Origin of the sequence: Aliiroseovarius halocynthiae (assembly GCF_007004645.1) — a bacterium.
Taxonomy (GTDB): domain Bacteria; phylum Pseudomonadota; class Alphaproteobacteria; order Rhodobacterales; family Rhodobacteraceae; genus Aliiroseovarius; species Aliiroseovarius halocynthiae.
Window position 1 is genome coordinate 730,048 of the sequence record NZ_ML660019.1, and the last position, 112,455, is coordinate 842,502.

At 57.8% G+C, this 112,455-nt stretch carries 114 protein-coding genes, 3 tRNA genes and 2 pseudogenes (2 of these 119 cut by a window edge); 53 read left to right on the forward strand and 66 right to left on the reverse strand.

Going from position 1 to position 112,455, the window contains the following annotated elements:
- The 3 genes from FIL88_RS03680 to FIL88_RS03690 form a co-directional block, all read left to right on the forward strand.
- Positions 1-576, forward strand: partial view of an ABC transporter permease gene (locus FIL88_RS03680; RefSeq protein ID WP_142852448.1) — the 3' portion only. Its footprint begins 546 nt before the window's first position; only the last 576 of its 1,122 coding nucleotides appear in the window; the start codon falls outside the window, past its left edge; the stop codon is at positions 574-576.
- A gap of 1 nt (position 577) precedes the next feature.
- Complete coding sequence (locus FIL88_RS03685; protein WP_142852449.1) at positions 578-1,396, forward strand: ATP-binding cassette domain-containing protein; 819 nt, start codon at positions 578-580, stop codon at positions 1,394-1,396.
- Positions 1,397-1,714: 318 nt separating this feature from the next.
- Positions 1,715-2,173, forward strand: coding sequence for an MmcB family DNA repair protein (locus FIL88_RS03690; protein ID WP_142852450.1), 459 nt, complete (start codon positions 1,715-1,717; stop codon positions 2,171-2,173).
- Between the two features lie 5 nt (positions 2,174-2,178).
- Here FIL88_RS03690 and FIL88_RS03695 read toward each other — a convergent pair whose 3' ends face one another.
- Positions 2,179-2,385, reverse strand: a complete 207-nt coding sequence (locus FIL88_RS03695) for a DUF6324 family protein (protein WP_142852451.1) — start codon at positions 2,383-2,385, stop codon at positions 2,179-2,181.
- 106 nt (positions 2,386-2,491) lie between these two features.
- Here FIL88_RS03695 and FIL88_RS03700 point away from each other — a divergent pair.
- A tRNA-His gene (locus FIL88_RS03700) sits at positions 2,492-2,568 on the forward strand.
- A gap of 26 nt (positions 2,569-2,594) precedes the next feature.
- On the opposite strand, the gene FIL88_RS03705 is transcribed toward FIL88_RS03700, so the two are convergent.
- The gene (locus tag FIL88_RS03705; protein ID WP_142852452.1) at positions 2,595-2,924 is read right to left on the reverse strand and encodes a DUF6476 family protein; all 330 of its coding nucleotides are present in this window, start codon (positions 2,922-2,924) and stop codon (positions 2,595-2,597) included.
- Between FIL88_RS03705 and FIL88_RS03710 the strand changes: the two genes are divergently transcribed.
- From FIL88_RS03710 to rpoH, 3 genes are all read left to right on the forward strand, one after another.
- The gene (locus FIL88_RS03710; RefSeq protein ID WP_142852453.1) at positions 2,923-3,957 is read left to right on the forward strand and encodes an RluA family pseudouridine synthase; all 1,035 of its coding nucleotides are present in this window, start codon (positions 2,923-2,925) and stop codon (positions 3,955-3,957) included. The two genes, FIL88_RS03705 and FIL88_RS03710, sit on opposite strands and share 2 nt — an antisense overlap.
- A 33-nt stretch (positions 3,958-3,990) precedes the next feature.
- Positions 3,991-5,439, forward strand: coding sequence for a cardiolipin synthase (gene cls / locus FIL88_RS03715; protein ID WP_185960833.1), 1,449 nt, complete (start codon positions 3,991-3,993; stop codon positions 5,437-5,439).
- A 182-nt stretch (positions 5,440-5,621) separates the two neighbouring features.
- Entirely contained in the window at positions 5,622-6,518 is an 897-nt protein-coding gene (gene rpoH, locus FIL88_RS03720) for an RNA polymerase sigma factor RpoH (protein WP_142852455.1), read from the forward strand.
- A 52-nt stretch (positions 6,519-6,570) separates the two neighbouring features.
- Here the strand turns inward: rpoH and FIL88_RS03725 are convergent, their stop codons facing one another.
- The 16 genes from FIL88_RS03725 to FIL88_RS03800 all read right to left on the reverse strand — a co-directional run bounded on the left by FIL88_RS03725 (position 6,571) and on the right by FIL88_RS03800 (position 21,663).
- Complete coding sequence (locus FIL88_RS03725) at positions 6,571-7,368, reverse strand: PaaX family transcriptional regulator (protein WP_142852456.1); 798 nt, start codon at positions 7,366-7,368, stop codon at positions 6,571-6,573.
- Positions 7,369-7,372: 4 nt separating this feature from the next.
- A complete protein-coding gene (gene paaZ, locus FIL88_RS03730) occupies positions 7,373-9,400 on the reverse strand; it encodes a phenylacetic acid degradation bifunctional protein PaaZ (protein ID WP_142852457.1) in 2,028 nt (675 codons plus the stop codon).
- Positions 9,401-9,436: 36 nt separating this feature from the next.
- Positions 9,437-10,195 (reverse strand): Phenylacetic acid catabolic protein, encoded by a 759-nt coding sequence (locus tag FIL88_RS03735; protein WP_142852458.1) that lies wholly within the window; start codon positions 10,193-10,195, stop codon positions 9,437-9,439.
- A gap of 11 nt (positions 10,196-10,206) precedes the next feature.
- Entirely contained in the window at positions 10,207-11,271 is a 1,065-nt protein-coding gene (locus FIL88_RS03740; protein ID WP_142852459.1) for a 2Fe-2S iron-sulfur cluster-binding protein, read from the reverse strand.
- Between the two features lie 9 nt (positions 11,272-11,280).
- Positions 11,281-11,742 (reverse strand): 1,2-phenylacetyl-CoA epoxidase subunit PaaD, encoded by a 462-nt coding sequence (gene paaD / locus FIL88_RS03745; protein ID WP_142852460.1) that lies wholly within the window; start codon positions 11,740-11,742, stop codon positions 11,281-11,283.
- A gap of 1 nt (position 11,743) precedes the next feature.
- Positions 11,744-12,505: a 1,2-phenylacetyl-CoA epoxidase subunit PaaC gene (paaC, locus tag FIL88_RS03750; RefSeq protein WP_142852461.1), complete on the reverse strand. Its 762-nt coding sequence runs from the start codon at positions 12,503-12,505 to the stop codon at positions 11,744-11,746.
- Positions 12,505-12,789, reverse strand: a complete 285-nt coding sequence (paaB, locus tag FIL88_RS03755; protein WP_142852462.1) for a 1,2-phenylacetyl-CoA epoxidase subunit PaaB — start codon at positions 12,787-12,789, stop codon at positions 12,505-12,507. The genes paaC and paaB overlap by 1 nt, the downstream gene beginning before the upstream one ends.
- 11 nt (positions 12,790-12,800) lie before the next feature.
- On the reverse strand, positions 12,801-13,793 hold the full coding sequence (paaA, locus tag FIL88_RS03760) for a 1,2-phenylacetyl-CoA epoxidase subunit PaaA (protein ID WP_142852463.1): 993 nt from the start codon (positions 13,791-13,793) through the stop codon (positions 12,801-12,803).
- A gap of 2 nt (positions 13,794-13,795) precedes the next feature.
- Positions 13,796-14,998, reverse strand: coding sequence for a 3-oxoadipyl-CoA thiolase (gene pcaF / locus FIL88_RS03765; protein WP_142852464.1), 1,203 nt, complete (start codon positions 14,996-14,998; stop codon positions 13,796-13,798).
- 177 nt (positions 14,999-15,175) lie between these two features.
- Positions 15,176-16,111 (reverse strand): AEC family transporter, encoded by a 936-nt coding sequence (locus FIL88_RS03770; protein ID WP_142852465.1) that lies wholly within the window; start codon positions 16,109-16,111, stop codon positions 15,176-15,178.
- The gene (locus tag FIL88_RS03775; RefSeq protein WP_142852466.1) at positions 16,108-16,923 is read right to left on the reverse strand and encodes an MBL fold metallo-hydrolase; all 816 of its coding nucleotides are present in this window, start codon (positions 16,921-16,923) and stop codon (positions 16,108-16,110) included. The genes FIL88_RS03770 and FIL88_RS03775 overlap by 4 nt, the downstream gene beginning before the upstream one ends.
- Positions 16,920-17,723 carry a TatD family hydrolase gene (locus tag FIL88_RS03780; protein WP_142852467.1) on the reverse strand — a complete coding sequence of 268 codons (804 nt, stop codon included), beginning with the start codon at positions 17,721-17,723 and terminating at the stop codon, positions 16,920-16,922. The genes FIL88_RS03775 and FIL88_RS03780 overlap by 4 nt, the downstream gene beginning before the upstream one ends.
- 16 nt (positions 17,724-17,739) lie before the next feature.
- Complete coding sequence (locus tag FIL88_RS03785; protein ID WP_142852468.1) at positions 17,740-18,867, reverse strand: DNA polymerase III subunit delta'; 1,128 nt, start codon at positions 18,865-18,867, stop codon at positions 17,740-17,742.
- Complete coding sequence (gene tmk / locus FIL88_RS03790; protein ID WP_142852469.1) at positions 18,864-19,493, reverse strand: dTMP kinase; 630 nt, start codon at positions 19,491-19,493, stop codon at positions 18,864-18,866. The genes FIL88_RS03785 and tmk overlap by 4 nt, the downstream gene beginning before the upstream one ends.
- A 6-nt stretch (positions 19,494-19,499) precedes the next feature.
- On the reverse strand, positions 19,500-20,699 hold the full coding sequence (locus FIL88_RS03795) for a D-alanyl-D-alanine carboxypeptidase family protein (RefSeq protein WP_142852470.1): 1,200 nt from the start codon (positions 20,697-20,699) through the stop codon (positions 19,500-19,502).
- A 64-nt stretch (positions 20,700-20,763) separates the two neighbouring features.
- Positions 20,764-21,663 carry an SPOR domain-containing protein gene (locus FIL88_RS03800; protein ID WP_142852471.1) on the reverse strand — a complete coding sequence of 300 codons (900 nt, stop codon included), beginning with the start codon at positions 21,661-21,663 and terminating at the stop codon, positions 20,764-20,766.
- 198 nt (positions 21,664-21,861) lie between these two features.
- Here FIL88_RS03800 and FIL88_RS03805 point away from each other — a divergent pair.
- Positions 21,862-21,951, forward strand: a tRNA-Ser gene (locus FIL88_RS03805).
- Between the two features lie 317 nt (positions 21,952-22,268).
- Positions 22,269-22,645, forward strand: a pseudogene (locus FIL88_RS03810) (IS3 family transposase); the annotation flags it as partial.
- 293 nt (positions 22,646-22,938) lie between these two features.
- On the opposite strand, the gene FIL88_RS03815 reads toward FIL88_RS03810, so the two are convergent.
- The 11 genes from FIL88_RS03815 to FIL88_RS03865 form a co-directional block, all read right to left on the reverse strand.
- The gene (locus FIL88_RS03815; protein ID WP_142852473.1) at positions 22,939-25,494 is read right to left on the reverse strand and encodes a polynucleotide kinase-phosphatase; all 2,556 of its coding nucleotides are present in this window, start codon (positions 25,492-25,494) and stop codon (positions 22,939-22,941) included.
- 3 nt (positions 25,495-25,497) lie between these two features.
- Positions 25,498-26,004 carry a hypothetical protein gene (locus FIL88_RS03820; RefSeq protein WP_142852474.1) on the reverse strand — a complete coding sequence of 169 codons (507 nt, stop codon included), beginning with the start codon at positions 26,002-26,004 and terminating at the stop codon, positions 25,498-25,500.
- The gene (locus tag FIL88_RS03825) at positions 26,001-26,813 is read right to left on the reverse strand and encodes a nucleotidyltransferase domain-containing protein (RefSeq protein WP_142852475.1); all 813 of its coding nucleotides are present in this window, start codon (positions 26,811-26,813) and stop codon (positions 26,001-26,003) included. The genes FIL88_RS03820 and FIL88_RS03825 overlap by 4 nt, the downstream gene beginning before the upstream one ends.
- 13 nt (positions 26,814-26,826) lie before the next feature.
- On the reverse strand, positions 26,827-27,510 hold the full coding sequence (locus FIL88_RS03830; RefSeq protein ID WP_142852476.1) for a hypothetical protein: 684 nt from the start codon (positions 27,508-27,510) through the stop codon (positions 26,827-26,829).
- 2 nt (positions 27,511-27,512) lie between these two features.
- Positions 27,513-28,904, reverse strand: coding sequence for a 3' terminal RNA ribose 2'-O-methyltransferase Hen1 (locus FIL88_RS03835; RefSeq protein ID WP_142852477.1), 1,392 nt, complete (start codon positions 28,902-28,904; stop codon positions 27,513-27,515).
- 131 nt (positions 28,905-29,035) lie between these two features.
- On the reverse strand, positions 29,036-30,451 hold the full coding sequence (locus tag FIL88_RS03840; protein ID WP_142852478.1) for an RtcB family protein: 1,416 nt from the start codon (positions 30,449-30,451) through the stop codon (positions 29,036-29,038).
- Positions 30,452-30,883, reverse strand: a complete 432-nt coding sequence (locus tag FIL88_RS03845) for a hypothetical protein (protein WP_142852479.1) — start codon at positions 30,881-30,883, stop codon at positions 30,452-30,454. It abuts the gene before it with no gap.
- Positions 30,880-31,926 (reverse strand): hypothetical protein, encoded by a 1,047-nt coding sequence (locus FIL88_RS03850; RefSeq protein ID WP_142852480.1) that lies wholly within the window; start codon positions 31,924-31,926, stop codon positions 30,880-30,882. The genes FIL88_RS03845 and FIL88_RS03850 overlap by 4 nt, the downstream gene beginning before the upstream one ends.
- 178 nt (positions 31,927-32,104) lie before the next feature.
- A complete protein-coding gene (locus FIL88_RS03855; protein WP_142852481.1) occupies positions 32,105-32,581 on the reverse strand; it encodes a metallophosphoesterase in 477 nt (158 codons plus the stop codon).
- 139 nt (positions 32,582-32,720) lie between these two features.
- Positions 32,721-32,796, reverse strand: a tRNA-Gln gene (locus tag FIL88_RS03860).
- Positions 32,797-33,270: 474 nt separating this feature from the next.
- Complete coding sequence (locus FIL88_RS03865) at positions 33,271-34,827, reverse strand: TROVE domain-containing protein (protein ID WP_142852482.1); 1,557 nt, start codon at positions 34,825-34,827, stop codon at positions 33,271-33,273.
- Between the two features lie 177 nt (positions 34,828-35,004).
- On the opposite strand from FIL88_RS03865, the gene rtcR reads away from it, so the two are divergent.
- Positions 35,005-36,567, forward strand: coding sequence for an RNA repair transcriptional activator RtcR (gene rtcR / locus FIL88_RS03870; protein WP_142852483.1), 1,563 nt, complete (start codon positions 35,005-35,007; stop codon positions 36,565-36,567).
- Positions 36,568-36,604: 37 nt separating this feature from the next.
- On the opposite strand, the gene FIL88_RS03875 is transcribed toward rtcR, so the two are convergent.
- From FIL88_RS03875 to FIL88_RS03895, 5 genes are all read right to left on the reverse strand, one after another.
- Positions 36,605-37,849, reverse strand: coding sequence for an AAA family ATPase (locus FIL88_RS03875; RefSeq protein ID WP_142852484.1), 1,245 nt, complete (start codon positions 37,847-37,849; stop codon positions 36,605-36,607).
- Between the two features lies 1 nt (position 37,850).
- Positions 37,851-38,492 carry a peptide chain release factor H gene (gene prfH / locus FIL88_RS03880; protein ID WP_142852485.1) on the reverse strand — a complete coding sequence of 214 codons (642 nt, stop codon included), beginning with the start codon at positions 38,490-38,492 and terminating at the stop codon, positions 37,851-37,853.
- The gene (locus FIL88_RS03885; RefSeq protein ID WP_142852486.1) at positions 38,489-39,622 is read right to left on the reverse strand and encodes an RNA ligase RtcB family protein; all 1,134 of its coding nucleotides are present in this window, start codon (positions 39,620-39,622) and stop codon (positions 38,489-38,491) included. The genes prfH and FIL88_RS03885 overlap by 4 nt, the downstream gene beginning before the upstream one ends.
- Before the next feature lie 286 nt (positions 39,623-39,908).
- On the reverse strand, positions 39,909-41,060 hold the full coding sequence (locus tag FIL88_RS03890; protein WP_142852487.1) for an AAA family ATPase: 1,152 nt from the start codon (positions 41,058-41,060) through the stop codon (positions 39,909-39,911).
- Complete coding sequence (locus FIL88_RS03895; RefSeq protein ID WP_142852488.1) at positions 41,053-41,865, reverse strand: RNA ligase family protein; 813 nt, start codon at positions 41,863-41,865, stop codon at positions 41,053-41,055. The genes FIL88_RS03890 and FIL88_RS03895 overlap by 8 nt, the downstream gene beginning before the upstream one ends.
- Positions 41,866-42,493: 628 nt before the next feature.
- Between FIL88_RS03895 and FIL88_RS03900 the strand changes: the two are divergent.
- Both FIL88_RS03900 and FIL88_RS03905 read left to right on the forward strand, forming a co-directional pair.
- Positions 42,494-42,827, forward strand: a pseudogene (locus FIL88_RS03900) (GTP-binding protein); the annotation flags it as partial.
- Positions 42,828-43,019: 192 nt separating this feature from the next.
- Positions 43,020-43,250 carry an EF-Tu/IF-2/RF-3 family GTPase gene (locus FIL88_RS03905; protein ID WP_142852489.1) on the forward strand — a complete coding sequence of 77 codons (231 nt, stop codon included), beginning with the start codon at positions 43,020-43,022 and terminating at the stop codon, positions 43,248-43,250.
- Here FIL88_RS03905 and FIL88_RS03910 read toward each other — a convergent pair.
- A complete protein-coding gene (locus FIL88_RS03910) occupies positions 43,213-43,446 on the reverse strand; it encodes a hypothetical protein (RefSeq protein ID WP_142852490.1) in 234 nt (77 codons plus the stop codon). The two genes, FIL88_RS03905 and FIL88_RS03910, sit on opposite strands and share 38 nt — an antisense overlap.
- A 368-nt stretch (positions 43,447-43,814) precedes the next feature.
- Positions 43,815-45,191 carry a glutamine synthetase family protein gene (locus tag FIL88_RS03915; protein WP_142852491.1) on the reverse strand — a complete coding sequence of 459 codons (1,377 nt, stop codon included), beginning with the start codon at positions 45,189-45,191 and terminating at the stop codon, positions 43,815-43,817.
- 182 nt (positions 45,192-45,373) lie between these two features.
- Here FIL88_RS03915 and FIL88_RS03920 point away from each other — a divergent pair, with 182 nt between their 5' ends.
- The 3 genes from FIL88_RS03920 to FIL88_RS03930 are packed head-to-tail and all read left to right on the forward strand — an operon-like array spanning position 45,374 to position 47,774.
- Positions 45,374-46,189, forward strand: a complete 816-nt coding sequence (locus FIL88_RS03920; RefSeq protein ID WP_142852492.1) for an ABC transporter substrate-binding protein — start codon at positions 45,374-45,376, stop codon at positions 46,187-46,189.
- Positions 46,190-46,207: 18 nt separating this feature from the next.
- Positions 46,208-47,047: an amino acid ABC transporter permease gene (locus tag FIL88_RS03925; RefSeq protein ID WP_246066600.1), complete on the forward strand. Its 840-nt coding sequence runs from the start codon at positions 46,208-46,210 to the stop codon at positions 47,045-47,047.
- A gap of 4 nt (positions 47,048-47,051) precedes the next feature.
- Positions 47,052-47,774 carry an amino acid ABC transporter ATP-binding protein gene (locus tag FIL88_RS03930; protein ID WP_142852493.1) on the forward strand — a complete coding sequence of 241 codons (723 nt, stop codon included), beginning with the start codon at positions 47,052-47,054 and terminating at the stop codon, positions 47,772-47,774.
- 18 nt (positions 47,775-47,792) lie between these two features.
- On the opposite strand, the gene gap (FIL88_RS03935) is transcribed toward FIL88_RS03930, so the two are convergent.
- The 3 genes from gap (FIL88_RS03935) to gap (FIL88_RS03940) form a co-directional block, all read right to left on the reverse strand.
- A complete protein-coding gene (gene gap / locus FIL88_RS03935) occupies positions 47,793-48,791 on the reverse strand; it encodes a type I glyceraldehyde-3-phosphate dehydrogenase (RefSeq protein ID WP_142852494.1) in 999 nt (332 codons plus the stop codon).
- 102 nt (positions 48,792-48,893) lie between these two features.
- Positions 48,894-49,037: a hypothetical protein gene (locus tag FIL88_RS16620; protein WP_185960835.1), complete on the reverse strand. Its 144-nt coding sequence runs from the start codon at positions 49,035-49,037 to the stop codon at positions 48,894-48,896.
- Between the two features lie 127 nt (positions 49,038-49,164).
- Positions 49,165-50,163, reverse strand: coding sequence for a type I glyceraldehyde-3-phosphate dehydrogenase (gene gap, locus FIL88_RS03940; RefSeq protein WP_142852495.1), 999 nt, complete (start codon positions 50,161-50,163; stop codon positions 49,165-49,167).
- A gap of 271 nt (positions 50,164-50,434) precedes the next feature.
- On the opposite strand from gap (FIL88_RS03940), the gene FIL88_RS03945 reads away from it, so the two are divergent.
- Positions 50,435-51,397 carry a DUF808 domain-containing protein gene (locus FIL88_RS03945; protein WP_142852496.1) on the forward strand — a complete coding sequence of 321 codons (963 nt, stop codon included), beginning with the start codon at positions 50,435-50,437 and terminating at the stop codon, positions 51,395-51,397.
- On the opposite strand, the gene FIL88_RS03950 is transcribed toward FIL88_RS03945, so the two are convergent.
- Positions 51,394-52,212 carry a DMT family transporter gene (locus FIL88_RS03950; RefSeq protein ID WP_246066659.1) on the reverse strand — a complete coding sequence of 273 codons (819 nt, stop codon included), beginning with the start codon at positions 52,210-52,212 and terminating at the stop codon, positions 51,394-51,396. The genes FIL88_RS03945 and FIL88_RS03950 overlap by 4 nt on opposite strands.
- Positions 52,213-52,417: 205 nt before the next feature.
- Positions 52,418-54,442: a transketolase gene (gene tkt / locus FIL88_RS03955; RefSeq protein WP_142852497.1), complete on the reverse strand. Its 2,025-nt coding sequence runs from the start codon at positions 54,440-54,442 to the stop codon at positions 52,418-52,420.
- Between the two features lie 208 nt (positions 54,443-54,650).
- Between tkt and FIL88_RS03960 the strand changes: the two genes are divergently transcribed.
- Complete coding sequence (locus FIL88_RS03960; protein ID WP_142852498.1) at positions 54,651-55,208, forward strand: hypothetical protein; 558 nt, start codon at positions 54,651-54,653, stop codon at positions 55,206-55,208.
- Positions 55,201-55,590 (forward strand): cell division protein ZapA, encoded by a 390-nt coding sequence (locus FIL88_RS03965; RefSeq protein ID WP_142852499.1) that lies wholly within the window; start codon positions 55,201-55,203, stop codon positions 55,588-55,590. Before FIL88_RS03960 ends, FIL88_RS03965 begins: the two co-directional genes overlap by 8 nt.
- Before the next feature lie 134 nt (positions 55,591-55,724).
- On the opposite strand, the gene grxD is transcribed toward FIL88_RS03965, so the two are convergent.
- The 5 genes from grxD to FIL88_RS03990 all read right to left on the reverse strand — a co-directional run bounded on the left by grxD (position 55,725) and on the right by FIL88_RS03990 (position 60,628).
- Positions 55,725-56,087, reverse strand: a complete 363-nt coding sequence (gene grxD / locus FIL88_RS03970) for a Grx4 family monothiol glutaredoxin (protein WP_142852500.1) — start codon at positions 56,085-56,087, stop codon at positions 55,725-55,727.
- Positions 56,088-56,159: 72 nt separating this feature from the next.
- Positions 56,160-56,396: a BolA family protein gene (locus FIL88_RS03975; protein ID WP_133487890.1), complete on the reverse strand. Its 237-nt coding sequence runs from the start codon at positions 56,394-56,396 to the stop codon at positions 56,160-56,162.
- A gap of 59 nt (positions 56,397-56,455) precedes the next feature.
- Positions 56,456-56,995, reverse strand: a complete 540-nt coding sequence (locus tag FIL88_RS03980) for a hypothetical protein (RefSeq protein ID WP_142852501.1) — start codon at positions 56,993-56,995, stop codon at positions 56,456-56,458.
- Positions 56,996-59,155: a phosphoribosylformylglycinamidine synthase subunit PurL gene (purL, locus tag FIL88_RS03985; RefSeq protein ID WP_142852502.1), complete on the reverse strand. Its 2,160-nt coding sequence runs from the start codon at positions 59,153-59,155 to the stop codon at positions 56,996-56,998.
- Between the two features lie 579 nt (positions 59,156-59,734).
- Positions 59,735-60,628, reverse strand: coding sequence for a LysR family transcriptional regulator (locus FIL88_RS03990; RefSeq protein ID WP_142853440.1), 894 nt, complete (start codon positions 60,626-60,628; stop codon positions 59,735-59,737).
- A 165-nt stretch (positions 60,629-60,793) separates the two neighbouring features.
- Here FIL88_RS03990 and FIL88_RS03995 point away from each other — a divergent pair, with 165 nt between their 5' ends.
- The 12 genes from FIL88_RS03995 (at position 60,794) to FIL88_RS04050 (ending at position 72,931) form a co-directional block, all read left to right on the forward strand.
- On the forward strand, positions 60,794-64,210 hold the full coding sequence (locus FIL88_RS03995; protein ID WP_142852503.1) for an indolepyruvate ferredoxin oxidoreductase family protein: 3,417 nt from the start codon (positions 60,794-60,796) through the stop codon (positions 64,208-64,210).
- A 67-nt stretch (positions 64,211-64,277) separates the two neighbouring features.
- Positions 64,278-65,150, forward strand: a complete 873-nt coding sequence (locus FIL88_RS04000; RefSeq protein ID WP_142852504.1) for a lysophospholipid acyltransferase family protein — start codon at positions 64,278-64,280, stop codon at positions 65,148-65,150.
- A gap of 4 nt (positions 65,151-65,154) precedes the next feature.
- Positions 65,155-65,967, forward strand: a complete 813-nt coding sequence (gene murI / locus FIL88_RS04005; protein WP_142852505.1) for a glutamate racemase — start codon at positions 65,155-65,157, stop codon at positions 65,965-65,967.
- A 54-nt stretch (positions 65,968-66,021) separates the two neighbouring features.
- Positions 66,022-67,050 (forward strand): N-acetyl-gamma-glutamyl-phosphate reductase, encoded by a 1,029-nt coding sequence (gene argC, locus FIL88_RS04010; RefSeq protein ID WP_142852506.1) that lies wholly within the window; start codon positions 66,022-66,024, stop codon positions 67,048-67,050.
- Between the two features lie 27 nt (positions 67,051-67,077).
- Positions 67,078-67,530, forward strand: a complete 453-nt coding sequence (gene ccmE, locus FIL88_RS04015; protein ID WP_142852507.1) for a cytochrome c maturation protein CcmE — start codon at positions 67,078-67,080, stop codon at positions 67,528-67,530.
- A gap of 66 nt (positions 67,531-67,596) precedes the next feature.
- Positions 67,597-68,208 (forward strand): holin-associated N-acetylmuramidase, encoded by a 612-nt coding sequence (locus FIL88_RS04020; protein WP_142852508.1) that lies wholly within the window; start codon positions 67,597-67,599, stop codon positions 68,206-68,208.
- Entirely contained in the window at positions 68,199-68,807 is a 609-nt protein-coding gene (locus FIL88_RS04025; RefSeq protein WP_142852509.1) for a holin family protein, read from the forward strand. The genes FIL88_RS04020 and FIL88_RS04025 overlap by 10 nt, the downstream gene beginning before the upstream one ends.
- A complete protein-coding gene (locus tag FIL88_RS04030) occupies positions 68,797-68,988 on the forward strand; it encodes a hypothetical protein (RefSeq protein WP_142852510.1) in 192 nt (63 codons plus the stop codon). Before FIL88_RS04025 ends, FIL88_RS04030 begins: the two co-directional genes overlap by 11 nt.
- 133 nt (positions 68,989-69,121) lie before the next feature.
- Complete coding sequence (locus FIL88_RS04035) at positions 69,122-69,556, forward strand: hypothetical protein (protein ID WP_142852511.1); 435 nt, start codon at positions 69,122-69,124, stop codon at positions 69,554-69,556.
- 80 nt (positions 69,557-69,636) lie between these two features.
- The gene (locus FIL88_RS04040; protein ID WP_142852512.1) at positions 69,637-71,607 is read left to right on the forward strand and encodes a heme lyase CcmF/NrfE family subunit; all 1,971 of its coding nucleotides are present in this window, start codon (positions 69,637-69,639) and stop codon (positions 71,605-71,607) included.
- A complete protein-coding gene (locus tag FIL88_RS04045; RefSeq protein ID WP_142852513.1) occupies positions 71,604-72,062 on the forward strand; it encodes a cytochrome c-type biogenesis protein in 459 nt (152 codons plus the stop codon). The genes FIL88_RS04040 and FIL88_RS04045 overlap by 4 nt, the downstream gene beginning before the upstream one ends.
- A gap of 92 nt (positions 72,063-72,154) precedes the next feature.
- On the forward strand, positions 72,155-72,931 hold the full coding sequence (locus FIL88_RS04050; RefSeq protein WP_142852514.1) for an enoyl-CoA hydratase-related protein: 777 nt from the start codon (positions 72,155-72,157) through the stop codon (positions 72,929-72,931).
- A 3-nt stretch (positions 72,932-72,934) separates the two neighbouring features.
- Here FIL88_RS04050 and FIL88_RS04055 read toward each other — a convergent pair whose 3' ends face one another.
- The 3 genes from FIL88_RS04055 to gltX form a co-directional block, all read right to left on the reverse strand.
- Entirely contained in the window at positions 72,935-73,309 is a 375-nt protein-coding gene (locus FIL88_RS04055; RefSeq protein ID WP_142852515.1) for a GFA family protein, read from the reverse strand.
- Between the two features lie 102 nt (positions 73,310-73,411).
- Complete coding sequence (gltA, locus tag FIL88_RS04060; protein WP_142852516.1) at positions 73,412-74,707, reverse strand: citrate synthase; 1,296 nt, start codon at positions 74,705-74,707, stop codon at positions 73,412-73,414.
- 55 nt (positions 74,708-74,762) lie between these two features.
- Positions 74,763-76,169 carry a glutamate--tRNA ligase gene (gene gltX, locus FIL88_RS04065; RefSeq protein ID WP_142852517.1) on the reverse strand — a complete coding sequence of 469 codons (1,407 nt, stop codon included), beginning with the start codon at positions 76,167-76,169 and terminating at the stop codon, positions 74,763-74,765.
- Positions 76,170-76,362: 193 nt separating this feature from the next.
- Between gltX and FIL88_RS04070 the strand changes: the two genes are divergently transcribed.
- Both FIL88_RS04070 and FIL88_RS04075 read left to right on the forward strand, forming a co-directional pair.
- Entirely contained in the window at positions 76,363-78,405 is a 2,043-nt protein-coding gene (locus FIL88_RS04070) for a ComEC/Rec2 family competence protein (RefSeq protein ID WP_185960836.1), read from the forward strand.
- A gap of 60 nt (positions 78,406-78,465) precedes the next feature.
- The gene (locus FIL88_RS04075; RefSeq protein ID WP_142852519.1) at positions 78,466-79,428 is read left to right on the forward strand and encodes a LysR family transcriptional regulator; all 963 of its coding nucleotides are present in this window, start codon (positions 78,466-78,468) and stop codon (positions 79,426-79,428) included.
- A 79-nt stretch (positions 79,429-79,507) separates the two neighbouring features.
- Here the strand turns inward: FIL88_RS04075 and FIL88_RS04080 are convergent, their stop codons facing one another.
- From FIL88_RS04080 to secG, 12 genes are all read right to left on the reverse strand, one after another.
- The gene (locus tag FIL88_RS04080) at positions 79,508-80,746 is read right to left on the reverse strand and encodes a DegT/DnrJ/EryC1/StrS family aminotransferase (RefSeq protein ID WP_142852520.1); all 1,239 of its coding nucleotides are present in this window, start codon (positions 80,744-80,746) and stop codon (positions 79,508-79,510) included.
- A gap of 230 nt (positions 80,747-80,976) precedes the next feature.
- Positions 80,977-81,648: a type 1 glutamine amidotransferase gene (locus FIL88_RS04085; RefSeq protein ID WP_142852521.1), complete on the reverse strand. Its 672-nt coding sequence runs from the start codon at positions 81,646-81,648 to the stop codon at positions 80,977-80,979.
- Between the two features lie 89 nt (positions 81,649-81,737).
- Positions 81,738-82,544: an ABC transporter permease gene (locus tag FIL88_RS04090; RefSeq protein WP_142852522.1), complete on the reverse strand. Its 807-nt coding sequence runs from the start codon at positions 82,542-82,544 to the stop codon at positions 81,738-81,740.
- On the reverse strand, positions 82,541-83,425 hold the full coding sequence (locus FIL88_RS04095) for an ABC transporter permease (RefSeq protein ID WP_142852523.1): 885 nt from the start codon (positions 83,423-83,425) through the stop codon (positions 82,541-82,543). The genes FIL88_RS04090 and FIL88_RS04095 overlap by 4 nt, the downstream gene beginning before the upstream one ends.
- Before the next feature lie 68 nt (positions 83,426-83,493).
- Entirely contained in the window at positions 83,494-84,207 is a 714-nt protein-coding gene (locus tag FIL88_RS04100; protein WP_142852524.1) for a transporter substrate-binding domain-containing protein, read from the reverse strand.
- Positions 84,208-84,246: 39 nt separating this feature from the next.
- The gene (locus FIL88_RS04105) at positions 84,247-85,050 is read right to left on the reverse strand and encodes an ABC transporter ATP-binding protein (RefSeq protein ID WP_142852525.1); all 804 of its coding nucleotides are present in this window, start codon (positions 85,048-85,050) and stop codon (positions 84,247-84,249) included.
- Positions 85,051-85,277: 227 nt separating this feature from the next.
- On the reverse strand, positions 85,278-85,718 hold the full coding sequence (locus tag FIL88_RS04110; RefSeq protein ID WP_142852526.1) for a tellurite resistance TerB family protein: 441 nt from the start codon (positions 85,716-85,718) through the stop codon (positions 85,278-85,280).
- Between the two features lie 49 nt (positions 85,719-85,767).
- On the reverse strand, positions 85,768-86,061 hold the full coding sequence (locus FIL88_RS04115) for a DUF1330 domain-containing protein (protein ID WP_142852527.1): 294 nt from the start codon (positions 86,059-86,061) through the stop codon (positions 85,768-85,770).
- A 16-nt stretch (positions 86,062-86,077) separates the two neighbouring features.
- Positions 86,078-86,755 (reverse strand): hypothetical protein, encoded by a 678-nt coding sequence (locus tag FIL88_RS04120; protein ID WP_142852528.1) that lies wholly within the window; start codon positions 86,753-86,755, stop codon positions 86,078-86,080.
- A complete protein-coding gene (locus FIL88_RS04125) occupies positions 86,752-87,141 on the reverse strand; it encodes a tellurite resistance TerB family protein (protein WP_142852529.1) in 390 nt (129 codons plus the stop codon). Before FIL88_RS04125 ends, FIL88_RS04120 begins: the two co-directional genes overlap by 4 nt.
- A 95-nt stretch (positions 87,142-87,236) precedes the next feature.
- Entirely contained in the window at positions 87,237-88,880 is a 1,644-nt protein-coding gene (locus FIL88_RS04130) for a CTP synthase (protein ID WP_142852530.1), read from the reverse strand.
- Between the two features lie 278 nt (positions 88,881-89,158).
- Entirely contained in the window at positions 89,159-89,629 is a 471-nt protein-coding gene (secG, locus tag FIL88_RS04135) for a preprotein translocase subunit SecG (RefSeq protein WP_407642324.1), read from the reverse strand.
- Between the two features lie 78 nt (positions 89,630-89,707).
- Here secG and FIL88_RS04140 point away from each other — a divergent pair, with 78 nt between their 5' ends.
- Complete coding sequence (locus tag FIL88_RS04140) at positions 89,708-91,003, forward strand: adenylosuccinate synthase (RefSeq protein WP_142852532.1); 1,296 nt, start codon at positions 89,708-89,710, stop codon at positions 91,001-91,003.
- A gap of 4 nt (positions 91,004-91,007) precedes the next feature.
- Entirely contained in the window at positions 91,008-91,286 is a 279-nt protein-coding gene (locus tag FIL88_RS04145; RefSeq protein WP_142852533.1) for a DUF2842 domain-containing protein, read from the forward strand.
- A gap of 55 nt (positions 91,287-91,341) precedes the next feature.
- On the opposite strand, the gene FIL88_RS04150 is transcribed toward FIL88_RS04145, so the two are convergent.
- On the reverse strand, positions 91,342-93,210 hold the full coding sequence (locus FIL88_RS04150) for a hypothetical protein (RefSeq protein ID WP_142852534.1): 1,869 nt from the start codon (positions 93,208-93,210) through the stop codon (positions 91,342-91,344).
- 132 nt (positions 93,211-93,342) lie between these two features.
- Here FIL88_RS04150 and FIL88_RS04155 point away from each other — a divergent pair, with 132 nt between their 5' ends.
- The gene (locus tag FIL88_RS04155; RefSeq protein WP_142852535.1) at positions 93,343-94,026 is read left to right on the forward strand and encodes a thiamine diphosphokinase; all 684 of its coding nucleotides are present in this window, start codon (positions 93,343-93,345) and stop codon (positions 94,024-94,026) included.
- A 2-nt stretch (positions 94,027-94,028) separates the two neighbouring features.
- On the opposite strand, the gene FIL88_RS04160 is transcribed toward FIL88_RS04155, so the two are convergent.
- The 3 genes from FIL88_RS04160 to FIL88_RS04170 all read right to left on the reverse strand — a co-directional run bounded on the left by FIL88_RS04160 (position 94,029) and on the right by FIL88_RS04170 (position 96,614).
- Complete coding sequence (locus tag FIL88_RS04160) at positions 94,029-95,408, reverse strand: L-serine ammonia-lyase (protein ID WP_142852536.1); 1,380 nt, start codon at positions 95,406-95,408, stop codon at positions 94,029-94,031.
- A 101-nt stretch (positions 95,409-95,509) separates the two neighbouring features.
- A complete protein-coding gene (locus FIL88_RS04165) occupies positions 95,510-95,863 on the reverse strand; it encodes a YbaN family protein (RefSeq protein WP_142852537.1) in 354 nt (117 codons plus the stop codon).
- A 67-nt stretch (positions 95,864-95,930) separates the two neighbouring features.
- On the reverse strand, positions 95,931-96,614 hold the full coding sequence (locus tag FIL88_RS04170) for a glutathione S-transferase family protein (RefSeq protein WP_142852538.1): 684 nt from the start codon (positions 96,612-96,614) through the stop codon (positions 95,931-95,933).
- 130 nt (positions 96,615-96,744) lie between these two features.
- Between FIL88_RS04170 and rpiA the strand changes: the two genes are divergently transcribed.
- The 7 genes from rpiA (at position 96,745) to FIL88_RS04205 (ending at position 103,280) form a co-directional block, all read left to right on the forward strand.
- Positions 96,745-97,527 (forward strand): ribose-5-phosphate isomerase RpiA, encoded by a 783-nt coding sequence (gene rpiA / locus FIL88_RS04175; RefSeq protein WP_142852539.1) that lies wholly within the window; start codon positions 96,745-96,747, stop codon positions 97,525-97,527.
- A gap of 138 nt (positions 97,528-97,665) precedes the next feature.
- A complete protein-coding gene (gene gor / locus FIL88_RS04180) occupies positions 97,666-99,033 on the forward strand; it encodes a glutathione-disulfide reductase (protein ID WP_142852540.1) in 1,368 nt (455 codons plus the stop codon).
- 129 nt (positions 99,034-99,162) lie between these two features.
- Entirely contained in the window at positions 99,163-100,320 is a 1,158-nt protein-coding gene (hflK, locus tag FIL88_RS04185) for an FtsH protease activity modulator HflK (protein WP_142852541.1), read from the forward strand.
- 29 nt (positions 100,321-100,349) lie between these two features.
- Positions 100,350-101,192: a protease modulator HflC gene (gene hflC / locus FIL88_RS04190; RefSeq protein WP_407642350.1), complete on the forward strand. Its 843-nt coding sequence runs from the start codon at positions 100,350-100,352 to the stop codon at positions 101,190-101,192.
- On the forward strand, positions 101,189-101,380 hold the full coding sequence (locus FIL88_RS04195) for a DUF2065 family protein (RefSeq protein WP_142852543.1): 192 nt from the start codon (positions 101,189-101,191) through the stop codon (positions 101,378-101,380). The genes hflC and FIL88_RS04195 overlap by 4 nt, the downstream gene beginning before the upstream one ends.
- Positions 101,377-101,649, forward strand: a complete 273-nt coding sequence (locus FIL88_RS04200) for a hypothetical protein (RefSeq protein WP_142852544.1) — start codon at positions 101,377-101,379, stop codon at positions 101,647-101,649. Before FIL88_RS04195 ends, FIL88_RS04200 begins: the two co-directional genes overlap by 4 nt.
- A gap of 101 nt (positions 101,650-101,750) precedes the next feature.
- On the forward strand, positions 101,751-103,280 hold the full coding sequence (locus FIL88_RS04205; RefSeq protein WP_142852545.1) for a Do family serine endopeptidase: 1,530 nt from the start codon (positions 101,751-101,753) through the stop codon (positions 103,278-103,280).
- A 132-nt stretch (positions 103,281-103,412) separates the two neighbouring features.
- Here FIL88_RS04205 and FIL88_RS04210 read toward each other — a convergent pair whose 3' ends face one another.
- On the reverse strand, positions 103,413-103,607 hold the full coding sequence (locus tag FIL88_RS04210; RefSeq protein WP_142852546.1) for a DUF1127 domain-containing protein: 195 nt from the start codon (positions 103,605-103,607) through the stop codon (positions 103,413-103,415).
- A 357-nt stretch (positions 103,608-103,964) separates the two neighbouring features.
- Here FIL88_RS04210 and ruvC point away from each other — a divergent pair, with 357 nt between their 5' ends.
- The 11 genes from ruvC to tolB all read left to right on the forward strand — a co-directional run.
- On the forward strand, positions 103,965-104,471 hold the full coding sequence (gene ruvC / locus FIL88_RS04215) for a crossover junction endodeoxyribonuclease RuvC (RefSeq protein ID WP_142852547.1): 507 nt from the start codon (positions 103,965-103,967) through the stop codon (positions 104,469-104,471).
- Positions 104,468-105,169, forward strand: coding sequence for a Holliday junction branch migration protein RuvA (ruvA, locus tag FIL88_RS04220; RefSeq protein ID WP_142852548.1), 702 nt, complete (start codon positions 104,468-104,470; stop codon positions 105,167-105,169). Before ruvC ends, ruvA begins: the two co-directional genes overlap by 4 nt.
- A gap of 18 nt (positions 105,170-105,187) precedes the next feature.
- On the forward strand, positions 105,188-106,249 hold the full coding sequence (ruvB, locus tag FIL88_RS04225) for a Holliday junction branch migration DNA helicase RuvB (protein WP_142852549.1): 1,062 nt from the start codon (positions 105,188-105,190) through the stop codon (positions 106,247-106,249).
- Positions 106,250-106,300: 51 nt separating this feature from the next.
- Positions 106,301-106,945, forward strand: a complete 645-nt coding sequence (locus FIL88_RS04230; RefSeq protein WP_407642325.1) for a hypothetical protein — start codon at positions 106,301-106,303, stop codon at positions 106,943-106,945.
- A gap of 141 nt (positions 106,946-107,086) precedes the next feature.
- Positions 107,087-107,692: a class I SAM-dependent methyltransferase gene (locus tag FIL88_RS04235; protein ID WP_142852551.1), complete on the forward strand. Its 606-nt coding sequence runs from the start codon at positions 107,087-107,089 to the stop codon at positions 107,690-107,692.
- Between the two features lie 2 nt (positions 107,693-107,694).
- Complete coding sequence (gene ybgC / locus FIL88_RS04240) at positions 107,695-108,081, forward strand: tol-pal system-associated acyl-CoA thioesterase (protein ID WP_142852552.1); 387 nt, start codon at positions 107,695-107,697, stop codon at positions 108,079-108,081.
- A 110-nt stretch (positions 108,082-108,191) separates the two neighbouring features.
- Positions 108,192-108,887 carry a protein TolQ gene (gene tolQ, locus FIL88_RS04245; RefSeq protein ID WP_142852553.1) on the forward strand — a complete coding sequence of 232 codons (696 nt, stop codon included), beginning with the start codon at positions 108,192-108,194 and terminating at the stop codon, positions 108,885-108,887.
- A gap of 1 nt (position 108,888) precedes the next feature.
- Entirely contained in the window at positions 108,889-109,371 is a 483-nt protein-coding gene (locus FIL88_RS04250; protein WP_142852554.1) for an ExbD/TolR family protein, read from the forward strand.
- A 6-nt stretch (positions 109,372-109,377) separates the two neighbouring features.
- Positions 109,378-110,430 (forward strand): hypothetical protein, encoded by a 1,053-nt coding sequence (locus FIL88_RS04255; protein WP_142852555.1) that lies wholly within the window; start codon positions 109,378-109,380, stop codon positions 110,428-110,430.
- A gap of 4 nt (positions 110,431-110,434) precedes the next feature.
- Positions 110,435-111,163: a copper homeostasis protein CutC gene (locus FIL88_RS04260; protein ID WP_142852558.1), complete on the forward strand. Its 729-nt coding sequence runs from the start codon at positions 110,435-110,437 to the stop codon at positions 111,161-111,163.
- A gap of 17 nt (positions 111,164-111,180) precedes the next feature.
- Positions 111,181-112,455: the 5' portion of a Tol-Pal system beta propeller repeat protein TolB gene (gene tolB, locus FIL88_RS04265; protein ID WP_407642351.1), read on the forward strand. Its footprint extends 69 nt past the window's final position; 1,275 of the gene's 1,344 nt are visible here — the first part of the coding sequence; its start codon is at positions 111,181-111,183; the stop codon falls past the right edge of the window.

Consider the following 112,455-nt stretch of genomic DNA (forward strand, 5'->3'; position numbering starts at 1 on the left):
GGTGGTAAGGTCTTCCAAGGGTTTTTTGTCTGGCTGGGCGATATGGGCTGGATCGAGACATTCTCGCGCGGGTCGCGTGAAGGGCAGCCAGTGGTTGACGGCATCCCGATGTTGATCGTCTGGGCCATCATTCTGGTTATCGTTGGACACATCCTGCTGACCAAAACCCAGTTCGGCAACTGGATCTTTGCAGCTGGCGGCGACGCCGAGGCCGCAAGGAACTCGGGCGTGCCGGTGAATCGCGTGAAGATCCTGATGTTCATGTTCACGGCCTTTTGCGCCACCGTATTCGCAACCTGTCAGGTGATGGAATTCGGGTCTGCTGGTGCGGATCGTGGTTTGCTGAAAGAATTCGAGGCCATCATTGCCGTGGTGATCGGCGGCGCGCTTTTGACGGGTGGCTATGGCTCGGTCATTGGGGCGGCGTTGGGCGCGCTCATCTTTGGTGTCGTGCAGCAGGGCCTGTTCTTTGCGGGCGTCGAAAGTTCGCTGTTCCGCGTGTTCCTGGGGCTGATCCTGTTGGCCGCTGTGATCCTGAACACCTATGTCCGCCGCATGATCACTGGGGAGCGTTGATATGACCGAAGATACCAAATTCCACCATGGTGATCCGGCGCCATCCGAGCCGATCATCCGTATGACCAACATCGAAAAGCACTTCGGATCGGTAATTGCATTGGCCGGTGTGTCCGTCGATGTGCATCCGGGCGAATGTCACTGTCTGTTGGGTGATAACGGTGCGGGCAAGTCGACCTTCATCAAGACCATGTCGGGCGTGCACAAACCCACAGCGGGCGAGATCTTTTTCGAAGGGCAGCCGATGCATTTCGAAGATCCCCGCGACGCGATTGCTGCGGGAATTGCGACCGTGCACCAGCATCTGGCGATGATCCCGCTGATGTCGGTCAGCCGCAATTTCTTCATGGGGAACGAGCCGGTGCGCAAGGTGCTGGGTATGTCGTTCTTTGATCATGACCACGCCAACGAGGTCACGATGGAAGAGATGCGCAAGATGGGCATCAACCTGCGTGGCCCCGATCAGGCTGTGGGTACATTGTCGGGCGGTGAGCGCCAGACCGTCGCCATCGCCCGCGCGGTACATTTCGGTGCGAAGGTACTGATTTTGGACGAGCCGACCTCGGCCCTTGGGGTGCGCCAGACGGCCAACGTATTGGCGACCATCGACAAAGTACGCAAACAGGGTATCGGCGTTGTGTTCATTACGCATAACGTACGTCACGCAATGGCGGTTGGGGACCGATTTACCGTGCTGAACCGCGGTCAGACACTTGGTACGGCCATGCGCGGCGAGATCTCGCAGGAAGAGCTGCAGGACCTGATGGCCGGTGGACAAGAGCTGGTCAAGCTGGAGGGGAGCTTGGCAGGCACCGTCTGAACTGCTGCAATGTACGTGCGAAACCCGTCGGCTGTGGCTGGCGGGTTTTTCGTTTATTCAGGTGGGAAAGTGGCGGCCCCACCGCGACCGTCGGGGTCTGAATTCCCGAGGACCTGTATATACAGGTGGGCGCCGGGTAAGTGGACCACGGCCCAAACAGAGCCAGCTCCCTCGGAATTGCTTAAGGCCACCGGAATTTTACCCGCATGTGACGCGAAGGGCAGAAGCCGCCTTGGCCTAAATAGGCGCGGGGCCGCCTGTGTGCAAGGGTGCGTGCGCTCCATTGACAATTTGTTCACCAAATGTTCGATTGACGTCATGACCACTTCAGACACGAATTTGATGCCCGGACAATTGCTGGCGCGCGGCGTGTGCCGCCATATGCTGAGCCACGGTTTTGTCACCGTGGAAGAGCTGGTGCCGACGCGTGGGCTGCGTGTGGATGTGATGGCGCTGGGTCCGAAGGGCGAAATCTGGGTGATCGAATGCAAGTCCTCGCGCGTGGACTTCACGTCGGACAACAAATGGCAGGGGTATCTGGAGTGGTGCGATCGTTACTTCTGGGCGGTTGATTCTGATTTCCCGACCGAGCTGTTGCCGGACGATACCGGGCTGATCATCGCAGACAGTTATGACGCCGAGATCATGCGCATGGGGCCGGAAGACAAGCTGGCGCCGGCCCGGCGCAAAGTGATGGTGCAGAAATTTGCGACCCATGCCGCGCGCCGGTTACAGGGCTTTCGCGATCCCGGCGTGGCGGCTTTGGTCAACGTCTAGAACCGCTATTTCTTCGACTTGGCACCGTCAGCCAATGCGCGGGCTTGTTTGGCAGCGGTCAGCAGTTCTTCTGCGATTTCCTCGGCCTCTTCCGGTTCGAAATCCATTGGCAGTTCCACGCCGCCACCTTCGACATATAGGCGCACCATGCCGATCGAGGTTGGTCCGATCTGAAGGTTAGCGTCGATGTTACTTTCGTCGTTGATGCCCATGTGCGGCCTCCTGAAATCCTTCTGATCGGGTTAGTGCGCTTTCGTGCATTTTTCAACCCGCGACCTCTTGCAATGCCCCGCAGGTGGGGGTAAACGCATCCGGCGTGCCGACATAGCTCAGTAGGTTAGAGCGCTTGATTGTGGATCAAGAGGTCCCCCGTTCGAGCCGGGGTGTCGGTACCATCTCTTCCCCCTCACCGAAATTCAGATCAGCGGATTGCAATGCGTTTTTGCAGTTGTCCGTCAACGCCATAAATCAGTATCTCGTTGCCCGAAACAATGCCGATCCAGTCGCGACCCATGGTGACGGCTTCAGCGCTAACGCCGTCTGGCAGCGTGATTTGGTCGGGCAGCGCAAGGGGGGTGAAGCCCGGCGTGGTTTGGTTAAGCTTCATCACGACCACTGTGATCAGCACGATCATCCCCAGAATCGTTGCCACTGTCATTGCCGTGACAATCGTTTTCAGATAGCGCACGGTGCCAAGGCCCACGCTATCCTCAAGGGCTTCGTCCAGTTCCTGTTCAGGAGTTTTGTCCATGTCTACCTCGCACCGGATTGTCCGGGTCATCATAGTCGAGAACCCGCCCAAGCGTCTTGATAAGGCGATTGCGCGCGATGTGCCAGAGGAAGCAAACCTGTCGCGGTCCCGTTTGGCCAAGCTGATCGCGGAAGGTGCCGTCACGATGGGTGGACAGGTGATGGATGACCCGCGCGCCAAGCTGGCCGAAGGGGACGAGTTAGAGATCCGCGTGCCCGAAGCGAATGAAAGCCATATCGGCCCCGAGGATATTCCGCTGGATATCGTTTATGAAGATGACGACCTGATTGTTGTGAACAAACCTGCGGGTATGGTTGTGCATCCCGCGCCGGGCACGCCGACTGGGACTTTGGTGAATGCTTTGTTGCATCACTTTGGTGGCAACCTGTCGGGCGTCGGCGGGGAAAAGCGCCCCGGTATCGTACATCGGATCGACAAAGATACCTCGGGCCTGCTGGTGGTTGCAAAATCGGACGCTGCCCATCACGGTCTGGCCAAGCAATTCGAAGCCCATACGGCCGAGCGTCACTATCTGGCGGTCACGCACGGTGCGCCGGATCAGGCGGACCCGCGACTGGGGGGCATTAAGGGGACGAGCTTTGAGAAAGGCAATATCCTGAAGATCACCACGCAATTGGCGCGGCACAAAACGGATCGCCAAAGGCAGGCGGTGCTGTTTTCGGGCGGACGTCATGCGGTGACGCGAGCGCGGATCTTGGAAAGTTTTGGTACGCCTGCGCAGGCCGCGCTGATTGAATGCTGGCTTGAAACCGGGCGAACCCACCAAATCCGCGTACATATGGCGCATGCAGGTCATGGCCTGATTGGTGACCCCACCTATGGCGGTCGGCGCAAACTAAATGTGAAAGTGGTTGGTCCCGACGCCGTTGAGGCTGCGCGCACCTTCCCACGTCAGGCGCTGCATGCAGCGACGCTTGGGTTTGCGCATCCGGTCACAGGTGAAAAACTCAGCTTTGAAGCACCGATCCCTGACGATATGCTTAGCCTAATTGAAACCCTGCGTGCGGGCTGAAGCTTGCGCGTAATGCGCGAGGTAGGGCCGGGTATGTTTGAGATTACTTGGGCGGCCAGCTGGGGCAGCACATGGGCAGTCCTTCTGGTGCTGTTGGACATCGCAACAATTGCGCGTGCGGTAACGCGGGAACATCGTTCGGCTGCGTCACGTCTGGCGTGGGTGGTGGTGATTATGTCCCTGCCGCTTGTGGGTGTCATCGCCTATTTCTTCTTGGGGGACACAAGCGCAGATCGGCGATCAGAAAAGAAACTCAAGGACTTGCGACGTGAGCTTCCCAAGCGCCCCAAAGGGAATTTGCCCCAGCCCGAGCTACCTTTGCTATACCGGCAGTCCTTTGCACGGGCGGCATCGGTCAATGGGTTTCAACCCGTGGCGGGCAATCACGCCAAGATCACGACGGACAGCAATGAAAGCATAGATTGGCTGATTTCTGATATCGATGCTGCACGTGATCATGTGCATCTGCTGTTCTATATCTGGTTGACCGATCACAACGGAACCCGTGTCGCCGAGGCGCTGATGCGGGCCGTGGCGCGCGGGGTGACCTGTCGGGTCATCGTCGACGGGCTGGGCTCGCGTGGGTTGCTGGCTGATCCGTTGTGGAAATCCATGCAAGAGGCGGGTGTTGAAACCGTCGTGGCCTTCGCGTTCCGGTTCGCTCCGCTTGCTGCATTTTTCCGTCGCCTCGATATTCGCAATCACCGCAAAATCATCGTGATCGACCATGATACGACCTTTGTTGGCAGTCAGAATTGTGCCGATGCCGCGTTTTTGGTGAAGCGAAAGTTCGCGCCTTGGGTCGATATCATGCTGCGCGTCACTGGACCTGTCGCATGGCAGTCGCAACGGCTTTTTGTCTCGGACTGGATGGTGAATGGCGGGATGGACATATCGTCGGTTCTGCACCGTGCGCCCCCGCTGCCTGAAGGCGGATTTCCAGCCGTCGTGGCCGGGACAGGGCCCAATATAAGCGTGCAGGGCGTTCCGGATATGGCGCAGATGCTTCTGGCCTCGGCGCAGGACGAGGTGGTGATCACCACACCCTATTACGTACCGTCCGAGGCGTTGCAGCAGCAGATTTGTGCAACCGCGGTGCGCGGGGTTCGGGTGCGGCTGAACGTGCCGGCTAACAATGACAGCCATATTGTGGGATTTGCCTCGCGCAGTTTCTACCGCGCACTTTTGAAAGCCGGTGTCGAGATCCACGAATTCCAGCCGGGCCTTTTACATGCCAAGATCCTGACTGTGGACGGGCAGGCAGCCTTGGTTGGGTCGGCCAATCTGGACCGGCGCAGTTTTGATTTGAACTATGAAAACAGCATGATGCTGGCGGACCCGGACACCGTCGGCGCGATTGTCGCCAAGCAAAAGATGTTCCTTAACGCCTCGCTTTCGGTTTCGCGCAAGAAGGTTGAAAACTGGTCTGTGCCACGCCGCGTACTGATCAACGGGGTCGGTATGATGGCGCCGCTGCTGTAATTTGCATTTGCAACTTTCCGCACGACTGCGTGAGGTTATGTGTCATCCTCTTACAATTGCGCGTAGAGATTCATACTCTGGTAACGAAATTAGACGACACCCTCTTGAAAACGACTGTGTAAGGCTTATCTCGATGTTAAGCCCATAAACATGAGGGAAGCGGACAGGAGACGTTTGCCAAGATGAGTAACTATAAAAATTTACCGGCCCCAACACCAGAAGGCGGATTGAACCGCTATCTTCAAGATATCCGGAAGTTCCCAATGTTGGAGCCCGAAGAAGAATACATGCTGGCCAAGCGTTGGGCGGATCATGAAGATCGTGATGCAGCCCACCAGATGGTCAATTCGCATCTGCGTCTGGCGGCCAAAATTGCCATGGGCTATCGCGGCTATGGTTTGCCGCAGGCCGAGGTGATTTCCGAAGCCAATGTGGGTCTGATGCAGGCTGTGAAACGCTTTGACCCGGAAAAGGGCTTCCGTTTGGCGACCTATGCGATGTGGTGGATCCGCGCCTCGATTCAGGAATATATCCTGCGGTCTTGGTCGCTGGTGAAGCTTGGCACGACCTCGGCGCAGAAGAAGCTGTTCTTCAACCTGCGTAAGGCGAAGGCGCGCATTGGTGCGTTGGAAGAAGGTGACCTGCGCCCGGAAAACGTTCAGAAGATTGCTGAAGATCTGAATGTGACCGAAGAGGAAGTGATTTCCATGAACCGTCGTCTGTCGGGCGGGGATGCGTCGTTGAATGCGACCGTGTCCAACGATGGCGAAGGTGCAATGCAATGGCAGGATTGGTTGGAAGACGAGGATGCCGACCAAGCGGGCGACTATGCAGAAACCGACGAGATGAATGTCCGTCGCGAGCTGCTGGCACAAGCCATGGACGTTCTGAATGATCGCGAGAAGGACATCCTGACCCAACGCCGTTTGCAGGATAAGCCAGTCACGCTGGAAGATCTGTCAGGTGTCTATGATGTCAGCCGCGAGCGGATCCGCCAGATCGAAGTGCGTGCTTTTGAAAAGCTGCAAAAGCGCATGCAGGAACTGGCATCAGAAAAAGGGTTGCTCGAGCAAGCCTGATCAAAGCTGCATGAAAAGAACAGGGCCCCGAGCATAACGCGCGGGGTCTTTTTTACGTCTCGGTTAGTGCATCGATCTGGACTGGTCCAAGTGTCGTCAGGATCGATTGCAGATCCGCGCGCACTTGAAGCTCGGGGCACAGCGCTTCGACGGGAAGGTCCGGCAGGCGCAGGGCAATTCGCCGCCATTCGTGCAGTAAAACCAAGCGGAGGGCGGTGCGGTCTAGGACGGGTAACCTGGGCAGTGTGCCTTGGTTTAGTCGTGAAATTGCAATTTGCAACTGTGCGATATCATTGCGCAACTTTGCAGGGGCCAGCCGTTGCGTGACCCAATCTGGCAGACGCATCTGCGAGTCTGATAGGTGCAGCGCATCGCCTATGGTTTGCGGCGCTTTCTCGCCAAGGAAAACGCCGGGCAGCACCTCGCTAAAGCCCTCGGCAATCAGGGCAACGAAACGCCCATCATCTTCGGTGTGTGGGGGCAGGGCGACCAAGTGCCAGCGATCCGGGGCTGTACGGGCAGGGCCGTAGATGCGGTCGGCGACGGATCGGGTTTGACCTAAACCGTTTTCAGACAAGCGATATACCGATCGCCGTCCATGTCGAGTGCTGTCAATCCAGCCATCTTTGCGCAGGCGGTGCAATGCGACGCGGGTGGCTTCGGGGCGGATCCCAATCGCGGACATGATCTTTCCCAACGCCTGACCGGAAACGCCTGGCGCATTTGCATCCGGCGTTCCCGTCATCGTCAGATCCCCCATCAACGTGATGATCACCGACCACACGCGCAGATCGCTGCTGTCGCGCAAAAGCGCCAGCGTGTCTGTCAGCGGGTCAGTGTGGGGCATCATGTCCTCAATAGGCGTTCATCGTCAGCAATTCGTACTCGGCGACCAGATCGTCATCCTGATTGGTCAGGGTGACATGCCAGCGCACTTCGCCGTATTCGTCGGTCCTGCGGGTTTTGGCCTTCACGGTCAAGCGCACTTTCATGCTGTCCCCGGCCTCGACCGGCTTCATGAAGCGCAGGTTGTCAAGGCCGGTGTTGGCCAGAACAGGGCCTTCGTTGGGTTCGACAAACAGACCAGCGGCGAAGGACAGCAGCAGATAGCCATGTGCCACGCGTTCCGGGAAGAACGGGTTCCGTTTCGCGGCTTCGCTGTCCATATGCGCATAGAATGTGTCACCGGTGAAGTGGGCGAACTTCTCGATATCCGCCAAAGTGACTTTGCGCGATTTGGTGTGCAGCGTCTCACCGATCGACAGCTCGCCATATTTGCGGGTGAACGGGTGGGCCGGGCCGGTGATCTCGGTGGATCCGGGCACCCAGCGCCCACAGATCGAGGTCAGGATGTCCGGGCTGCCCTGAATGGCGGTGCGCTGCATATAGTGCAACACGCCACGCACGCCGCCCATTTCCTCGCCGCCGCCAGCACGACCGGGGCCGCCATGCACCATGTGGGGCAGGGGCGATCCGTGGCCGGTCGATTCCTTCATCGAGGTGGCGTTGTTGAAGTAAAGCCGCCCGTGGAAGGCACCCGCGCCCATGGCCACGTCGCGGGCCACGTCGCCAGATCCGGTGATGACCGAGGCGACCAACGAGCCTTCGCCCTTGTTCGCAAGTTCGATCGCATGGGCGATGTCGCGGTAACCCATGATGGTCGAGACGGGGCCGAACGCCTCGCATTCGTGTACGATGGTCGCGGTGTCTGGGGTTTCGCAATGGAACAGCATTGGCTTCACGAAGGCGCCCGCATCCACGTCCCCAGCGAAGTCATTGTCGTCCGGGTTGCCGTAGACCAGCTTGCTTTCCGACCCGATGGCCGCTGCTTTTTCCAGCACGTCGACTTTCTGCCCAGCCGAGACCAGAGCGCCCATGCGCACACCGTCCGCGCGCGGGTCACCGATCACGGTTTTGTCCAGACGGGCCGACAGCGCCTCGATTACATTCTGGACCTGATCTTCTGGCGCGATGATACGGCGGATGGCAGTACATTTCTGACCGGCCTTCGTCGTCATCTCGCGGTGTACTTCTTTGATGAAGAGGTCAAATTCCGCGGTGCTGGGTGTGACGTCCGGGCCCAAAATTGACGCGTTCAGACTGTCCTGTTCGGCGACAAAGCGGACCGAGTTTTTCAGGATGTTCGGGTTCGATCGCAGCATCGACGCGGTCTGAGCAGACCCAGTGAAGCTGACGATATCCTGCGGACCCAGACGGTCCAAAAGGTCGCCCGTGCCACCGGAAATCAGCTGCAATGCGCCCTCGGGCAGGATGCCGCTGTCCAACATGATGCGCACGGCGGCTTCGGTCACATAGGACGTTGCCGTCGCGGGCTTCACGATGGCAGGCACACCGGCCAGAAGCGTCGGGGCCAGCTTTTCCAGCATGCCCCAGACCGGGAAGTTGAACGCGTTGATGTGGACGGCCACGCCCTGCAGCGGGGTCGCGATGTGCATGCCAAGGAAGGTGCCGTTGCGCGACAGCTGCTCGATCTCGCCATCGATATAGACTTTACCGTCCGGCATCTCGCGACGGCCTTTTGAGGCGAAGACGAACACGGTGCCCACACCGCCATCGATGTCGATCATGTGGTCCGATTGCGTGGCCCCAGTGTCGAAGCTGAGGTCGTAAAGCTCTTGTTTGTGCTGACCCAATTCCATTGCCAGTGCTTTCAGCATCTTGGCACGGTCATGAAAGCCCATCTCGCGCAGGGCAGGGCCGCCTTTATCACGCGCATAGTCGATCATCGCCTGCATATCCAGATCGGCGCCACCTGCTTCAGCAAGCGGCAGCCCGGTGATGGCCGAGGCGATGGGGCGGGCATTTGCGCCCGGTGCGATCCATTGACCAGCCGCGAAGCTGGAGACTTTCATCAGGGTCATGCTCTGTCCTCTGTTCGTATTCGGGTGGGCGGGCGCTTACGGCGCGCTCAGCCCCAGTTTGTCCAAGGTGGTGGCTGCCGCCGCTTCCCATTCCTCGCGCAGTTCCGCGTTGGTGGAATGGCGTAGGCCGAAGGCTTGCAGCTGGCTGGCGCGGGTCGACACATCATTGCCGAAGCTTGCCGCCACACGGGGCCACCAATAGTCGACGCTGGCTTGCAGGTCGGCTTTGTTGGTGCCGGTTTCGACCAACCGTTCAATGCCTTCGGCGGCCAGTTCGGCGTGACGAGCTTCGACCGGGCTGACAGCGCGGAAGGCTTCGGCCAATGGGGCATAAGAGACGCGCTTGAACTCGCTCATCTGCACGCCCACGGCCAGACCCATCAGAAGGTTCATGACCACGGCATCCGACCAGCCCTGCATCGGGTAGTTGAAGACCGACAGGCGCATATCCGTGTCGGTGCGCGAGGTGCCGATATCGGCGTCACGTTCCAGACGATCGGTCCACGGATGGTGGTTGGCGTAACGCGCGGTGTTGGCGCCGAAATCGCCCATGATCGACAGAACCTTGTCGGCATTGTCGGTCTTTTCCAGCACGATCTTGGCCGCCGCGATGCGCTCTTTGATGCCCGGGCCATCATTGATGATGTCGGCAAAGCCTGCAGCCCCTGCCAGCGCGCTGTCCACAAAGGTGGCCATCAGACGCATCAGCTCGGCGCGATAACGCGCGGGGACGTTTTCGGGGTTGGTCAGGACACCGCCCTGCGCCAGATAATCGGTGATGCTCATCTCTGACATGGGGGGGCTCCTTATTGATCGAAATCGACGACGACTTTGCCCGAGCGGACATAGGATTGGCAGGAAAGGACATAGCCTTTCTCGACCTCGTAATCTTCCAGCGCGTGGTTGGTGATCATGTCCACGTCGCCTTCCAGAACCTTACAGCGGCAGGTCGAACAAACGCCGGCCTTACAGGCGTATGGCGCGTCCATGTCGTTGGCCAAAGCCGCGTCCAGGATCGACGTTTCGCCGTCCATTGTGATGGTGCGGCTGGCGCCGTCCATGGCGATCACAGCCTCGATGCCATCACCGCTCGCCGCTGTTTTGCTGGCGGCTTTTTTGGCCGCGCGGCCCGGCTGGCTTGATGCAAACAGTTCAAACTTGATCTGCGCATCGTCCAACCCGTGATCGCGCAGCGCCTTGGCGATCCCCAACATCATCGGCTCGGGACCACAGATGAACGCTGTGTCGACGGATTTGATGTCGATCCAGTTCTTGAACAGAGCGGCACATTTCGCCTCGTCCACCAGACCGGTGAACAGGTCAATCTCCTGCGCGTCGCTTTCAAGGATATGGATCACGTTGAAGCGGCCCAAATAGCGGTTCTTCAGGTCTTCCAGTTCCTCGCGGAACATGATCGTGGTCACGGCCTTATTGGCGTAGACCAGTGTGAATTCAGACTGCGGCTCGCGTGCCAGCGTGGTCTTGATGATCGACAGAACCGGCGTAATGCCCGACCCACCGGCAAAGCCCAGATAGTGGCGGTTGGTGGCCGCATCCAAGGGCACGTGGAAGTTGCCCATGGGGGGCATGGCTTCGATCATCGCGCCTTGGGCCAGCTCTTCATTGGCCCAAGTCGAAAACGCACCGCCGTCGACACGTTTGATGCCCACCTGCAGCTTGCCATCATCCAGACCCGAACAGATCGAGTAGGAGCGGCGCAGTTCTTGCCCGTCAAAGTCGCGACGGAAGGTGATGTATTGGCCTTGGGTGAAGTCAAAGGCCTCGGGGTCGTCAGGCGTGAGCGTCACCACCACCGCATCGCGGATGGTTTTCTGAATGTCGGTCACGGTAAGGCTGTAGAAGCGCGCCATGGGTGTCTCCTAGATGCACTTGAAGTAATCAAAGGGTTCAAGGCAGTCGCGGCATCGCCAGAGCGCCTTGCATGGGGTCGAGCCGAATTGGCTGGTGCGTTCCAGATCGTGGCCGCCGCAATTGGGGCAGCGATCGGGTTCACCTTTGGGCGAGGGCGGGGCGATGCCGTATTCTTCAAGCTTCGCTTTGCCCTTCTCCGTCAGCCAATCGGTGGTCCACGGAGGGGACAGTTGCTGTGTCAGGGTCAGCTTTTCGATCCCGCGGTCGCGCAACGCGGTTTCGATGTCGATGTTGATGATCGAGGTGGCCGGGCAGCCGGAATAGGTGGGGGTGACGGCGACATTCAGCATGTCGCCTTCCCACCGAACATCCCGGATGATGCCCAGATCAACTAACGAGATCACGGGGATCTCGGGGTCGGGCACCTGATCCAGCCAATCCCAGATCGTATCAACAGTCGGCTGATCCATCTTACCAGGTCGCGCCCGGATAGGCGCGCTGCAACCATTGCATGCTGGTCAGAAGGTGGCCCAGATGCTCGGTGTGCATATACCCGGTGCGTCCGCCTTTGTGGTGGAACACGTCGGTGGGCACCGTCAGCGTGGCTTGGTTCAGAACTTTGCCAACGAAGGCGTCATATTCTTCGCGCAACCCAGCCGGATCCGGCGCGATGCCAGCTGCGACCATGGCTGCGTCGACCTCGTCGCCGTCAAACATCTCGCCCACATAGGGCCAAAGGTAATCAAGTGCTGCCTGCATCCGCTTGTGGCTTTCCTCGGTGCCATCACCCAGTCCGACCACCGTGTCGCCGGAGCGTTCCACGTGATAGGCCACTTCTTTGGACGCCTTGGCCGCGATCTCGGCGACGCGGGCGTCGGAGGAGGTCATCAAACGGCCCAGCATGATCGAGGACCACGCGTCATAAAGGAACTGACGCATCAGGGTCTGGCCGAAATCGCCATTTGGCAGTTCGACCAACAACACGTTGCGGAAATCCCAGGCGTCGCGCAGGAAAGCCAGATCGTCCGCTGAACGGGCTTTGCCTTCAACTTCGCCTGCAAGACCCAGCCAGAACTGTGTCTGGCCGATCAAGTCCAACGCGGTGTTTGCCAGCGCGATGTCTTCCTCTAACACTGGCGACAGTCCGCACCATTCGCTAACGCGGTGGCCAAGGATCAGGCTGTTGTCGCCCATCCTCAGCAGGAATTCGAAAAGAGCTTTTTGGTCTGCCATCACATGTGCCCCACTTCGTCAGGAATGTCGAAGAAGGTCGGGTGACGATAAACCTTCGAGTTCGAGGGCTCGTACAGCGGACCTTTTTCTTCCGGGGAAGAGGCGGCGATGTGTTGGGCTTCGACCACCCAAAGCGACACGCCTTCGTTGCGGCGGGTATAGACATCGCGCGCGTTCTTGATCGCCATTTCAGCGTCAGGCGCGTGCAGGCTGCCCACGTGACGGTGGCTCAGACCATGCTGGCCGCGGATGAATACTTCCCAAAGGGGCCATTCTTTCGACATGTGATCTCTCCTTATTCGGCGGCTGTACGTGCTGCGGATTTCTTGCGGCCATGGGCCAGAAGACCGTCGCGCACCCATGCGCCGTCTTCCCAAGCGTTTACACGTGCTTCCATGCGTTCGACGTTGCAGGGGCCTTTGCCCTTGATGACGTTGAAGAACTCGGCCCAATCTGGTTCCGAGAAATCGTGGGCGCCACGTTCCTCGTTCCATTTCAGGTTTTCGTCCGGAATGGTCAGGCCAAGGTATTTCGCCTGCGGAACGGTCTGGTCAACAAAGCGCTGACGCAGTTCGTCATTGGTGTCGATCTTGATCTTCCAAGCCAGCGACTGTGCCGAATGCACACTGTCTTTGTCTGATGGGCCGAACATCATCAGGGACGGATACCAGAAGCGGTTCAGCGCATCCTGTGCCATACGGCGCTGCGCTTCACTGCCTTCGGCCATCTTCATCATGATGTCGTAGCCTTGGCGCTGGTGGAAGCTTTCTTCCTTACAGATGCGGATCATCGCGCGCGAATACGGCCCATAGGATGTCCGCTGCAGTGGAACCTGGTTCATGATCGCCGCGCCATCAACCAGCCAGCCAACCGCGCCGATATCGGCCCAGTTCAGCGTGGGGTAGTTGAAGATCGACGAATACTTCATGCGGCCGGACAGCAGTTCCTCGGTCAGCTCATCGCGGCTGACACCCAGCGTTTCGGCAGCGCAATAGAGGTACAGCCCGTGGCCAGCCTCGTCCTGTACTTTCGCCAGCAGGATCGCCTTGCGCTCTAACGTGGGCGCGCGGGTGATCCAGTTGCCTTCCGGCAGCTGGCCAACGATTTCCGAGTGCGCGTGCTGACCGATCTGACGGATCAGCGTGGCGCGATAGTCGTCCGGCATCCAATCCTTGGGTTCGATCTTTTCATCGCGGTCCACGCGATCTTGAAAATTCCGTTCCTCGTCAGACATTTCCTCGCGGGTCTTCACGCCAGTGCCTGCGGTTTTCACCAATTGAGCATACATGGTCAGATCCTTTCCAGAATAAGGGCAACACCCTGTCCGACACCCACGCACATGGTGCACAGCGCATAGCGCCCACCTGTGCGTTGAAGTTGATACGCGGCGGTCAGCACAAGGCGCGCGCCGGACATGCCCAGCGGGTGGCCCAGTGCAATTGCACCGCCGTTCGGGTTCACGCGCGGATCATCATCCGCGACACCCAGTTCGCGCAGCGTGGCAAGCCCTTGGCTTGCGAACGCTTCGTTCAGTTCTATCACATCGATCTGGTCGATGGTCAGCCCGGCTTTGTCCAGCGCTTTGCGGCTGGCGGGGACGGGGCCGATGCCCATGACGCGGGGCGCAACACCTGCTGCCTGCATGGCGACCACGCGGGCCATCGGTTTCAGGTTGTTGGCGTTTGCGGCCGCTTCCGAGGCAATCAACATCGCGGCCGCGCCATCGTTCACGCCCGAGGCATTGCCTGCGGTAACCGTCAGATCTGGGCCGTTCACGCCGCGCAGGCCAGACAACTTCTCAGCCGAGGTGCCGGGGCGGGGGTGTTCATCGGTGTCGACCACAACCGGATCGCCTTTGCGCTGCGGGATGGTCACCGGAATGATCTCGTCTGCAAACATGCCAGCCTTATGCGCGGCGGCCCAGCGGGCTTGGCTGCGGGCGGCAAACGCGTCTTGGTCTTCGCGACTGACATTATAGTCCTCGGCCACATTGTCTGCAGTTTGCGGCATTGAATGGGTGCCGTGCAGCTTATCCATTTTCGGGTTCACGAAGCGCCAGCCGATGGTGGTGTCATAGACTGCGTTGGCGCGTGTGAATGCGTTGGTGGCTTTCGGCATCACGAAGGGCGCGCGGCTCATGCTTTCGACACCGCCTGCGATGCAGAGGTCATAGTCGCCTGCCTTGATCCCACGCGCGGCCATGCCGACCGCATCCATGCCCGAGGCACACAGGCGGTTAATCGTGGTGCCCGGAACCTCGACCGGCAGACCCGCCAGAAGGGCCGCCATACGCGCCACGTTGCGGTTGTCTTCGCCTGCCTGGTTGGCCGAGCCATAGATCACGTCATCAATCGACGCCCAGTCCACATCGGGGTTACGCTCTTTCAAAGCGGCGATGGGAAGTGCTGCAAGGTCGTCAGCGCGAACACTGGACAGTGCTCCGCCATATCGACCGATCGGGGTACGCACTGCGTCGCAGATGAAAGCTTCCATATATCCCTCCTGGAAGGTCCAAGCGCAGCACAGGAAGAAAGAGCGGCGGCTTGGAGTATTGCTGACCGTTTGGTCGAATATAGATGGAATTGCGATTCGTCACAATAGATATGTTACGAGAAGTGCATCTCGCGGCTCTATTCGTAACAATACCTAGGAAAGCGGCGGTTTGGGCGGTCAGGAAGCGCCCAAAAGGGTAAGCCAACCCCAAACGGTGAAAATGGACAGCGCTGTGCCAACCAGAACCGTCGTGGCCGCGACACGTTTGCCCACGCCATAGAGGTTTGCAAAGACATATGCGTTGATGCCCGGCGCGCTGGCGGCGGTCAGGATGGCGGACCGAAAGGCATCTGTTTCCAGCGAGAATGCGCTGCCTAACCCCCACGTAATCGCAGGATGCACGACGAGCGAGACGAGGCACAGGAACGCCACAATTTTCAAATCACCCTCGGGGCGATACAGGTACAATACGCCTCCCAATGCAAACAGTGCAGTCGGCAACGCGGCGCGCCCCACAAGGGACAGGGCCTCGACCAAAACGCCGGGCAGGGGCAGGCCGGTCAGGTTCACGACAAAGCCTGCTGCGATGGCCAGTACCAGAATATTTCGTGACATCGCGCGCCCGATCTGGCGCAAAGTTTGCAATGGACCAGCCCCTTGCGCGCGTGCGATCTCCATCGCGGTGATGCCGACGGCATAACAAAACGGTGCGTGGATCGCGATGATAGCATAGTTTCCAGCCAAGGCGTCAGGACCGAAGGCGCGTTCGGTGATGGGCAGGCCCAGCAGAAGCGAGTTCGAGAACAGCGAAACAAATCCGATCGCTACCGCATCCGTCCAAGGACGTCCAAACAGGAACCGCGCGGCCAAGAGGCCAGCAAAGAACCCCGCCAAGGCGCCTGTATAGAAACTAAGAAGTAGCGGTGCGTTGAATTCGGCCTTCAAATCCAGACGGGCAATGGCCAGAAACAATAAACAAGGGATGGCAACGCTTTGCGCGAATGTCATCAACCCGTCAATTGCGCCGTCAGACAGGATATTGCGCCATCGCACGGCATAGCCAAACCCGACCACTAAAAAAACCGGTAGAATGATGTCGATCAGTGCATTCATGGATGCTGAATGGGTAAAACCATCCCGTCAAAGGCTGCGATGACATTTCCGGGGGTCTCGGCCTCGACTGTCGCATGGTCCAGATCGATATGCATGTTGGTCAGGACACCTTGCTTGGCCCCGGTTTGGGAAATCCAGTGGAGCGCATCATCCAGACTGAAATGGGTCGGGTGGGGCGTGCGGCGCAGGGCGTCGATGACAAAAGTCTCAAGCCCTTGCAGGATGTGGGTCACATCTTCAGGGATTGCACTGACATCAGGCAAATAGGCCAGATCGCCGATGCGGAACCCAAGCGAGTCCATGTTGCCGTGGCGCACCTTGAACGGGGTCAGTCGGATTCCGCCGCCTGCGCCCCCGATCACCACGTCGCTGTTGATGGTGTGTAAGTCCAGAATGGGCGGATAGCTTGACCCTTCGGGCTGCACAAATGCATAGCCAAAGCGCGACATCAGTGCGGTTTGCGTGGGGCTGTCGGCCCAGACGGGAACGCGCTTGCGCATGTTATAGACGATCATCCGCAGGTCATCGATGCCATGCATGTGGTCGGCGTGGCTGTGGGTATAGACCACCGCGTCCAGCGCGCCGACGTCCGCATCCAGCAGCTGGCTGCGCATGTCAGGCGAGGTATCGATCAGCACGCGGGTCACGCCACCATCGTCGCCAACGCGCGTCACCAGCGCAGAACAGCGTGTGCGGCGGTTCTTAGGGTTGCCGGGATCGCAATCGCCCCAGTTGCCGCCCAAACGCGGCACTCCTCCCGAGGATCCGCATCCAAGGATGGTGAAATGAGTTCCGGGTGACAGCGCATTCATGCAGGAACCTCATAGGCGGCGGCCTTGGCGAAAAGCTGTTCGAAATTCGCTTCGGTCTGGGCTGCGAAGTCTTCGTAGCTCAGGCCATAAAGTTCGGCCCCGACTTTGGCCGTGTGTACCGTGAAAGCGGGCTCGTTGCGTTTCCCGCGATGCGGTGGAGGGGCAAGATAGGGGGCGTCGGTCTCGACCAGAATGCGGTCCACGGGGGCGGCGGCGAAGATATCACGCACCACTTTGCTGCGCGGGAAGGCGGCGATGCCGGACATGGACAGGTAAAAGCCCAGATCCAGCGCGGCCTGTGCCAGTTCAGGGCCAGAACTGAAGCAATGCATCACGCAGTCAAACGCGCCCTTGGCGTGTTCCTCGGTCAGGATGCGCGCCATGTCGTCATCGGCATCGCGCGAGTGAATTATCAGCGGTAGGCCCGTTTGGCGCGCAGCTTCGATGTGAACCAAAAGGCTTTCGATCTGTACGTCGCGGCTTTCGGCGGTGTAGTGATAGTCGAGCCCAGTTTCCCCGATGCCCACGAATTTGGGGTGGGCGGCAAGGGCCACCAGTTCCTCGACCGAGACCATGGGTTCGGACGCCACGCTCATCGGGTGTGTGGCGGCGGCAAAGAAGATGGGCGCATGCGCTTCGGCAATGGGCTGCACCTGCGCCAGATTGGCCATCCTGGTGCAGATCGTGACCATTCGGGCGACGCCAGCTTCGGCGGCGTTGGCGATGACCTCATCCAGACGGCCTTCGAAATCGGGGAAATCCAGATGGCAATGGCTGTCGGTAATCTTGGGCGTGCTCATCGGGGGCGTCCTTGCCTCAGGCGGCCAGCTTTCCGGCCGTATCGTTGATCCTGAAAACCATATCAAGGATGAGCGCAGCAGGGTCAAGGTTCACGGCACGCCCATGTCCTGCACGGGCCGACAATTCTTGTTGCAGACTGGCCCAAGCACGAGCGGCGTGCGGGTTGGGCGACAAACGCGCCAGACATGCTGCTTCGCCCGGAGCGGCTTCAGCTGCCGGGTGGAAGCCCGCCCCATGACGCGCCAATCGCGCCAGAAAGAGGTCAAACAATTGCAAGATCAGCGCGAACCGGTCGGCATTTGCCTTGCCCACGGCGCTTTCCGCCAGTTTCAACGCACGTGGCCGGTCGAAGTCGCGGGACTGAAAGATCTGCACCAGGTCTGCATAGGTGCCCAGACCATTCAGGTGCAAAAGGCGCAGCGCGTCACCTGCCGATCCCGCGGCCAGTTCGTTCAAGCGCAAAACCTCATCCGCCGAGGGTGTTTCCTCTAACCCAGCCATGACTTGTGACAGCGCGTCTGGGGCCAAGGGTGGCAAGCGCAGCTCGCGACAGCGCGAACGGATGGTGGGCAGAAGCCGCGAGGGTTGGTGGCTGATCAACAGCAGCACCGCGCCCTCGGGTGGTTCTTCCAGCAGTTTCAGAAGCGCGTTGGCGGCGTTTGTGTTCATCTCGTCGGCGACATCGACGATGACCACGCGACGCCCGCCACCTGCCGAGGACAGGGCAAAGAAGCTTTTCAGCTTCCGCACCTCGTCCACGGTGATCTCGTTCTTCAGGCGCTTTGCCTTCTCGTCCCACGGACGGCGCAGCAGGAACAGGCCCGGTTCGGACAGGGCGGCGATGCGATGTGCGACTGGGTGGTCGGGTGAAATGTCGAGCGTGTCCGGGGCAGGGGCCGCGAACATACCGCCGTCATCCGCGGGTGTCGCCAGCAGGAACCGCGCGATGCGCCAAGCAAGCGTCGCTTTGCCCACGCCGCGCGGGCCAGATATCAGCCAGCCGTGGTGCATCCGGTCTGAATTAAACGCAGTCAGAAAAGACTGCTCGGCCGCATCCTGTCCGATCAGGCGAACGGCTTCACGCGGATGTGGCGCGCCTTCAATCTTGTCAGGCTGCGGGATGTCATCTTGGGCGGAGCTCATGCGTGGGCCTTGATGTCAGCCAGCGCGCTGGCCAGCACATCAGCGGCCACAGTGCTGATGTCGCGCGTGCCATCAATCACGCGGAAACGTTCGGGGTGGCCTTTTGCCAATCCCAGAAATCCCGCACGCATCTTGTGTTGCAACTCGGCCCCGAAATCTTCGAACCGTTCTTCGGTGCCACCACGGCCCTTTGCGCGGGCGTGGCCCAGATCTGGGTCCATGTCGATCAGGAATGTCACGTCGGGCTCGCGCCCGATCATCAGATCATGCAAGGCATCCACCTGCGCGCGCTTGTCACCGGATCGTGTGCCTTGATACATGCGGGTGCTGTCGGCGAAACGGTCGGTGATGACAATTTTGCCTTCGGCCAAGGCTGGGTCGATCAGGCGTTCCAGATGGTCACGACGCGCTGCTGTGAACAGTAAAAGTTCGGTTTCCGCCGACCAGCGATCGGGGTCGCCTTCCAATACAAGGGCGCGGATTTCTTCAGCCCCAGCTGAACCGCCGGGCTCGCGCGTCAAAACCACGTCGTGGCCCGCATCGCGCAGCGCATCCGCCAGCAGACGGGCCTGCGTGGACTTGCCCGAGCCGTCGATGCCCTCGAAACTGATGAAAACTCCGCTCATGCCAGATTAATTCGTGGCGGTCGTCGCACCGGGTTCGACGGGCAGAGGCGGTGCATCATTGCCCATCAGATGTGCCAGAAGCTTGGTAGCAGCAGTGGTCAGGCGTGTCGTATAGCCCGCATTTCCCACCCCCCGTTCGGCGTAAAGGGGAATGACCGTGTCGCTCAGCCCGTCACGGCTGATCACCATCTGCGCCAGTTCTTGACCCTGTGCGATCGGGGCCGGGATCGGGCCGGTCCAGTTGATCGTAGCGCTAATTCCGTCACGCTGACCTGCCGGGATCAATAGGTTTACATCCTCGGCTGGAACCAGCCCTACAGTTTCACTGGACCCCAACCAGACAGGAGCTTCTGCAACGCGTTGACCTGCTTTGACGGTGGTTTTCATCGTGAACTGACGGAAGGCCCAGTTCACGATGGCCTCGGCCTCTTCGGCGCGTTCTTTTTCAGATCCCATTCCCGAGATCACGAAGACGATGCGACGATCACCTTGGCGTGCTGATCCGACCAATCCATAACCAGCTTCTTGTGTGTGGCCCGTTTTCAGACCATCAGCCCCAATCCCGAGGCGTAGCAGAGGGTTGCGATTGAAGCGGTTGTCGGGCGCGCGGTCCTTATAGTGATACTCAGTCTGCGCGAAGTAGCGGTAGTAGTCAGGGAAATCGACAATCAGGTGGCGTGCCAACAGGGCCAGATCCTTCATTGACATGCGCTGCATTGGATGCGGCCAGCCCGAGGCATTTGCGAAAGTTGATTGCCTAAGGCCCAAGGCGCTTGCACGATCTGTCATCATACGCGCAAATGCTTCTTCCGTACCTGCGAGCCCCTCAGCTACGGCAACGCAGGCGTCATTTCCAGACTGCACGATGATCCCCTGGATCAAATCCTCGACAGTTGGGCGATCACCTTGAGTCAAAAACATGGTCGATCCGCCCATATTTGCAGCGCGATCCGACACTCCAAAGGGGGTCGACAACGTCACGCGGCCATCTGCCAGCGCTTCAAACAGCATGTTTACTGTCATCAGCTTGGACATCGACGCAGGGGGCAGGGGAACTTCTGCGTTCTTCTCTAAAAGGACTGTTCCGGTGGTCACGTCCAGCACGTAGGCCGATGTTGCCCTTGTGTCGAAAGCGCGTGCCGGCAAGGCGGCAACAAAAAACAAGGCTATGAGGGCAGAAATGCACAAGGTCAGGCGGTGCAACATGATCAGGTGGTGTCCTTACTATTGGTCGAGCGGGGCAGTAACGCCCCGCGTCGGATCTTCTGTCTTATCTGCCGACGTAATAAGCGTCAGCAAAGCCAAGCCCTTTGATTTTCTTCAGCATTGCGGCGCGTTCTGATGTGTTTGCCGCCGGACCTGCCAGCACGCGCCAGAAGTTTTTCCCCTTCGACGACCCAGGCTTGATACTTGCCGTCAAACCAGCCCCACGCAGCGATTGCGCCGAGTTCTTGGCGTTCTGCTCGAGTGAGAAAATACCGATCTGGATATAGGGTTTGGACAGGCTGTTTGCCGGCGTCGGAGCGGCCGGCTTTTCGGCTATAGCTGCCGCCGCAGCCGGCTTTGCAGTAGGTTTTGGTGCTGATTTTGCAGGGCCTCGCCGAGCAGTTTTTTCGGTGCGGTCAAGAGCCGCTTCCGCGGCAGCAATGGGGTCGTCCAATGTGGTTTGCGAAATCTCTTCCGGTGCGTCCAGTGCCGGTTCGACTTCTGGAGCTGGCTCGACTGGGATCTCTTCTTTGCGCAAGGCCGTAACGCTTAATTCGGACGGAGCGCCGGCCAGAAGGCCCAGCTCGACCGCCGCGTCAGACGAGACCTGTAGGCGTGGACCCGGGATGTCGCGCTCACGGCGGAACAAGGCGCCTACCACGAATTTGCCGTTCTCAGTGTTGCGAATAATGACGCGTTCCGGATCTTTCGCAGTTGGATGTGCCACCCAAACCCCGCCAAGGCTGGGACGTCCGTCCCACAGGCCTTTGGCGGTTATCTGAAACACGTCGGGCGCTTCGACGTCACGCTCTTTGACGGCACCTGGCGCTGCTGCTGCCCTTGCGCTGTCCTTTCCATTCTTGGAATTTTTCATAAAGCCGGGAAGGTTGGTGTCGTCGCACGCTGCAACAAGCAAAGCACCTCCGAGTGCTATCGCCACTTTAAAGGTGGTCTTTATCGACATATCACGCCCCTAGTATCTCTGATTTCGGGATCAGTTGATCCACACTGCTCATTCTGGGTGCTGCCCAGATTTGATGGCACTCTAAACACAACATACGCGCGAGAAAAGAGTGGCATTAACTTCCCCGACGTATAAGCACCTTCCTGCGTGAATTCTGCACTTTCAGAATCGCAAAAGCCAAGATAAACCCAGCCAGACGGAGAAGTGGCAGAGTGGTCGAATGCGGCGGTCTTGAAAACCGTTGAGCGTGAAAGCGTTCCGTGGGTTCGAATCCCACCTTCTCCGCCAAAGACTTGTCCATTAAGTATTTGACAAATAACGGAATTATAAATTCCGTTCCGCCAATCTCTCCGAAATTGATACACATTTTGACGCGCATTTTGATACACGACATCGCTGATGTTTTTGATTGCAACATTCGCTTGTGGCGATTCTGAAACGTGGGCGGTACTACCACCTGAAACGGCGCTTTCCCGCTCGATATGCGAAAATTGATAAGCGCTCGTTCGTATATATGAGCCTTCACACAAACAGAGTGTGAAATAGCCCCCATCAGGTGGCCCACCAACTGGGATAGATTTATCTCGTAACTTTGAGGATCAGAGATGGCAGGAAAACGAGAGAAACCCGAAGAGATTGTATCGAAGCTTCGGCGAGTGGAAGTGTTGCAAGGACAAGGAGCGACTGTCGCCGGGACGGTGCGCCAGATCGGAGTGACCCAGCAAACGTTCTATGATGGCGGGATGCAGCGGTCACAACTCGTCCGTTTGGAAGCGCTTGAGAAAGAGAACCAGCGGCTGCGGCGGGCGGTGTCTGATTTGACCCTGAATAAGCGCATCCTGAGCGAAGCAGCAAAGGGAAACTTCTAAGCCCTTCACGTCGTCGCAAGTACTTTGATCATGTGCGGCAGGAGCTTGATGTATCCGAGCGCCGCGCCTGCCGCACGCTTGGTCAGCATCGCTCGACACAGCGCAAGGTGCCGCAATGCCGGATCGGCAATCTATCTGGGAACCGGGGATCAGGAGCTTTCAAAAAAGTTGAACCCCAAGCGGATCAAGGCTGGCTGAAAAATTCAGGGTCCTGCCGCGCCACGCGGTTGTGGCCAGTGGGCTCGAGCGAGATCACTCGCAGTGAATGGCCGGTTTGAGCCGCAATTCTCGCCCATCTCGGTATCAGAATCTTTGCGATCACACTTCGTGATCTCAAACCACGTTCCACCCAACAGGTTAATCATAAGAACGAACCCATCTCTCTCCTGAAACGGCCGTTTTTGATCTACAATCTGGGATCCACGGGCTCACTTTCCAGTGCAAGCACCGCCAAGGCACATTCATGCACCTTAGAGAGCGGCAATCCTTCTACAAACCGATGCAGCCCTTCGAAGCCGAGTTTGAATTCCCGTTCTGCGAGCGAAAATTTGCGGCCCAGCCCGCGTTGGCGGAGGCGTTCGATATGCTCGGGCAAGTCATAGTCGGGGCCATAGATTATCCGAAGATAGTCGCGCCCGCGCACCTTCATCGCGGGTTGGATCAACCCTTTGTCACCGCGCAGGGTAAATGCGTTGGGTTTGAATACCAAACCTTCTCCACCACTGCCGGTGTGGGACATCCACCAGCTGACGACCGCCCCGCGATCAGTCGCACTATTCAGATCAATTCGCTTCCAGCCGGTCGTCTGTAAGATCGGGTCGGCATCGGCCAGTTTGCCCAGCGTTTCCATGTGCCAGGTATGAGGTTGCTCCGCATGGACCTTGCCTTCGGTTGCCAGGATGTGGAAGGGCGCTATGCGATAGTCTTCAATGCTGTCCGCCGACCAGCAATAGCCGTCGATTGTCTGCCCCATGAGGTCAGCGTTGGAAAGCTGGCTTGTTGTACGTGCACGGAGGGCGTCCAACCCTTCGATTTCCCCAGCTTTGGAAATAGCTTCCAGCAGCGCCGAAGCAGACGACTTTGCCGCCGCCACGGTTGGATAATACTGCCGCTTGAGCAAATCCTGTGCTTTGGCAGACCAAGGCATGAGTTCAGCATCGAGAAGCACCCAGTCGGTCTGAAGTCCCTCCCACAGTCCCGACGACTGCATCGCAGTCCCGATCCGCGCGACAACTGCAGCTTCTTTTGCCTCGTCCTTGAAGAAGGGCCGCCCGGTCCGTGTAAAGATCACACCCGCTTTGCCGTCTTCGACGCCAAATCGGGCCTTGGCTGCGTCCGCATCCTTGGCGATCACCAACAAAGCACGCGATCCCATGTGTTTTTCTTCCACAACCAGATCGGACACCCCTCTGCTGGCGAAGTGATCCATCGCCTGATCTGGATGTTCCAGAAACGGGCCTTCCGGTGCCGTCGGGCACGCTGCCATCGTGGGCGGCAGATAGATCAGCCACCTGGGATCAACGGCAAAACGGCTCATAACTTCCAGCGCGGCAAGGCTGTTTTCCTCGGAGATTTGCAAGGTGGATCTGAACCGGGTTTCGATCCGCATCTTGGTAGCATAATCGTCGAAATAAAGCAGACGGTCATGATCCTGTTGTGCGGACAGGGATTGGTCAGCATCCAAAGGTTTAGCAGGGATCGCATATTGCGTTTTTGCCGGAACGGAAACCGTTTCCCGCTCGGGCCAGCGTAGCGCGGTCAGTTTCCCGCCAAATACACAGCCAGTATCGATACACATGGTATGGTTCAGCCATTCGGCGTCGGCCATCGGCGTGTGGCCAAAGACGACATCGGCCTTGCCACGGTAATCGCGTGCCCATTCCAAACGCACGGGCAGGCCAAACTCATCGACCTCGCCGGTTGTCTCGCCGAACATGGCAAAGTTGCGCACATGGCCCGAGCCGCGCCCGTGCATTTCCTCTTTCAGCCCAGCGTGGGCAATGACTAGATTGCCATCCGCCAGCCACGCATGAGAGCGTAGATCCCAAATGAATTCCGAGACCTGCTTACGGAAGGCGTCCGAGGTCTTTTCAAGCTCGGAAACGGTCAGATCCAGACCATGAGTCTGCGTCACATTTCGGCCCTTCAGCCATTTGTTCAGCTTGAAGTCGTGGTTACCGACCACGCATCGGCCAGAGCCCTCATCGCACATACCCATGACCAGGCGCAAAGCATCCAGATTGCGCGGGCCCCGGTCCGTAATATCGCCGACAAAGAAAGCCGTGCGCCCCTCGGGGTGGCGGGCGCGGATCAGGTCTTCGGAACCGGCTTCGAACGGGTCTATCACGTATCCGAGGGTTCCAAGCAGTTCGGTCAGCTCATCAAAGCAGCCGTGGATGTCACCGATGATATCGAAGGGGCCATGATCAGCGCGGTTATCTGTCCAGAGGGGTTCGCGGGCAATCTCCAACGCATCCACGTCTTCGGGCGATTTCATGATCTGAACTTGACGGAAGCCCTCTTTCTGCAAACCGCGCATGCCGCGTCTGAGTGCCTTGGAGTGGTTGCGCGCCACATGCTCACCAAAATCGCGGCTAGGGCGATTTTGATTGCGTTCATGGCAAATCTTTGGGTCGATATCGAGCACCAGCGCCACAGGCAACGCATGATATTTGCGCGCGAGTTGTACGAGCTTTGCGCGATCCTCTCGTTTCACTGATGTGGCGTCAATGACGGTCATCAACCGACGTTTCAACCGAATCGATGCTGTGTAGTTGAGCAAATCAAAGGCATCACCCGTCGCCGCCAGATCGGTTTCATCATCCGAAACAATCGCCCGGCAGGCATCAGAAGACACAATTTCAGTTTCCAGAAAATGCTTGCGCGCAAAGCTGGACTTGCCCGAGCCGGTGGCGCCGATCAGGACAACAAGCGCAAAATCGGGGATGGATACTTTGGTCACCGTCTAAATTCCTCGGTCTTTGTGAAACCATTCGCGGCCATTCCACCAGGCGGGAAGCGCACCAGGTTTCTGTGTCTCAAATCTGGGGTCTGACACATGGACAAAAGTAAGCAGGTGCTTGCCAAAAAGAAGATAGTCACGCGACGCGCTGGTGAATATGTCCAGTACGTGAAAGCCTTGACGCTCGTCTCTGTCCCAAAGCTTCTGAAAATCTTTTAGAACAACCACCGCATTGTCAGCAGTGTCAAACGGTTCCGACCTTACAGCATCATTCAGCGCGTCAAAATTCAACATATCTGGGCAGGACCCAAACTGGGCTTCCCACTTCAGCTCTTTGACAGCTGATGCAAGAAGTGCAGCGTCTGAAGAGCAATCAAAATGGCAAACGTGATACTCAATTTTTTCCAGTGTTTGAATCGCTTGCAGCATATTCTCGGGCTTTAGAAACAGCGTTGTAGGGCTGCATTGCAAAAATGGCCAATCTGCGCGTTCATGTGGAGCAACCATCATTTATCCCCCTTCACAATCGATCGCAGCAACGCGTCACCTTCAGCCATCAGATCTGGCCGTTCGTCCTGTTTGGCAACGACCTTTGCCCAAGCGATTTGATCTTGGATGAAGGCGTCAATCATCGGGATACGCGCGCCGCGCCCGATTTCTTTCGCTGTGGATTTCAGCACGAGCAACCGTTCAATCTGGTCCACCAGATTGCGCGCCAGCTCTTGTTCGTCAACAAGCGCCTGCAAGTTCATGGGTGGCTGAACCGAAGGGTTTTGCCTGATCCATGAAATCGCCAGAGCGGGCCGCAGAATGTAGAAGTATTTTTTCAAGGACACATCGGGATTGTCCCCGACATGCTTGTTCCACTGCTTCACCGCCAGATTGCGATAGTGATGCAGGCAGGCGGCGCCAAATGTGGTTTTGTCCGCAAATTGGATCAGACGGTCACAGATCGCATCATTCCAGCGATATCGGATCGGGCTCGACAGCCATTCCAACAGCACGGGATTGGGCTTGATCAGAAGACCCAGCGCCTTGCGGATATCCCATCCGTTAATGTCCCAATCGCCTTCGATGGGCAGTTCAATGACATCGCGGCCGGGTTCGATGCTGAGGTACCAATCACGCTGATGGGCATAGATGAACCGCACATCATAATCGCTGTCAGGCGACGGAAACCCCCAGGCCCTGCTGCCGCTTTCGATAGCAAAAAGAATGCGCACGTCGTGATCGGCCTCTAACGCAGTCAGCTTGGATTGGATAACTACTTCGATATCGGGCGCGACGGAGGGGGTGAATGCAGGCAGGCTTTTATTCATGCTTTCAACACCTTCACTTGACCTTCTCCGCAATACCAAGGGCATCACAAAATACGTTGATTTGCGCTTGCCGATAGTTGATGTCCTTTTCCTCCAGACGAATTGCCCCGATCTTGGGATCAATCTTCAGGAATGCCTGCCAATAGGCTTTGTCGGGACCATCGCTTTCATTGAAATCATCATAGGCAAGTTTGATCGCTGAAAATTGTGAGAGCACATCGTGCTTCTCAGGGGAAAATGCTATTGAACTCAGGCTGACAGGGTTTGGCTGTCCGGTGCCTATGATGGGCTCAGGGCGAGTGCCAAAGTGGTCCGCCATATAGCGCACCAATCGTGCGGTTTCTTTCCCGCAGGCGACAATTTTCACACCATGCTCTACCCATCCCTCTGGATTGAAGTGAACTCCGTGAGGTAGGTCGTCAAAATACGCACGGGGGTAATTTTTTCTATCCCTGAGTCCCCAAGGGTGCCAGCGTTTGATGTCCAGATCAAAACCAACCAGGTCGTCCTTGTAGATGCCCTGGCAGCACAGAATAAGACGCTCTCCATTGTTGTCTTGATTCTCTGCGGTGATGTTCGTGATCCCGAGGTTTAAATTGATGTATTTGGGCACACCGTCTTCCCAATGAGCCTCTGCTTCACCGGCATCTTCGTCATCAAAGGAATAAGGGTTGTGGATCGGTCCTTGAATACGCATTTTCAACCCTCCTGTTTGAACACAGCCATCTGTGATGGACCGCCATGGGTGTCGTCAACCGGCCCCAAAGGCGTGAAGCTGACGCGATAGCCATGTTCTTCAGCCACGATATTGGCCCAGCTTTCGAATTCCGCTCGGGTCCATTCGAACCGATGATCCGGATGGCGCAGTTTGCCGTCCTTCAACCCCTCGAACAGCACGTTGTATTCGCGGTTGGGCGTTGTCATGATAACCATCTGCGGGCGGGCATCAGCGAATAAGGACATCGCAAGCGCCGACAAGCGGTGCGGCTCGATATGTTCGATAACCTCGACCAAGGTCGCCGCGTCAAACCCTTTCCAACGCCGGTCGCCATAGGTCAGGCTGCCCATCTGCAAAGACACGCGTTCCGACATAGCATCACCTGCCTGATGCAAGCGCAGCTTGCGATGGGCGCGTTCCAGCGTCCGCACCGAGGCATCCACGCCGACAATGCGCGACAGGCCGCGTTCCTTGATCAATCGCGACATCAACTTGCCTTCACCACAACCCAGATCAAGCACCGATGATACGTTGTTCTGCTTCAGAACCTCTGCCACCGTGTCCAGTCGCAACGCATGCAGACGCAGCGGTTTTTCCAGCTGTTCTTCCGGCTTGGCCTTGGTTGCAATCTCGGGTTCTTCGTCCTGAGGTGCGGTGTCTTCCAATCGGGCAAGCGCCATATGCATCAAAGACTTGCGGTGTTTCAGCGCACGTCGTGTGATCAGCTCTTTGTCGGGGTGTTCGGACAACCAGCCCTCGCCCTTGGCCAGCAGTTTTTCGATTTCTTCTTCGCTGACATAATAGTGCTTGAAGTTGTCCAGTACCGGCACCAGAACATACAGATGCTTCAGCAGATCCGCCAATCGGATCGTCGCAGACAAGCGCAGCTCAATGACCTGATCCTCGCTGATCTCGGTGGGGGACAGAATGCGGTATCCCAGCGGCGCGAACAGGCGCTGAAGCAGCTCCAGATCTCCCGCCAAAGCAACCGGCAGCACCCGGATTTCGAACGGCAACGCACGGTCTGCCAAAGCCTGCCGATCCTTCGATTTCCCGGCCATCGACTGCGCAAAAGACCGGCCCATCGCCACCGATAGGAACGAGCTTGCGACGAAGGGGCGATCATTCACGTACTGTGCCAGCAGGCCATCACTGTGCTGATTTTTCCCACGCACCAGGCCGACCGGATCGACCTCGAGATGCATCACCGCCGTGCTGCGTTCCGCGGATTTCTGCGGATAGAAGATCGACACCTCGCCCACCGAGGTCGAGCGGGTATGCAAATGATCGGGATGCTTGTGCAGCAGAAACCCAAGGTCGCTTGCGGCATAGTCTGCATCTGTCGGGGCGGTTAGTGTAATTTCAAGCTGCATGATCGTGTCACTTAATTCGTTAAAAACGCCTTGGCATAAACTTTGATCAGGTCGATAGGCGACCAAACCGCCGCCACTTCAACCATAAGATATGGATAAACGCCAATGATTTGCGCGAAGGGCGCCGGGGATTACCGGCGACCCTTCTTTTTGGTTTTCCAGAATGGCGGCACGTCACCGGCCATGATGCAGCCATAGGGATCGATATAATCTTCGATCTCGGCCAGATCATAGGATTTGATCTGTGCGACCACGTTGTCGGCGTTCTTATAGCTCGACGGCAGTTCCGACGCGTCCACGGCCCCGGCATGGAAGCGCACGTCCAGCCCTTCGGTTTCCGCCTTCAGCATCTGATCCGGCGTCACCGATCCCATCCGGCGCTTGTGCTCAGAGCGCGAGAAGTTACGCCCCGCGCCGTGCGGGCTGAAGCCAAGACCGTGATCGGCATCCTTGCCGCGCACCACCAGTACCGGCTCGGACATGTTCAACGGAATAAGCGTCAGCCCCGTCGCGTCGGCGGCATATCCATCCCAAGCAGGGGTCGCCCCCTTGCCGTGATAGAACAAATCACTCCGTTTGAAGACGAAGTTATGCTCGTTCCAGAACCGCTCGCCGACATTGCCCACGCGCGCGGCCTCGACCGTCGCTTGGTGGATCGCATTGTGGTTCGCCTTGGTCCATTTACGGATCAGCTGCAGCGCGTCCCAATAGTCACGACCTTCCTGCGTATCTGCAGGGATCCAAGCGTTCTGCTTGGCGGTCTCGGGCGACAATTCCTTGCGGAATTTCTCGGCCACATGCATCCCATGCTTGTACAGCACAGCCCCCGGCCCACGCGAGCCATGATGCGTCACCATGGCCGTACGTCCAGTCTTGCGCGACCGTCCAACAAACAGAAAGTGGTTCCCGTCGCCCTGCGTCCCCATATGCTCTTGCGCCATGCGCAGGATCTTGGGGCTGTTCAGGAACGGGTTTTCGCGAAACGCATCCAGAAGCTTCAAGGACGTGGTGAAACGCTTGCCTTGCGGACGTCCGCCGGGCCCGAAATGCGTCACTGCCTGCGCCGCATCCAGCACAGCCTTGGGATCTGCATCCCCAAGATCCGTCAACATCACCGAACAGCAAATGTCGGCCGAGTGCATTCCCGGATGGATCGCATTGCGTGCGGCGACCACTCCGCCCACCGGAATGGTGCCGACTGGCCCCGCCGGACAAGCATCAGGCATGATCGCGCCAGCCTCGATCGTCGGCGTCCGCATCAGCGCGGTCATAGTCTCGCGCACCTTGACGACATTGTCTTCTTCGTCGGGATGATCGACATCGATATTCTGATGAAACGAGACCTCACCCGGCGCACGCAGATCCATGGTCGGAGGGACGGGCACAATCTCGCTTTCCAGCTCTTGCCGGATGCGGACCAGACCAAACCCCTCGGCGCGCATCTCGTTGGCTTTCGCCAAAAGCGCAGGGAATTGCTTGCCAGGGCGATGCCCCCAGTCTTTCAGATGGTCCCCGGTCACGGGGTAGTTTTGAGTTTCTTCAGTCATTTAAGTCTTCCAATATGTCGCTTTGGGATTTGGAATAAACTGGTGCCAAGTCCAGCAATCTGAGCTCTCGGTTCCGACCAAAGAGTCACAACTGCAAACTCGATTGGGACCGTCGCCACCATCCAACCCACAGCATCCATTCAGCCGCGTCGTATCATCGGTCAGGCCGACGCAGTCGACTATGTCGCCGAGGTTCATCCACTTCTCCGCATGCCCCTCAGGGTTCCAACCCGGAACTGCCTTTTGCCGTTCGTGCAAAACTTCGTTCGCAATGACGAGCACATGACCTTTAGGCACAGGATGAATTTCCTCTTCGTAGCGGTCATCATTGCGCAGATCGCAAAGGCGGTTCATTGCCTCGACATTGTCAATCTCGCACAGCCAATTTGAAAGGCGCGCATTGCAGTTCTTGCAAAACAGAGCGGTCTTCATTTCACCTGTCCTCTTTCACTTACGGTCCCCTGACCGCTCCATTTTCGTGTGCAGAAATCCATGCGATCACGGACTGCGTTTGATGTGTCATTGACGAGCAGTTGATAGGTCGCGCTGTGCGCCTCTATCCCTTCTCGTATCAGATGTTCGGCGGCCAGTTTTCGCACCATCGCTGATTTGTCGCGGCCAGCCGAGGCCAAAACTGCGCGCACCGTAGCCGCTGGTACCTGAACGTCACGCTTGTCCCATTTCTGTATCCGGCGGCGAAGATTGTAGGCCTTATCGACCCACTGCCATTCCGTGGACACATGCCATCGTGCGCAGCCCTCAAGAAGCGTTTGCACCGCCACAGCCCGTACGAAAGTGGACCGCGCATCGACTGCAAGTTCTGGCAGGAGGACATCAAGATCAATGGTCCGCAAATTCTTACGCAGCAAGCGCGCCATGGGGCCTGACGTCTCTTGCAGTAGCGTCAGACGAAGGGCATTTTGCCATTCGCGGTGATCCTTAAGATCTGCCGCTGCGACAGCCCCTCCTCGTTGCCAATCATCAATCCGATCAACGGTGAAAAGGACAAGATCCTTCAGATCATCTGCTGTCCATCCCGGCAACAGCTCGCGCAGCTTAACGTGCGCGGCAAACCTGACATTCTCTACCCAATCATTGCATCGCAAAAGCAAAGCAGCGCGTCCCGCCGTATCAACCGGATTAAAACACTGAACCGCCTTCTCACGGAGATAGCCATCATGCGCATGTATGAACAAAGCCGCGACTTTCTGGCTGTCCGCTATCTTATCCTTTACATCCACCTGCCGAGGCTTCTTCGCCGCCGACAATATCGCCTTCGCAAGGCTTGGCCGTGGCCGATAGCTGGCAGTACACAGGCGCCTGCGAAGGGGCTCGTCAAGTTTTGCCATTTCCAACGAAGGCAAATCTGCACGTAGCGCATCATAAAGACTTAGCGCCGAATGCGTTTTGCCGTCGTATGTTGCACGAGCTGCAGATTCTGCGGCTTCAAGTAGCTGTTCCTGATTGCAGGTCATAATCCTGTACCTTGATGGTCCGGCGACAAGGGAGAAGAAACGTGAAAGACCCGCCCCGCATCTGAATGGGCAGATGCGTTTTCCGTCTGGGCGCCGGCAAGGAGGGGAGTTGAACCCGCTCGGTCTTCCCGTTCTGCGCCATGTAGTTCCTTCGGCATTCGCCGGGGTATTCCTGTGTTTACGTTTCAGTCAGTCGCGCAATCGCATGGTCCAGACGCATCGGGCGAAACCCCGTTGCATCGACGCCAACATTTCCGCGTCGCTCACCCGAGATGAACTCGGGCGCATGGGTGTGGCAGTGCAGATGCACATTGCCGCGAAACCAGCCGTCCCATTCCTCGATTGGATAGTGGAACAGCACCGCCCGCACCCGATTGCTACGCACCGTCATGTAATCGCGCCCCCATCCTTTGGGATCGTGATTACCCTGAAGGCACACGATATTGCCGTGCAGGCGCTGCAGATAAGTCTCGGCCGTTGCGTCGTGAAACGCAAAGTCACCAAGGTGATACACGGTATCCTGCGGGCGGACGGTCTGGTTCCAATTATCGACCAAAGCCTCGTCCATTTCGGTGACCGAGCCAAAAGGTCGGTTCGCCAGCTTGATGATATTGGCATGCCCGAAATGGGTGCAGCCTGTTACGTAATCCGCCATATTCTCTTTCCTCACGAGCCTCGACGGCGCCGTCATATGGTTCATTCTGTTTCGGGTCCGGGGGACAAGTGATCATGAGAGGCCCTGCGGCGATCGTTCAATAGCGATGTACTCCCACGGGCATTCCCCCGGATAGTTTTGGCTGGAAAGGCAGGAATCGAACCTGCAACCTACGGCACCAAAAGCCGTTGCTCTGCCAATTGAGCTACTTTCCAATTTGCGCTCGGCGACAAGGGTGTGGCGAAACGTTCCTGCTCTACCAGACTGAGCTACGTGACCATGATTGGCGGCCACGGCGGGATTCGAACCCGCGACCCGGAGATTAACAATCTGTAGTTCCACCGGCATTCGCCGAGATGCCTTGCGTTCAAAGCTGATGGCGCGGTATGAGGTTCCGCCCGTGCCAATGAGCGCCCGCCAGGTGGAGGAGTCGAACCCCCAGATAGCCTCGTATTGGGCCCCGCCCCATCAGCATTGAACGCAAGTGTATTTCCTTTTCTTCATTTCGTTTGTCTCTGGCGACAAGGGGATGCGAAACATTTCCGCGCGTTTACCAATTTCGCCACATCGCAAACCGCGATGGTGGGACTCGAACCCACAATGAACGGGCACCTGAAGCTGTAGTTCCGCAGGCATTCGCCAGAGAGTTATCCTTTCGTTGGTCCTCGGGCGGTCGCCCGCCCGAGGGGTTACAGTTCGATCTTTCCGATCTCGCCAACCCAGTGATCCGGGCCGGTTTGACCGTAGGCAAAGGCCGCTATCTGGTCAAAGACCGCGTCCGAGAACCCGCCGACATTCAGCACGTCTTCACGCGTCTGTGCCTGCGTGGTCCCGTATGGGGCGATGTCGATGCAGACCAATTTGGCCTTTGGGTTCCGATGCTTGATCTTCTCCCATTCCGACATCATCGCCGTGTTCCGCCCACCAGCGCGGGCATCCACCCACGACTGGTTATCGGACACGAACACCACCAGATCCGGGGCGCGACCGCGTTTGTTCAACCACACCAGAGGCGCGGAACAGTTCGTGCCGCCTCCGGCCATTGCGGCCAGACGTTCAGCATTGGTCAGGACCGTATCGCGCGGACGAAGACGTACATCGCGTACATCAAAGTCAAACGGCAGGACCTGACAGCCACGGTTCACGCGGGTGAACGCTGCAGCCACAAGAGCCGCCACATCCACGTGGCGCACAGCCGAGGTCGCCCCCGGACGATACCCGGTCACAGGCATGGTCATCGACCCGGACACATCCGGGCACACAACCACTTGGCCATGGATCTTCGGCACATTGCCCACCGCGATTTCCATCGCGTCATGCAATGCATCGACGATCTGATGCGGCATATCCGGCGTCACATTCTGCGCAGTCACCATCAATTGGTACGGGAAGACCCGCGCCTTCGAGATGACCTTTGCATCACGCAGCAAAGCTGCGACGTGGTCGACATTCTTGCGCACACCAAACACACCGTGACGGTGGAAGGTGTTCAGGTTCTGACGAACCATCTGCCACGATCCTTTCTGCGCCAGCCGCGCCCAGTGATGGGACGACAGTTCAAGCTGAGTCAGCATCTGGAACGGCACATCCGGCACCGGACCTTTCCCGGTTTCCTTGAATACCATCCAGTCGCGCAGAACCTGTGGCAGCCGTGCCGTATCGCACGGCCGCCCGACGATCCAAGCAAACAGAGCTTCCCGTTCCGACGACGCCGGTTTCGGGTGCACCATCTTGATCACGTCGGCCAAAGACGGGTCATTGCCGATATTGGCCTGCAAAAGCGCACGATCCGTGGCTGTGTTCAGCCAGTTCTGCACCATCGCTTTCGGGGCGGACCCCAGCGACTTACGCCCAGTCTGACCCGAACGGACCACTTGGACGAAGTTGCGCAGCATCTTGCCGTTATCAACGACACGACCAAACACTGCACGAAACAGAACCGGATCACGCCGGGCCAGTACGGCCAGCAAGACCGCAGGCATATCCTTCATATACCCGTTCTGGCGGGCATAGATTGTTGCCTGCGCCAAGAAGCGCGGGTCCACAGATTCCGCCACGTCCACGACATATTCCAGTTCGTCTTGAGCGGATTGATAGAACATGCCCCCGAAAGTGCCAGTCACGGCCACCTGCGCCAAGGCATGCGCATCGGAATAAGCATAGGCCGGAGCGCCAGCGGCGTTCTTTGCAGTTGCTTTCGGCAGCAACCGGCCTTTCATCGATGCAAACACGGATTTGTTTGCCATTGCTCTCGTCCTTCTTTGTTTTGACGAGACTGTTTTGGCATGAAGGGTGGGCGGGTGTGAGGAAAAACGAAAATTCCACTAAGTAATTGTTATATAATGATTATAATCAATATTGTCAGATCAATCTTCGTCATATACGATACAATATTATAAGATATTAGATATTTGGATATTGCCATGAAGAACGTCGTGATCGGCTTTCTGGGAACTCAACTCGACATGGGCAAGAAACGTCGGTGGAGACCGACGATCAGCCTTGTGGAACATGACCATTTCAACGTTGATCGGCTCGAAATTCTATTCGACATGCGCTTTAATCGGCTGGCCAAGCAGGTGAAGCGCGAGATCGAGGAACGGTCTCCGAACACTGAGGTGCTGTTGCAGCAGCTTGACCTGAAAGACCCGTGGGATTTCCAAGAGGTTTATGGCAAGCTGTTCGACTTCGCCCGCTCGTATGGGTTTGATGATGAACGCGAACGGTATCACGTACATCTGACCACTGGGACGCATGTGGCGCAGATCTGCTGGTTCCTGCTGACGGAAAGCCGGCACGTCCCCGCGCACCTGATCCAGACCGGTCCTCCGGGCCCGGAAGACGATACGCCAAAGTTCGATGTCATTGATCTGGACCTCAGCCGCTATAACGCGCTTCAGCAACGGTTTGACCAATTGTCGCGGGAATATAGCGATCAGTTGAAGGGCGGGATCGAGACCCGAAACCCGTACTATAATGACCTGATTGATCGCGTCGAACTCGTCGCCAGTAACTCGGACGAGCCGATCCTTTTGTTGGGCGAAACTGGTACAGGTAAAACCGAGTTAGCCGAGCGTATTCACAGCCTCAAACTTGATCGACGCAGGATCAAAGGGCGTCTGGTCCATGTGAACTGCGCGACGTTGAACGGGCCGGATGCCATGGCGACCCTGTTTGGTCAGCGCCGGTCTTATCTTGGAACGGCAGGAACCGAACGCAGTGGCTTGCTGCGCGAGGCAGACGGCGGTGTTCTGTTTCTGGACGACGTGGACGAGCTGAACCCCAATATGCAGTCGGTCCTGCTGCACGCGATTGAAACCGGACGGTTCTATCCGCTGGGCTCGGATCACGAGATTTCCAGTCGGTTCCATCTGATCGCCAGTGCAAATCGGGATCTTCGCGGTCTAACCGCCTCGGGGGAGTTCCGCCAAGACCTGCTTGCGCGTCTGAACACTTGGAGCTTCACCTTGCCCCCACTTCGCAGTCGCACCGAAGATATCGAGGCAAATCTGTTACACGAGTTGGATCGCTGCGAACGGGATCTTGGCACGCATGTCGGCTTCAATTCAGATGCCCGTTCGCAGTATCTGGACTTTGCCAAAAACCCTGCGACGCGTTGGCCTGGCAATTTTCGTGACTTTTCGGGTTCGATCCGACGGTTGTGTACGCTGGCCCCGCGTGGGCGGATCACGCGCACTATGGTGGCAAGTGAGATCGAGACGCTTCAGGAGGATTGGAAATCAGCTCAGTCCAATGACGACTATAGGCTGGTGGCCGATGTGATGGGTGACGCCGTATCGGATGTGGACCCGTTCGACCTTGTGCAACTGGCCGAAGTGATCCGCACCTGCCGCAATTCATCCAGTCTAAGCGCAGCTGGGCGGGTGCTGTTTGCGGTCTCTCGCGGCAAGCGAAAGACCCAGAATGACGCGGATCGTCTTAGGAAATATCTGGGGAAATTTAATTTGGAGTGGGGGGCGTTCTAGCCGGGTGGGGGCACGGTTTTCGGGTTCCAAGTTACGGTTACTCGGCGGCGATGTCCTGCAGGTGACTTTTCAGCCCCAATGCCTGTGCTGCGGTTTTTGGATCAGCGCTGTTGGCCAAAAGCCACCCCTGTATCTGAGCTGGGCTGTGCCTTTGATGTCCCAACTGCTGCTCGAACATCCCGGCCAAGCCGTGTTCATCAGGGAAAAAGCGCATATACAGCCGACGGGCCGTTGCTGCGCTTACCAATCCAAGTTCAGTATGCACATCGGCGCGGCCGGGGCGGATTAGGGCCGGATCCAGCCTTTCCTTGTGGTTTGTGGTCATGACCAACGCACGGCCTTCCTGAGCTGCAACGCCATCGATGGCATTAAGCAAACCCGAGAAGCTGACGCCCGAGCGTTTTTCCCCACCTTCGCGTTGTGTGAACACAGCGTCTACATCCTCGATGGCAATCAGCGCCCCTTTGGGGGCGCACATCATCGCTTCGCGCAGATCATCATCCGTCAGCGTTGCCCGCCCGATATCCAGCGTAGCGATATCCAGCGACAGTTCTGAAGCTAGGCCACGAATGAGGCTTGATTTTCCTGTGCCCGGAGGTCCGAAGAACAAATACCCCCGCCGCCACGGAACACCGCGTTCAGCATACCAGTCGCTGGCACCATAGAACCAACGCATGTCACCCAGAACTTTCTCGATGCGATCGTCATCCACCAGCACCGTATCGATGGAACGGCGCGGGACATCCCCGACATGATCCCACCAATCTCCTTTCAGAATATGAAGGCCGGGGCCGATGCGATCCTTTGTCTGGGAGAGTGCGCGCCCCTCGGCGATCCACCCCAGTATCGTCTCGACCCTCCCGAACAGGACGGTGACGTTCAGCACCTCCATCGGTCGCTGGTTGTGCGATGCGCCTACTTTTGACTTCTCATTGATGTCGCGGTCCAACCGGCAGAGTTTTCCTTTCCAGATAAACCAATGCCGTCCCGGGGCAGGTGCATAGCCCTTTGTTCCCCGAGCCCACTTGCCGTCTGTCATGCGGACATGGCGCGCATGGGACAGGACGTTGTTATGCTCCATCCAGATACAGAAATGGCGATATGCCTCGCTTCGGTTGTCGAGCGTCAGACTGACCCAAACACGCCGCACGATCGCATGGTACAACGCCGTAAACGCGACGCGTAGAAAGGCAGCTGCGACCCCGAACACCCCAAGCGCCAAGCCGCCCGCGAAGAAGTCGCTGGTCAGGGCACCGGTCAGGAATTGATCGATGGTATCCATGCTAACCCCCTTTCACTTCGCGAAAGTCGTGGCCTGTGAAGCACCGTACCGGGTTGCCGCGCTCTAATGCATGATGCAGCACGTTGCGGCGTGCCTTCTGCGCTTCTTCATCCGCTGCGATTTGGGCTGCCATCAAATGTTGAAGACGCCCCAACGCCAGAGATTTGTTGCGATGTTGCGAACGTTCTTCACGCGCCACCGCAGAAAGCCCGGTTGGCGTGTGCGTTGCGCGCACCGCGCTGTCAGTTGTGTTTTGGTGCTGCCCGCCGGGCCCTCCGGCACGAAAAGTATCAAATGTGACATCACGCGGATGAATGTGTTGCGGTGTTTGCGCCGGCGCAGGCAAGTCGAACACGCCGATGAACCAGTTGGCCCGTTTGTGTGTCGGACGCAGCTTGCTGCTTGCGCGCCATTGGATCGTGCCGCGCCATTTTTGCGCAAATACTTCCGCGTCAGCACCCCCGATCAGCACGGCAGCCGACTTGAAGCCGTGTTTCGTGCGCGCTCCGTTGACGTCGAAGTCGACCGCGAAACATTCGGCTTCCCTGCGCATCACGTCCAACACGCCAGCAACAGCTTGCTGGCACTCGGCTGGGCCGCCGCCACTGGTCACCAAGAGAGAGATCTGTCGAAGAACCGTCATGACCGTCTCCCGTCACGCGTTTTCTTGAAGGTCAGAAGCGGATGGAACTCGGCCACGCGATGTCCAGCGCCTGTACGCTCCAGATCCTCGGCGACGGCCTTGGAGGACTTATAGGCCAGTGGCGCCTCTTCAATAAGAAGGTCGCGATCTTCGCACAGGACGCGCCCGCCAAACGGCGTGCGTTGCATCCCCTCGATATCTGATCTTTTCGCCCGCACACGACCATGCATAGAGGAACGGTCGTACCGCCGTCCCGCACCATGAGCGAGGCTTCCAAGCGCATCCCCATGGCTTGAAGCGTCCATCAGAAAGCTTGCACTTGCCCGCGATCCAGCAAGCGGAACAAATCCTCGGTCAGCGACTGCCGCACCTTTGCGATGCAGCCAGCCCTCACCATGCCGCGCAAGCAGATTATGCGGCGCATCGACAAGCCGTGTCAGATCCGCCCGAAGCGCCTCGGCCGCCCGTTCTGCAATGATCTGACGATTGAGGCTGGCCCAGCGAACTGCATTACCATGATCTTTCAGATAAGCCCGGGCCGCGTCGCAATCTTCTTGCAGTCCGGCGTAAGCCCCTGGTGGCACGGAATCTAGAACGGCATTTCCAAGACCACGCGACCCGGAATGCACAAGAAGATAAAGCCGTGATGCGTCAAGGCCGGTGCTTCCCTCTGCTTCAGCCACGGTCTGCACCTCGCAGAAATGGTTGCCGCCCCCGATCGTGCCCAAAGATGTGGCAAACATATCGGTTGGAAGGCCGACACTTTCCAGTCGCCAACCCTGATCTTCGGACCCAGGTTCGCCAAGAATACGCATCCGGGGCAGCGCCTTTTCCAGCTTCAGTTTGCGCACAGGCAAATCAAGCTGGAACAGCGACATACCGCATCCGATATCATTGCCGATCAGCTGCGGGAATATGCGGTCCGCCAGAACCGCACACCCAACCGGCCCGTATTTGCCAGGATGCAGATCAGGAAAAGCTGCGACCCTTTGCACGCCGGTCCAGCCGGCGATCTCTTCGAGTTGTTGTTCGGCCCGTCCTTCGATCCAGGCCGTAGATGTATAGAATTTCGTGATGACGCCGTCGCCGGACACAGCTGACGCGCGACCATCCAAGACAGAATTGCCCATGTGATAGTACCCAATAAATGTATGTAGATGCGCCAGTGGTGAACCGGCGAATTGGATCAAACCTGATCTGATTTCAGCTTAGGTGTTGATCGGCCCCGAAAGGGCGAAATGACGAATAAGCATGTATATCCCTTTCCTAGTTGGGGTTACGATTTGGGTCCGATGGACCAGTTGGAGGCCGCTTCATAAAGCGGCTGGTGATTCCTTCAAAGTTCTTTGAGCCTGATCAATAGGAGGTGTGACTAAATCGCAACACGTCTGTATCTCGGCGGCCACTGCGCCGACGTCATAAAACATCACCAATAATGCGATGTGCTTCCCAAGTTTCAGGTGGCTCTAGCTTTTTAGCCAGATGGTCGATGACGGCATCTGGAACCGCATCCGACCTGCCTCGGTTCTGCTGGTGCAGCTGTTCGGGACCCACCTCAACATAGGCGATCTCAATATACGCGTCATAGTCCCGGAGGAGACGCAATATCTTTGATCTGTTCTGCCGTGTGACGTTTGTTGCGTTCCAGACAAAATCTGTGCCTGCCCGCAGATGCTCCCGTGCACGTTCATGGGCGGCCTGAATGACCTGCCCCTGATTGTCTGTCGCTGACACGCCGAATTCCTCGCGGATCAGATCGAGGCTGACAACCGGATGATGGGTCCGATTGTTGGCAATCCAAGTATCCTTGCCAACCCCGGGCAGGCCTGACATGACGGTAACGCTGCACCTAAATTCTTCATGTGCTGCGTAGTGCGGATCACGATCAGGCAGATCAAAGTAAGACACGCGGCTTTCGTCGTTTGCGAAGGGAAATGGTCGATCAGAGCAACCCGCTTCCTCAAATGTCGCTGTAGCGAGGTCAACGCTTTCAAGGATTGTTTGCTTATCCTGACAGGTTCGGCCCAATGCATCCGCTTTGGCGTGCAGGCAAAGGTAATCAGGACGGCACCGCCAGGAAGTTTCAATGGCCAGCCGCTCGGGATCGTCGCGTTCAATCAGCCAGAATGGCAACTGATGCTGGTTGATGATCCCACAAAGGGCTTCGCGCCACGCAAAAGGAGATCCTGCATGCCAAAGCAGTTGTCGGGCGATAGACGCCCCCACCCGGGAATGACCCCGCGATGAAATGCGCCCATTTTCCTCGTGCTTTGTGACGGCAGGTTTGCCGATATCATGCAGGACTGCCGCCCAGAACAGATAGCTCTGATCGATCGGCGGCAGGGACCGCCATTCCTCATCCGCGACGATTGCCTCAACCACCATCCTTGTATGGATGCCCGCATTCCCCTCAGCATGGTGGATTGGATCCTGTGGGCAATCGTCCAGCACAGCCAACTCCGGCCAAAGAGACCAGATGGCAGTCCAATCCGGTTGCCAGGTTGGACCAGTGGGAATCAATGACAACAACTGCTGATGGGTCACAGTGGGTTTTGCCGATTTATGCATCATAGGCTCCTTCCTCACCAAGTCGGGGCGCAAAGATGTCGACCCCATCGGCCAGAGCGTTGGGCAGTATCGGCCGATCATGCCAGTGACCATCCGAGGCTTGAATCGCCTGATGGAAGTCAGCCCGTACGAACTTGAAACGGTCCTGAACGCGTTCCCCGCTCTCAAGCTTGATGTACAATCCCTCGGCCAAATCACTGTCTTCGGTCTGTTGCTCAACCATATCGGGGCGGCTGTTTGACTGAACTGCTGCCTTTGCCAACACATCCCGCCAGCAATCCGATTTGTAGGGCGTGGACCTGACCATGGTATTGATCTGTTCGACCGACGTAAGTTCCCCTTCATGCACAACCGGCACCGGCATTACCGGCAAACCCGTTAACAAGGATCGGCGCGCGGCTGTACTCAGAAACTTCTCTGCTTCACGGTCCAGCACATCAAACTCCATGAAGTAATGCGGCAAGCGGTCATAAAAGACCGTGTGCTTGGCATACATCCATTCGCCATACATGACATAGCGATGGCCAAGCACAGGATAGAAAGTCTGTGCATGCGCCGCCGCCCAGGTTTTGAAGAGCGCAAAATGGCGCTCCCTGCCTCCACCCAGCAGAAAATGCCCCCTGCTTTGCAGCAACAGGTTTCCGTCTTCATCAAAGGAAACGGCGGAATTGGCACCGTCGAGCTTTTCCTCGATGATCAGATGTTGGCCTGCCAACTCTTTGATGGGTTTGTCGTCCGCAATATCACCGACCTGAAGGCGCGAACCCTCAATGTGCCGCGTGCGCGGATATTTGTAGATTTTCATAGCTGTCTCACAATGTACCGAAGTCATACAAAAAGCGCCCGGCCAGTATGGTCGGGTTAAAGGCTAGATATGTGTGCAAGCGTTACATGGATCTTCCGTGGGGTTCAGAGTTGAGACAGAATACGCTCGATAATCGTAGAGCGGTTAAAAATCAATACCGGACATGATAATGGGTAATGCTCCTAGGCTGTGTCATGATCGCAAAAAATAACCTGTGCAACTGATCTAACTCCAAGGATTGGATAGTCTAGAGGAAAGTGCCGAAAGGAATTTCCTTGCATTGCACATGACAAACACCCAACTAACCCGCTCAAATCAGAGGATAACCATCATGAAATTGGTTTTTGAAATTCAGAACCTGTGTGCTGCATCAGTCAATGCTGACGCGTCCGCAGCCGATTCATGGGAATTTTAAACCGCCTCTGAATGAGATTTCCGGAGGCTTTGGCCCCCGTTTGGTTCAGATTTTTGACCCCGGATGGCCGCCGTCTCCGGGGTTTTGAGTTTCGGGCCACATGCCATCCGCATCCGGTCCGATTTGAGATTGGCGCGCCAATGCCAATGGCCGTCTCATATGCGCTTGGCCAGCGTGTGTGTGACGGCACTCATGAGCCAAAGGAGAAAAGAAATGGCTATGAAACTGAACGTGAATGTCGGCACTGTCGGTCACGTCGATTACGGAAAACGACCATGACCTCTTCCCTGACGCAGATCCAGGCCGCACACTTGGGCGGGCATGCCTTGTCCTTCGATCAGATCGACAAGGCACCCGAGGAAAAGGCCCGTGGGATCATGATCAACACCAGTCACGTGAGTGCGAGTCCAACACCCGGACCTATGCCCATGTCGACTGCCCGGGGCGCGCTGACTATGTGAAGAACGTGATCACCGGCGCGTCGCAGATGGATGGCGCGATTCTGTTGATTGACTGCACCGAAGGTGCGGCCAAGCAAACGATCGAGCAGGAAACCGGCACGTTGCTGGAGGTACAGGGGTATGTAAACGCCCCCTTCATCTTCAGGTCTGCGCTGCAGTCTACTTGAGGCGGCTCAGCATGGTAACCTGGATGCACCCGAGCTGGCGTGCGTCAAAGATCTGGTGGATGCAATGGATCGTCACTTTCCGACCCGGTGAGGGACAGTGACAGTCCGTTCATGATGCTAATCGAAGGCGTGCATACCATTCCAGGCCGAGGCACCGTGGTGTCTGGCCGGGTTGAGCACGGTGTCATCAATATTGGTCAACCGGTCGAGGTGATCGGCCTGTCCAATGATGGCGCCGAGCTGGTCGTGACGGGGACTCAGGCGTTCCGCAAGGATGTGGATGAGCGGGCATGGTGTGTCGTATTCACCCCCAATTGCGACCCGCGTTGCCTATCTTCTTGATGCGGGTTTCGTAGAGGTTGGACAGCTCGTGTTTCTGCGCTTGGGTGTTGAAGGAAAGGGCGTAGCCCAAGCGGAACTTGTTGATGATCTCGGATAATATCTCGCCGATTTTGTATTCCAGCGTGTCGGCGTTGGTAGCCGTCAGGTGGAAGCCTGTCAGGTGGGGAAAGAGTTTTGTGTTGACGAACTCGATCAAGTCATCGCCGCGTTGCGGTCAATTTGGCCGCCCTTCTTGGGCGCGGCCCACGCCTGCCAGCGAGAACCGGGTTGGAGGATCGGGGCGTAGTCCTTGCCTTCATGCTCCGCCTCGTCCTGGCGGGTTCACCCATTTCTTCCCTTTCCCCTTTCTTTGCCGAGGCGGTTGCTGACTGAGCAGCCCGAAAACGTTGCCTGCAAAATCAAATCGCGACAGGTCCAATCAATCAAACCAGAGCATCAAGCCTGCGTGATGTTTTGATGTTTCACCTCTATGATTTAATGTCCCGCGTCGAGCGCCGCCCACGCAAGTTTAGAGAAAGGTGGGCGGTAGTGCTGCCTGCCACGTGTCTGAGATTTCCTAAAGGCCTACGCATTCAGCAGCAAGTGCTGGCGTTCCCATGGCGAAATCTCGCGTTGATATTCCTCGTTCTCGGCCCGTTTGATGTCGGAATACAGGCGGCAGAACTCTTCGCCCATCACTGTGCGCATCTCGTGGGCCTCGTCGAACAGGTCCAATGCCTCACGAAGCGAGGCGGGCAGGGGTTCTTCGGCTTCCCAGACCTCTTTCACGGCTTCAGCGCGGGGCTCTATCTGATTGATCATACCCAGATAGCCGCAGGCCAGCGATGTGGCGATGGCGATATAAGGGTTGGCGTCCATACCGATTACGCGGTTTTCCAATCGACGCGCGGCAGGGCCAGAATGAGGAACGCGTAACCCTGTCGTGCGGTTGTCACGGGCCCATTCGAGGTTGGCAGGGGCGGACTGACCTTCGACCGTAATACGGCGGAATGAGTTCACATAAGGCGCCAGAAGGGGCACCACATCCATCATGTATTTTTGCGACCCGCCGATGAACCAGCGGAACAGGTCCGACGCGCTGTCATCGTCATTCGAGAAGATGTTTTTGCCCGTCTCAAGATCCACAATCGACTGATGCACATGCATGGCGCTGCCCGGTTCATCCCGGATTGGTTTGGCCATGAACGTGGCGAAGACACCATTCTTAAGGGCTGCCTCGCGGATTGTGCGTTTAAACAGGAAGACCTGATCGGCCAGATTGATAGGGTCGCCATGGTTCAGGTTGATCTCGATCTGACCGGCACCGCCTTCCTGAATGACGGTGTCGATCTCAAGCCCCTGCGCCTCGGCAAAGTCATAGATTGTGTCAATCACCGGCCCGTATTCGTCCACGGCCGACATCGAATAGACCTGTCGGCTTGCGCCTTTGCGGCCGGTGCGTCCTATGGGCGGTTCAATTGGTTCGTTTGGATCGTGATTGGGTTTGGTCAGATAGAACTCCAACTCGGGTGCGATGACGGGATTCCAGCCTTTCGCAGAGTACAGATCCACAATCCGCTTCAATAGACCGCGTGGTGAAAACGCCAAGACGGATCCGTCGCGGTTATACATGTCGCAGATCACCTGCACGGTGACATCTTCTGACCATGGCACTGCACATGCGGTCGACATGTCTGCGCGCAGAACGACGTCCTGCTCAAGCCATTGGTTCTCGATCTCCATATCGACATACTCGCCTGAAATTGTTTGATAAAACAACGATATGGGCAGTGCGAGATCGGTTTCTGGGGCAAACTTTGCGGCTGGCATCGCCTTCCCGCGCGAGGTTCCGACAATGTCGGGGATGATGCACTCCACTTCTTCAATGCGACGCCCATCTGCGTAGGCGACAAAATCAGCGGACAAGTTCTGGGCCCAATCCAAGGGGCGCTTTGGTGACATCAAACCTCCTTTGGCGGCGGGTGTCATCCGACGCCGGTTCTTCGGAAAAGAGTTCGTTGTGGATATTTGATCAAATTATGGGGAAGGTCAATGGCCGCGTTGTGATCTGCGCTTTTCTCTCGAACATGTGGCGGGTTCGCGCTAGGCTCCGATCAAATATCCAATCTGGGGAGATGAGAGACATGAAGACACTGATGACCACCCTTTGCATGTCGCTGGCCGGCAGCGCAGCATTCGCCGCTGACCATTGCGCTGCGGGTAAGACGCTGGCCGATGGTGTTTTGACCATCGCGACAGGCAATCCGGCGTATTACCCTTGGGTTATGGATGATGCGCCGGAAAGCAAGCAGGGGTTCGAAGCCGCCGTGGCCTATGCCGTCGCAAACGAAATGGGCTTCGCTGATGAGGCTGTGACATGGGTGCGCACGTCGTTTGATGAGGCGATTCAACCGGGCGCCAAGAGCTTTGATTTCAATCTTCAGCAATACTCGATCACACCCGAGCGGGAAGAGATGGTGGACTTTTCACTGCCCTATTACAGCTCGGCGATGGCTGTGCTGACCACCAAATCCGTCGCTGATAAGGTCGGAGCGCCGACCATGGACGCGCTGAAGGGGTTGGTTTGGGGGGCGGGTGCCTCGCATACAGGGGCCTCGGTTGTGGCATCGGTGATCGCACCGGATCAGGATGTGCTGCTGTATAATGACAACACGGATGTGACTGCTGCGTTGCAGGCAAATCAAATTGATGCGGCCCTGTTTGATTTGCCGACTGCTTTGTATCTGTCAGCGGTTGTCGTCGAAAACGGAGCGCTGTTGGGCCAGTTCCCTGCTGATTTCTCGGAAAACCCGGATCAGTTCGGTCTGTTGATGGCAGATGCTAGCCCCTTGAAACCCTGCGTGGATGAGGCCATTGAGGCGTTGTCAGTGTCGGGCAAGCTGGCCGAGATTGAAGCCGAGTGGCTTCAGGCCGCAACCGGTGTTCCAGTGATCCAATAAGGCGGGCTTACACGCAGAATGACTCAGGCAGAAGACAGCCCGGCGATGCCGGGGCGGCGCGCGCGGTATGAAGCTGCGTTGCGCCGCCGCTCTATGTGGGTGGCGGGCGTGTCCACCACCCTTGTTTTTCTGGCGATCGTGCTTCTAGTGCCGCTGGCACCGGGGTGGGAGGCCGTCAAGAAGAGCTTCTTCAACTGGGGCGTCTTCGCGAAGACCTTTCCGGGGCTTCTGGACGCCTTCCTGCTTGACATAGCGATCTTCGCGTGGTGTGCGCCGTTGATTGCGCTGCTTGGTCTGTTCATCGCGATCTGTCGCGACATCCAGAAACCCGCGTTCTATCCGTTGCGTCTGTTCGCGGCAGTCTACACGGACGTGTTTCGTGGGCTGCCGGTCATTTTGGTCATCTATCTTGTGGGCTTCGGCATTCCCGGTCTGGGACTGCCGCGCCCGTGGAATTCGCCGTATATCTGGGGATCGCTGGCGCTGATCCTTGTTTACTCCGCCTATGTGGCCGAGGTCATCCGCTCGGGCATCGGGTCGATCCACAAAAGCCAAAGCGCGGCGGGATTGTCGCTGGGCCTGTCGAACGCGGATACGATGCGATATGTGGTTCTGCCTCAGGCCCTGCGCAACGTGCTGCCTGCCAACATGAACCTTGTGGTGGCTTTACAAAAAGATGTTGCGCTTTTGTCTTTTGTTGGCCCGGTCGAGATCTTCCGGCAGGCAGGGGTTTATAAGTCGCTCTATGCCAATTTCACGCCCTATGTCGGGGCGGCGATCATCTTTCTGGCCATCACCATCCCGATGACGCGATTTGCTGATCATCTGATGAATAAACGCCGCAAGCAGGAGCAATAGGCCCATGCTGTCGTTGAAGAACATTCACAAAAGCTTTGGCGGCCATCAGGTCTTGCGTGGCATCGATCTTGAGGTTTCGAAGGGCGAGATGATCTGCCTGATCGGAGCCTCAGGCTCGGGTAAGTCGACGCTTCTGCGTGCCGTGAACCTGTTGGATCCGGTCGATGATGGTGAAATCTGGTTTGATGGCGCGGATATTGCCGAGCCGGGGTTGGATCCCCAGCCCGTCCGCCAGCGGATCGGTCTGGTCTTTCAGTCCTATAATCTGTTCCCGCACATGTCTGCGGCCGAGAACGTCATGCTCGCGCCACGTCGCGTGAAGGGACTGTCGCGTGCCGCACAGCGTGGTCGCGTTGAAGAGTTGTTTGAGCGGTTCGGTCTGGGCCATCGCATTGACCATTATCCCGACCAGCTTTCGGGTGGGCAGCAACAACGTGTGGCCATCATTCGCGCGCTGGCCATGCAGCCTGACATCCTGCTGTTTGACGAGATTACATCCGCGCTTGACCCTGAATTGGTGGCCGAGGTGCTGGATGTGCTGCGGCAGTTGCGGGCTGAAGGTATGACGATGATCCTTGCCACGCATGAAATGGGCTTCGCGCGCGAGCTGGCGGATAAGGTTTGTTTCTTGGACAGCGGGCGCATTCTGGAAGAAGGCACGCCCGCCCAAATGTTTGACGCGCCAGCTGAAGAGCGGACGCGTCAGTTCTTGTCTCAGGTGCTGTAATTCCCGAAAGGCAAGCGTTTACAGGTGCTTGCCCATCTCGACCGCCGTATCCAACATGCGGTTCGAGAAACCCCATTCATTGTCATACCAGCTGAGGATGCGTACCATATTGCCGTCCAGAACTTTGGTCTGATCCAGCGCAACGGTCGATGAATGAGCGTCGTGGTTGAAGTCGATGGACACCAGCGGGCGCTCGGTCACGCCCAGAATACCTTTCAGAGGACCGTCTGCGGCTGCCTGAAGGGCGGCGTTCACCTCTTCCACCGTGGTGTCGCGCGAAGCTTCAAAGGTCAGATCTACGCAGGACACGTTCGGCGTCGGTACGCGGATTGAAACGCCGTCCAGCTTTCCGTTCAGCTCGGGCAGAACCAGACCGACAGCGCGGGCCGCGCCAGTGGTGGTTGGGATCATGCTCATCGCGGCAGCGCGTGCGCGATAGGGGTCTTTGTGCAGCGTGTCCAGCGTCGGCTGGTCACCAGTATACGAGTGGATCGTGGTCATGAAGCCTTTGGTGATGCCCACGGAGTCGTGCAGCACCTTAGCAACCGGAGACAGGCAGTTCGTGGTGCAGGACGCGTTCGAGACGTGAATGTCATCCGAGCTTAGCGTGTCATGGTTGACGCCATAAACGATGGTTTTGTCAGCGCCGGATGACGGGGCCGAGACCAGAACACGGCTTGAGCCGTTGTTGAGGTGAATCTTGGCTTTGTCGCCGGTGAAAATACCGGTGCATTCCAGCACGATGTCGACGTGGCCCCAAGGAAGATCGTCCGGGTTGCGAATGGCGGTCACGGCGATTTTGCCGCGGCCTGCATCCATCCAGTCCTCTCCAAATGTGACTTCGTTCGGGAAACGACCATGCACGCTGTCGAATTCAAGCAGATGTGCGTTCATCTCGACCGATCCAAGGTCGTTGATTGCGACGACCTCGATGTCTTTTCGCCCACTTTCATGAAGGGCGCGCAGCACCAGCCTGCCGATGCGACCAAACCCGTTGATTGCCACTTTGACCGTCATGCCCATCTCCTTCATTTTTTGCATGGGATTGTGAGCGCTAACATCGCAGTATTTTGGCGAAGGTCAAGGGGGCAGGGGGAGAAGGTCGCGGTATTGTGGTTTCTAGCGCCAGAAAGCGATCCATTCGGTCAGTTCGAGGAACTTTTGGGTCAAGAACACCAGATAGGTGCCATCCCAAAGGAAAATGTCCAACCCGCACAGCAACACGATCACGGCGCCAAGGGCGATGGCAAGCTGATTTGTCAATTGGGTGCTCCGGCCAGTTTTGCCCAATGTGGCAAGTCGCACAGGGCAGAGCAAGACAAAACGAGAGGGCAAAAGAAAACCCCCGCAAGCTGGGTCGCGGGGGTCAAATTATTCGATGGGGGTTGGGTTAGATGCGACCCATCTTCACGGCGAGATCCCCCATGCGGGTCGAGAACCCCCATTCGTTGTCATACCAAGCCAAAACGCGCACCAGACGGCCACCGGTTACCTTGGTTTGATCGGCAGCAAAGATCGAGCTTTCTTCCGTGTGGTTGAAATCGGTCGAAACCAGCGGTTCATCGTTATAGCCTAGGATGCCTTTCATCGCGCCCTCGGACTGTTCTTTCATCACCGCGTTCACATCCGCAACGGTGACATCTTTTTCAACGACGACGGTCAGGTCTACGGCCGAGACATTTGGGGTCGGTACGCGTACGGCCGAACCGTCCAGCTTGCCTTTCAGCGCGGGCAGAACTTCGCCCAGTGCTTTGGCTGCGCCGGTCGAGGTCGGGATCATCGACATTGCAGCAGCACGGGCGCGGTACAGATCCTTGTGGCGACGGTCCAGAGTTGGCTGGTCGCCAGTATAGGCATGGATCGTCGTCATGATGCCGCTTTCAATGCCGAAAGCGTTCAGCAGAACCTTGGCCATCGGCGCCAGACAGTTGGTGGTGCATGATCCGTTCGAAATCATGGTGTCGCCAGCTTCCAGCATTTCCTCGTTCACGCCGCACACAATGGTTTTGTCGACGTTGGTTCCGGGGGCGGACAGCAGAACTTTCTTTGCACCACGTTCCAGATGCGGTTTCGCTTTGATACCGTCGTTGAAGTTGCCGGTACATTCCAACACAACGTCGCAGCCATCCCAGTCCAGTTCGTTCATGTCGTAGGTCGACATCATCTGCATCGGGCCCTGACCCACATCCATGGTGCCATCGCCCAGAACGACCTCGTTCGGGAAGCGACCATGTACGCTGTCATACTTCAACAGGTGCGCTGCAGTTTCCAAAGGGCCGGTGGCGTTGACCTTGACCACCTGAATGTCCTCGCGTCCCGAAGCAGCGATCTGCGACAGGGTGCAACGGCCGATGCGACCAAAACCATTGATGCCGACTTTGACAGTCATGAGTTCTTCCTCGTTCACGGGTGGCTGGCGTGCGCCGCCAAAGGTTATCTAAGATCTATATGCGGTATACCGCCGAGTGCAGAGCCACCCAACCCGGAAAACACCTTTCCTCCCAGCATGATAGCGAAAACATACCGTCAGAGGTCGGGCGTTAGCGCAAACCTTCACGGCGTCGAATTTTTCCGTCGGGCTTGAAGTGATGGGCTTGCCCTTTGGGGCGGGTACGTTAGATTCGCCGGGAAATGCGAACTGGATTGATCGGGGCGAGTATATGAGTGGTTTGATTGCACTTCTGGATGATGTGGCGGGGATTGCGAAGGTTGCAGCGACCTCGATCGACGATGTGGCGGCACAGGCGGCCAAGGCCAGCGCCAAAGCTGCGGGTGCCGTGATTGACGACGCAGCCGTCACACCGAAATACGTGCAGGGGTTCGAAGCCAAACGTGAATTGCCGATTATTGGCCGCATCGCGTGGGGGTCGATCAAGAACAAGCTGATCATTCTGCTGCCCATCGCGCTTTTGCTGTCTGCCTTTGCACCTTGGCTGATTTCCCCGCTTTTGATGTTGGGCGGGGCGTATTTGTGTTTTGAAGGGGCCGAAAAGGTTTGGCATGTGCTCTTCCCCCATGAACATAAATGGGACCATGCTGAACATCCCGAAGGTGACCCGGCCCATCTGGAAGAAAGCAAGGTTGCGGGCGCAATCAAGACCGACTTTATCCTGTCGGCCGAGATCATGACGATCATTCTGTCAGGCATCCCAAACAGCAATTTCTGGATGGAGGCCGCAACATTGGCGGTTGCCGCTGTTGGCATCACTGTCGCGGTATACGGCTCGGTGGCGCTGATCGTGAAGGCCGATGACTTTGGTCTGTTTCTGGCGCAGAATGGTCGGCTTGGCGTGACACAGTCTTTGGGGCGTGGGATCGTGAAATCCATGCCTTACGTTATGAAGCTTCTGACCATCGTGGGCACGGCGGCAATGATCTGGGTTGGCGGATCAATCATTGTACACGGACTGCATGAGCTGGGTTGGCATATGCCTTATGACACCATTCATCATCTCGCCGAAGTCGCGGCGCATGCAGTGCCGCAGTTCGCGGGCTTTGTGAAGTGGGTCGTAACAGCGGCGCTGGATGGAGTGCTTGGTCTTGCGCTGGGGGTTCTGATTATCCCGCTGGCAACATGGGTCATCGGCCCGATCTGGGGCGCGATTTTCAAAGGGAAAGCCTAGGCTTCAGGTTTTGATCGGCTGAGCAGAAACAGCCCACTTAGAACAATGATGGCGCTGCCTGCCAGCGTCATCAGATCTGGCCGCTCGTTGAACATCAGGACGCCCAAGATCAAAGCAAAAAGCAAGCGAGAATAGCGAAACGGCGTCACGACCGAGATTTCCCCAGTGCGCATGGCCAGCGTAAGCGCGCCATAGGCCAGTACCCCGAACGCGGTGGCCAAAACCAGGAATCCACCTGCCGCCAATGTAAGCGGGCGCAGCTCGCCCGCGACGGCCATCAGCACCAATCCGGCGACGGTTAGAACTGCAAACCCCGCCACGCCCAACTGCGCGGACGAGAGGGTCGCAGGGCTTGCGCGCGTGGCCAAATCGCGCCCGGCAAACCCAAGCATCCCGAGAACCGCAAAAATTGACAATGGGTCGAACGTATCCAGACCCGGCCGTAAGATCATCAATACGCCAATAAAGCCAATGATGATTGCCAGCCAACGCCGTGGCCCCACACGTTCTTTGAATACAATCACTGCCCCCAAGGCCACGACCAACGGTGTTGCCTGCAAAATGGCCGATGCGCTGGACAGGGGGGTCAGCGCAATGGCCAGTGCATAAAACAAACGTCCCGCAATTTCTGATAGAGACCTCCAGATCAATACGGGCGAGCGTAGGTCCGGATGAAAGACCTGTGCACCTTGCGCGCGGGCAATAAGGGCGAAAATCACCAGCCCGCCCAACCCAAACAGTGCAACCGCTTGGCCAATTGGAATGTCACGTGCCGCGGCTTTTAAGGCCATGTCCTCAAGCGCAAATGCTCCCATGGCAAAGACCATGAAAACGGCACCGCGGTGATTTTCAGTGAGAGCTGACAGCACATCGGTTTCCTTTGGCAAAACAGGCGCAGACTGTCTGATCTGAAGCGGGTTTGAAAGGCCAAAAGAAAACGCCCCACCAATTGGCGGGGCGTTTCGATAAATCTGGCCAGAAATCTTTGCAGATCTTTGGCTGGTGTTGCAACTTCCAGGCTTAGCCCAGAAGGTCTTTCGCTTTGGCGACGACGTTCTCGGTGGTGATGCCGAACTTCTCGAACAGGACACCTGCCGGGGCCGATGCGCCAAAGCCGGTCATGCCAACAAAGGCTTGCTTGGCTTCACGACCACGTTCGCCCAGCAACAGGCGATCCCAGCCACCATCGCGGACCGCAGCTTCGATGCCAACACGAACAGCACCCGCAGGCAGAACCTTGCGACGATAGGCTTCGTCCTGCTCGGCGAACAGCTCCATACACGGCATCGAAACGACGCGCGTGCCAATGCCTTGGGCTTCCAGCTGTGCGCGTGCTTCCATCGCCAGCGACACTTCCGAACCGGTCGCGATCAGGATCACCTGACGTTTGCCGACTTCTGCATCCGCCAGAACGTAGCCACCTTGTGCGGTCAGGTTCTTCTGTTTGTAGTCGGTGCGCAGGGTCGGCAAGTTCTGACGGGTCAGAACCAGCGTCGACGGCGTCTCTTTCGAGGTCAGCGCGATTTCCCATGCCTCAGTCGTTTCCACGGTGTCGGCGGGGCGGAAGGTATAGCTGTTCGGGGTCGCGCGGCAGATGGCCAGATGCTCGACCGGTTGGTGGGTCGGGCCATCTTCGCCAACACCGATCGAGTCGTGGGTCATCACAAAGACGGTCGGGATCCGCATCAGCGACGCCAGACGCATTGCCGGACGCGCATAGTCGGTGAAGCAGAAGAACGTGCCACCATAGGGGCGCATGCCGCCATGCAGCGTCATGCCGTTCATCGCAGCGGCCATGCCGTGCTCGCGGATGCCCCAATAGATATAGCGGCCGCCACGGTTGTCTGTGTCAAAGACGCCCAGATCACCGGTCTTGGTGTTGTTCGACCCGGTCAGGTCAGCCGAACCACCTACGGTTTCGGGCAGGACCGGGTTGATAACCGACAGCGCCATTTCCGACGACTTACGGGTCGCAACACTCGGCTGGGTTTCCGCAACCTCTTTCTTCAGCTTGCGGACAACAGCGGCCAGTTTCTTCGGAGCGTCCATTGCATAGGCGCGCTTGAATTCACCCTGCTTTCGATCCGAGATCGAGGTGAAGCGCTCTTCCCAATCGGCATGCGCTTCTGCGCCGCGTGCACCCATGGCTTCCCACTGTGCTTTCACGTCTGCGGGAACTTCAAACGCACCCTGAGGCGCGCCGTACACTTCTTTCGCAGCGGCCAGTTGTTCAGCATCGGTCAGGGCACCGTGGCCTTTCGACGTGTCCTGCGCGGCGTGACCCAAAGCGATATGGGTTTTGCAGGCAATCATCGACGGCTTGTTGGTCGATTTGGCTTTGGTGATGGCCGCGTCGATCTGCTCGGGGTCGTGGCCGTCAATTTCCTGTACGTGCCAGCCAGAGGCTTTGAACCGCTGAACCTGGTCAGTGCGGTCTGACAGCGACACTTTCCCGTCGATGGTAATGTCGTTGTTGTCCCACAGTACGATCAGTTTGGACAGCTCGTGGCGGCCGGCAAGGCCGATCGCCTCTTGGCTAACGCCTTCCATCAAGCAGCCATCGCCTGCAATGACGTAAGTGTGGTGGTCCACGATCTTCTTGCCAAAATGGGCGCGCTGAATTTCCTCGGCCATCGCGAAGCCGACAGCGTTTGCAATGCCTTGGCCCAGCGGGCCGGTGGTGGTCTCGACGCCAGACACATGGCCATATTCTGGGTGACCTGCGGTGATCGCACCCCACTGACGGAAATTCTTGATCTGATCCAGCGTCACGTCTTTGTATCCGGTGAGATAGAGCAGCGAATAGATCAACATCGACCCGTGGCCTGCCGACAGGATGAACCGATCACGGTCTTCCCAGCGCGGAGCCGAAGGATCGAATTTCAAATGTTTTTCAAACAGCACGGTTGCCACATCGGCCATGCCCATCGGCATGCCAGAGTGGCCGGAATTTGCAGCAGCAACAGCATCCAGCGTCAACGCGCGGATCGCAGCGGCTTTTTTCCAGTGGTCAGGGTGGGCTTTGGCAAGAGCGGCAATTTCCAAGGTCCGAGTCCTTTGGCTAAGTAAAGATTTGACCCTGATAGCAGCCCCACCGCTTGGGTCAAGCAAAGCAGGGCTTCGGGGCGCGTTGATCGGTGATAAGTGCTGGTATTTGCAGCTTGTGCCGCAGCGTCACGACGAAAATCCGGAAAATACTATAGATGTGGCGGCGAATCGCGGGTGACGGCGCTACCATGCCACAGGGCGTTGAGTGTTTGGCAAGCTTGTGACAAGATCGGTGGAAGAGGATTATACAGGGTTTATTATGAGTGATATCTCCGAACTCGAGACGCGCATTACCGCAGCGCTGGAGCGGATAAATGCAGGGCTGGAAAAATGGGCGGATCAGCCGTCGGCAGGGTCCGGTGAAATTGATCAGCTATCCCGCCAGCTTGATGACGAACGCACCGCGAATGAGCAGTTGAGCGAAAGATTGTCTGCGCTTAAAGCTCAGATGAGCGAAAAGCTGGGCAGCGTGGAAAACGTCGTAGCCCAGTTGCAAGAGCAATTGGCGCAGGCGGAGGCTACTGCGGCAGCTCTGAAACAAAGCAATCAGGATTTGCGAAACTCCAACGACGCCTTGCGCGCAGCGGCGACGAGCGGCGTGGTCGAGGTTGGGTTGATCAATGATGCGATGGGCGCAGAATTATCCGCCTTGAAAGCTACTCAACAGGCGGATCGGGCCGAATTGGATGCCGTCCTTAGCGAAATTACGTCGATGACCGCGTCCCAAGCCGATTCTGCAAGCGAGGAAGATGCCCATGCCTGACGTCACCATCACTATTGGAAATCGCAGTTTTGAGGTGGCTTGCCAGGAAGGCGAAGAGCATTTCCTGAAAGCTGCCTCGTCCATGTTGGATACGGAAGCGGCCGTGCTGGTCAGTCAGATTTCCAACCTGACTGAAAGCCGCATGTTGCTGATGTCTGGTCTGATGCTGGCGGACAAAACCGCGGGAATGGAAGACAAGGTCAAGCTGACTGAACGCCGTGTTGCCGAGTTGGAACGCGAACTTGAAGCGCTGAAAAACGCTGAGCCTCAGAAGGTCGAAGTGCCGGTCGTGCCCGCTGCCGTCACAGACACATTGGCCGAGATCGCGGCCCGGACCGAGGCCATGGCCGCATCCGTTGAAGACCGGTTCAAAGCGGACTGATCCTTTCCAGGATCGAATTCCAAAACAGAAGGCGCGCCGAAAACCCGACGCGCCTTTTTTTGTTTCAAATATCCCGGGGAGCATGAATTTCCGTAGGAAAATCATGCGGGGCAGCGCCCCTTCATCCCGTTCGATTACGCGTTAGCTTCGCGGATCTTGTCAGCTGCGTCTTTGTCAAAGGTCACGCCATTATCGGTGAACAGCGTATCCAGCTCGCCCGACAGGGTCATCTCGGTTACAATGTCACAACCGCCGACGAATTCGCCTTTGACATACAGCTGTGGGATGGTCGGCCAGTCCGAGTATTCCTTGATGCCCGAACGGATTTCTTCATCCGCCAGCACGTTCACATCGGCATAATCCACGCCCATGTAGTTCAGAACACCTGCCACACGGGACGAGAACCCGCATTGCGGCATCTCTTTCGTGCCCTTCATATAAAGCACCACGTCATTGGCTTTGACGGTTTCGTCGATGCGGTTTTTTGCGTCGGTCATGTCATTTTCCTTACGCGCCGGGGCGCATTCGTTGATCGGTTGTGTCAGGCCGCTTGCAAAGCGGAAGAGTTATTATTCTGGAACCTTGGTGGTCAGCGCCAGCGCGTGCAGTTCTCCGCTGTCGATCTGTTCGCGCACGGTGGCGTTCACGGCGCGTTGCTGCTGCACGCGGTTCATGTCGCGAAAGCTTTCATCCACGACCTCGGCCGCCCAATGGTTCCCGTCGCCGGCCAGATCCGTGATGGTGATCTGGGCGTTGGGGAAACCTGCGCGGATCAGGTCTTCGATTTTGGATGCTTCCATGGCCATGGGCGAAACCTCGTATCTGTTTTGTCTAACTTATGTGTGGGGCAGGGGCGCTGCAAGGCCTAGCGGCGGGTTGCTGCGTCACGAAAGCTGGTCAGGACGGTGCGGGCGTCGGATAGGATGCCTGCCTCTTCTGCGTCGGTCAGTGTATTTTCTGTCCAAGCGACCTTGGGTAAAAGGCGGTTCAGCATGGCTTGGCGGGCTGCTTCTTGCGACGCGGACAGGGGCAGCCGTGCGGCCAGATGCAGAAGCTCGGCCATGTCGCAGATGGCGCGCATCCGGCGATAGGCTTCGGACACGGCTTCCAGCGTTTCGCGGTCCTTGCGCCAGCGTTTGCGCGGGAAGATCTGTTGGGTCACGTATTGCCCTGCGCCCTTGCAATCGAATTTGGCGCAACCGGGGAAGCCCTGATCCGTAAGGGTTTCATGAATGCGGCACAGGTTGTCAGTCCCCAGATGGCGACACGGTGCAAGCGCGCGTTTGTCAAAGGCGAAATCATCACCCGCATCAAAACCCGGAGACACGCAGCACAGCCCGGCACAGGCTGCGCAATCGGCCTTCAAAGACGCTGGGTCGCCCGCAGTTGGGGCTGCCTGCATCATTTACGAATGCGCCTGATCAAAGCCGGTGCGGAAGATCTGGGCCAGTTCGGCCAGCGGGGCTTCCGAGCCACCCATCTTCACACTGTCCCCGGTGAAACGCCCGACCGAGGTGATCGGGACACCAGCACGGCTGGCTTCGATCATAAGGGCTTCCGCCTGATCAAAGTTACAAGCGACAAGGTAACGCGCCTGATCTTCGCCAAACAGCGTGGGCGTATCGCCTGCGTCCAACTGCACGCCGACCTCACCAGCTTCCGCCATCTCGAACGCTGCCAGAGCCAGACCGCCATCCGACAGGTCCGAGCATGCCTTGATCAGCTCGCGATTGGCACGGATGAAGTCGCCATTGCGTTTTTCGGCATCCAGATCCACATGGGGTGCATCGCCATCTTCGCGGTTGAAAACCTCGGCCAGCAGGGCGGATTGGCCCAGATGGCCTTGTGTGTCGCCCACAACCAGCGCGACGTGACCTTCGCGGGCTACGCCGTCGATCATATCCTCAAGGTTGTCCAGCAGCCCCACGGCGCCGATGGTCGGGGTGGGCAGAATGGCTTGACCGTCGGTCTCGTTGTACAGAGACACGTTGCCCGAGACGATCGGCACGTCCAGCGCAGCCACAGCCTCGCCAATGCCTTTGATAGCGCCCACGAATTGGCCCATGATTTCGGGCTTTTCGGGGTTGCCGAAGTTCAGGTTGTCGGTGGTGGCGAGCGGCTTCGCGCCCACGGCGGTTAGATTGCGATAGGCTTCGGCCACGGCCTGACGGCCACCTTCCAGCGGGTTGGCTTTCACATAGCGCGGGGTCACGTCCGAGGTGAAGGCCACGGCTTTGTCGGTGCCATGAACGCGCACAATGCCAGCACCCAGACCGGGCGCACGCACAGTGTCGGCCATAACCATGTGGTCATATTGTTCATAAACCCACTGCTTTGCGGCGTGATTGGGGGAGCCGATCAGGGCTTTCAATCCGTCAATTGCGTCGATTTCCGGCACGTCGGCCAGTTCGTCGGCCGCTGGGGTTTCAACCCACGGGCGGTCGTATTCTGGTGCGCGGCCCGACAGGGGCGACAGCGGCAGGTCGGCTTTCACTTCGCCGTGATGCATGATCAGGAAGCGGTCATCGGCCAGCGTTTCGCCGACGATTGCGAAATCAAGGTCCCACTTTTCGAATACGGCGCGCGCTTCGGCTTCTTTTTCTGGCTTCAGCACCATAAGCATCCGCTCTTGGCTTTCCGACAGCATCATCTCGTAAGCGGTCATGTTGTCTTCGCGCTGGGGGACGTCTTCAAGGTTCAGCTTGACGCCCAAGCCACCCTTGTCACCCATTTCAACGGCCGAGCAGGTCAGGCCAGCCGCGCCCATATCCTGGATCGAGATGACAGCGCCGGTCTGCATCAGCTCTAGCGTGGCTTCCATCAGGCGCTTTTCGGTAAAGGGGTCGCCAACCTGAACGGTGGGACGCTTTTCTTCGATCGTGTCGTCAAATTCGGCCGAGGCCATGGTCGCGCCGCCAACGCCGTCGCGACCGGTTTTCGCGCCCAGATACACAACGGGCATGCCAACGCCGGATGCGGCCGAGTAGAAGATCTTGTCGGCATCGGCCAGACCCGCGGCGAAGGCGTTTACAAGGCAGTTGCCGTTATAGGCCGGGTGGAAGCGAACCTCGCCGCCCACATTTGGAACGCCGAAACAGTTGCCGTAGCCACCAATGCCTTCAACCACGCCGTTGACCAGCTGCTTGGTTTTTGGGTGATCCACCTCGCCAAAGCTTAGCGCGTTCATGGCTGCAATCGGGCGCGCGCCCATGGTGAAGACGTCACGCAGAATGCCGCCCACGCCGGTCGCTGCGCCTTGGTAGGGTTCGATATAGGACGGGTGGTTGTGGCTTTCCATTTTGAAGACCACGGCCTGACCGTCGCCAATATCGACAATGCCGGCGTTTTCGCCGGGGCCGCAGATGACCTGAGGACCTTCGGTCGGCAGGGTGCGCAGCCATTTCTTTGAAGACTTATACGAGCAGTGCTCGTTCCACATAGCCGAGAAGATGCCCAGTTCGGTGAAGCTTGGATCACGTCCGATGATGTCGAGGATCAGTTCGTATTCATCCGGTTTCAGGCCGTGTGCTTCAATCAGATCTGTGGTGATTTTCGGCTCGCTCATGGTCGATCCCCCTTCGGCGTTGCAGCGGCAGCGACTCGCGCGGGTGGGCGCAAGTGTGGCAGTTGAGGCGCCTTGTAAAGCGTTTCGGCTTTATCCTGCAACAGGGCAAAGCCGAAACGCGGCAAGAGATATCGATGGAGCAGGTGTTTCGGAGTAAACATGTGCGCCACGTTTACTCCGAAACGCTTTTGGGGAAGGGCGGGCTTTGGGGAAGGGCTTTGGACCTTGTTTTCAATGTTGGATGGCGCGAGGCGAAAAAAAAGGCCGGGCAAAGCCCGGCCAAGTCCAACAGGGAGGTAAAAACCGACTAGAGCGATGCTCAACCATCGGCTTTGAGGTTGATTTAGGGGGGCGGCCGAGTCGCTTCAAGGTAAATTGCTGCATTGCGGCTATGCATTTTCCGCATGCCTCCCGGCGCAGAAAGCGTAGGTTTAGCGCCACCAATTTATCGGTGCGGCGGGATAATTCAATGATTATATAAAGTTAACATGCAAATGAAATGCAGCGAGAGTTCGGCTCTCGTCTATTTTTGGTTGAAGATCTGTTGCCCAACCGCATCACTGTTTGTGCGTGTATTTATCAACTGGCCATGCTGCGGCGCTGCGCGGCCAGTTCTGATGTGACAAAATCACGGAAAGCTTCAATCCGTTTTGAAGCGCGTAGTTCTTCCGGATAGGCAAGATATACAGGGATATCCTTACTTTCGATATCTGGCATAACGCGTGTCAATTCAGGAAAGTCATGCGTGATATAGTCAGGTAGAACGCCGATGCCCAGATCGTTCAGAACTGACTGCAATACCCCAAAATAGTTATTCACGGTCAACAGCGATCCGACGTCATGCGTAAGAAGCTCGCGTACAAGGGCGGCGCCTGCGCTGACTTGCGCTGCCGAAGTGTTCTGGCAGATCAAGCGGAACTTGGACAGATCTTCAAGCGTTTCGGGGGTGCCGTTGGCTTCCAGATAGCGGGGCGTTGCGTAAAGCCGCATATGCACATCCATCAGGCGCTTGCGGATCAAGTCCGCTTGGCTAGGTTCCTTCATGCGGATGGCGACGTCGGCCTCGCGCATGGGAAGGTCCAGAACGCGTTCTTCCAGCATCAAATCAATGCGCAGATCGGGATAGGCATCATAAAGCTTGGGCAGGCGCGGGGCCAGCCACATCGATCCAAAAGCTGTCGTCGTTGTGACACGCAATTCGCCGAATACTTCTTCTTTGCTGTCGCGGATACGTGCAACTGCAGCGTCCAGCCGGTGGCTCATCGCTTTGGTTGCGTCGAACAAGAGCTCGCCCTGTTCGGTCAGGATCAGTCCACGCGCATGCCGGTGAAACAGAGTGGCGTTCAGCCCTTCTTCCAACGCGCGTATCTGACGCGAGACAGCGGATTGCGACAGGTGAAGCGCATCGCCTGCATGGGTAAGCGACCCCGCATCTGCCACGGCGTGAAATATTCTGAGTTTATCCCAGTCCATGGCGAACGAACCAATCCCTATTACGTGTAATCTGTTCATACTGTTACCATCAGAATCGTGATGAATGCCAGAACGGATTGTGATTGGATTTGTTTTGATGGGTCATATACTATGACCTAAATTGGAGGCGGACTCCAGCAAGCTATTCGTATTGGGAGGTACGGCATGGGCAAGCCAGAAATCACTCTGAATGACCGGTTTGATCTGACGAAGGATCAAGTCCTGTTGAATGGCACGCAGGCACTTGTGCGGCTGATGCTTACACAGCGGGAACGCGATCGCCGTGCCGGGCTGGATACGTCGGGTTATGTCACGGGCTATCGCGGGTCGCCACTGGGTGCGGTGGACCTGTGGATGTCGCGGGCCGAACGCGTGCTGTCTGAAAACGATGTGCTGTTTCAGCCGGGCTTGAACGAAGATCTGGCCGCCACCGCCTTGTGGGGAAGCCAACAGGCCGAGCTGCGCGGCGAAGGTGCGCGCGATGGTGTCTTCGGTCTGTGGTACGGCAAGGGGCCGGGCGTGGATCGCACCGGCGATGTAATGCGTCACGCCAACATGGCTGGATCCGCGTCGAATGGTGGCGTGTTGATGGCGATGGGGGATGACCACACGGGCGAAAGCTCGACCGTGCTGCACCAGTCGGACTGGGCGATGGTGGACGCCTATATCCCGGTGCTTAGCCCTGCTGGCGTGCAGGAGATCATTGATTATGGCATCTATGGCTATGGGTTGAGCCGCTTTTCGGGGCTATGGGCCGGGCTGAAGGTGATGAAGGACACGGTCGAAGCCACATCCGTTGTGGATGGTCGCGTGGACCGCATACAACTGATCACCCCGGATTTCGATATGCCTGAGGGTGGGCTGAATATCCGCCTGATTGACGATCGCATCCCACAAGAGGCGCGGATGATCGATTACAAGCGGTTCGCGGCTGAAGCATATGCGCGAGCAAATCGGATTGATAAGCGTGTCTGGGGAAATCCGGGCGCGAAAATCGGTTTCGTTGCCGCGGGTAAGAACTGGTTGGATCTGGTGCATGCGCTCAGCCTGCTGGGCGTGGACGAGGCAGAGGCCGAGCGGCTGGGCATCACCACCTATAAGGTCGGGCAGACTTGGCCCTTGGATATGCAGTCTTTCCATGAATGGGCCGAAGGGTTGGACCTGATCGTCGTCGTGGAAGAGAAGCGTAAGCTGATTGAAGTGCAGATCAAGGAAGCCATCTTTGATGACCGGCGTGGGCGGCGTGTCTATGGCTGGCACAAAGGCGACACGTGGGAGAACGGGCGACAGCTGGAGCTGTTCCCGACGCGTTACGCGCTGGACCCGATCATGATCGCCGAAAAGCTGGGCGATATTCTGGTTGAAGAGGGGCGCGGGACCGAGGCCGTAAAGGCAGGGCTAGAGGCTCTGGCACAAGCGCGCGGGGCGGATAACGCGCCCAATATCGCGGCGCGTTTGCCCTATTTCTGTTCGGGATGCCCGCATAATACCTCGACTAAACTGCCAGAAGGCAGCCGCGGTTATGCCGGGATTGGTTGCCATTACATGGTGCAGTGGATGGACCGCGAGACGCTTGGTTCGACCCAGATGGGCGGCGAGGGCGTGAATTGGATCGGCGAGGCTCCGTTCTCGAAAACCGGGCATGTGTTCCAAAACCTTGGCGACGGGACTTATAACCACTCTGGCATTCTGGCGATCCGCGCGGCTTTGGCGGCGGATGTGAACATCACATACAAGATTCTGTACAACGATGCGGTCGCAATGACGGGTGGCCAAACGAACGAGGGCGAGCTGGACGCCCCCCGGATTGCCCGCGAAGTGCTGGCGATGGGCGTGGAAAATGTCTTTGTCGTCTATGATGACAAAGAAGATGTCTTGCCCAGTGCATTCCCAAGCGGTGTCAGTTTCCATGAACGGGCCGAGCTGCTGCCGATCGAGGAAAAATGCCGGGAATTGAAGGGGGTGTCGATCATCCTCTATATCCAAACCTGCGCCGCCGAAAAGCGCCGTCGTCGCAAGCGCGGGCAGTTTCCCGACCCAGACAAGCGGGTCTTCATCAATACGGATATTTGCGAGGGCTGCGGGGATTGCGGCGTGCAGTCGAACTGCGTGTCCATCGTCCCGGTCGAGACCGAGCTGGGCCGTAAACGAGCCATTGACCAGTCCAGCTGCAACAAGGATTTCAGCTGTGTAAACGGCTTCTGCCCCAGCTTTGTAACCGTTGAGGGTGCGAAGCTGAAAAAGGCCGCCACGGCCGAGGTTGATGTGCCGGATCTGCCCGCGCCAGAGCTGCCTAAGATCAAGGGCACGTTCAACACGGTGATCACCGGGGTCGGCGGCACTGGCGTTGTGACCATCGGCGCCGTGATGGCGCAGGCCGCGCATATCGACGGTAAGGGTGCCGGTATGATGGAGATGGCGGGGCTGGCCCAAAAGGGTGGCGCGGTGACCGTACATCTGCGGTTGGCGGAAAAGCCCGAAGACATCTCGGCCATTCGTGTGGCAACCGGGGAATGTGATGCGCTGATCGGGTGCGAGCTTGTGGTCTCGGCGGCTTCGACCACTTTGGGGCTGACCAAAACTGGACGCACCGGGGCCGTGGTGGATAGCCATGAAACCGTGACCGGCGAATTTACGCGCGATACGGATTTCACGATACCGGGCGATCAGCTTCAGCTGTCACTCCAGGCGCGCCTGCGGGATCGATTGTCGATGTTCGACGCGACCGAGCTTGCACGGGTTCTGATGGGGGACAGCATCTTTTCCAACATGATGGTGTTGGGCGCATCTTGGCAGGCGGGATATGTACCACTGACATATGACGCTTTGATGCACGCGATTGAGCTGAACGGGCAGGCGGTTGAACGCAACAAGCGTGCGTTTGAGTTAGGTCGCTGGGCGGTGGCATTCCCAGAAGAGGCCGCAAAGTTCACGCGGGAAGATGTCATCGAACTGCCAAAAACTCTGGCCGAGATTGTAGACTTCCGTGCAAATCATCTGGTGAAATATCAAAACGCAGCGTTGGCGAAGACCTATCGCGACTTCGTGGCTGCGATGCCGGAAGTGCTGCAAGAGGCCGTGGCGAAAAGCTATCATAAGCTATTGGCATATAAGGATGAGTACGAGGTTGCGCGACTGCTGACCGAAACCCGTGCGAAGGTAGAGGCCGAGTTCGATGGCGATCTGAAGCTGACCTATCATCTAGCCCCTCCGATCTTGAATGGGACAGATCCCAACGGTCGCCCCAAGAAACGTGGGTTCGGAGGGTGGTTTGAAAAAGCGGCGCCACTTTTGGCAAAGATGAAACACCTGCGCGGCACGGCGTTTGACCCCTTCGGACGGTCTGATGAACGGGTGACCGAACGCCGGCTGATTGCTGATTACCAGACGGATATGCAGCGCTTGGCGTCAGGATTGACCGAGGCCAATATCGAGGTTGCCTTGGAAATCGCAACGTTGCCGCAGTCCATCCGGGGCTTTGGTCCGGTGAAGGATGCAAGCGTTGCCGCCGCAGAAACGCGCCGCCAGGCGCTTTGGGCGCAGTTTCAGGGTGCAGGACCGGTGCAAGACGCTGCTGAATAGTCATCTGGACTGACATATCGGTGTTACATATGACTGACAGGCAAAGCATCTGACCAAGGATAAGGCCATGAGCAGACAAGTTGCCCGCGATATCACCTATGCTCACAGTGCTGAAACACGCCCGGGCCGTGCGGTGATCCGCGTTATGGAAAACGCAACCGGGCGTCTGCGTCTGATCAAGCGGGCGGATGGCTATGATGCGGAAGTCGCGCAGGGGCGGGACTTTTGGCAAGTGATGGTTGATCGCTATGGTCTGTCGCTGGATGTTGTTGAAGGTTCACTTGATCGGATCCCGCGCGAGGGTCCGTTGATCGTGGTCGCCAACCATCCATACGGCATTCTGGATGGGCTGGTACTTGGCCATATCCTTAGCCGTCATCGCGGCGATTTCCGCATTCTGGCACATCAGGTGTTCCGCAAGGCTGATGATCTAAGCCGGGTTATTCTGCCTGTCGATTTCGCAGAAACCCGCGAGGCGATGAAGGTGAACCTTGAGACACGCAACACAGCGCGCAGCTATTTGGCAGATGGCGGCGCGATTGGGATCTTTCCCGGAGGCACCGTATCGACCGCGCAAAAACCCTTCGGCATGCCGCTTGACCCCGGTTGGCGACGTTTCACAGCGCGGATGATTGCCAAGTCCAACGCGACCGTTATTCCGATCTGTTTTCACGGCCATAACTCGCGCAGCTTCCAAGTGGCCAGCCATCTGCATACGACTCTTCGAATGGCGTTGTTGATCCGTGAATTTGGCAAGCGGGTGGACAAGCCAGTGCGCCTGTCAATCGGACAGCCGATTTTACCTGGTGAATGGGGCGAATATGCAAAAGACGCCAAATCCATGATGGATTTCCTGCGCGATCGGACCTATGCCTTGTCCCAGACCCCCGGCGCCCAAGGTGCTTATGGGTTCGAGTTCGAGGAAAAACATAGGGCGTAAGGCAATGACAGTTGGCATTTTCGATAGTGGTCTGGGCGGATTGACGGTTCTGGATGCGGTCGCAAAACGCCTGCCAGATGTAGATTTTGTCTATTACGCGGACAGCGCGCATGCGCCTTATGGGGTGCGGGACGCCGATGATATTTATGACCTGACAACCAAGGCTGTGTCGGCCTTGTGGGATCAGGGCTGTGATCTGGTCATTTTGGCCTGCAATACGGCCTCGGCGGCGGCACTTCGCCGGATGCAGGAAAGCTGCATCCCGACAGACAAGCGCGTATTGGGCGTTTTCGTTCCGCTGATCGAGGCGTTGACCGAAAGGGATTGGGGCGACAACTCGCCCCCGCGCGAGGTCGAGGTGAAACATGTGGCTCTGTTTGCCACACCCGCCACCGTGTCTAGCCGCGCGTTTCAACGTGAACTGGCCTTCCGCGCCATCGGCGTGGATGTCGAGGCGCAGGCCTGCGGCGGTGTCGTGGATGCGATTGAAGACGGGGACCTGATCCTTGCCGAGGCGCTTGTGCGTAGCCATGTGGATGCGTTGAAACGCAAGATGCCCACGCCCGAGGCCGCCATTCTGGGCTGTACCCATTACCCGTTGATGGAGCAGGAGTTCCAGAGCGCGTTGGGCGCGGACGTGAAGGTCTATAGCCAAGCCAATTTGGTGGCGGAAAGCCTTGCGGATTACCTTGAGCGTCACCCGAATATGCGCGGAACAGGCAACGTGTCGAAGTTCTTGACCACTGGTGACCCTGTTCAGGTGTCCAACCGCGCGACGCAGTTTCTGCGACGAAAGATCGCTTTCGAAGCCGCCTGATTGCAAGGCGCGCGCAAAACACCTATTTATCCGTCGAATTCGCAGGAGGTCGAAATGACCCACAAAATCGCCATTCTTGGTGCGTCCGGCTATACCGGAGCCGAGCTTGTCCGCCTGATCGCCACCCATCCGACGATGGAGATCGTTGCCCTGTCCGCCGACCGTAAGGCCGGGCAAGAGATGTCGGAGGTCTATCCTCATCTACGCCATCTGAACTTGCCGAAGCTTGTGAAAATGGGCGAGATTGATTTCTCGAACGTGGATCTGGCCTTTGCCGCATTGCCTCATGGCCTGAGCCAAGCACTGGTACGGGATCTGCCCGACAGCGTGAAAGTCGTTGATCTGGGCGCTGATTTCCGTCTGCGCGATCCGGCAGAGTACGAAAAATGGTATGGCGCGCCGCATGTGGCGGTCGAGCTGCAGAAGACTGCGGTCTATGGCCTGACCGAGTTCTATCGCGATGACATCAAAAACGCGCGTCTGGTGGCCGGGACCGGCTGCAACGCTGCGACCGTGCAATATGCGCTGCGTCCGTTGATTTCGGCCGGGCTGATTGATCTGGACCGGATTATCTGTGACCTGAAGAACGGGATCTCGGGCGCTGGGCGGTCTTTGAAAGAAAACATGCTGTTCGCCGAACGCTCGACCGATGTGTTGGGCTATGCGCAGGGTGGAACGCACCGCCATTTAGGTGAGTTCGATCAAGAGTTCTCACAGTTGGCAGGGCGCGATGTGCGCATCCAGTTCATGCCGCATTTGGTGCCGGTGAACCGGGGAATTCTGGCTGATTGCTATGTGGATGGAGATGCACAGGCGATCCACGCGGCACTGGTTGAGCAATATCAAGACGAACCCTTCGTGACTGTGCTACCGAAAGGAAAATTACCCGGAATGGGGCAGGTAATGGGGTCGAATCAATGCCATTTAGGTGTTGTGGGCGATCGTATTCCTGGACGTGCATTGGTCGTGTCGGCTTTGGACAATTTGTGCAAGGGGTCGTCAGGGCAAGCGCTGCAAAACGCGAACCTTATGTTGGGTGAAAGTGAAGTCACCGGGTTGATGTCGCCACCCGTCTTCCCGTAAGCCAACGCCATTAAGAAGGAGCCAGACATGGCCGGTCTTAAAAGCCTGAAGAAAACCCGCCGCGTCCAGATCATTGTGCTGGCCTTTGTGGCGCTTGCCTTATCGACGGGATTGATTGGCTATGCGTTGCAAGACGGGATCAACTATTACCGCTCGCCCACCGAAGTGATCGCTGAACCGCCCCGCGCGGATGAGGTGTTCCGCATGGGTGGGTTGGTCTCTGAAGGGACAATCGTGCGCGGACAGGGTGAGACGGTCAGCTTCTCCGTGACCGACGGAGCCGAGACTGTGCCTGTGCGCTATACCGGCGTGTTGCCCGATCTGTTTGCCGAAAATCAAGGTATGATCGGCACCGGAACCTATGTGGGCGGCATCTTCGAAGCCTCTGAAATCCTTGCCAAACATGACGAGGAATATATGCCAAAGGAAGTCGTGGACAGCCTGAAAGAAAGTGGCGTCTACGTCGAGCCGGACTCGTAATTTCCACATTCTTAACCTGACAATCGCAGCCTTATTCCCGTGTTCCAAACGCGGGGAAGGGCCCGGATGCAGAGCGTTACAGAAATTGCAGATCAGATCGTCGCCCGTGAAGGCGGCTATGTGAATGATCCCGATGATCCCGGCGGGGCGACAAATTTCGGGGTGACCATCCACACAATGCGCCGACTGGGGTTGGACCTGAATGGCGATGGTAAAATCACGCCTGCAGATGTAAGGCGTCTGACCCGTGCTCAGGCGCGCGACATCTTTCTAAAGCACTATTTCCACAAGCCCAGGATTGGCGATCTTCCTGATCCGCTGCAAGCAACGGTCTTTGACATGTATGTCAATGCAGGCGGCAATGCGGTGCGAATTCTTCAACGGTTGTTTGACAAAATGGGATATGAGCTGGCGCAAGATGGGGCCCTTGGCCCTCAGACGTTGCGTATTGCGCGATCGGCGATGAAGGCTGCGCCGGACCATCTGGTGGATGCCTATGGGATCGAACGGCGCAATTATTACTATCGCTTGGCAGATCGTCGCCATGCCTCGCGCAAATATGCGCGTCGCCGGGATGGGGGCAAGGGCGGCTGGATCAAGCGCGCTGAAGAATTCATCGCGCCCCGCTATCACTTCACAGATGCAGATCACAAGGAAAGGGTGCGGGCATGGGGCTGATGGGCGGTGTGTTCAACGTGCTGTTTGGTGGGCGTGGCAATGTCGTTCGCGAGACAGCAGAAGTGTTTCGTGAGAATGCAGAAGCCGCGTCCGCCCGGGATGCTGGCCTGCAAATGGCCGCGATCGAGGCCTTTGCTGCCGAGTTCGCGCATGCGCGGAAAGGGTGGTTTGACCGCTTCATGGATGGCTTGAACCGCGTGCCGCGCCCTGCCTTGGCCCTGTCGACGCTGGGGCTGTTCGCGGCGGCAATGGTCGATCCGGTGTGGTTTGCGGCCCGGATGCAAGGCGTTGCCTTGGTCCCCGAGCCGCTTTGGTGGCTGATGGGGGCGATTGTCAGTTTCTATTTTGGTGCGCGTCAGCAGGTGAAAGGGCAAGAGTTTCAGCGCTCGATTGCCGAGGTGCTGATCAAGGCAAATGGGCTGCGTGCGGCATCGGATGATCCGTTAGAGGTTCCCCAAGCAGCGGTCCAAATCCCTGAGGGGGCGATAACTCACGCAGTCAAAGAAGATAACGTGCCGCGCGAAGTTGTGCGCGGATCAGTTGATGTGACCGGCAATGCGGCGCTGAAAGACTGGATGGATCGCCGCAATGGCAAGTGAGTTGATCCTAAAGCTTGTGGCCGAGCACGGCCCATGGGTGCTGTTGGTCTTCTATCTGCTCTATCGCGATTTGCAGAAGGATCAGGCCACGCGGGCGGTGTTGGACAAGAACTCGTCCATCCTGATCGAGATCACAACGATCATTCGTGAAAGGCTGCCCGCAGCCGGGGGGCGACGATGATCCGAGGCTGGATTGCGCAACTGAAACGCCGTGTCCGTTACGTGATATTGGGTGATCGGTTTCGAAGAGCACTTATACGAAACGAACAAGCGGCAGCAGAATTAGACGCTGTTGTTAGGAGTATCTTGCAAAAATGAAACAAGCATCTCTTCTGGTGGCCGTTTTGGTCCTTTTGTTGCAATGCGGGTACTGGCTTGCAGGATATCAGGCGATTTTTCAGATTGGCTTTGGGGCCATAACGCTTATGGGCCTGATGATCGCGCTAACGTTTTTGTGGCTTTACCTACAGCGGGCAACACCTTTGGCCCTTGGCATGGCCTATAGCTGGTGCGGCGCAAGTCTGGTGCTGGGCTGGTGGTGGATCTATGCCCTTCTGGGTGCGCCCGAGGCGATGACAGCAAGTGCGCTGCATTTTACACCGCTGGCGGTGTATTTGTCCGGGGCGGTTCTGCATTTCAGCGTCATTCACCGCTCGTTCGGGTGGCATGGCGCTGCGTTTCTGGCACCTGTTTTGGGCGCCGTTATGTGTTCAACCGCGATCTATGTGATCATTCAGTCGCTGCGTTAGGGGACAAAAGCCCGTGACCGGGTGCCGCATCCTGCGGCAGGGGCTAGTGACCCGAGGCGACTCTCTGTAAGGTCCGGCCCATGATTACAGAGCTTGGACATTTTGCGCTGATCTTGGCGCTGAGCGTGGCGGTGGTTCAGACCATCGTGCCACTGGTTGGGGCACATAAGGGCTGGAACAGCTGGATGGAGATGGCGGTTCCTGCCGCAACCCTGCAGTTTGCGATGATTGCGATCTCGTTTCTGGCGCTGACCTATGCGTTTGTAACCTCGGACTTCTCGGTCCGATTGGTGACGCTGAATTCGCATTCAGCAAAACCGATGCTGTACAAAGTGTCCGGCGTTTGGGGGAACCACGAAGGGTCGATGCTGTTGTGGGTGCTGATCGTTTCCGGATTTGGCGCGACGGCAGCTTGGTTCGGGCAAAACCTGCCCCGCACGCTGAAGGCACGTGTTTTGGCGGTGCAAAGCGCGATTGCTGTGGCTTTCCTTTGCTTTATCATCTTCACATCGAACCCGTTCCTAAGGTTGGCGCAACCGCCGTTTGACGGCCAGGACCTGAACCCGCTTCTGCAAGATGTCGGATTGGCCTTCCATCCGCCATTTCTGTATCTGGGCTATGTAGGGCTTTCCATGACGTTTTCCTTTGCTGTCGCGGCCCTGATCGAGGGGCGGATTGATGCTGCTTGGGGCCGTTGGGTGCGCCCGTGGACGTTGGCGGCTTGGGTGTTTCTGACCATCGGAATCGCGCTTGGCAGCTGGTGGGCCTATTACGAACTGGGCTGGGGCGGTTTCTGGTTCTGGGATCCGGTCGAAAATGCATCCTTCATGCCGTGGCTGTTCGCCGCTGCGCTGCTTCACTCGGCCATCGTGGTCGAAAAGCGCGAAAGCCTGAAAAGCTGGACCATTCTGCTTGCCATCCTTGCCTTTGGGTTCTCGCTGATTGGGACGTTTATCGTGCGCTCGGGGGTCATCACTTCGGTCCATGCCTTTGCTTCCGATCCCGAGCGTGGCGTCTTCATCCTGTTCATTCTGCTGTTCTTCACCGGCGGTGCGCTGACGCTGTTCGCCGCCCGCGCCAACACGATGGAGGCAAAAGGCGTCTTTGGCTTCGTTAGCCGCGAAAGCGCGCTTGTGGTGAACAACATCTTGCTGGCCGTGTCATCTTTCGTCGTGTTCGTCGGAACCATCTGGCCCTTGGTGGGCGAGGCATTTGATCGCAAAATCTCGGTCGGACCGCCCTTCTTCGAGGCTGCCTTTACCCCCTTCATGGTCGTCTTGGCCCTGGTCCTGCCCATCGGGGCGATGCTGCCGTGGAAGCGGGCCAAAATCGGTCGCGTTGTTAAGCAGCTGGTGCCTGCTTTGGTCCTGTCCATTGCCGTTCTGGCGCTGGTCTGGGCGATGCAAACAGGCAAATCCGCATTGGGTCCGATTGGCATGTTCCTTGGCACATGGCTGGTAACCGGGGCGATGACGGATATCTTCAGCCGCACAGGGCGTGGTGCCATTGCAAACCGTCTATCACGCTTGACCCGACTGCCCGGTGCCGATTGGGGAAAATTTGCCGCGCATGCCGGGCTTGGGATCACCATGATGGGGATTTCGGGGCTTATGGCATGGGAAGTTGAAGACATTCGCGTGGCGCAGGTGGGCGAGACGTTCCAGGTTGCTGATTATGACATCACGTTGGTGAACGTAGGACGCGAGCAGGGGCCGAACTATATTTCGACCAAGGCCGAGCTGCGGGTGGATCAGAAAGGTCGCCAACTGACCACGCTTTTCCCGGAGAAACGCGTTTATCCAGTGCAGGCTATGCCGACGACCGAGGCGGCGATTTCGAACGGGTTCTGGACCGATATCTATGTTGTGATCGGTGATCCGCAACAAGGCGGCGGCTGGGCCGTGCGAACCTTTATCAAGCCCTTTGCCAATTGGATCTGGGCTGGGTCAATCATCATGGCTTTGGGTGGGCTTTTCAGTTTGTTTGATCGCCGTTTCCGTGTCGCCGCCGGGGCGGCCAAGACCCACGTCGAAGGAGTGCCCGCCGAATGAAACATCTGATTGCGTTATTGGCTGTTATGGGCTGTCTTGCTGCGCCTGCTTACGCGGTTAACCCCGACGAAGTGTTGGACGATCCGGTATTGGAAGAGCGTGCCCGAGATATCTCGGCTGGTCTGAAATGTGTGGTGTGCCGGGGCGAGAATATTGACGAAAGCAACGCCTCGATCGCCCGTGACCTACGCCTTTTGGTGCGTGAGCGGTTGGTCGAAGGCGACAGCAATGATCAGGTTGTCGATTTCATCGTCGAACGCTATGGCGAATATGTTCTGATGAAGCCCAACCGGTCGGGCGCGAACCTGATCCTTTGGGCGACGGGACCGGTACTGTTCCTGATCGCAGGCTTGTCAGGTGCGCTCTACTTGCGCCGCCGTGCAGGGGCAAAGGATGGGACGCAGGCGCTGACTCAGTCTGAACAGGCGCGGCTGAACGAGCTGTTGGACGAATAGGCCGAGCGCAGGAAACTTTAGAAATGACGGGGCGTCCATCTTTACCTGACCATATGGTCGGCTAAACTGCGCGAAACTCCCGGGAGGATGACATGATTTACGAAACGATCACACTGGACATCACCGATGGCTTGGCGATTCTGACCTTTGACCGCGCTGATGTGATGAATGCGCTGAACACTCAGATGCGGGCCGAGATTGCCCATGCCGTAGAAGAGGCAGGTAAGAACGCCCGTGCCTTGGTCATCACCGGATCGGGCCGTGCTTTTTGCTCGGGGCAGGATCTGGGCGATCGTGCCAATGCAGCCGAGGTCGATCTGGAACGCACCCTGCGTGATGAATACGAACCGCTTCTGCGTGCCATCTATGACAGCCCGATCCCGACGATCTCGGCCGTTAATGGGGCGGCTGCCGGGGCAGGGGCCAACATCGCGCTGGCTGCTGACGTGGTGATCGCCTCGGAAAGTGCCTTCTTCATGCAAGCGTTCTCGCGTATTGGTCTGATCCCGGATGCGGGCGGCACCTATTGGATGCCCCGCCAGATGGGGTTTGCCAAGGCAATGGGCGCAGCCCTGTTTGCTGAAAAGATGCCCGCGCAGGAAGCCGCGGATCTGGGCTTGATTTGGGAATGCGTTGCGGATGACGATTTCGAAGCGACGTGGCGCAAGCGGGGCGAGCAACTGGCGAAGGGACCGACCCTGTCCTATCGCAACATCAAGAAAGCCCTGCGTGCCTCGATGAACAACACGCTGGACGAACAGCTGGCACTTGAGGCCAGCCTGCAGGGTGAATGCGGCAAGTCACGTGACTTCAAAGAAGGCGTTCTGGCGTTTCTTGAAAAGCGCAGCCCCAACTACGAAGGGCGCTGACGGTTAGCCCTGATCCCAGGGCTGCCGACCATCTTCAAACACATCTTGACCGCGTTCAAATAGCGTGGGGTCATCAAGCGCACCTGCGTAGATGGCGATGGCGTCTGGCATGCGTGATGTGGCTTTCAAAAGAGGAGAGCCACAATCGCGGCAGAAGATAAACTCCAGCATAGATCCGGAATCCGCGCGTTTGCGAAACGTCTTCGTGGGCCCCTTAGTCATCAACCGGTCGCGGGACATCATCATCTGTGGGGCATGTCCAGCCCCGGTTGCATGTTGGCAGTCGCGGCAAAAGCATTGGATCGTGAACCGTATTTCGCCTGAGTAGTCGAACTGGCAAGCGCCACACAGGCAACGACCGGTAAGATATTGGGACATGTTCAACCTCCTTGGCTGAACAGAATAGCCCCTGCTGCTTTCGCTTCCATGAAAACGAAAAAAGCCGCCGAAATCGGCGGCTTTTCTCTGGATTTGTTTGGCTTATCGCTTCGTGACGTCCACATAATCGCGTTGGGTGTCACCCAGATACAGCTGGCGGGGACGGCCGATTTTCTGACCCGGATCGCCCAGCATCTCTTTCCACTGCGAGATCCAGCCAACGGTGCGCGACAGCGCGAAGATCGGAGTGAACATCGAGGTCGGGAAGCCCATCGCTTCGAGGATGATGCCCGAGTAGAAGTCGACATTCGGGTACAGCTTCTTCTCGACGAAATACGGATCTTCCAGCGCGATGCGCTCCAGTTCCTTGGCAACTTTCAGCGTCTCGTTGTCTTCGATACCCAGAAGGCCCAGAACTTCGTCTGCGCTTTCCTTCATGACCTTCGCACGCGGGTCGAAGTTTTTGTAGACGCGGTGACCGAAACCCATCAGGCGGAACGGATCATTTTTGTCCTTCGCGCGGGCAACATATTCGGGAATGTTGTCGACCGAGCCGATTTCGCGCAGCATTTCCAAGCAAGCCTGGTTGGCGCCGCCGTGGGCAGGGCCCCACAGACACGCAATGCCCGCAGCGATACACGCAAACGGGTTGGCACCCGACGAGCCGGCCAGACGGACGGTCGATGTCGATGCGTTCTGTTCGTGATCGGCGTGCAAGGTGAAGATGCGGTCCATTGCTTTGGCAAGGATCGGGTCTACTTCATATTCTTCGGCGGGGACGGCAAAGCACATGCGCAGGAAGTTTGACGCATAGTCCAGATCGTTCTTCGGATACACGAATGGCTGACCGATCGAGTATTTATAGGCCATGGCGGCGATGGTCGGCAGCTTGGCGATCATACGAATTGCGGCCACTTCGCGCTGCCAGGGGTCATTCACGTCAGTCGAGTCGTGATAGAAGGCAGACATCGCGCCAACGACACCGGTGATGATGGCCATCGGGTGCGCGTCACGACGGAAACCCGAATAGAACTTGGTCATTTGTTCGTGAACCATAGTGTGGTTCGTCACGCGGGCTTCGAAATCTGCAAGCTCGGTTGCGGTCGGCAGTTCACCGTACAGCAGCAGATAGCAGACTTCCAAATAGTGCGATTTTTCGGCCAGCTGGTCGATGGGATAGCCGCGGTACAGCAGTTCGCCTTTGCCACCATCAATAAAGGTGATGGTCGAATCACAGCTTGCAGTCGAGGTGAATCCGGGATCGTAGGTGAAGACGCCACCCTGTGCATACAGCTTGGTGATGTCGATGACATCTGGCCCGGCTGTTGGGGAGTACATGGGGAGCTCGAGCTCTTTGTCTCCGAACGAGAGCTTTGCGGTTCCAGTTTGTTCAGCCATGTTTTTTCCCTTCGTGTTTGAAAACGACCGCCCCGGTTGGACGGTCGCAAATGTATCAGGCGCTGGCATCCTCAAGACGCGCAATGGTTTCGTCGCGTCCAAGAACCAGCATCATATCAAATACGCTTGGTGTTACAGCGCGTCCGGCAAGGGCGGCACGCAGGGGCGCGGCCAGTTTGCCAAACTTCGTGTCGTGGGCCTCGGCCAAGCCGTTCAGGATCCCCTCAAGCGTGTCGCGGTCCCAGCTAACATTTTGCAGCTGCGGCGTCAATTCTTTCAGTATACCACGGGATACTTCGTCCAGAGCCTTCTCGGCCTTTTCATCGCGGTCCAAGGGGCGCGAAGCCGTTGCAAATCTTGCCTTTTCAAGAAGTTGGGGCAAGGTTTTTGCACTGGTTTTCAATACGTACATTGCCGAAGTCACCAGGTCACGTTGCTGCGACTGCAAAGGCGACGCGCCGGTTGCGGCTATATAGCCGTCCAGTGCAGTCAAGACGTTAGCGTCTTCCATCGCGGCAAGGTGCTGTCCCGATAGGTTGTCCAATTTCTTGAAATCAAACCGGGCGGGGCTTTTGCCGATTCCCGACAGGTCAAACCACTCCAGCGCTTGGGTGTCCGAGAAGAATTCGTCATCGCCGTGGCTCCAGCCCAGACGGGCCAGATAGTTGCGCATCGCCTGCGCAGGATATCCCATGGCCTGATATTCTTCGACGCCCAGTGCCCCATGGCGTTTGGACAGCTTCTTGCCATCGGGGCCGTGGATCAAAGGGATATGCGCCCAGACGGGCAGATCCCAGCCCATCGCCTGATAGACAAGTGTCTGGCGTGCCGCATTGTTCAGGTGGTCATCCCCCCGAATGACGTGGGTCACGCCCATATCATGATCATCAACGACAACGGCCAGCATGTAAGTGGGTGTGCCATCCGAACGTAAACAAATCATGTCATCCAGCTGGTCGTTGCGGATCGTGACATTGCCCTGCACTTCGTCTTGGATGACGGTTTTGCCGTCACGCGGGGCTTTCAGGCGGATCACATAGGGGGCATCCGGGTGCGTCGCAGGGTCTGCATCACGCCACGGGCTTTGATACAGGGTCGAGCGGCCTTCGGCCCGTGCGTCTTCGCGGAAGGTCTGGATCTCGTCCTGCGTGGCGAAACACTTATAGGCGTGACCGTTTGCCAGCATCTCGCGCGCGACTTCGGCGTGACGGTCGGCACGGTCGAACTGGCTGACCACCTCTCCGTCATGGCCCAGCCCCAGCCACTCCATGCCTTTCAGGATCGCTGCTGTCGCCTCAGGGGTCGATCGCGCGCGGTCCGTATCTTCGATCCGCAGCAGGAACTTACCGCCACGGCCGCGGGCGTAAAGCCAGTTGAACAGGGCCGTGCGGGCGCCACCGATATGAAGATAGCCAGTGGGCGAAGGGGCAAAACGGGTGACAATCTGGGGCGTCTGAGACATCGGTCATTAACCTTTTGGAAACCATGCTGGGGTTAAGCAGGTGTTAAGCGTTTCGAGTGCGATTTGAGGCGGTGTTCATATCGAACCGCGCGGAACATATCAGTGTTTTGGGCGTTTCGAAATCAACTTGTTCCTCAAGCAGATCTCGACACGCTTTAATCAAAAAGGGAGGCCGTGAACAAGGGTGCTGGCGGTGAAACTCTTGTCTCGTATTGAAGAAGAGCGCGGGCGCTTCCTGATCTGGGCACCGCTGTTTTTCGGCACGGGGATTGGTCTGTACTTTGCGCAACCGCGCGAGCCAAACATCGTGACTTATACCGCACTTGCGCTTCTGGTTGCGATCTGTGCCGGGCTTGCATGGCGTTGGCCTTGGGGGGCGGGGCCGCTGCTGCATGCGATGATCTTTGTCAGCTTAGGGTTCGGCGTTGCGGGCGCAAGGGCCAATTGGGTGGCGGCACCCGTGTTGGATTTTCGCTATTATGGACCGATTGAAGGGCGGATCGTGGCGATGGACCGTTCGCAGTCGGATGCGGTGCGGCTGACCTTGGATCAGGTGCGGCTGTCTGATGTGAACCCACTTAAATTGCCGGATCGGGTGCGGGTGTCGCTGCACGGGGAACAGGGTTTCCTGACCCCCGCAATCGGTCAGCGGATTGCGCTGACGGGGCATCTGTCTGGCCCCAATGGTCCGGTCGAGCCGGGCGGCTTTGATTTTCAGCGTATGGCGTGGTTTCGCGGGATTGGCGCAGTGGGCTATACGCGCAGCCCAGCATTGCTGCTGTCCCGACCGACAGGCGAGTTGTCACTGGCGGTCGGGAGGCTTCGCCAGACAATTGCAAACCGGGTTCGCGCGGTACTGCCCGGTGAAAGTGGAAGTTTTGCGGCCACAATTACCACCGGGGATCGTTCCAGCATGGATCGCGCCACGATCGAGGCGCTGCGCGGATCGAACTTGGCACATCTTTTGGCAATCTCGGGCCTGCATATGGGACTTCTGACCGGGTTCGTCTTTCAAGCCATGCGCATTCTGTTGGGGCTGTGGCCCCGTGTGGCGTTGAACATTCCCGTCAAAAAGCTTGCGGCTGTAACCGCCATTGGTGCCGGAATATTCTATCTGGCCTTGTCAGGCGGCGCCGTGGCGACGACACGGGCCTTCATCATGGTCACGACCATGTTCGTGGCCATCCTGTTTGATCGCCGCGCCCTGACGCTTCGCGCTGTGGCCATGGCGGCGATGATCGTTCTTATCCTGACGCCCGAAGCACTGGTCGAACCGGGGTTCCAAATGTCATTTGCAGCAACCACTGCGCTTGTGGCGGTATTTTCGTGGATCCGTGAGCGTGGGCGCGACGGATCCGCGCGCCAATTGCCGGGCTGGGCGCGCGGTGTGGTGACTGTTGTCATATCCTCGGCAGTTGCAGGGCTTGCGACCGCGCCCATCGGGGCTGCGCATTTCAATCAAGTCAGTCACTATGGGCTGGTTGCCAATCTTCTAAGTGTGCCCGTGATGGGTGCTGTCATCATGCCGCTTGCAGTTCTCGCAGCCCTTCTGTCCATTATACGGTTAGAATTCGTGGCCCTGTGGATGATGGATTGGCCGATCCGTTGGATCTTGTGGGTGGCCGAAACAGTGTCATCTTTAGATGGTGCCGTTGGCAAAGTGCCTGCGCCTCCGGGCTTTGTGTTGCCGCTGCTTGGCGCGACCGGAATTGTTTTCGTGCTGCTGCGCGGTAAGGAAAAGCTGGTGGTCCTGTTGCCTTCAGTGATCGCCCTTGCTGGCTGGGCCTTGGTCGAGCGCCCGGCGGTTCTGATCAGCTCGTCAGGCGGATTGATCGGCGTGATGTTCAGCGATGGCCGCGTCATGTCCAAGGCACGCGGCGAAGGGTTTGCCGCGCGGTCATGGCTTGAGAATGACGGAGACGCCGCGACGCAACAGACCGCATTCGAACGGGCGGGGTTTGGCGGGCAGAGGGGGCAGCTGAAAGTTGATCTGCCCGGCTTGTCGATCATGCATTTGTCGGGGCGCGGGGCCGAGGATCGCTTGGGGGACGCTTGTGCGAAGGTTGACGTCGTTGTACTTGCCGCCTGGCGCGAGGGGGCACTGCCGACAGGGTGCAGCGTGCTGGATCGTAAGTATCTGACGAAAACCGGGGCGGTCGCGGTGCATCTGGCGCCCAAGGGGTGGTACATCACGCCATCCCGCACCGAAGGCATTTCGCGGCTTTGGACCAGATAATTAGGATTGCGGTTGCCGGATAGCGGCTTTGGTCCTAGCTTTTGCGCAAAGGAGAGCGCGATGGTGGAAACTGCTGGTCGGATCACGCTGTGGGGTGTCGAGGTGTTCGCGGCCATTGCGGATGAACGCTCGATCTCTATGGCGGCGCGGCGTTTGGGGGTCAGTCCATCTTCGGTCAGCCAGCAATTGACGAACCTTGAGGGGGCGTTGGGCACCAGTCTTCTGGACCGTTCTGCCAGACCCGTGTCGCTGACTGCTGCAGGTACATTGTTTCTGAAGCGTGCGCAGGCGATCCTTAATGAAGCGGAACAAGCCAAAGCCGAGCTGACATTGGGGGCGATGTCTCAACTATCGCGCCTGCGCCTTGGCATGATCGAGGATTTCGATGCCGATGTAACGCCGCGCCTGTTGTCCGAGGTCGCAAGCCAACTTGCTTCGACCCGCTTTTTGCTGGAAACAGGCGCGTCACATCGGTTGCACGATCAACTGGATGCCCGCGCGTTAGACTTGATCGTGGCGGCAGATACCGGGGCGTCAGCGCCGTGGATGGAAGTGCATCCTTTGCTGGAAGAGCCGTTTGTTGCTGCCGTACCCAAGGGGGTGATCGGTGATCGCGACCCACGCGAGGTGTTAAAGGACTTGCCCTTGGTGCAATACACTGCACGCCATCACATGGGGCGCGTTATCTCGGACCATCTGGCGCGGCAGAACTTGAAGTTGGATAACCGGTTCGAGCTGGACAGTTATCACGCGATCATGGCGATGGTCGCGGGCGGTGCTGGCTGGACCATTATCACACCGCTTGGATTCTTACGCGCGCATCGGTTCCGGGACGCAGCCGATCTGATCGAGCTGCCTTTTGCCCCCTTCACGCGCCGCATTAACCTTGTTGCGCGGGCCGAAATGTTGGGGGGGTTGCCACAGGACCTGGCCACGCAATGCCGCGCGTTGCTAGAAAGCCTGATCGTCGCGCCTGCCGTGCATGATTATCCGTGGCTGAAAAACACGTTGCGGGTGCTGTGACGGAAGAGGGGCTTTGCCCCTCTTGGCCGACGGCCAATTCACCCCAGGATATTTTTTACAAGAAAATACGCAAAAAGGCTTACGCGGCAGAGTTCGTCTTGTCTGCTTTGACATCGTCAATTGCGCTAAGGATGGCGTCTGCAATGAAATCCAGCTCGGGCTGAGTCAGACGTACAGGCAGGCGGGTATCGCATGCACGCGACAGCATTGCGCGGGTTTGTGGAAGAGGCCCCTGATCGTCGATGAATTGCCAGTTCCAGAACGCGCGCGCGTTGTCTTCGCTCATCCCGAAGACCTGTACGCTGACACCGCGTGCTTTGGCGGCGGCCTGAAACGCGATGGTGTCGTCATCGCTGACGTTGTCCAAATTGAATTGGATGGAATCGGGCGCGCGGGTTTCCGGGGCCAGCGGCGCAGGGACTGTGATCCATGGGCTTTTTTCCAATTTTGCAGCCACGTAATCGTGGTTGCGCAACCCGTCGGTCACACGGCGATCCAGCTCGTGCAGTTGTGGGCGGATGACTGCGGCCGACAGGTTTGACAGCCGTGTGTTGTATAGAGGTAACTTGTTTTGCCACCGGGCAAAGGCGTCTGCCAGATCGGTCGAGTTTTCGCCGTACGGCGTTTTGTGTTTTTTCCAATTGTGCTCGTATGCGCCGGACATGATGACGGCACGGGCGGCCAATGCGGCATCGTCGGTGATCAGGATGCCACCTTCGCCTGCATTCAACATTTTGTAAGACTGGAATGAAAAACAGCCGATCTTGCCAATCGTGCCGATCTTGCGCCCGTGCCAGAGCGTGCCAAGTGAGTGCGCTGCGTCTTCGATCACCGGGATGTTCGCCGCGTCGCACAGCCGCATGATCGCATCCATATCCGAGGTATGGCCGCGCATATGACTGATGATGACGGCGCCCGTGTCGGGGCTTAGTTTGGCAGCGAAATCATCCATGTCGATTCGGTAATTGTCTTTCACATCGACCAACACCGGTTTGCAGTCCGCGTGGACAACCGAACTGGGAACGGCAGCGAAGGTAAAGGCGGGGATCAGGACCTTTGCGTCACGCGGTAGGTCCAGCGCTTTCAACGACAGAAACAGTGCTGCCGAGCAGCTTGCAACGGCCAAGGCATATTTCGCGCCCATCACTTCAGCAAATTCGGCTTCCAACAGGGCCACTGGTGCGTCTTCGGGTGCTGTATAGCGAAAGAGGTCGCCGGATTTCAGAAGGCGGTCGATCTCGGCCCGTGCGGCCTCGGGGATTGGCTCGGCATCATGGACGTTCGGGGCGGCTGGGGCTGCGGTCTGATCCAGGGTCATGCTGTCTCCTCTTTCGAGCGTGCCTTTTCGGCTTTTTCGAAATGTCATTTCGGAAAATATAAAAGAGCAGAGTGAGTCTTGCCAGAAGTTTTGCTGCGCTGCGGACAGTTAAATTTTTAGATCTGTCGTATGAATGTTACGAATTTGGGGGGTGATGGGATCAGCCGGACACAAGAAAAGCCGCGCGCTCGGCCCGGCTTTTTCGGTGGAAGGTCTAGCGTTTGGGGGAACTATCCTTTCAGGATAGCAGCCATCCGATCTGCGAAACCTTCATTGTCTGTCGCAGAGCCCAAGTGATCTTCTGCGGCATCCAGCAGTTCGTCGGGAACATTGCCACGCCCGCGATGTTTGATCAGACCCGCAACCAGCGGTGCTGTAAACTCGGGATGGGGCTGAATGGTCAGGATCCTGTCGCCAATCATCATGGCTGCATTGGCGCAGAAATCGGTCGAAGCGATAATTTCGGCCCCGTCGGGTGCTTTTACCACTTGATCTTGATGCCATGCGTTCAGCGCCATCGTCCGATCACCGAAGTCATATTCAGTGCGGCCGATGGACCAGCCGCCATCGAACTTCTCGACCTTGCCGCCAAGGGCTTGCGCGATGATCTGGTGGCCGAAGCAGACGCCAACCAGCGGTTGGCCCGCATCGCGGATGTCGCGGATCAGGTCTTCAAGCGGAGGGATCCAGTCGTGATCCTCGTAAACACCGTGTTTCGAGCCTGTAATCAGCCAGCCATCCGCGTCTTGTGTGCCTGCGGGAAACTCTCCGTCCACGACCGAGAAGATCTGGAAGTCGAACCCGTGCCCGTCAAGCAGACGGGTGAACATCTGGCCATAATCTCCGACGCTGTCGCGCAGTTCGTCGGGGGAATGGCCAGCTTGCAGAATGCCGATTTTCATGTGTCACCAAATTTGATCAAATTGCCATACGGTCATATCTGACCTAGCCGAGCCGCGACGCCGGAGCAAGGGCAATTTTCCGTGATGGCCTAGCGAAACAAGGTGCGCATGAAGCTGGGGCGACGTATCACAGCTTGCGGCAAGTGCCGGTTCAGACGCTTCCCGATGGCGCCATACACCGCGATGACCAACAGCGTCAGCAGGATGAAGTAAAACGCTAAAATCGGATAGGGGATGAACGGATTGAAGGTCTTATCCGCGAAATAGCTGGCGTAATACAGCGCGTCCCCGCGTTGTTGCCAGACCGGGAAACCCGAGAAATAGACCAGCGCGGTGGCGTGAAACAGGAAGATCGCCTCGTTCGTATAGGCGGGCCATGCCAGCCGCATCATCGACGGCCAGATGATCCGCTTGAAGCGTGTCCAGCCTGTGATGCCATAAGCGTCGGCGGCTTCCAGATCCCCTTTGGGAATGGATTGAAGCGCACCATAGAAGATCTCGGCCGAATAGGCGGTGGTGTTCAGAAACAGGACGATCGACGCGCCCAGCCATGCCGATGTCAGCAGCGAAAAGCCCGGCACGCTCTGCTTGATCGACAGAAAGACGGCATAGGCAAAAAACATCTGGATGAACAGCGGTGAGCCGCGAAAGACATAGATGAAGAACTCGGCCGGTTTGCGCAGAGATGCCGAGCTGCTGTTCTTGGCAAGCGCAAGCCCAGTGGCGGCGAAGAAGCCAAACAGAAGGGCGACCAGACCGAAATAGATGTTCCAGATCATGCCAGAACCAATCAGAGTGAAATGCTCGCACAGTGTATAGCCGTCACGCGGAAGCAGACGTTCACCAAATCCGATCGAGCGGAATGCGTAGTCCTGGATGGTCTGAACGCAGCTCATGTTGCAGCCTTCCGTTGGGCTTCACCGGCGGCGGTGGCCTGACCGTGGGACAGGCGAAGGGACAGCCGCTTGTAGACGCGTTCGCTGATCGAGGTGAGCAGCAGGTAGAAGACCAAGAGCCCTCCGAAGTAATAGGCGTTCCAGTTCCCATGCGGATAGTCGGTAAACTTGGCGGACTTGGTTGCCCCAAGCTCGCGCGCCCAATAGACGATGTCTTCGACGCCAAGAAGGAACAAAAGCGGCGTGGCTTTAATCAGGATCATCCAAAGGTTCGACAGGCCGGGCAGGGCATAGACCCACATCTGCGGGACCATGATGCGCCAGAAGGTCTGGCGGGTCGACATGCCATAGGATTCGGCGGTTTCAAGCTGTGCGCGTGGCACGGCCTTCATCGCACCGAACAACACGTTGGCGGCAAAGGCTCCAAAGACGATGGCGAAGGTCAGGATCGCCAGCGAAAAGCCGTAAACCTCGTGTATCCATTGCGGGCTGGTCGATAGGGGCAGTTTGGCCTGCGCACAGACCACAAAGTCATTGCCCTGACGGATTGGCTCGGACCAGTCGGTGCATTTCGCCTTGTGGCGCAGATACTCGAACCCCTGATCCAGCGCGATCACGAAGAACATGAAAAACGCAATGTCAGGTACGCCGCGCACAATCGCTGTATAAGTCTTGCCCAGCATGCTGATTGGCCAGATGCGCGAGCGGGCCGCGGTGGCCCCCGCAAAGCCGAACATCAAGGCCACGGGCGCGGTGATTGCCAACAGCACCAAAACAATCCCGAAGGATTGATAGAACGCCATGTGCTTACCTGTGGTCAGGTAGCAGCTGAGCCAGCTAAAGCCCTGAAGCGTGGAAGGATCGGTGCAGTAGGAAAACATCGCGCGTGCAGATTATCCGCTAAATAAACGGGGCCCGCATGCATTTGCACACGGGCCCGGTCATTACATTACCACTGAGAAGCAACTTCCCATTTGGCGATCATGGTGTTCAGCGTGCCGTCGTCTTTCATCGACTGGATGGCCGCGTCGAACTTGGCGCGCAGGTCGCCGTCGCTTTCGCGGATACCCATGCCAACGCCGCCACCGATCTGCTCCATACGCTCAAGCAGGACCAGGCCGTCAGCGCCAACCATGGTGTCGAGGAAGGACTTATCGGCCAGAACCGCATCAGCTTCGCCGTTTTTCACCGCAGCAACGGTTTCTTCCGGGGTTGCGAATTCAACCAAAGTCCAGCCCTGTTCAGCCACGAAAGCGGCCTGAATGGTGGTTGCCTGAGCAGCCACAACACCGCCAGCCGGGTCTACGTCTGCCGACATGGCAGCGTAAGCCGAGGGATCTGGGGGGGTGTAGGCTTGGGTGAAGTCGATGACTTCGTCACGCTCGTCGGTGATCGACATGCCAGCGATGATGGCGTCATAGTTGCCCGATACGAGGTTCGGAATGATGGTGTCCCATTCGTTCTTCACCCACTCGCAGGACAGTTCTGCGCGCTTGCACAGCTCGTCGCCCAGCTCGCGCTCGAAGCCGTCGATTTCGCCGGCATCGTTTACGAAGTTCCATGGTGCATAGGCACCTTCGGTGCCAAGGCGCACGGTATCCGCGGCCATTGCGAAGCTGGCGGTCAAAGCCAGCGCCGCTGTCGAGACGATCAGTTTTTTCATGATTTACTCCCAAGTTGCATTTATTGGTTTAAGTTGGTCTCACACGGGTTGCGAGTGAGACAGGAATTGCTTCAGGCGCTCGCTTTTTGGATTGCCAAACAGTTCGGCTGGCGCACCTTCTTCTTCGATCAGACCCTGATGCAGGAACACCACATGGTCCGAGACGTCATGCGCCATGCGCATATCGTGGGTCACGATGATCATGGTGCGGCCTTCGGCGGCCAGATCCTTGATCACCTTGACGACTTCTTGTTCCAGCTCCGGATCCAGCGCCGAGGTCGGTTCATCAAACAGCAGCGCCTTGGGTTCCATGCACAGCGCACGCGCAATTGCGGCACGTTGTTGCTGGCCACCTGACAGTTGCGCCGGCCAAACATCGCATTTGTCGCCAATGCCAACCTTCGCGAGATATTCGCGGGCCTTTTCTTCGACCTCGGCCTTGTCTCGGCCCAGCACTGTCACCGGGGCCTCCATCACGTTCTGCAGAATGGTCATATGGGACCATAGATTGAACTGCTGGAATACCATCGACAGGTTGGTGCGGATCCGCGTGACCTGCGCACGATCGGCGGGGTGACGGTTCAGGCCGTGCCCTTTCCACTTGATCGGTTCACCCTCGAAACGAATATCGCCCTGCTGGCTTTCTTCCAGCAGGTTGGCGCAGCGCAGCAGGGTGGATTTACCCGATCCGGACGATCCGATCAACGACACAACATGCCCACGCGGCGCGACCAGATCGACACCTTTCAGCACTTCCAACGCACCATAGCTTTTATGCAGGTCGCGGATTTCGATTACCGACGTGGCGTCGGTAGAGGGCTGTTCAGAGTTGTCGCGAGGCACGAGGTGTTCCGGATTGTGACAGGTTTTGTGGTGCCCGAGTAGGACGCAATTCTAACAGGATTGCAACGTCGAAATGACGGGGAAGTCACGTAAATCCGGGTAGAAGGTCGGTTCGCGCTGCGAAATGTCGGATTGTGCGACGGGGATCAACAACGGGTAGAGCGCGCGCGTGATTTGTCGCGGTGCCCTGCAGAGGGATGGAATCAGGTGAAGACCGGTTGGCTGGTTTAAAGAGCCTTCGATGCACGTTGCCGCGCGAGGTTGCTGTCAAGATCGTTGATCCCCAGAAAACGCGGGATCATCCGCATCAGCGCGTCCTCTTCCGAGGCACGTTCGCCATCGGTCAGAACGATGGTCCACGCGGCTTCCAAGATGGCGATGCGGTCATCAAGGGGCACGGCCTCTTTCACGGCGTTGGTGAAACGCACGGTGTCCGGTGCAGAGGCTTCCAAGGCTTCGGCCTTGCCGCGCAGGGCCGAGGCATCTGCGTCGGTCAGGTCGTGACGTTGTGCAAGAATGCGGTCAATCGCGTGCTTTTCAGCCGCGTCATAGTCGTTATCCGCGCGTGCAAGCCTTACAAGAATTGCAGCCACGGCCAGACGGGCGTCGTCGTCCTGAAGCGGCTCGGGCGCGGGTTGGGTCAGTTTGTCTAGAAGAGATCGCAGCATGTGTTCAATGTGGGGACGGCATGCGAAATGCCAAGCCCTATCCTTTCACTTATCCGTCATAGCCTTCGATGATCACCAGATCGCAAGTGGAAACTTCGTCTCTGATGGCTTTGGCTGTTTGATATTCGGCGCTGTCATAGCAAGCGCGGGCAGCTTGATAGCTGGGGAATTCGATCACCACGTTGCGTGAACGGGACTGACCCTCGACAGTATTAAACGTGCCACCACGCACCAAAAACCTGGCGCCATGCTCGGTAAATGGGGCCGCGTTTGCCGCGACATAGTCTTTATAGCGTTCGACATCGTCCACATCGACACGCCCGATCCAATACCCTTTGGCCATTTCTGCCCCCAATCGTTCAGTTCGCCAGATTCTTCAGCGAATAGCGGATGTCGTCAATCGCAATTCCGCCCGGATCTTGATGCGTGAGAGTAATGGCCATGATCGGAGCATCGCTTTGGAAGCCGAAACTGTGCACGCCATGGCCGGGTGTCACCTGCGCGACGTGTGACAAACTGGCGTCCGCGCCATAGAAGTGCAGCTGGACGGGGCCGGGGGCAGGGCGGCTGCCCAAAGGATCGGCATAGTCCAGATGCAGGCGCAGGGCGAAAGACTGGATCGGGGCATCGAAACTGATCGCCAATACTCCTTCACCCCGGCCAGACCTCTTTTCAAACCCATCAGGGCCTAGGGGAAACAGGGCGTTGGATCCAAATCCCGCATGAAATGCAACCGCGTGGGGTGGAGTGTGTGTGGGCTGGAGGACCCTTGGTGGACGTGTTGGGGCACCTTCAAGTGCGGCAAAGCCCTCCTCTTCGCCCAGAGCCTGTCCGTTCAACATTGCCCCCAAAGCCGCACCGGGCGCATGGATGGTTCCCTGAATAGCTTGCCCCGGTTCAGGCAGGACAGGGTATTCCTCAAAATCAATCAGACCCGCTGCGGTTTGGGCGATCGTGTCATAAGGGACCTGCGTGATGGGATTGCTGAAAGCTGCGCTGGTACTTAGGCCGATGATCAGAAGCGATAGCCGGATCATTCCACCACGATGTCACTGCGCGGAACACCCGCAGCATCTGCCACGCGCGCGACCAGATCAGCCTCTTCATCGCGCAGGACGCCATCCGCAAGCGACACCTGCCAAAGCGCTGTGATGATTTTTATCCGCTGCTCTATCGGCATCGTGTCTTGAACGGTGCGGGCGAGATCCTCGGTCGATCCTGCGGATTTTTCCTGGACTTCGCACTCGGCGCGAAGCTTCGCAGCCTCAATCGGGTTCAGATCATAGTGGCGGGCGAATAGGCGATCGATCCGGGCAATCTCGGTCTGAGCATAATCCGCATCCGCGCGTGCCAGTCTTACCAACAGCACACCCATGGCGCGCTGCGCATCCTTTGTCCAACTGGTTTGATCTGCATGCGGCATAGGCGGCTCCCTCTTGGTCTTTGGCACCCTAGGACACGTATCCCGCAAAGAAAAGGGCGGGGAAATCCCCGCCCGTTTCTGCAATTTGGATTGGTTTAGACCAGCCGCTCGATCTCTTTCGCGGCGCGGACGAAATCGGCAAAAAGCGGCGCCGGATCGAAAGGTTTCGACTTCAGTTCCGGGTGGAACTGAACACCGATGAACCACGGGTGATCTTTCCATTCAACGATTTCTGGCAAACGTCCATCCGGCGACATGCCCGAGAAGACCAGCCCGCAGTCTTCCAGCTGCTGGCGGTATTTGGTGTCGACCTCATAGCGGTGACGGTGGCGTTCCTCGATGGTCTCGGACCCATAGACTTCGGCCACTTTCGAGCCGTCAGTCAGGGCAGCCGTATAGGCGCCCAGACGCATGGTGCCGCCCTTGTCGTCGGAGACTTTGCGTTTCACTTTGTAATTGCCCTGCACCCATTCCTTCAGGTGATAGACAACGGGGGTGAAACGGGTTTCGCCCGCTTCATGGTCGAACTCTTCGGACCCGGCATCAGTGATGCCTGCCACGTTGCGCGCGGCCTCGACCACGGCCATCTGCATACCCAAGCAGATGCCCAGATAGGGGATCTTGCGTTCACGCGCGAACTGAGCCGCCTTGATCTTGCCTTCTGTGCCTCGTTCGCCAAAGCCGCCGGGGACCAGAATGGCGTGGAAGCCTTCCAGATAGGGCGCAGGATCTTCCTTATCGAAGGGTTCGGCATCAACCCATTCCAGCTTTACGCGGGTCCGGTTGGCCATGCCGCCATGGGTCAGCGCTTCTTTGATGGACTTATAGGCATCTTCCAGCTGAGTATACTTGCCCACCACGGCCACGCGGACCTCGCCTTCGGCGTTGTGAATGCGGTCTTCCACGTCTTCCCAGCGGCTAAGGTCGGGCTTCGGGGCCGGGGCGATCTGGAACGCATCCAACACGGCCTGATCCAGCCCCACATTGTGATAGGCCATCGGCGCTTCATAGATCGATTTCAGGTCGTAGGCTGGGATCACGGCCTCTTGGCGGACGTTACAGAACAGGCCGATCTTGGCGCGTTCTTTATCCGGGATCGGGTGTTCCGAGCGGCAGACCAGTACATCAGGGGCGATGCCGATCGAACGCAGCTCTTTCACACTGTGCTGTGTGGGTTTCGTTTTCAACTCGCCCGAGGCCGCAAGGAACGGCAGAAGCGTCAAATGCATGAAGATACATTGCCCACGCGGGCGTTCTTGGCTGAACTGGCGGATCGCTTCGAAAAAGGGCAGGGCTTCGATGTCGCCTACGGTGCCGCCAATTTCACACAACATGAAATCAACCTCGTCATCACCGATTTCGATGAAGTCTTTGATTTCATTCGTGACATGCGGGATCACCTGAATGGTTTTGCCCAGATAATCTCCGCGCCGCTCTTTTTCCAGCACATTGGTATAGATGCGGCCCGAGCTGACCGAATCTGTATTCCGTGCGGCCACACCGGTGAAGCGCTCATAGTGGCCAAGATCCAAGTCCGTCTCGGCCCCGTCATCCGTCACGAACACTTCGCCATGTTCAAATGGGCTCATCGTGCCGGGATCGACGTTCAGATAGGGATCAAGCTTGCGCAAACGCACAGAATAGCCGCGCGCCTGCAAAAGCGCCCCCAAAGCGGCTGACGTCAGGCCTTTGCCCAACGAAGAAACAACACCACCGGTGATGAAGATGTAACGTGCCATATGTTTGGCTGCCCCCGTGTTACTGGCGTCATGACGCCGCAAAATCTGGTAAGTGGACGCGCGAATGCCATAAGAAATGACGTCGCGAATCCCGTCCTCACGGGATTAAAGATATAACCGATTCCGGCGTCCCGCGCAACCGGATCGTCTAGATCATGGGGCAGCTATGTGCCCCGGCTCTAGGTGTTGTGTGGGTGGTCTATCGTCCAGTTTTCATTGCGAAAACTGGTGCAATAGAAAATGGTGGGCAGGCAGGCTGCCCAAAGATCGTTGCGCGATTAGTCTGCGCGCGGAGGCGTCAGGCTTTCGTCGGTGCTGACCGGCGGCAGCAGATCGCTGACATCCGGAACAGCCGGGGCGGTTTCACCCGCGGCAGGTGCTTCCAGACCCAGAGCATCCACAACCGAGCTATCGGCAGAATTTTTGGCCGAAATAACAGTCAGCGCAATCGACGTGATCAAGAACGCAATCGCGAAGCCCCAAGTTAGCTTACCCAAAGCCGTAGCCGCGCCGCGCGACGACATCACGCCGCCTCCACCGCCGCCGCCAATACCAAGGCCGCCGCCCTCAGAGCGCTGCAAAAGCACGATCCCGATCAGCCCAAGGGCCAGGATCAGGTGAATGACGAGGATGACGTTTTCCATATGGGGCGTTTCCCGTGATTTGGGTTCGTTCGATCTGCCGGGGTATGTAGGCGAAAAGAACGCAGGGTGCAAGTCGCCGTGGGCAGGATCGCGACCTTTCTGCATTCGCAGCAATTACTCCTTTCGCTGCGGAAGATGTGCCGCTATACCGGGCCGGGTTTTCTTTGAGATAGGAAAAAGACCATGGCCAATGTCGTTGTCGTAGGCGCCCAATGGGGCGATGAAGGAAAAGGTAAGATCGTTGACTGGCTCAGCGAACGTGCCGATGTGATCTGCCGGTTCCAAGGGGGGCACAATGCGGGCCATACTCTTGTTATTGACGGAGCGGTGTACAAGCTGCACGCGCTGCCCTCGGGTGTTGTGCGCGGTGGCAAGCTGAGTGTGATCGGCAACGGTGTTGTGTTGGACCCGTGGAACCTGCTGAAGGAAATCGAAACTGTGACGGCGCAAGGCGTTGAAATTACGCCTGAAACGCTGATGATCGCGGAAAACACCCCGCTGATCCTGCCCTTCCACGGCGAACTTGACCGCGCCCGTGAAGAGGCCGCGTCGAAAGGCACCAAGATCGGCACCACCGGTCGCGGCATCGGTCCGTGCTATGAAGACAAGGTTGGCCGTCGCGCCATCCGTGTCGCCGATCTGGCAGACCATGCCACGCTTGAGGCCCGCGTCGACCGCGCGCTGCAGCACCACGATCCGCTGCGCAAAGGTCTGGGCATCGCGCCCATCGACCGCGACGCGTTGATTGCTCAGCTGAAAGAGGTTGCTCCGAAGATCCTGAAATTTGCCGCTCCGGTCTGGAAAGTGCTGAACGAAAAGCGCAAATCCGGCAAGCGGATACTGTTCGAAGGTGCTCAAGGCGCGCTTTTGGACATTGATTTTGGTACCTATCCCTTCGTGACGTCCTCGAACGTGATCGCGGGGCAGGCTGCCACGGGTGTGGGCATCGGACCGGGTTCGATCGACTATGTTCTGGGCATCGTGAAAGCCTATACCACTCGCGTAGGCGAGGGCCCGTTCCCGACCGAGCTGGACGATGATGACGGCCAGCGTCTGGGCGAGCGTGGGCACGAGTTTGGCACCACCACCGGCCGCAAGCGCCGTTGTGGTTGGTTTGACGCGGCTTTGGTTCGCCAAACCTGCGCGACTTCGGGCGTGACGGGTATCTCTCTGACGAAATTGGACGTTCTGGACGGCTTCGAGACCCTGAAAATCTGCGTCGGCTATGATCTGGACGGCGAGCGTATGGATTACCTTCCTACCGCAGCCGATCAGCAGGCCCGCTGCACGCCGATCTATGAAGAGATGCCCGGCTGGTCAGAATCGACCGAAGGCGCACGCAGCTGGAATGATCTGCCCGCGAACGCGATCAAATACGTGAAGCGCGTGGAAGAACTGATCGAATGCCCCGTGGCCCTTCTGTCCACCAGCCCGGAACGGGACGACACCATTCTGGTGACTGACCCGTTCGCGGATTGATCTGATGGCGCTGGGATATAAAGCACGTAAGCGACTGGCACTTCTGGTGTTGGTCGTTGGGCTTCCGCTTTACATCATCGCAGCGGTGTTTGTGGTCAGCCTGTTCAACCGGCCACCCATCTGGCTTGAGTTCATCGTCTACGCGGTGCTTGGCTTCTTGTGGATGCTGCCCTTGAAAAACGTGTTTCTGGGCGTCGGGAAAGCCGACCCGGATGTGGACGAGGCCGAGTACCCCCATGATCCGGCAGGGAAATATGCCCTAAAAGACAAGGGTGAAGACTAAAAAAGGCCCCAAGATCGGGGCCTTTTTAGTTTGGAGAATGTCACTGTAAGGCAGATTATGCAGTCTGCAGCCCATTGTGACCGGTCTTTGCTAACGCGTAACTGCCCTGTGCCACTTTTATGAAGTCGCCATCACGCAGCAGACGAGCAAACGCCCGCAACGCGTCATCCCGAGTAATGCCTCCCGGTACATCTAATGTCGTCACAAGATAGACCACCTCAGGGCGACTAAAGTTTGGCTGGCGTGTACTTTGCGTGACAAATGCGGCTGCGGCACGCAGATAGGCCGCAGTGTCACTTGCGTTTTGCTCTTGAACGTAGGTCGCGAACCGCAGTTCATCACGGGCGATGCGGCCGGATGGCTCAGCTTCTGCGTCATCCGCATCTGTACTAGACTGCGGGGTGCCAGGATTGACCCGGCGTGGGCTAACGACGCGATTACGCGCATTGTCAGTTGTGGGAGTCTGTTCCGGATTACGCTGTTTGATCTGTTGCTCCGAAATCAAGACCAAAGGCGGTGTTTGGTCTGCATCTGTGGTATTTTGCGCATTACTTTCCGGCTCAGGCGGCTTTACAGCCTTTGCTAGATCGCTTCGATATTGTGTCTCGTATTTGTCTTCATCGTCCTCACCGCCACCTTCGGATTTGTCGGCCAATGCTGCTTGCACAGCAGCTTTCAAGTGACCAATCGAGTTGCGACGGCGCGAGACTTCGTGGCTGTCCATATGGTTGTTGGTTTGTGCCAGAATTCGTTCGACCGACGTGTCATTTTCGTCAGTTTCTTGATCAACAAAGATGTTGGCGCGGCGCTCTCGACGTGCGTCAACGCGGCTTTCTTCTTCCATCGAGGATAGCAACGCTTCAATCTCGTCGTGGAGATGCGATTCTGAAGTGGCTGCATCCTCTGCCCGGCTTTCGGCCTGCGGCGTCGTGCCATGCAATGGAGCGTCCAGAGATAAAAGGGGCATTGGTGCGATGGTTGAAGCGTCGTCGCCCAATGCAATCTCCGGCTCGATGTCTTCAGGCGTGGTTTCGCCCTGCATGGGCTGTTCCGTCTTGGTGTCCGAAGCAATGGCGTTGACATGCTCGATCACAGGCGCGCCCATTGCTGTATTCGACAGCGCGTCCTCACCCTCGTCGTCCTGCCGTTTGCGTTTGACACGCAGCACGCGCGAGACCTGGGAGGTTACATCCACAGCTACAGAAGCGTCGTCACCAAGCAGAACCGGGGGCAGAGCGGGCTCAGCCACAGAGTTTTGCGCATCGTTGATTGCGATGCGGTCTTTCACACGTTGGCGCATTGCCAGTCGATCATCTGGCGCTTGGGGTGGTGTCGGGTTTTCATCGGTGGCCAGGGCGTGTTTGCTTATTAAGTCATCGAATTCGTCAAGATCTCCGAGATCGGTCTTCTCATCACCCGAGGCATGCTCGTCTTCAAGAAATTCGTCCGAACCATCGGCGCCAAGTGATGCTTCGCGCAGACGGGATAGTTTGGCGAAGGCATCTTCGATCTCAAGTTCATGCGTGGCCCCTGCCTCTTCTTCCTGAGGTTCGACATCGATTTCTTCGACAACGATATCGCGGGCCAGTGCCTTCTCGCTCGGCGCCTCCATTTGGACATGGGGAATGTCGTTTTCGACGGGTTCGGGAGTGCGATCCTCGCGGTCTTGCTCGCTTTGACGCAGAATGATGCTTTGATCCTCAATCCGGGCGTCAACGTGCATCAGCGTTTCGCGCTGTGCAATCTCAAGAAGCATTGCTGCGTCTGGAGATGCGGGTTCGGCCCCGAAACTCGGGTCACTCTCCGACAAACTACGGAAGTATTCGGTAATAGATTTCATTGCGCTAAAGGGGTCGTCGAACCCTTCCAGCGTACAGGAAAATGTGCCATAAGAAACTGTGAGGATCTTGCTGCTGCTACCCATTAAAACTCACTTTCCAAACCAGAGCGACGACAAGGTTACATATTCCCCCCAAAATGCGCAAAAGCGCGATGCGGGTGGTGTTTTTTTGGGGCCGAATTGTGGCGCCCACGACGAATTGGATCAAATTTAGTCATGAGTTGTCAAATCCCCCCCCAAGATTCTGGTATTACCTTACTAGGTGGTGGGCAGCTTGCTGCGCAAGATCTTGATGAATCGTTAACTATGGCTCCAAATTTGATCGGTGTGGATGGTGGGGCCAACATGGTGTTGGCTTTGGGTCATAATTTGCTGGCTGTTTGTGGAGATCTGGATTCGGTCTCGGCGGAGACATTGTTCGCTGTGGATCCCGAAATTGTGATCGAAACGCCGGATCAGAATCGAACAGATTTCGATAAGGCACTGGATTTGGCCGATGCCCCGGTGATCTTGTGCGTCGGATTTACGGGCAAGCGGATGGACCACCAATTGGCCTGTTACACCGTGCTGGTGCGACAGGCTGCCAAACCGGCGATTCTCATCGGCGACGAAGATATCTGTTTTCACCTGTCCCACCCTGTCACATTGGACCTTCCGGTTGGGACCCGCCTTTCGCTGTTCCCGATGGCCCGCGTGGTCGGGCATGGCGGTGGGTTGCGCTGGCCGGTTGATGGGTTGGAATTTGCGCCATGGGGCCAGATCGGCACGTCGAACGAGGTGCGCCAGGGACCCGTCACCCTGTCCGCCGATGGGCACGGGCTTTTGGTCATTTTGCCACGAAGATATCTGCGGGATGTCGTTCGCGTATTGTGGCAGGGCGACCCGGCGCTGTGCCCTTAACACTAGCAGTTGGGAACGTTTACAGCGAGCCCGCCCAAAGAAGTCTCTTTGTACTTCTCCATCATGTCCTGACCGGTTTCGAACATCGTCTTGATGCAGGCATCCAGCGGAACCAGATGCGTGCCGTCACCGCGCAGGGCCAGCGACGCAGCTGATACCGCTTTGATCGCACCCAGCCCGTTGCGTTCAATACAGGGCACCTGAACCAACCCGCGCACCGGGTCGCAGGTCAGCCCCAAATGATGCTCCAATGCAATTTCTGCCGCGTTTTCAACCTGCATAGGCGTGCCGCCCATGACGGCGCACAGGCCAGCCGCAGCCATCGCGCTGGCCGAACCGACTTCGGCCTGACAGCCAGCTTCTGCGCCCGAAATCGACGCGTTGTGTTTGACAATCGCCCCGATGGCTGACGCGGTCAGCAGGAAGTCGTGAATGCGCGAAGGGGACGCGCCCGGCACATGGTTCAGCCAATAGTAAACCACCGCAGGCAATACCCCGGCCGCACCGTTGGTCGGGCTGGTCACAACCTGCCCACCTGCGGCGTTTTCTTCGTTCACCGCCATGGCATAGACGCTCATCCAGTCGTTGATCGTATGCGGTGCGGTGAGGTTCAAACCTTGCTCGGCGATCAGACTGTCATAGATGGCCTTTGCGCGGCGTTTGACCATCAGGCCACCGGGCAGGATACCGTCATTCGCCAAGCCACGTTGGATGCAATCCTGCATGACGTCCCAGACCCGGTCGAGCTTTTCGGCCAGCGTCGCAGGACCCATATGCTCCAGCTCGTTCGCACGTTTCATATCTGCGATGCTTTTTCCCGACGCCTTCGCCATCTGAAGCATTTGAACAGCATTCTCAAACGGATAGGGGTGGGTTTTCGCGTCTGCCGCGTCCAGGGCGGCCTCTTGCGCTTGTTCGGCTTCGGTCACCACAAAGCCGCCGCCGATGGAATAATAGGTCTCGCGCACCACCACGTCGCCTTGCGCGTCGGTGGCCATCAGTTGCATGCCGTTGGCATGGCCGGGCAGGGGGTGGTCATAGTCAAAAATCAGATCGGTTTTCGGCGCAAAGTTCAGTGTGCCCAATCCGTCGGGCGAGACAGTATGGGTTTCCGCGATCGCGGCCATAGCGGCCTCCGCCTTGGCATGGTCATAGCTGTCGGGCAGGAAGCCTGCCAAGCCCAGAATGGTTGCGCGGTCGGTGGCGTGGCCGACACCGGTAAATGCCAGTGATCCATGCAGCGATGCTTTCAGGCCATGCACTTCGAAAGGTTGGCTGCGCAGCAGGTCCAGAAACCGTGCCCCCGCAACCATCGGTCCCATCGTGTGGGAGGAACTGGGACCAACCCCAACCTTGAACATGTCGAAAACAGACAGGAACATCATGACCTCGCTTCAATTCGTCAGACCATTGTGCGGATTTCGCGCGGATATGTGCGTGGAAAAGCGACAGTTTTTATCCCAATCGCGTTCCTGCCGCCTGATCAGTCTGGTCGCGTCAGGACAAAGGCTGCCCCCGCGCCCATCAATGTGCCCTGCAACACCAAGATCCACCACGCCACCCCCATTAGCAGCGAGATGACAAAGACCAGTGTCATCATACTGACGGCTAGGGTTTTGGCCCGGCGCGAGATCGCGCCGCGTTCTTCCCAATCACGAATTGACGGGCCGAAATGTGCGTGGTCAATCAGCCACGCCCGGGCGCGCGGGCTGCCCTTGCCGAATGCAAATGCGGCGACCAGAAGAAAGGGCGTGGTTGGCAGGACGGGCAGAATGACGCCCAAAAGGCCAAGCCCGACAGCGGCCCATCCCAGAATGATGTAGAAAAACTTGCTCATGTCTTGCGCCCAAGTTACTGCGCGCACCTTCCCGTGATGCCTGCAAATTGTCCAGACTTAACAGGTTCTAAAGCGCAGCACCTTCAGGGGGATTTGCAGGCGATGGCGCGCTAAGCGGTGTCTGTCCCAGACCCTCGGCGATGATGGCGGCTTGCATTGCGGGCCGGGCCTCGATCCGCTGAGCAAGGGCTTTTAGGCGCGGCCACGTGTTCAAATCGAACCAGTTATCCCCCCTTAGATACAGCGCAAACCACCGCAATGGGACAGCCACATAATAGTCCAAAGCCGTGGGCGTTTCACCGCCGAACCAGCTGCGTTTGGCGCCCAGCAGCGCCTCATAGCGATCCAGATGCCCTTGCAGGCGTTTTGAGACAATGCGCCGGTGATCTTCGACGGACCCAGCCGTGAAGCGTTCGGCGTAGAAATGCTGCCGCAGGTCCGTCTGCATCCCGTTCGAGGCCACCATCATCCACGACAGAAATGCCCCACGATCCGGGCTGTCTACTGCCGGAGCCATCTGGCCCGCGCGGTCGACTAGCCACATCAGAATGGCTGCGGTTTCGAACACCACCCCGTCCGGCGTCTCAAGCGCTGGGATTGTCCCCATCGGATTGACCTTCAGATATGCCGCACTGTGCTGTGCATTGCTGGCACGGTCCACCAGAACGGTTTCATAGGGGGTGCCCAGCTCTTCCAACACAAGGCGGATGATTAGTGAGGCGTTGTCGGGGGCGTAGTGAAGTTTCAACATGCGGCGACCCAAACAAATTCAACGCGCTGTGACCAGAAAAATCGCACTTTTGGCCGCAGCATGCTCGCCAAGACGCGGTGGGACCTCTATAAATTTCCCAATATTTTATATATCTAAGGGATTCGTAATCATGTCTGCCCAATTATCCCCCATTGATGCGGCCAAAAGCATTGCCGCTAAATTTGCGGTTCAGTTCGTTGAAGATGGTATGCGTGTTGGGTTGGGAACGGGCTCAACTTCGGCTTGGATGATCCGGTATCTCGGCGAGCGTATAAAAGACGACGGACTGGACATCGTCTGCGTACCCAGTAGCCAGCGAACGGCGGAGTTGGCGGAGGGCGCAGGGATTCGTCTTTCCAGACTGGATGATGTGAAGTGGCTTGATGTGACGATTGATGGCGCAGATGAGTATGACGGCGAGCTGACGTTGATCAAGGGCGGCGGCGGAGCGCTACTACAGGAAAAAATTATCGCGACCGCTTCGGATCGGATGATCGTGATCGCTGACCACTCCAAAGAAGTTGGACATCTCGGCGCGGCGCCGCTACCGATCGAAGTGGTGCCCTTCGGATTGCAAACCACCCGCGCAATGGTCGAAGCCGTTTTGGAAGGAATGGACGTGCTTGGCTGGGAGGCTGCAGTGCGCCGGGTTGATGGAAGCCCATTCACGACCGATGCTGGCAACCATATCCTAGACTTGCACCTGAACCGCATTGGCGACCCTCGCCGACTGGCTTTGGCGCTGAACCAGGTGCCAGGCGTCGTTGAAAACGGCTTGTTCATTGATATCTGCGATGTGGTTGTCGCCGGGCACGGAGATGGCCGTGTCGAGGTGACGGATCTGGAAAACGGTACAATCAGTGAAGCTTTGATGGATGTTGAGCAAGCCAGCAATATCTTTGCCAACCTGTGATCCGCACTGAGCGCGGATTCGTGATCATTGTGTCAGGAGCCGGGGGTGGAAAGCCGCGCCCCAAATGCATAACTTTCTGCGACGACAAACCTATATGTGATGCGCACCCGGTCGGGTGGGACGTGAAAGGCAACGGAAATGAGCGGATTTGACTATGACCTCTTTGTGATCGGCGGCGGTTCGGGCGGCGTTCGCGCTGGTCGCGTCGCAGCCGAGGGCGGCGCGAAAGTGGCGTTGGCGGAAGAGTTCCGTATGGGCGGTACCTGTGTCATCCGTGGCTGTGTGCCGAAAAAGCTGATGGTCTTTGCCTCGCAACATGGGCCCGCTGCTGCAGACGCGGCTGCTTATGGTTGGAAGGGCAATGCGCGTGGTGAATTTGACTGGAAAGACACATTCCGCCCGGCACTTCACGCCGAGTTGGATCGTCTGGAAAGCATCTACACCCGCAACCTCGGCAACTCGGGTGCCGACATCTACAACGCACGCGCGGTTGTGAAGGATGCCCATACAGTCGAGCTGTCGACCGGTGAAACCTTCACCGCCAAACACATCTTGGTGGCCACCGGCGGACGCCCGTTCATTCCCGATACACCGGGTGCGGCCGAGCTGGGGATTACCTCGAATGAAGTGTTCAATCTGGAAGACTTCCCTGAGCGGATCCTGATCGTGGGTGGTGGATATATCGCGACAGAGTTTGCTTGTATCTTCAACGGCCTGGGCAGCCATGTGGCGCAATGGTATCGCGGCGCACAAATCCTGCGCGGCTTTGATGATGAAGTGCGCGGTTTCCTGGCCGAACACATCCGCGAGCGTGGTGTAGACCTGCATGTGGGCCTTGAGGTCGAGCGGATGGAGCGCCGCGACGGCGCCATTTGGGTCAAAGGTACGGATGGGCGCGAAGAAACCTTCGATCAGGTGCTCTTTGCAACGGGGCGTGTGCCGAATACCGACGGTCTGGGTCTGGAAGAAACAGGCGTAAAGCTAGGCCGTGGTGGCGAAGTGGTCGTGGATGACTACAGCCAGACCTCGGTCCCGTCGATCTATGCGGTGGGCGACGTAACCAACCGGATCACCCTGACCCCGGTTGCGATCCGCGAAGGCATGGCCTTTGTGGAAACAGTCTTTAACGGCAATCCGACAAAACCGGATCACGAGAATGTCGCCTCGGCCGTGTTCACCCAACCGGAATACGGCACGGTAGGTCTGTCCGAGGAAGACGCCCGCGTGCAGGAAAAAGTCGACGTCTATTGTGCCGCCTTCCGCCCCATGCAGAAAAGCTTCATCGGGTCGAACGAGCGCGTGCTGTTCAAGTTGATTGTCAGCCAGGCCACTCAAAAAGTGCTGGGTGTGCATATCGTGGGCGACGGCGCAGGCGAGATGATTCAGTTGGCCGCTGTGGCTGTGAAAATGGGCGCAACCAAGACGGATTTCGACCGAACCGTGGCCGTTCATCCGACCATGTCGGAAGAGATCGTGCTGATGAAGTCACCCACGCGCAGCGACTGATCCAGCAATAAGTGCATCTAAACATGTGAAAAGGGGGCGCATTGCGGCCCCTTTGCCTTGAAATTCTGCGCCCGAAGGGCCAGTTATGAGCGCGAAACCCTGTTTTCAACACGGAAGGAATAGGACCAGATGGCCAGCGATAATGGCGGTCCCTGGGGCGGCGGTGGAAACCGTGGCGGCTCTGACGGACGTCCCCCCTCGAATAATGGTGGCAACCGCGGCGGAAATAATCGCCCCGGCGGTGACAACCCCCAGATCCCTGAAATCGACGAGCTGATGAAAAAAGGCCAAGAACAGCTGCGCGTGCTGATGGGGGGTCGTGGCGATTCCCGAAAAGGCGGCGGTCAGGGTGGCCAAGGGGCAGGTGGTCCCGGTATTGGGCGCGGCTCGATTCTGCTGATCGCATTGGTTGCGGCTGCGGTTTGGGTCTTTGCCAGTTTCTATCGCGTGGACACGTCCGAGCAATCGGTCGAACTGCTGTTTGGGGAGCGCTATGGCGTCGGGCAAGAGGGTCTGAATTTCGCCCCGTGGCCCGTTGTGACCAAGGAAATCTACCCCGTGACCCGCGAGAATGTCATCAACATCGGTGATGGCACATCTGAAGGCCTGATGCTGACCGGCGACGAAAACATCGTCGACATTGATTTCCAGGTCGTGTGGAACATCTCGGACATTGAAAAATTCGTGTTCAACCTGGCCGCTCCCGAAAACACCATTCAGGCCGTATCCGAATCCGCCATGCGCGAGATTATCGCGCGCTCGCTCCTGGCACCGGTCTTAACTTCGGACCGTGGTGTTATTGCGCAAGAGCTGGAAGAACTGATTCAGTCCACGCTCGATGGCTATCAGTCGGGTGTGAACATCGTGCGTGTGAACTTTGACCGCGCTGACCCGCCCGCAGAAGTGATCGACAGCTTCCGTGAAGTTCAAGCCGCAGAACAGACCCGCGATACGTTGCAGAAACAGGCCGACGCCTATGCCAACCGCGTTGTGGCGGCTGCCCGTGGTGAAGCGGCTCAGTTGGTAGAGCAGGCCGAAGGCTATCGCGCACAGGTCGTGAACGAAGCCGAAGGTGAAGCTGCACGTTTCCTTGCTGTGTTCGAAGAATACCAGAAGGCGCAGGACATCACCCGCAAACGTCTGTATTTGGAAACGCTGGAAAAAGTCATGACCAGCGTCGACAAGGTCATTCTGGATGAGGCCATCAGTGGTGGCAACGGTGTCGTGCCCTATCTGCCCCTGAACGAGCTGAACAAATCACAATCAAACAGCGGAGGGTCGAACTGATGAAACGTACTCAAATCGCTCTTTTTGTCATGTTCGCTCTGGTCGTTGGTGCGTTGCAGGCAGTCTATATCATTGATGAGCGGCAGACCGCGCTACGTCTGTGGTTCGGTGAAGTAACAGCCGAAATCCGCGAGCCGGGCCTGAATTTCAAAGTTCCGTTCCTGCACGAGATCGTCAAATACGATGACCGGATCTTGCCGCTGGATACGCGAAAGCTGGAAGTGACCCCGGCCGATGGTCGCCGTCTTGAGGTCGACGCGTTTGCCCGTTGGCGCATTGCGGATGCCAAACAGTTCCGCCGTGCGGTTGGCGCAAGCTCGATCGAAGGTGCGCGTCCGCGTCTTGAACGGATCCTGAACGCTGAATTGCGCGAGGTTCTGGGTAAAGTGAACTCGGGCGCTGTTTTGTCGGCAGACCGTGTGGTTCTGATGAACCAGATCCGCGATCAGGCGCGTGCGCAAGCTTTGTCGCTTGGCGTTGATATCGTTGACGTGCGGATCAAGCGCGCCGACCTGCCCAAGCAGAACCTTGAAGCCACATTTGAACGGATGCGCGCCGAACGTCAGCGTCTGGCCGCAGACGAAATCGCCCGCGGTAATGAAGCCGCGCAGCGTCTTCGTGCGACCGCAGATCGTACCGTGGTGGAAACCGTATCGGAAGCCCGCAAGAACGCGCAGATCGTTCGCGGTGAAGCAGACGCTCGCCGTACCGCCATTCTGGCGGATGCTCTGGGCCGTGATGCCGAGTTCTTTACCTTCCTGCGTTCGCTGGAAGCCTATGAGAAATCTCTGACGACGGGCAATTCGTCGCTGGTGATTTCACCAGATAGCGAGTTCTTCGACTATCTGGAATCAGAACAAGGGCGCCAATGAGCCTTGTTCTGCTAGGCATCGGGCTTGTGCTCGTGATCGAGGGGCTGGTGTTCGCACTGGCCCCTTCGCGTCTGGATGATCTGGTTCAGATGATGGCGTCCATGTCGCGCGATCAACGGCGCATGATTGGCTTGGTGGCGCTGGCGCTTGGAGTGCTTCTTGTCTGGCTATCAGGCATTCGCCCATGACGCAGACCGCGATCCGGTTTGAGGCAGTAATTTTGCGTAAGCAAGATGATCTGCCCCGCTATATTATCATCAAGCCCGAGATCGCCCGCGCGTTCTCGGGCTCTTTCGATGCTCAAGTATCTTTGAATGATGGTCAGCTATTCCATCGTCGCATTCACCCTTGGGGAAAAGGGTCGGACGCGTATTTCTTCAACCTGACCAAGGTGCAATGTTACAAGGCTGAATTGGGCACCGGCGACATGTGCCATGTGACCGTGATTCCCGTCTGATTGCTCACGCTGTGTTACGCACGTTCACATACCGGTGAGATCGCATTCCAAACTTTGCGTTGCGCTTTCCCGCTCCTATCTAGAGACTATCATTCAAGCGGATGTTTCATCCGGTAGTTATCGAAAAGGAGAGTAGTGTGAGAGCGCAGGCATACGCCATCAGGCAGGTGCAGTCAGAGTTTTATCGGGGTTTTGTGGCCCTGATCCTTGCGGTCGCCACTTTGTTGGCAACATCCATTCGGGTAGACGCACGCGGTGCGCCGGAAAGCTTCGCGGATCTGGCCGAGCAGGTCAGCCCGGCTGTGGTGAACATCACCACCTCGACCATTGTGGCAGGTCGTGAAGGCGGCCCGCAGCCAATGATCCCCGAAGGCAGCCCATTTGAAGAGTTTTTCCGCGATTTCCTAGAGCGCAATCAGCAAGGTCCGAATGGCGATCAGGCCGAACCGCGCCAGCGTCGCAGTCAGGCTTTGGGGTCCGGCTTTGTCATTTCTGAAGATGGATTCATCGTCACCAACAACCATGTCATTGAAGGCGCAGATGAAATTCTGATCGAATTTTTCGACCGGGACGAGCAGCTGGAAGCCAAGGTGATCGGTACAGACCCCAACACGGATATTGCACTTCTGAAAGTCGAAAGCGACGAGCCGCTGACCTATGTCAGTTTCGGGGACAGCGACATCATGCGCGTTGGCGATTGGGTGATGGCCGTGGGTAACCCGCTTGGGCAAGGTTTTTCGGTGTCTGCTGGGATCGTGTCACAGCGCAACCGCGAACTGTCGGGTAACTATGACGACTATATTCAAACCGATGCGGCCATTAACCGTGGAAACTCGGGCGGTCCGCTGTTCAACATGGACGGTCAGGTGATCGGCGTGAACACCGCAATCCTAAGCCCCAATGGTGGCTCGATCGGGATCGGGTTTGCCATGTCCTCGGCCGTGGTGGATCGTGTGGTTGCTCAGTTGAAGGAGTTCGGCGAAACCCGCCGCGGTTGGCTGGGTGTGCGTATTCAGAACATCACAGATGACATTGCCGAGGCATTGGGTCTGGAAAGCACGGACGGCGCGATGGTGACGGATGTACCGGATGGTCCTGCGAAAGATGCGGGCATTCAGGTGAACGACGTGATCCTAAGCTTTGACGGAGTCGAGGTCACAGATTCGGGCGAACTTGTGCGCACTGTGGGCAATGCCCCTGTCGGCAAGGCTGTGCGCGTGATGATCCTGCGTGATGGTAAGACCGAAACCATTCTTGTGACGCTTGGGCGTCGCGAAGATGCGGTTGCAGCCTCGAACCAAGGTGAAGAAGCACCTTCGGCCCCGGCGGAACCCAGCAAGCTTCTGGGCATGTCGTTGGCTCCGTTGGATGACACCTCGCGCGAAGCACTGGGGCTGAACCCGGGCGAAGAAGGGCTTGCCGTTCTGGACATCGACGAAGACACCGAGGCCTTCGAAAAGGGCATTCGCGCTGGTGATGTGATTTCGGAAGCCGGGCAACAGCCGGTGACCTCGATCAAAGATCTGGAGGACAGCTTGCAGGTGGCGCGTGATGGCGGGCGGAAGTCGGTTCTGCTTTTGGTGCGTCGCGACGGCAACCCGCGCTTTGTGGCATTGTCGCTGGGTGAATAGGCCAAAAAAGAAATAGCCCGCCAGAGCGTATCTGGCGGGCAAAAAGAAACCCGCGCTAATCGGCGCGGGTTTCTTTTTGTCTGGTCCTGAACAGTGTTGTTCAGGTCAAACAGATTGGTGAGTGGTGAGGTCTTAGATCGTGTCGATATCGGCGCGGCACAGCCCGATATCTTCAAGCTCGCGATCTGTCAGTTTCGACAGTGCGTTGCGGGTTTCGCGAGCGTCATTCCAGGCGACCACAGCGGCAACAATACCGCGCATGGCGTCGGACAGACGGCCCCCGAAGACACCGCCGGTTACGGGAGTCATGGTTTCGAAAGCAGCCATTTTCGTGTCCTTCACAAAAAAGAGGTTGGGTGAGCTTGTTTGCTCTGAGGCGCCATCTAGGGCCGAAAATTCGCCCCCACAAGCACGGTTTTTTGCATGTCCCGTATGCGTTTTCTGCAACGGGTCGCTTTCGGAAAAAACAGGGTCGAAATTGGTCGGAAATTGGCGAAATTAACCATAATCGGTCGGCGTTCAGTGAAATTATTTTTTGCTGGTGCCTTGAGCTTTGGCATGCTGCGCACACACCGGATTGTTTCACGCCAAATCCCGCTGGCCTATGTTCTTGTTTCGTGCTAGTTCTTGGCGCGACACAAAAACGCGCCGGAAAGGCCGTGAAATAACAGAGCAGGGCAGGATATGCGCATCATAGGCATTGACCCGGGACTTCGAAATATGGGCTGGGGTGTCGTTGATACCCAAGGGACTCGCCTGTCACATGTGGCCAACGGGGTCTGTATGTCGCGTACGGGGGATCTGGCCTCGCGGCTTTTGTCCTTGCACGAGCAACTCTCGGATGTAGTGGCGCGGTTTCAGCCGGATACGGCGGCTGTGGAACAGACATTTGTGAACAAAGACGCGGTCGGCACCCTGAAACTGGGGCAGGCACGCGGGATCGCGCTGCTTGTGCCGGCTCAGGCGGGGCTGTCGATTGGGGAATATGCGCCGAATGCGGTGAAGAAAGCCGTGGTGGGTGTGGGGCACGCCGACAAGCAACAAGTGGATCATATGGTGCGGATGCAATTGCCGGGGGTGCAAATCACCGGACCGGATGCGGCGGATGCTTTGGCCATTGCGATTTGCCATTCCTTCCACGCACAAAATGCAGGACGGCTTGAGGCCGCAGTGAAAAGGGCGACAGCATGATCGGACGGATCGCAGGATGCATTGACTATCGGGCGGATGATCATGTGCTGATCGACGTGAAGGGCGTTGGCTATCTGGTCTATGTCTCGGACCGAACGATGTCGGCCCTGCCGGGAAATGGCGAAGCCGTGGCGCTTTATACAGACCTTCTTGTCCGCGAAGACAATCTGCAACTTTTTGGCTTCACGTCTCTGGTCGAGAAAGAGTGGCATCGCCTTCTGATGAGCGTTCAGGGCGTGGGGGCGAAGGCCTCGATGGCCATTCTGGGCACGCTAGGCGCGGACGGCGTTAGCCGCGCAATCGCGCTGGGTGACTGGAACGCGGTGAAGGCGGCCAAGGGGATCGGCCCCAAGACAGCACAGCGCGTGGTGAACGAGCTGAAAGATAAGGCGGCCAGCGTTATGGCGTTGGCAGGAGCAGGGGGTGCAGCTGGGGCAGGCTCAGGCGCTGTCGCGCCTGAGCCTGATCTCGATGACGTGGTCATCGAGACACCCGCAGTTGCGGGTGCGCAAGCAGTGCCCTTAACGCCAAATGTTGACCCCGCCGCGCAGGCTGAAGCTCTGTCTGCATTAACCAACCTGGGATACGCCCCCGGCGAGGCTGCCTCCTCCGTGGCGCAGGCTTTGGGGGATGATCCGGCGCTGGACACTGCCGGGTTGATCCGGGCTGCATTGAAACTGCTTGCGCCTAAAGACTAGGCGCTAAAGGATTAGGTTATGTCGATCTCGGACCCTGCACACAGCCCCGACCCGACCCTGCGCCCGGCCCCCACGCCGGAAGAACGCGCCGAGGTGGACCGCGCCCTGCGTCCGCAAGCGCTTGGTGATTTCATCGGTCAGGCCGAGGCGCGCGCAAACTTGCGTGTTTTCATCGAAAGTGCCCGCCGCCGGAACGAGGCGATGGATCACGTGCTGTTTCACGGCCCGCCCGGTCTTGGTAAGACGACGCTGGCCCAAATCATGGCGCGCGAGCTTGGGGTTAATTTCCGCATGACCTCTGGCCCCGTTTTGGCCAAGGCTGGTGATCTGGCGGCGATCCTGACCAATCTGGAAGCCAATGACGTCTTGTTTATTGATGAGATTCATCGCCTGAACCCGGTCGTCGAAGAAGTGCTCTATCCCGCGATGGAAGATTTCGAGTTGGATCTGGTCATCGGCGAAGGCCCTGCGGCCCGCACCGTGCGGATCGAGCTTCAGCCGTTTACTTTGGTGGGTGCGACCACCCGTCTGGGCCTTCTGACCACGCCCTTGCGTGATCGTTTCGGCATTCCGACGCGATTGCAATTCTATACGGTGGACGAGTTGCACGAGATCGTCTCGCGCAATGCAGTCAAGTTGGGCGCTCCGGCGGACGAAGATGGCGCGCGAGAGATTGCGAAACGTGCGCGGGGAACGCCTCGGATCGCGGGGCGCCTGTTGCGGCGCGTCGTGGATTTCGCGGTGGTTGAGGGCGACGGGCGCATCACGCGTGACATCGCCGATAATGCACTGACCAGGTTGGGCGTCGATAATCTGGGCCTTGATGGGGCGGATCGGCGCTATATGGGACTGATGGCTGAACATTATGGCGGCGGTCCCGTTGGGATCGAAACGCTGTCGGCGGCTTTGTCCGAAAGCCGCGATGCACTGGAAGAAGTGATCGAGCCCTACCTGCTGCAACAAGGCCTGATCCAGCGCACGCCGCGTGGGCGAATGCTTGGGCAACGGGCGTGGAGCCATCTTGGCCTGACTGCGCCTGCACCGCAAAAGCCGGGGCAGGGGCAGCTCTTCGATGGATAACGCTTGAAACGCGCGCCCGTATAGGGGACACCCGGCGCGATCAAGGAGAGAATGATGACCGACGCGCCGCTTATGACCCCCGCTGATGTGACCGCACATTTCACCCGCTCGAATGGCAACTTCACTTTTGCACGTTGGGGGCGCCCGATCGTGCCGGTGGTCTTTGGCGTCGAAGAACAGACGCTGGAAGTCGTGAAAGGCGCGGTCGAGGCAGTGGTTGTACTGGCAGACCATAAAATGGCCGAAACAGATCCCGAGCTGGGCGCAAACCTGATGGTCTTCTTCTTCCGCGACTGGGACGAATTGCTAGAGGTTCCAAAACTGGACGAGCTGATCCCGGATCTGATCGCAACAGTTGCGCGTCTGAAAGGGGCAGGGGCCAGCCAGTATCGCGCGTTCCGTTTCGACGACCAAAACGCCATTCAGGCCTGTTTCACTTTTGTCTGCATGACCGATGCCATGGCTGCGCAACCTGCCGAAGCCATCGCCCTGACCCAAGCCGTTCAGGCGATGCTACTGTGGAGTGATGAGATTTTCGCCACCCAAAGCCCTCTTGCGCTGTTGCCGGATGGGCAAACCATCCTGCGCCCAGAGATCGCCGCACTGGTCAAAGCCGCCTATGACCCAATGCTGCCCGTTGCTGCCGATGACGCATCCCACGCGCTGCGGATGTTTGCGCGGCTACCGAATTCCTAGAGGTTGTTCTTGCAGCACGGCGCTGCAAGTAGCGCTATAGTTGATTTACTCTTGCGATTGGCGCGTTTCTACCTCAGTTGTAGCTGAGTATATCGAATCTATGGAGATTGAGCGTTGGATATTAGGTCGTTGCTGAAGCGTATGGGTACCAATAAGCCGGAGGAAAAGTTGGAGGGACAGCCCACCAGCAAGCGTCCAGCGCGGCTTCGGATGATGACAAGTTTGGGCCTTGCTGATGGTATGGGCGCAGAAATCGGTGTGTTTAAGGGAGAATTCTCTGCTGAGCTGCTGCGCGAAGTTGGCGTAAAAAAATTGTTCATGATCGACCCGTGGGAGAACTTTGACGATCCGGGCTTAAAGAGCAGTTGGTATCATTCGAGTGCCAAAAACAATATGATCGACATATATAAGCATGTCAAAGAAGAGTTCGCAGCGGAAACGGCTTCTGGTCAGGCGACGATCATACGTGGTGGCTTCGAGGACGCGTGCGCCGAAATCGCCGACGACGAACTGGATTTTGCATATATTGATGGCGATCACCGCTTCGAGGCGGTTCTGCACGATTTGACGCTGGCCGCGCCAAAGGTGAAAACCGGCGGTTTTCTGATTGTAGATGATTACTCCGTTACGGGGTGGTGGCGCGATGGTGTGGTTGCTGCGATGAGTACATTCCTTGGCCGTAACCCTAACAACTGGATGATTGTAAGGTGTGTTGGCCATCAGGTTGCGATCAAACGACTTCAGTAACCGTGGCGCACCACTTCCCCATCCGCGTTTACTATGAAGACACCGACATGGCCGGGATCGTCTATTACGCCAATTATCTGCGGTATATCGAACGCGCGCGGTCGGATTGGGTGCGTGAGACTGGGATTGATCAGAATGCGATGCGGGACGATGGGCTGGTTTTTGCCGTGCGTCGGGTCGAAGCGGACTATATCGCGCCCGCCAAGTTTGACGATGTGTTACAGGTTGAAACAACTGTCGCGCAGGTGACCGCCGCTCGGTTGGTTCTGAAGCAGGCGGTCAAACGTGGCGATCAGCCCTTGTTTCAAGCCGTTGTAACCATCGTTTGCGTGGCTGATAATGGTGCGCCCGCGCGACTTCCGGCGAATATTCGCCAGTTGCTGCACTAAAACGCGGCAATCTCTGCCGATGGCATGGTTTTAATAGCCATAGGCCTTTGCATGCGCTAACATTCGTGCAGAAAAGCGGCCCAAAGAGGCGGCGGTACAGAGGCAGAGATATGGAAACGGAAGCGCTTTCGGCAGCGGCGGAGATTGATTTCTCCTTCTTAGCTCTATTTTTACGTGCGACATTCACTGTGAAGCTGGTGATGCTTCTGCTGATTGTTGCGTCGATCTGGGCTTGGGCCATTATTATCACGAAATTCATCGCATTCCGGCGCACCCGCGCCGAGGCCGAGACATTTGACCGCAAATTCTGGTCTGGTGAGCCGTTGGACGAGCTGTTTGACCAAATCGGTCCCAGCCCGTCAGGATCGGCCGAGAAAGTCTTTTCTGCCGGGATGCTCGAGTGGCGACGCTCGCACCGGGCGGATGGCGGATTGATCGCAAATGCCCAATCGCGGATTGATCGGTCGATGGATGTGGCCATTGCCAAGGAAGGCGAGGCGATGAACAAGGGGCTGAGCTTCTTGGCAACGGTGGCATCAACCGCGCCATTTGTTGGGCTATTCGGCACCGTCTGGGGCATTATGAACGCGTTCATCGAGATTGCGCAGCACCAAAACACCAATCTGGCGGTTGTGGCCCCCGGTATTGCCGAAGCCTTGTTGGCGACGGGTCTGGGGCTGCTGGCCGCGATCCCGGCGGCGGTGTTTTACAACAAGCTAAGCGTGGACAGCGACAACATCCTTGCAGGCTATGAAGCCTTCGCGGATGAATTCGCCACCATTCTTAGCCGCCAGTTGGACAGCTAAAATGGGCGCGAATGTGCAATCCAGCGGGGGTGCCGATCGGCGCGCCCGTCGTGGGCGGCGTCGCGGCAAGCATCGTCGCGTGATGGCGGAAATCAACATCACACCTTTCGTCGATGTTATGTTGGTGCTTCTGATCATCTTCATGGTGGCCGCCCCCCTGTCGGTGGTCGGCGTTCCGGTCGAGCTGTCTCGGACAGCAGCAAAGGCGCTGGAAGCCCCCGAGGAAGAGCCGCTGTCCGTCACCATCAACGCCGATGGTCAGGTTTTCCTGCAAACGACCGAGGTTTCTCGTGACGATCTGATCCCGCGTCTGCGTGCCATTGCAGCAGAGCGTGTGGATGACAAGGTTTTCCTTCGGATTGATGGGCAGGTTGCTTGGGACAGCACTGCGCAGATCATGGGCGCGTTGAATGCCGCAGGCTTCTCGCGCATTGGGTTTGTGACCGAAGGTGGTGGGCCGACATTGACCGGGCAGGGGAACTAAGGCCGGATGCGCAAGGGGCTGTATATCTCGACAGCCGCTCATGGGGCGTTGATCCTGTGGGTGCTTTTTGGCGGGGTCTTTGCATGGGATCGCGACGAAGAGCTTGTGCAGGTGTCGGATGTGTCCTTTATCTCGGAAGATGAATTTGCTGCGCTCAGCGCGCCAAAACCCGAAACTAACGCGCCTGATGCTACATCGGCCCCAGCGCCGCGTCCCGAGCCATCCCCGGAACCCGAGCCGGAGCCTGTGCCAGAGCCTGCACCCATGCCGGAACCGGAACCGACCCCGGAACCCGAGCCGGAGCCAGAACCCGACCCTATACCACAACCCGAGGCCGAGCCTGCCCCGGTGACCGAGACTGCACCTCCGGCGCCCGCGCCGCGCGTCGCACCCGAGGCTGCTCCAGAACCAGAAACGCCTGCGGAAGACGCCCCCGATCCGACCGAGGCCGTGGCGCCCGAGCCTTCGCCCGAGGCCGAGCCTGCCCCCGAAGAGGTCGCCCCTGCCGCGCCGCCCGAAGCGACGACCGAGATTGTGACCGAAGCCGAAGAGCCGGTCGAGGAACCGTCTGCCGCGCCCGCAACCTCGCAGCGGCCGAAGTCGCGCCCCGCGCGTTCGAAGCCAGTCGCGGCGCAACCTGAAACTCCGCCAGCGTCGGATGCGAATGACGTTGCGAATACCATTGCGGATCAGGTCGCAGGTGGCACGCAAGACGCGCCTGCGCAAGACATCCCACTTGGCCCGCCGATGACGCGCGGCGAGAAAGATGGGCTGCGTGTCGCCGTCAGCCGCTGCTGGAACGTGGGGTCTCTGTCAACGGACGCGTTGTCAACGACCGTCGTCGCGTTGGTCACAATGAACCGCGACGGTAAGCCCGAAAACATCAGTTTGGAAAGCTGGGACGGCCCCAGTCAGGCTGCAGCAAACACCGCGTTCCAGGCAGCGCGGCGCGCGATTATTCGCTGTGGCGCACGTGGCTTTGATCTGCCTGCCGAAAAATACGGCCAGTGGCGCGAGATCGAAATGACCTTCGATCCTGAAAAGATGAGGATCAAATAAAGCCATGGCCCGTTCAACGCATATCACTCCGCTTGAAATCTGTGTGGACACGTTCGCGGGAGCGCTGGCCGCGCAAGAGGGCGGGGCTGACCGGGTCGAGCTGTGCTCGGCCCTGTCCGAAGGCGGGCTGACCCCGTCCGTTGGGTTGATGCGGCAAGCGGCGACGTTGTCGATCCCGGTCTATGCCATGATCCGCCCACGCTCGGGTCTGTTTCACTTTTCGGACGCTGATGAAGCGATCATGCTGGCGGACATCCGGGCCGCGAAAGAGGCGGGGTTGGACGGCGTCGTGCTGGGGGCACAGCAAAGAGATCACCGGCTGGACGTGCCGCGACTGGCGCGTCTGCTGACAGCGACCGAAGGGATGGGAAGCACATTGCATCGTGTGATTGATGTGGTGCCTGATCCGCTTGAGGCTTTGGATGCGGCCATTCAATTGGGTTTCGACCGGGTGCTGACCTCGGGCGCGGCGCCTGAAGCGATTGATGGCGCAGATATGCTGCGCGACATGGTTGCGCGTGCTGCGGGACGCATATCTGTCATGGCGGGCTGCGGTCTGACGCATGAAAACGTGGCCGCGTTGGTGCGCGAAACCGGCGTAACCGAGACGCATGCCGCCTGCGCGGACAAGATCGTGGACGAGCGGATTTTCTCTGATTTTTCCCCTGCCGGTGGCCGGGTCACAACCTCTAAGCATATGGTGCAGATGATGAAGGGAGCGTTGGAACAATGAAACGCACATCTAAACGCGTGAGCGGCCAGCTCAGAAAAATGACATGCCTTCTGGCTGCATGTGCCGCATTCATGGCGGGGGGCGTGACGGCGACTGTCGCCCAATCTGATGGACCGCTTCGGATTGAAATCACAGATGGTGTGATTGAACCCTTGCCGTTCGCGATACCGAACTTCGTGTCGGAAGACGGAGGATCGGCGGATATTGCGCAGTCCATCTCGCGCGTGATCGCGGCGGATCTGGCCAGTACGGGCCTGTTCCGCGAGATCCCTCAGGATGCATTCATCTCGGGCATTTCCAGCTTTGCCAGCCCTGTTGCCTATTCCGATTGGAACGCAATCAACGCGCAGGCGTTGATCACAGGTGCGGTCAGCGGTTCAGGCGGCAATATCAACGTGAAGTTCCGCGTTTTTGACGTTGAGGCGAACCAACCGCTTGGTGAAGGGCTGCAATTTTCGGGCGGTGCGGCTGGGTGGCGGCGCATGGCGCATAAGATTGCCGATGTCGTCTATAGCCGTATCACCGGCGAAAGCGGATATTTCGACAGCCGCGTTGTGTTCGTTGCCGAAAGCGGCCCGAAGAATGCGCGTCGCAAGCGCTTGGCGATCATGGATTACGACGGCGCGAATGTGCAGTATCTGACCGATAGCTCGGCGCTGGTATTGGCCCCGCGCTTCTCGCCCCGTGGGGATCAGGTGTTGTACACCAGCTATGAGACGGGCTTCCCGCAGGTTTATCTGCTGGACGTTGCCACCGTGGGGCGCCGCGTATTGTCCAGCCAAGAGGGCACCATGACCTTCGCGCCGCGCTTCTCGCCGGATGGGCGTACCGTGGTGTATTCCTTGTCAGCAGGCGGCAACACGGATCTTTATACCATGGATATCGCCAGCGGGCAGGCACGTCGTTTGACGCAGGCCCCGTCGATCGAAACTGCGCCCAGCTTTTCGCCCGACGGATCGCAAATCGTGTTCGAAAGCGACCGCTCGGGCAGCCAGCAGCTTTATGTGATGCCTGCATCTGGGGGCGAAGCGAAGCGGATCAGTTTCGGAAAGGGGCGGTATGGCACGCCCGTCTGGTCGCCGCGTGGCGACTTGATCGCTTTCACTAAGCAGAATGCGGGTCGGTTCCATATTGGTGTGATGCGCACGGATGGATCAGAAGAGCGTTTGCTAACGGCGTCGTTCCTTGACGAAGGACCAAGCTGGTCGCCGAACGGTCGCGTGATCATGTTTACTCGTGAAAGCCAAGGTTCAGCTGGTGAGGCTGCGCTGTATTCGGTCGATATATCTGGC

Bases quoted from the DNA above. Each gene is read 5' to 3' on its own strand.
- FIL88_RS03685 (WP_142852449.1), top strand. From the start codon at position 578: ATGACCGAAGATACCAAATTCCACCATGGTGATCCGGCGCCATCCGAG.
- FIL88_RS03690 (WP_142852450.1), top strand. From the start codon at position 1,715: ATGACCACTTCAGACACGAATTTGATGCCCGGACAATTGCTGGCGCGC.
- FIL88_RS03695 (WP_142852451.1), bottom strand. From the start codon at position 2,385: ATGGGCATCAACGACGAAAGTAACATCGACGCTAACCTTCAGATCGGA.
- FIL88_RS03710 (WP_142852453.1), top strand. From the start codon at position 2,923: ATGTCTACCTCGCACCGGATTGTCCGGGTCATCATAGTCGAGAACCCG.
- FIL88_RS03705 (WP_142852452.1), bottom strand. From the start codon at position 2,924: ATGGACAAAACTCCTGAACAGGAACTGGACGAAGCCCTTGAGGATAGC.
- cls (WP_185960833.1), top strand. From the start codon at position 3,991: ATGTTTGAGATTACTTGGGCGGCCAGCTGGGGCAGCACATGGGCAGTC.
- rpoH (WP_142852455.1), top strand. From the start codon at position 5,622: ATGAGTAACTATAAAAATTTACCGGCCCCAACACCAGAAGGCGGATTG.
- FIL88_RS03725 (WP_142852456.1), bottom strand. From the start codon at position 7,368: ATGATGCCCCACACTGACCCGCTGACAGACACGCTGGCGCTTTTGCGC.
- paaZ (WP_142852457.1), bottom strand. From the start codon at position 9,400: ATGACCCTGATGAAAGTCTCCAGCTTCGCGGCTGGTCAATGGATCGCA.
- FIL88_RS03735 (WP_142852458.1), bottom strand. From the start codon at position 10,195: ATGTCAGAGATGAGCATCACCGATTATCTGGCGCAGGGCGGTGTCCTG.
- FIL88_RS03740 (WP_142852459.1), bottom strand. From the start codon at position 11,271: ATGGCGCGCTTCTACAGCCTTACCGTGACCGACATTCAGAAAACCATC.
- paaD (WP_142852460.1), bottom strand. From the start codon at position 11,742: ATGGATCAGCCGACTGTTGATACGATCTGGGATTGGCTGGATCAGGTG.
- paaC (WP_142852461.1), bottom strand. From the start codon at position 12,505: ATGGCAGACCAAAAAGCTCTTTTCGAATTCCTGCTGAGGATGGGCGAC.
- paaB (WP_142852462.1), bottom strand. From the start codon at position 12,789: ATGTCGAAAGAATGGCCCCTTTGGGAAGTATTCATCCGCGGCCAGCAT.
- paaA (WP_142852463.1), bottom strand. From the start codon at position 13,793: ATGTATGCTCAATTGGTGAAAACCGCAGGCACTGGCGTGAAGACCCGC.
- pcaF (WP_142852464.1), bottom strand. From the start codon at position 14,998: ATGGAAGCTTTCATCTGCGACGCAGTGCGTACCCCGATCGGTCGATAT.
- FIL88_RS03770 (WP_142852465.1), bottom strand. From the start codon at position 16,111: ATGAATGCACTGATCGACATCATTCTACCGGTTTTTTTAGTGGTCGGG.
- FIL88_RS03775 (WP_142852466.1), bottom strand. From the start codon at position 16,923: ATGAATGCGCTGTCACCCGGAACTCATTTCACCATCCTTGGATGCGGA.
- FIL88_RS03780 (WP_142852467.1), bottom strand. From the start codon at position 17,723: ATGAGCACGCCCAAGATTACCGACAGCCATTGCCATCTGGATTTCCCC.
- FIL88_RS03785 (WP_142852468.1), bottom strand. From the start codon at position 18,867: ATGAGCTCCGCCCAAGATGACATCCCGCAGCCTGACAAGATTGAAGGC.
- tmk (WP_142852469.1), bottom strand. From the start codon at position 19,493: ATGAGCGGAGTTTTCATCAGTTTCGAGGGCATCGACGGCTCGGGCAAG.
- FIL88_RS03795 (WP_142852470.1), bottom strand. From the start codon at position 20,699: ATGTTGCACCGCCTGACCTTGTGCATTTCTGCCCTCATAGCCTTGTTT.
- FIL88_RS03800 (WP_142852471.1), bottom strand. From the start codon at position 21,663: ATGTCGATAAAGACCACCTTTAAAGTGGCGATAGCACTCGGAGGTGCT.
- FIL88_RS03820 (WP_142852474.1), bottom strand. From the start codon at position 26,004: ATGATGGTTGCTCCACATGAACGCGCAGATTGGCCATTTTTGCAATGC.
- FIL88_RS03825 (WP_142852475.1), bottom strand. From the start codon at position 26,813: ATGAATAAAAGCCTGCCTGCATTCACCCCCTCCGTCGCGCCCGATATC.
- FIL88_RS03830 (WP_142852476.1), bottom strand. From the start codon at position 27,510: ATGCGTATTCAAGGACCGATCCACAACCCTTATTCCTTTGATGACGAA.
- FIL88_RS03835 (WP_142852477.1), bottom strand. From the start codon at position 28,904: ATGCAGCTTGAAATTACACTAACCGCCCCGACAGATGCAGACTATGCC.
- FIL88_RS03840 (WP_142852478.1), bottom strand. From the start codon at position 30,451: ATGACTGAAGAAACTCAAAACTACCCCGTGACCGGGGACCATCTGAAA.
- FIL88_RS03845 (WP_142852479.1), bottom strand. From the start codon at position 30,883: ATGAAGACCGCTCTGTTTTGCAAGAACTGCAATGCGCGCCTTTCAAAT.
- FIL88_RS03850 (WP_142852480.1), bottom strand. From the start codon at position 31,926: ATGACCTGCAATCAGGAACAGCTACTTGAAGCCGCAGAATCTGCAGCT.
- FIL88_RS03855 (WP_142852481.1), bottom strand. From the start codon at position 32,581: ATGGCGGATTACGTAACAGGCTGCACCCATTTCGGGCATGCCAATATC.
- FIL88_RS03865 (WP_142852482.1), bottom strand. From the start codon at position 34,827: ATGGCAAACAAATCCGTGTTTGCATCGATGAAAGGCCGGTTGCTGCCG.
- rtcR (WP_142852483.1), top strand. From the start codon at position 35,005: ATGAAGAACGTCGTGATCGGCTTTCTGGGAACTCAACTCGACATGGGC.
- FIL88_RS03875 (WP_142852484.1), bottom strand. From the start codon at position 37,849: ATGGATACCATCGATCAATTCCTGACCGGTGCCCTGACCAGCGACTTC.
- prfH (WP_142852485.1), bottom strand. From the start codon at position 38,492: ATGACGGTTCTTCGACAGATCTCTCTCTTGGTGACCAGTGGCGGCGGC.
- FIL88_RS03885 (WP_142852486.1), bottom strand. From the start codon at position 39,622: ATGGGCAATTCTGTCTTGGATGGTCGCGCGTCAGCTGTGTCCGGCGAC.
- FIL88_RS03890 (WP_142852487.1), bottom strand. From the start codon at position 41,060: ATGCATAAATCGGCAAAACCCACTGTGACCCATCAGCAGTTGTTGTCA.
- FIL88_RS03895 (WP_142852488.1), bottom strand. From the start codon at position 41,865: ATGAAAATCTACAAATATCCGCGCACGCGGCACATTGAGGGTTCGCGC.
- FIL88_RS03905 (WP_142852489.1), top strand. From the start codon at position 43,020: ATGATGCTAATCGAAGGCGTGCATACCATTCCAGGCCGAGGCACCGTG.
- FIL88_RS03915 (WP_142852491.1), bottom strand. From the start codon at position 45,191: ATGTCACCAAAGCGCCCCTTGGATTGGGCCCAGAACTTGTCCGCTGAT.
- FIL88_RS03920 (WP_142852492.1), top strand. From the start codon at position 45,374: ATGAAGACACTGATGACCACCCTTTGCATGTCGCTGGCCGGCAGCGCA.
- FIL88_RS03925 (WP_246066600.1), top strand. From the start codon at position 46,208: ATGACTCAGGCAGAAGACAGCCCGGCGATGCCGGGGCGGCGCGCGCGG.
- FIL88_RS03930 (WP_142852493.1), top strand. From the start codon at position 47,052: ATGCTGTCGTTGAAGAACATTCACAAAAGCTTTGGCGGCCATCAGGTC.
- gap (WP_142852494.1), bottom strand. From the start codon at position 48,791: ATGACGGTCAAAGTGGCAATCAACGGGTTTGGTCGCATCGGCAGGCTG.
- gap (WP_142852495.1), bottom strand. From the start codon at position 50,163: ATGACTGTCAAAGTCGGCATCAATGGTTTTGGTCGCATCGGCCGTTGC.
- FIL88_RS03945 (WP_142852496.1), top strand. From the start codon at position 50,435: ATGAGTGGTTTGATTGCACTTCTGGATGATGTGGCGGGGATTGCGAAG.
- FIL88_RS03950 (WP_246066659.1), bottom strand. From the start codon at position 52,212: ATGGGAGCATTTGCGCTTGAGGACATGGCCTTAAAAGCCGCGGCACGT.
- FIL88_RS03965 (WP_142852499.1), top strand. From the start codon at position 55,201: ATGCCTGACGTCACCATCACTATTGGAAATCGCAGTTTTGAGGTGGCT.
- grxD (WP_142852500.1), bottom strand. From the start codon at position 56,087: ATGACCGACGCAAAAAACCGCATCGACGAAACCGTCAAAGCCAATGAC.
- FIL88_RS03975 (WP_133487890.1), bottom strand. From the start codon at position 56,396: ATGGCCATGGAAGCATCCAAAATCGAAGACCTGATCCGCGCAGGTTTC.
- FIL88_RS03980 (WP_142852501.1), bottom strand. From the start codon at position 56,995: ATGATGCAGGCAGCCCCAACTGCGGGCGACCCAGCGTCTTTGAAGGCC.
- purL (WP_142852502.1), bottom strand. From the start codon at position 59,155: ATGAGCGAGCCGAAAATCACCACAGATCTGATTGAAGCACACGGCCTG.
- FIL88_RS03990 (WP_142853440.1), bottom strand. From the start codon at position 60,628: ATGGACTGGGATAAACTCAGAATATTTCACGCCGTGGCAGATGCGGGG.
- FIL88_RS03995 (WP_142852503.1), top strand. From the start codon at position 60,794: ATGGGCAAGCCAGAAATCACTCTGAATGACCGGTTTGATCTGACGAAG.
- FIL88_RS04000 (WP_142852504.1), top strand. From the start codon at position 64,278: ATGAGCAGACAAGTTGCCCGCGATATCACCTATGCTCACAGTGCTGAA.
- murI (WP_142852505.1), top strand. From the start codon at position 65,155: ATGACAGTTGGCATTTTCGATAGTGGTCTGGGCGGATTGACGGTTCTG.
- argC (WP_142852506.1), top strand. From the start codon at position 66,022: ATGACCCACAAAATCGCCATTCTTGGTGCGTCCGGCTATACCGGAGCC.
- ccmE (WP_142852507.1), top strand. From the start codon at position 67,078: ATGGCCGGTCTTAAAAGCCTGAAGAAAACCCGCCGCGTCCAGATCATT.
- FIL88_RS04020 (WP_142852508.1), top strand. From the start codon at position 67,597: ATGCAGAGCGTTACAGAAATTGCAGATCAGATCGTCGCCCGTGAAGGC.
- FIL88_RS04025 (WP_142852509.1), top strand. From the start codon at position 68,199: ATGGGGCTGATGGGCGGTGTGTTCAACGTGCTGTTTGGTGGGCGTGGC.
- FIL88_RS04030 (WP_142852510.1), top strand. From the start codon at position 68,797: ATGGCAAGTGAGTTGATCCTAAAGCTTGTGGCCGAGCACGGCCCATGG.
- FIL88_RS04035 (WP_142852511.1), top strand. From the start codon at position 69,122: ATGAAACAAGCATCTCTTCTGGTGGCCGTTTTGGTCCTTTTGTTGCAA.
- FIL88_RS04040 (WP_142852512.1), top strand. From the start codon at position 69,637: ATGATTACAGAGCTTGGACATTTTGCGCTGATCTTGGCGCTGAGCGTG.
- FIL88_RS04045 (WP_142852513.1), top strand. From the start codon at position 71,604: ATGAAACATCTGATTGCGTTATTGGCTGTTATGGGCTGTCTTGCTGCG.
- FIL88_RS04050 (WP_142852514.1), top strand. From the start codon at position 72,155: ATGATTTACGAAACGATCACACTGGACATCACCGATGGCTTGGCGATT.
- FIL88_RS04055 (WP_142852515.1), bottom strand. From the start codon at position 73,309: ATGTCCCAATATCTTACCGGTCGTTGCCTGTGTGGCGCTTGCCAGTTC.
- gltA (WP_142852516.1), bottom strand. From the start codon at position 74,707: ATGGCTGAACAAACTGGAACCGCAAAGCTCTCGTTCGGAGACAAAGAG.
- gltX (WP_142852517.1), bottom strand. From the start codon at position 76,169: ATGTCTCAGACGCCCCAGATTGTCACCCGTTTTGCCCCTTCGCCCACT.
- FIL88_RS04075 (WP_142852519.1), top strand. From the start codon at position 78,466: ATGGTGGAAACTGCTGGTCGGATCACGCTGTGGGGTGTCGAGGTGTTC.
- FIL88_RS04080 (WP_142852520.1), bottom strand. From the start codon at position 80,746: ATGACCCTGGATCAGACCGCAGCCCCAGCCGCCCCGAACGTCCATGAT.
- FIL88_RS04085 (WP_142852521.1), bottom strand. From the start codon at position 81,648: ATGAAAATCGGCATTCTGCAAGCTGGCCATTCCCCCGACGAACTGCGC.
- FIL88_RS04090 (WP_142852522.1), bottom strand. From the start codon at position 82,544: ATGAGCTGCGTTCAGACCATCCAGGACTACGCATTCCGCTCGATCGGA.
- FIL88_RS04095 (WP_142852523.1), bottom strand. From the start codon at position 83,425: ATGTTTTCCTACTGCACCGATCCTTCCACGCTTCAGGGCTTTAGCTGG.
- FIL88_RS04100 (WP_142852524.1), bottom strand. From the start codon at position 84,207: ATGAAAAAACTGATCGTCTCGACAGCGGCGCTGGCTTTGACCGCCAGC.
- FIL88_RS04110 (WP_142852526.1), bottom strand. From the start codon at position 85,718: ATGCTGCGATCTCTTCTAGACAAACTGACCCAACCCGCGCCCGAGCCG.
- FIL88_RS04115 (WP_142852527.1), bottom strand. From the start codon at position 86,061: ATGGCCAAAGGGTATTGGATCGGGCGTGTCGATGTGGACGATGTCGAA.
- FIL88_RS04120 (WP_142852528.1), bottom strand. From the start codon at position 86,755: ATGATCCGGCTATCGCTTCTGATCATCGGCCTAAGTACCAGCGCAGCT.
- FIL88_RS04125 (WP_142852529.1), bottom strand. From the start codon at position 87,141: ATGCCGCATGCAGATCAAACCAGTTGGACAAAGGATGCGCAGCGCGCC.
- FIL88_RS04130 (WP_142852530.1), bottom strand. From the start codon at position 88,880: ATGGCACGTTACATCTTCATCACCGGTGGTGTTGTTTCTTCGTTGGGC.
- secG (WP_407642324.1), bottom strand. From the start codon at position 89,629: ATGCAGAAAGGTCGCGATCCTGCCCACGGCGACTTGCACCCTGCGTTC.
- FIL88_RS04140 (WP_142852532.1), top strand. From the start codon at position 89,708: ATGGCCAATGTCGTTGTCGTAGGCGCCCAATGGGGCGATGAAGGAAAA.
- FIL88_RS04145 (WP_142852533.1), top strand. From the start codon at position 91,008: ATGGCGCTGGGATATAAAGCACGTAAGCGACTGGCACTTCTGGTGTTG.
- FIL88_RS04150 (WP_142852534.1), bottom strand. From the start codon at position 93,210: ATGGGTAGCAGCAGCAAGATCCTCACAGTTTCTTATGGCACATTTTCC.
- FIL88_RS04155 (WP_142852535.1), top strand. From the start codon at position 93,343: ATGAGTTGTCAAATCCCCCCCCAAGATTCTGGTATTACCTTACTAGGT.
- FIL88_RS04160 (WP_142852536.1), bottom strand. From the start codon at position 95,408: ATGTTCCTGTCTGTTTTCGACATGTTCAAGGTTGGGGTTGGTCCCAGT.
- FIL88_RS04165 (WP_142852537.1), bottom strand. From the start codon at position 95,863: ATGAGCAAGTTTTTCTACATCATTCTGGGATGGGCCGCTGTCGGGCTT.
- FIL88_RS04170 (WP_142852538.1), bottom strand. From the start codon at position 96,614: ATGTTGAAACTTCACTACGCCCCCGACAACGCCTCACTAATCATCCGC.
- rpiA (WP_142852539.1), top strand. From the start codon at position 96,745: ATGTCTGCCCAATTATCCCCCATTGATGCGGCCAAAAGCATTGCCGCT.
- gor (WP_142852540.1), top strand. From the start codon at position 97,666: ATGAGCGGATTTGACTATGACCTCTTTGTGATCGGCGGCGGTTCGGGC.
- hflK (WP_142852541.1), top strand. From the start codon at position 99,163: ATGGCCAGCGATAATGGCGGTCCCTGGGGCGGCGGTGGAAACCGTGGC.
- hflC (WP_407642350.1), top strand. From the start codon at position 100,350: ATGTTCGCTCTGGTCGTTGGTGCGTTGCAGGCAGTCTATATCATTGAT.
- FIL88_RS04195 (WP_142852543.1), top strand. From the start codon at position 101,189: ATGAGCCTTGTTCTGCTAGGCATCGGGCTTGTGCTCGTGATCGAGGGG.
- FIL88_RS04200 (WP_142852544.1), top strand. From the start codon at position 101,377: ATGACGCAGACCGCGATCCGGTTTGAGGCAGTAATTTTGCGTAAGCAA.
- FIL88_RS04205 (WP_142852545.1), top strand. From the start codon at position 101,751: ATGTTTCATCCGGTAGTTATCGAAAAGGAGAGTAGTGTGAGAGCGCAG.
- FIL88_RS04210 (WP_142852546.1), bottom strand. From the start codon at position 103,607: ATGGCTGCTTTCGAAACCATGACTCCCGTAACCGGCGGTGTCTTCGGG.
- ruvC (WP_142852547.1), top strand. From the start codon at position 103,965: ATGCGCATCATAGGCATTGACCCGGGACTTCGAAATATGGGCTGGGGT.
- ruvA (WP_142852548.1), top strand. From the start codon at position 104,468: ATGATCGGACGGATCGCAGGATGCATTGACTATCGGGCGGATGATCAT.
- ruvB (WP_142852549.1), top strand. From the start codon at position 105,188: ATGTCGATCTCGGACCCTGCACACAGCCCCGACCCGACCCTGCGCCCG.
- FIL88_RS04230 (WP_407642325.1), top strand. From the start codon at position 106,301: ATGATGACCGACGCGCCGCTTATGACCCCCGCTGATGTGACCGCACAT.
- FIL88_RS04235 (WP_142852551.1), top strand. From the start codon at position 107,087: ATGGGTACCAATAAGCCGGAGGAAAAGTTGGAGGGACAGCCCACCAGC.
- tolQ (WP_142852553.1), top strand. From the start codon at position 108,192: ATGGAAACGGAAGCGCTTTCGGCAGCGGCGGAGATTGATTTCTCCTTC.
- FIL88_RS04250 (WP_142852554.1), top strand. From the start codon at position 108,889: ATGGGCGCGAATGTGCAATCCAGCGGGGGTGCCGATCGGCGCGCCCGT.
- FIL88_RS04255 (WP_142852555.1), top strand. From the start codon at position 109,378: ATGCGCAAGGGGCTGTATATCTCGACAGCCGCTCATGGGGCGTTGATC.
- FIL88_RS04260 (WP_142852558.1), top strand. From the start codon at position 110,435: ATGGCCCGTTCAACGCATATCACTCCGCTTGAAATCTGTGTGGACACG.